This is a genomic window from Clostridium sp. AF12-41 (assembly GCF_003461685.1).
Classification (GTDB): domain Bacteria; phylum Bacillota; class Clostridia; order Lachnospirales; family Lachnospiraceae; genus Otoolea; species Otoolea fessa.
Window position 1 is genome coordinate 345,615 of record NZ_QTXO01000002.1, and the last position, 115,343, is coordinate 460,957.

Annotated in this window: 94 protein-coding genes, 2 riboswitches and 1 other annotated feature (1 of these 97 only partly in view); of the genes, 14 read left to right on the plus strand and 80 right to left on the minus strand. The window is 49.8% G+C overall.

Annotated elements, in window-relative coordinates; genetic code table 11:
* Positions 1-278: 278 nt before the first annotated feature.
* A complete protein-coding gene (locus DWV73_RS05135; RefSeq protein WP_347472177.1) occupies positions 279-1,877 on the minus strand; it encodes a trypsin-like peptidase domain-containing protein in 1,599 nt (532 codons plus the stop codon).
* A gap of 212 nt (positions 1,878-2,089) precedes the next feature.
* On the opposite strand from DWV73_RS05135, the gene DWV73_RS05140 reads away from it, so the two are divergent.
* Positions 2,090-3,298 carry a class I SAM-dependent rRNA methyltransferase gene (locus tag DWV73_RS05140; protein WP_107001518.1) on the plus strand — a complete coding sequence of 403 codons (1,209 nt, stop codon included), beginning with the start codon at positions 2,090-2,092 and terminating at the stop codon, positions 3,296-3,298.
* A 538-nt stretch (positions 3,299-3,836) separates the two neighbouring features.
* Here DWV73_RS05140 and DWV73_RS05145 read toward each other — a convergent pair.
* The 9 genes from DWV73_RS05145 to DWV73_RS05185 form a co-directional block, all read right to left on the minus strand.
* Entirely contained in the window at positions 3,837-4,751 is a 915-nt protein-coding gene (locus DWV73_RS05145) for an AEC family transporter (RefSeq protein ID WP_181357242.1), read from the minus strand.
* Between the two features lie 28 nt (positions 4,752-4,779).
* Positions 4,780-6,477 (minus strand): LCP family protein, encoded by a 1,698-nt coding sequence (locus DWV73_RS05150; RefSeq protein WP_117796034.1) that lies wholly within the window; start codon positions 6,475-6,477, stop codon positions 4,780-4,782.
* Between the two features lie 13 nt (positions 6,478-6,490).
* On the minus strand, positions 6,491-7,912 hold the full coding sequence (locus DWV73_RS05155; protein ID WP_107001458.1) for an undecaprenyl-phosphate glucose phosphotransferase: 1,422 nt from the start codon (positions 7,910-7,912) through the stop codon (positions 6,491-6,493).
* Between the two features lie 21 nt (positions 7,913-7,933).
* A complete protein-coding gene (locus DWV73_RS05160) occupies positions 7,934-9,799 on the minus strand; it encodes an LCP family protein (RefSeq protein WP_107001457.1) in 1,866 nt (621 codons plus the stop codon).
* A gap of 159 nt (positions 9,800-9,958) precedes the next feature.
* The gene (locus DWV73_RS05165; RefSeq protein WP_022359149.1) at positions 9,959-10,957 is read right to left on the minus strand and encodes a glycosyltransferase family 2 protein; all 999 of its coding nucleotides are present in this window, start codon (positions 10,955-10,957) and stop codon (positions 9,959-9,961) included.
* A gap of 6 nt (positions 10,958-10,963) precedes the next feature.
* On the minus strand, positions 10,964-13,150 hold the full coding sequence (locus DWV73_RS05170; protein ID WP_117796035.1) for a glycosyltransferase family 2 protein: 2,187 nt from the start codon (positions 13,148-13,150) through the stop codon (positions 10,964-10,966).
* Complete coding sequence (locus DWV73_RS05175) at positions 13,140-14,114, minus strand: glycosyltransferase family 2 protein (protein WP_107001455.1); 975 nt, start codon at positions 14,112-14,114, stop codon at positions 13,140-13,142. Before DWV73_RS05175 ends, DWV73_RS05170 begins: the two co-directional genes overlap by 11 nt.
* A 251-nt stretch (positions 14,115-14,365) precedes the next feature.
* The gene (locus tag DWV73_RS05180; RefSeq protein ID WP_117796036.1) at positions 14,366-15,301 is read right to left on the minus strand and encodes an NAD(P)-dependent oxidoreductase; all 936 of its coding nucleotides are present in this window, start codon (positions 15,299-15,301) and stop codon (positions 14,366-14,368) included.
* Between the two features lie 16 nt (positions 15,302-15,317).
* The gene (locus DWV73_RS05185) at positions 15,318-17,249 is read right to left on the minus strand and encodes a thiamine pyrophosphate-binding protein (protein WP_107001453.1); all 1,932 of its coding nucleotides are present in this window, start codon (positions 17,247-17,249) and stop codon (positions 15,318-15,320) included.
* 233 nt (positions 17,250-17,482) lie between these two features.
* On the opposite strand from DWV73_RS05185, the gene DWV73_RS05190 reads away from it, so the two are divergent.
* From DWV73_RS05190 to DWV73_RS05215, 5 genes are all read left to right on the plus strand, one after another.
* On the plus strand, positions 17,483-18,289 hold the full coding sequence (locus tag DWV73_RS05190) for a 3-deoxy-manno-octulosonate cytidylyltransferase (protein ID WP_107001452.1): 807 nt from the start codon (positions 17,483-17,485) through the stop codon (positions 18,287-18,289).
* Positions 18,286-18,951: an HAD hydrolase-like protein gene (locus DWV73_RS05195; protein WP_022359155.1), complete on the plus strand. Its 666-nt coding sequence runs from the start codon at positions 18,286-18,288 to the stop codon at positions 18,949-18,951. The genes DWV73_RS05190 and DWV73_RS05195 overlap by 4 nt, the downstream gene beginning before the upstream one ends.
* Before the next feature lie 30 nt (positions 18,952-18,981).
* Complete coding sequence (locus DWV73_RS05200) at positions 18,982-20,592, plus strand: aldolase catalytic domain-containing protein (RefSeq protein WP_117796037.1); 1,611 nt, start codon at positions 18,982-18,984, stop codon at positions 20,590-20,592.
* A gap of 171 nt (positions 20,593-20,763) precedes the next feature.
* Complete coding sequence (locus DWV73_RS05205) at positions 20,764-22,143, plus strand: cell wall-binding protein (protein WP_117796038.1); 1,380 nt, start codon at positions 20,764-20,766, stop codon at positions 22,141-22,143.
* A 224-nt stretch (positions 22,144-22,367) separates the two neighbouring features.
* Positions 22,368-22,898 (plus strand): hypothetical protein, encoded by a 531-nt coding sequence (locus tag DWV73_RS05215; protein ID WP_107001448.1) that lies wholly within the window; start codon positions 22,368-22,370, stop codon positions 22,896-22,898.
* Between the two features lie 163 nt (positions 22,899-23,061).
* Here DWV73_RS05215 and DWV73_RS12745 read toward each other — a convergent pair whose 3' ends face one another.
* Together DWV73_RS12745 and DWV73_RS05220 are read right to left on the minus strand one after the other, a co-directional pair.
* Positions 23,062-23,217, minus strand: a complete 156-nt coding sequence (locus tag DWV73_RS12745) for a hypothetical protein (RefSeq protein ID WP_181357241.1) — start codon at positions 23,215-23,217, stop codon at positions 23,062-23,064.
* Between the two features lie 251 nt (positions 23,218-23,468).
* Positions 23,469-25,124 (minus strand): O-antigen ligase family protein, encoded by a 1,656-nt coding sequence (locus DWV73_RS05220; protein ID WP_117796039.1) that lies wholly within the window; start codon positions 25,122-25,124, stop codon positions 23,469-23,471.
* 366 nt (positions 25,125-25,490) lie between these two features.
* On the opposite strand from DWV73_RS05220, the gene DWV73_RS05225 reads away from it, so the two are divergent.
* Positions 25,491-27,116, plus strand: a complete 1,626-nt coding sequence (locus DWV73_RS05225) for a glucan-binding protein (RefSeq protein ID WP_117796040.1) — start codon at positions 25,491-25,493, stop codon at positions 27,114-27,116.
* 222 nt (positions 27,117-27,338) lie between these two features.
* Here DWV73_RS05225 and DWV73_RS05230 read toward each other — a convergent pair whose 3' ends face one another.
* Positions 27,339-28,826: a glucan-binding protein gene (locus DWV73_RS05230; protein ID WP_117796041.1), complete on the minus strand. Its 1,488-nt coding sequence runs from the start codon at positions 28,824-28,826 to the stop codon at positions 27,339-27,341.
* A 629-nt stretch (positions 28,827-29,455) separates the two neighbouring features.
* Between DWV73_RS05230 and DWV73_RS05235 the strand changes: the two genes are divergently transcribed.
* Positions 29,456-31,243 carry a phosphotransferase gene (locus DWV73_RS05235; protein WP_117796042.1) on the plus strand — a complete coding sequence of 596 codons (1,788 nt, stop codon included), beginning with the start codon at positions 29,456-29,458 and terminating at the stop codon, positions 31,241-31,243.
* Positions 31,244-31,567: 324 nt separating this feature from the next.
* Entirely contained in the window at positions 31,568-32,938 is a 1,371-nt protein-coding gene (locus DWV73_RS05240) for an N-acetylmuramoyl-L-alanine amidase family protein (RefSeq protein ID WP_117796043.1), read from the plus strand.
* 111 nt (positions 32,939-33,049) lie between these two features.
* Here DWV73_RS05240 and DWV73_RS05245 read toward each other — a convergent pair whose 3' ends face one another.
* The 21 genes from DWV73_RS05245 to DWV73_RS05345 form a co-directional block, all read right to left on the minus strand.
* Positions 33,050-35,167 (minus strand): glutamine synthetase III, encoded by a 2,118-nt coding sequence (locus DWV73_RS05245; RefSeq protein ID WP_117796044.1) that lies wholly within the window; start codon positions 35,165-35,167, stop codon positions 33,050-33,052.
* 103 nt (positions 35,168-35,270) lie between these two features.
* On the minus strand, positions 35,271-36,134 hold the full coding sequence (gene fba / locus DWV73_RS05250; RefSeq protein WP_022360285.1) for a class II fructose-1,6-bisphosphate aldolase: 864 nt from the start codon (positions 36,132-36,134) through the stop codon (positions 35,271-35,273).
* A gap of 118 nt (positions 36,135-36,252) precedes the next feature.
* Entirely contained in the window at positions 36,253-37,737 is a 1,485-nt protein-coding gene (gene thrC / locus DWV73_RS05255; protein ID WP_117796137.1) for a threonine synthase, read from the minus strand.
* 187 nt (positions 37,738-37,924) lie between these two features.
* Positions 37,925-39,436, minus strand: coding sequence for an SEL1-like repeat protein (locus tag DWV73_RS05260; protein ID WP_242995746.1), 1,512 nt, complete (start codon positions 39,434-39,436; stop codon positions 37,925-37,927).
* Between the two features lie 37 nt (positions 39,437-39,473).
* Positions 39,474-40,355, minus strand: a complete 882-nt coding sequence (locus DWV73_RS05265; protein WP_117796045.1) for a TPM domain-containing protein — start codon at positions 40,353-40,355, stop codon at positions 39,474-39,476.
* Positions 40,352-41,437, minus strand: a complete 1,086-nt coding sequence (locus DWV73_RS05270; RefSeq protein WP_117796139.1) for a TFIIB-type zinc ribbon-containing protein — start codon at positions 41,435-41,437, stop codon at positions 40,352-40,354. The genes DWV73_RS05265 and DWV73_RS05270 overlap by 4 nt, the downstream gene beginning before the upstream one ends.
* 5 nt (positions 41,438-41,442) lie before the next feature.
* A complete protein-coding gene (locus DWV73_RS05275) occupies positions 41,443-42,765 on the minus strand; it encodes an SPFH domain-containing protein (protein ID WP_117796046.1) in 1,323 nt (440 codons plus the stop codon).
* A 55-nt stretch (positions 42,766-42,820) separates the two neighbouring features.
* Complete coding sequence (locus DWV73_RS05280; RefSeq protein WP_117796047.1) at positions 42,821-43,744, minus strand: ABC transporter permease subunit; 924 nt, start codon at positions 43,742-43,744, stop codon at positions 42,821-42,823.
* Positions 43,722-44,684 (minus strand): ABC transporter ATP-binding protein, encoded by a 963-nt coding sequence (locus DWV73_RS05285; RefSeq protein ID WP_107001433.1) that lies wholly within the window; start codon positions 44,682-44,684, stop codon positions 43,722-43,724. Before DWV73_RS05285 ends, DWV73_RS05280 begins: the two co-directional genes overlap by 23 nt.
* Positions 44,684-47,140, minus strand: coding sequence for a hypothetical protein (locus DWV73_RS05290; RefSeq protein WP_107001432.1), 2,457 nt, complete (start codon positions 47,138-47,140; stop codon positions 44,684-44,686). The genes DWV73_RS05285 and DWV73_RS05290 overlap by 1 nt, the downstream gene beginning before the upstream one ends.
* A gap of 196 nt (positions 47,141-47,336) precedes the next feature.
* Positions 47,337-48,458 (minus strand): HAMP domain-containing sensor histidine kinase, encoded by a 1,122-nt coding sequence (locus DWV73_RS05295; RefSeq protein WP_107001513.1) that lies wholly within the window; start codon positions 48,456-48,458, stop codon positions 47,337-47,339.
* Between the two features lie 7 nt (positions 48,459-48,465).
* Positions 48,466-49,170 carry a response regulator transcription factor gene (locus DWV73_RS05300; RefSeq protein WP_022360295.1) on the minus strand — a complete coding sequence of 235 codons (705 nt, stop codon included), beginning with the start codon at positions 49,168-49,170 and terminating at the stop codon, positions 48,466-48,468.
* Between the two features lie 158 nt (positions 49,171-49,328).
* A complete protein-coding gene (locus DWV73_RS05305) occupies positions 49,329-51,458 on the minus strand; it encodes an RNA degradosome polyphosphate kinase (RefSeq protein WP_117796048.1) in 2,130 nt (709 codons plus the stop codon).
* A gap of 2 nt (positions 51,459-51,460) precedes the next feature.
* Positions 51,461-53,026 (minus strand): HD domain-containing protein, encoded by a 1,566-nt coding sequence (locus tag DWV73_RS05310; RefSeq protein ID WP_117796049.1) that lies wholly within the window; start codon positions 53,024-53,026, stop codon positions 51,461-51,463.
* Position 53,027: 1 nt separating this feature from the next.
* Positions 53,028-54,326 carry an ATP-binding protein gene (locus tag DWV73_RS05315; RefSeq protein WP_181986214.1) on the minus strand — a complete coding sequence of 433 codons (1,299 nt, stop codon included), beginning with the start codon at positions 54,324-54,326 and terminating at the stop codon, positions 53,028-53,030.
* A 106-nt stretch (positions 54,327-54,432) separates the two neighbouring features.
* Positions 54,433-55,557 (minus strand): bifunctional chorismate mutase/prephenate dehydratase, encoded by a 1,125-nt coding sequence (locus tag DWV73_RS05320; RefSeq protein WP_117796050.1) that lies wholly within the window; start codon positions 55,555-55,557, stop codon positions 54,433-54,435.
* A gap of 3 nt (positions 55,558-55,560) precedes the next feature.
* Positions 55,561-56,304 (minus strand): lysophospholipid acyltransferase family protein, encoded by a 744-nt coding sequence (locus DWV73_RS05325; protein ID WP_117796051.1) that lies wholly within the window; start codon positions 56,302-56,304, stop codon positions 55,561-55,563.
* Between the two features lie 296 nt (positions 56,305-56,600).
* Positions 56,601-57,044 carry a type II secretion system protein gene (locus tag DWV73_RS05330; RefSeq protein WP_117796052.1) on the minus strand — a complete coding sequence of 148 codons (444 nt, stop codon included), beginning with the start codon at positions 57,042-57,044 and terminating at the stop codon, positions 56,601-56,603.
* Positions 57,016-57,198, minus strand: a complete 183-nt coding sequence (locus DWV73_RS05335; RefSeq protein ID WP_022360303.1) for a DUF4250 domain-containing protein — start codon at positions 57,196-57,198, stop codon at positions 57,016-57,018. The genes DWV73_RS05330 and DWV73_RS05335 overlap by 29 nt, the downstream gene beginning before the upstream one ends.
* A gap of 20 nt (positions 57,199-57,218) precedes the next feature.
* Positions 57,219-57,533: a hypothetical protein gene (locus DWV73_RS05340; RefSeq protein WP_347472186.1), complete on the minus strand. Its 315-nt coding sequence runs from the start codon at positions 57,531-57,533 to the stop codon at positions 57,219-57,221.
* Between the two features lie 67 nt (positions 57,534-57,600).
* Positions 57,601-58,572 (minus strand): hypothetical protein, encoded by a 972-nt coding sequence (locus DWV73_RS05345; protein ID WP_117796053.1) that lies wholly within the window; start codon positions 58,570-58,572, stop codon positions 57,601-57,603.
* Positions 58,573-59,244: 672 nt separating this feature from the next.
* Here DWV73_RS05345 and DWV73_RS05350 point away from each other — a divergent pair.
* The gene (locus DWV73_RS05350) at positions 59,245-60,189 is read left to right on the plus strand and encodes a D-2-hydroxyacid dehydrogenase (RefSeq protein ID WP_022360306.1); all 945 of its coding nucleotides are present in this window, start codon (positions 59,245-59,247) and stop codon (positions 60,187-60,189) included.
* A 120-nt stretch (positions 60,190-60,309) separates the two neighbouring features.
* Here the strand turns inward: DWV73_RS05350 and DWV73_RS05355 are convergent, their stop codons facing one another.
* The 9 genes from DWV73_RS05355 to DWV73_RS05395 form a co-directional block, all read right to left on the minus strand.
* On the minus strand, positions 60,310-60,744 hold the full coding sequence (locus DWV73_RS05355) for a protease complex subunit PrcB family protein (protein WP_117796054.1): 435 nt from the start codon (positions 60,742-60,744) through the stop codon (positions 60,310-60,312).
* Positions 60,745-60,799: 55 nt separating this feature from the next.
* A complete protein-coding gene (locus tag DWV73_RS05360; protein WP_117796055.1) occupies positions 60,800-61,942 on the minus strand; it encodes an ABC transporter ATP-binding protein in 1,143 nt (380 codons plus the stop codon).
* A gap of 28 nt (positions 61,943-61,970) precedes the next feature.
* A complete protein-coding gene (locus tag DWV73_RS05365; RefSeq protein ID WP_181986215.1) occupies positions 61,971-63,047 on the minus strand; it encodes an iron ABC transporter permease in 1,077 nt (358 codons plus the stop codon).
* 36 nt (positions 63,048-63,083) lie between these two features.
* Positions 63,084-64,400 carry an ABC transporter substrate-binding protein gene (locus DWV73_RS05370; protein WP_117796056.1) on the minus strand — a complete coding sequence of 439 codons (1,317 nt, stop codon included), beginning with the start codon at positions 64,398-64,400 and terminating at the stop codon, positions 63,084-63,086.
* Between the two features lie 170 nt (positions 64,401-64,570).
* Positions 64,571-65,365: a sirohydrochlorin cobaltochelatase gene (locus DWV73_RS05375; RefSeq protein WP_117796057.1), complete on the minus strand. Its 795-nt coding sequence runs from the start codon at positions 65,363-65,365 to the stop codon at positions 64,571-64,573.
* Between the two features lie 219 nt (positions 65,366-65,584).
* Complete coding sequence (gene spoIIID / locus DWV73_RS05380) at positions 65,585-65,866, minus strand: sporulation transcriptional regulator SpoIIID (protein ID WP_117796058.1); 282 nt, start codon at positions 65,864-65,866, stop codon at positions 65,585-65,587.
* Positions 65,867-65,954: 88 nt separating this feature from the next.
* A complete protein-coding gene (locus DWV73_RS05385; protein WP_107001412.1) occupies positions 65,955-66,434 on the minus strand; it encodes an acyl-CoA thioesterase in 480 nt (159 codons plus the stop codon).
* A gap of 243 nt (positions 66,435-66,677) precedes the next feature.
* The gene (locus DWV73_RS05390; RefSeq protein WP_022360314.1) at positions 66,678-67,892 is read right to left on the minus strand and encodes a cytidylate kinase-like family protein; all 1,215 of its coding nucleotides are present in this window, start codon (positions 67,890-67,892) and stop codon (positions 66,678-66,680) included.
* Positions 67,893-67,905: 13 nt separating this feature from the next.
* A complete protein-coding gene (locus DWV73_RS05395; protein ID WP_242995747.1) occupies positions 67,906-69,351 on the minus strand; it encodes a sodium:proton antiporter in 1,446 nt (481 codons plus the stop codon).
* Positions 69,352-70,150: 799 nt separating this feature from the next.
* On the opposite strand from DWV73_RS05395, the gene DWV73_RS05405 reads away from it, so the two are divergent.
* Positions 70,151-71,044 carry a glycyl-radical enzyme activating protein gene (locus DWV73_RS05405; protein ID WP_117796060.1) on the plus strand — a complete coding sequence of 298 codons (894 nt, stop codon included), beginning with the start codon at positions 70,151-70,153 and terminating at the stop codon, positions 71,042-71,044.
* A 347-nt stretch (positions 71,045-71,391) separates the two neighbouring features.
* Positions 71,392-72,933 carry a BCCT family transporter gene (locus DWV73_RS05410; RefSeq protein WP_117796061.1) on the plus strand — a complete coding sequence of 514 codons (1,542 nt, stop codon included), beginning with the start codon at positions 71,392-71,394 and terminating at the stop codon, positions 72,931-72,933.
* A gap of 71 nt (positions 72,934-73,004) precedes the next feature.
* On the opposite strand, the gene DWV73_RS05415 is transcribed toward DWV73_RS05410, so the two are convergent.
* From DWV73_RS05415 to DWV73_RS05470, 12 genes are all read right to left on the minus strand, one after another.
* A complete protein-coding gene (locus DWV73_RS05415; protein WP_117796062.1) occupies positions 73,005-75,263 on the minus strand; it encodes an excinuclease ABC subunit UvrA in 2,259 nt (752 codons plus the stop codon).
* Between the two features lie 146 nt (positions 75,264-75,409).
* Positions 75,410-76,003 (minus strand): TetR/AcrR family transcriptional regulator, encoded by a 594-nt coding sequence (locus DWV73_RS05420; protein WP_107001407.1) that lies wholly within the window; start codon positions 76,001-76,003, stop codon positions 75,410-75,412.
* Between the two features lie 204 nt (positions 76,004-76,207).
* Complete coding sequence (locus DWV73_RS05425; protein WP_181986216.1) at positions 76,208-76,963, minus strand: HesA/MoeB/ThiF family protein; 756 nt, start codon at positions 76,961-76,963, stop codon at positions 76,208-76,210.
* Positions 76,964-76,983: 20 nt separating this feature from the next.
* Positions 76,984-77,181, minus strand: coding sequence for a sulfur carrier protein ThiS (thiS, locus tag DWV73_RS05430; RefSeq protein WP_022360324.1), 198 nt, complete (start codon positions 77,179-77,181; stop codon positions 76,984-76,986).
* A gap of 39 nt (positions 77,182-77,220) precedes the next feature.
* Entirely contained in the window at positions 77,221-79,431 is a 2,211-nt protein-coding gene (locus tag DWV73_RS05435) for an aldehyde ferredoxin oxidoreductase C-terminal domain-containing protein (RefSeq protein ID WP_207661050.1), read from the minus strand.
* A 15-nt stretch (positions 79,432-79,446) separates the two neighbouring features.
* Positions 79,447-79,833 carry a 4Fe-4S binding protein gene (locus DWV73_RS05440; RefSeq protein WP_022360326.1) on the minus strand — a complete coding sequence of 129 codons (387 nt, stop codon included), beginning with the start codon at positions 79,831-79,833 and terminating at the stop codon, positions 79,447-79,449.
* Positions 79,833-80,285: a rhodanese/MoeB/ThiF domain protein gene (locus DWV73_RS05445; protein WP_022360327.1), complete on the minus strand. Its 453-nt coding sequence runs from the start codon at positions 80,283-80,285 to the stop codon at positions 79,833-79,835. Before DWV73_RS05445 ends, DWV73_RS05440 begins: the two co-directional genes overlap by 1 nt.
* A 13-nt stretch (positions 80,286-80,298) precedes the next feature.
* A complete protein-coding gene (locus DWV73_RS05450) occupies positions 80,299-82,206 on the minus strand; it encodes a molybdopterin biosynthesis protein (protein WP_117796064.1) in 1,908 nt (635 codons plus the stop codon).
* Between the two features lie 74 nt (positions 82,207-82,280).
* Positions 82,281-83,510 carry a gephyrin-like molybdotransferase Glp gene (gene glp, locus DWV73_RS05455; RefSeq protein WP_117796065.1) on the minus strand — a complete coding sequence of 410 codons (1,230 nt, stop codon included), beginning with the start codon at positions 83,508-83,510 and terminating at the stop codon, positions 82,281-82,283.
* A gap of 249 nt (positions 83,511-83,759) precedes the next feature.
* Positions 83,760-83,900: riboswitch (molybdenum cofactor riboswitch) on the minus strand.
* Positions 83,901-84,042: 142 nt separating this feature from the next.
* On the minus strand, positions 84,043-84,753 hold the full coding sequence (locus DWV73_RS05460; RefSeq protein ID WP_107001403.1) for an ABC transporter ATP-binding protein: 711 nt from the start codon (positions 84,751-84,753) through the stop codon (positions 84,043-84,045).
* Positions 84,740-85,423, minus strand: a complete 684-nt coding sequence (locus DWV73_RS05465) for an ABC transporter permease (RefSeq protein WP_022360331.1) — start codon at positions 85,421-85,423, stop codon at positions 84,740-84,742. Before DWV73_RS05465 ends, DWV73_RS05460 begins: the two co-directional genes overlap by 14 nt.
* 210 nt (positions 85,424-85,633) lie before the next feature.
* Positions 85,634-86,554 carry a substrate-binding domain-containing protein gene (locus DWV73_RS05470; RefSeq protein ID WP_117796145.1) on the minus strand — a complete coding sequence of 307 codons (921 nt, stop codon included), beginning with the start codon at positions 86,552-86,554 and terminating at the stop codon, positions 85,634-85,636.
* A 127-nt stretch (positions 86,555-86,681) separates the two neighbouring features.
* Positions 86,682-86,803, minus strand: a riboswitch (molybdenum cofactor riboswitch).
* A 587-nt stretch (positions 86,804-87,390) separates the two neighbouring features.
* Here DWV73_RS05470 and DWV73_RS05475 point away from each other — a divergent pair.
* Both DWV73_RS05475 and hypD read left to right on the plus strand, forming a co-directional pair.
* Positions 87,391-88,311 carry a trans-4-hydroxy-L-proline dehydratase activase gene (locus DWV73_RS05475; RefSeq protein WP_117796066.1) on the plus strand — a complete coding sequence of 307 codons (921 nt, stop codon included), beginning with the start codon at positions 87,391-87,393 and terminating at the stop codon, positions 88,309-88,311.
* 5 nt (positions 88,312-88,316) lie between these two features.
* Positions 88,317-90,764, plus strand: a complete 2,448-nt coding sequence (hypD, locus tag DWV73_RS05480) for a trans-4-hydroxy-L-proline dehydratase (protein ID WP_117796067.1) — start codon at positions 88,317-88,319, stop codon at positions 90,762-90,764.
* Between the two features lie 210 nt (positions 90,765-90,974).
* Here hypD and eutH read toward each other — a convergent pair whose 3' ends face one another.
* The 25 genes from eutH to tsaD form a co-directional block, all read right to left on the minus strand.
* Positions 90,975-92,060 (minus strand): ethanolamine utilization protein EutH, encoded by a 1,086-nt coding sequence (eutH, locus tag DWV73_RS05485; RefSeq protein ID WP_117796068.1) that lies wholly within the window; start codon positions 92,058-92,060, stop codon positions 90,975-90,977.
* Between the two features lie 90 nt (positions 92,061-92,150).
* Positions 92,151-93,443, minus strand: a complete 1,293-nt coding sequence (locus DWV73_RS05490; protein WP_117796069.1) for a 2-hydroxycarboxylate transporter family protein — start codon at positions 93,441-93,443, stop codon at positions 92,151-92,153.
* Positions 93,444-93,464: 21 nt separating this feature from the next.
* Entirely contained in the window at positions 93,465-94,628 is a 1,164-nt protein-coding gene (locus tag DWV73_RS05495) for an SEC-C metal-binding domain-containing protein (protein ID WP_207661051.1), read from the minus strand.
* 342 nt (positions 94,629-94,970) lie between these two features.
* A complete protein-coding gene (locus DWV73_RS05500) occupies positions 94,971-95,483 on the minus strand; it encodes a nitroreductase family protein (protein WP_117796070.1) in 513 nt (170 codons plus the stop codon).
* Between the two features lie 29 nt (positions 95,484-95,512).
* Entirely contained in the window at positions 95,513-96,016 is a 504-nt protein-coding gene (greA, locus tag DWV73_RS05505; protein WP_022360596.1) for a transcription elongation factor GreA, read from the minus strand.
* 3 nt (positions 96,017-96,019) lie between these two features.
* On the minus strand, positions 96,020-97,372 hold the full coding sequence (gene glmM, locus DWV73_RS05510; protein ID WP_107001396.1) for a phosphoglucosamine mutase: 1,353 nt from the start codon (positions 97,370-97,372) through the stop codon (positions 96,020-96,022).
* 179 nt (positions 97,373-97,551) lie between these two features.
* On the minus strand, positions 97,552-98,406 hold the full coding sequence (rfbD, locus tag DWV73_RS05515; protein WP_117796071.1) for a dTDP-4-dehydrorhamnose reductase: 855 nt from the start codon (positions 98,404-98,406) through the stop codon (positions 97,552-97,554).
* A complete protein-coding gene (gene rfbB, locus DWV73_RS05520) occupies positions 98,406-99,428 on the minus strand; it encodes a dTDP-glucose 4,6-dehydratase (protein ID WP_117796072.1) in 1,023 nt (340 codons plus the stop codon). The genes rfbD and rfbB overlap by 1 nt, the downstream gene beginning before the upstream one ends.
* A gap of 14 nt (positions 99,429-99,442) precedes the next feature.
* Complete coding sequence (gene rfbA / locus DWV73_RS05525) at positions 99,443-100,336, minus strand: glucose-1-phosphate thymidylyltransferase RfbA (protein WP_022360600.1); 894 nt, start codon at positions 100,334-100,336, stop codon at positions 99,443-99,445.
* A 288-nt stretch (positions 100,337-100,624) separates the two neighbouring features.
* Positions 100,625-101,383 (minus strand): class B sortase, encoded by a 759-nt coding sequence (locus tag DWV73_RS05535; protein ID WP_207661053.1) that lies wholly within the window; start codon positions 101,381-101,383, stop codon positions 100,625-100,627.
* Positions 101,373-101,861 (minus strand): deaminase, encoded by a 489-nt coding sequence (locus DWV73_RS05540; RefSeq protein WP_022360603.1) that lies wholly within the window; start codon positions 101,859-101,861, stop codon positions 101,373-101,375. Before DWV73_RS05540 ends, DWV73_RS05535 begins: the two co-directional genes overlap by 11 nt.
* A gap of 31 nt (positions 101,862-101,892) precedes the next feature.
* A complete protein-coding gene (prfA, locus tag DWV73_RS05545) occupies positions 101,893-102,969 on the minus strand; it encodes a peptide chain release factor 1 (protein ID WP_117796075.1) in 1,077 nt (358 codons plus the stop codon).
* Between the two features lie 18 nt (positions 102,970-102,987).
* Positions 102,988-103,986 (minus strand): HemK/PrmC family methyltransferase, encoded by a 999-nt coding sequence (locus tag DWV73_RS05550; protein ID WP_117796076.1) that lies wholly within the window; start codon positions 103,984-103,986, stop codon positions 102,988-102,990.
* Between the two features lie 32 nt (positions 103,987-104,018).
* Positions 104,019-104,975: a DUF1385 domain-containing protein gene (locus DWV73_RS05555; protein WP_117796077.1), complete on the minus strand. Its 957-nt coding sequence runs from the start codon at positions 104,973-104,975 to the stop codon at positions 104,019-104,021.
* An 86-nt stretch (positions 104,976-105,061) separates the two neighbouring features.
* Positions 105,062-105,271: a 50S ribosomal protein L31 gene (gene rpmE / locus DWV73_RS05560; RefSeq protein WP_022360607.1), complete on the minus strand. Its 210-nt coding sequence runs from the start codon at positions 105,269-105,271 to the stop codon at positions 105,062-105,064.
* Positions 105,272-105,587: 316 nt separating this feature from the next.
* On the minus strand, positions 105,588-107,399 hold the full coding sequence (gene rho, locus DWV73_RS05565) for a transcription termination factor Rho (protein WP_117796078.1): 1,812 nt from the start codon (positions 107,397-107,399) through the stop codon (positions 105,588-105,590).
* 265 nt (positions 107,400-107,664) lie between these two features.
* Positions 107,665-108,987: a replication-associated recombination protein A gene (locus DWV73_RS05570; protein ID WP_117796079.1), complete on the minus strand. Its 1,323-nt coding sequence runs from the start codon at positions 108,985-108,987 to the stop codon at positions 107,665-107,667.
* Positions 108,988-108,996: 9 nt separating this feature from the next.
* The gene (locus DWV73_RS05575; protein WP_242995748.1) at positions 108,997-109,704 is read right to left on the minus strand and encodes a polysaccharide deacetylase family protein; all 708 of its coding nucleotides are present in this window, start codon (positions 109,702-109,704) and stop codon (positions 108,997-108,999) included.
* 234 nt (positions 109,705-109,938) lie between these two features.
* Positions 109,939-110,778, minus strand: a complete 840-nt coding sequence (locus DWV73_RS05580; RefSeq protein WP_022360611.1) for an undecaprenyl-diphosphate phosphatase — start codon at positions 110,776-110,778, stop codon at positions 109,939-109,941.
* A gap of 12 nt (positions 110,779-110,790) precedes the next feature.
* Positions 110,791-111,465: a uracil-DNA glycosylase gene (locus DWV73_RS05585; protein ID WP_022360612.1), complete on the minus strand. Its 675-nt coding sequence runs from the start codon at positions 111,463-111,465 to the stop codon at positions 110,791-110,793.
* 165 nt (positions 111,466-111,630) lie between these two features.
* A complete protein-coding gene (locus DWV73_RS05590; RefSeq protein WP_117796081.1) occupies positions 111,631-112,293 on the minus strand; it encodes a hypothetical protein in 663 nt (220 codons plus the stop codon).
* A 164-nt stretch (positions 112,294-112,457) separates the two neighbouring features.
* Positions 112,458-112,829 carry a 50S ribosomal protein L7/L12 gene (rplL, locus tag DWV73_RS05595; RefSeq protein ID WP_107001383.1) on the minus strand — a complete coding sequence of 124 codons (372 nt, stop codon included), beginning with the start codon at positions 112,827-112,829 and terminating at the stop codon, positions 112,458-112,460.
* Between the two features lie 104 nt (positions 112,830-112,933).
* Positions 112,934-113,422, minus strand: a complete 489-nt coding sequence (gene rplJ, locus DWV73_RS05600) for a 50S ribosomal protein L10 (RefSeq protein ID WP_022360614.1) — start codon at positions 113,420-113,422, stop codon at positions 112,934-112,936.
* Between the two features lie 47 nt (positions 113,423-113,469).
* Positions 113,470-113,604, minus strand: a sequence feature (ribosomal protein L10 leader region).
* Positions 113,605-113,641: 37 nt separating this feature from the next.
* On the minus strand, positions 113,642-114,409 hold the full coding sequence (ispD, locus tag DWV73_RS05605; RefSeq protein WP_117796082.1) for a 2-C-methyl-D-erythritol 4-phosphate cytidylyltransferase: 768 nt from the start codon (positions 114,407-114,409) through the stop codon (positions 113,642-113,644).
* A 114-nt stretch (positions 114,410-114,523) separates the two neighbouring features.
* On the minus strand, positions 114,524-115,343 hold the 3' portion of the coding sequence (tsaD, locus tag DWV73_RS05610; RefSeq protein ID WP_242995749.1) for a tRNA (adenosine(37)-N6)-threonylcarbamoyltransferase complex transferase subunit TsaD. Its footprint extends 350 nt past the window's final position; only the last 820 of its 1,170 coding nucleotides appear in the window; its start codon lies beyond the right edge, outside the window; the stop codon is at positions 114,524-114,526.

Sequence of the window (115,343 nt, forward strand, 5' to 3'; positions counted from 1 at the left end):
CCTCCAATCTGAAAGCACCTTTTCATTTTATCATAGCTTGTGAAAAACGTAAATCATAACAGCAGCCGTCATTTCGTTTTAAAAGCAAAAAATTTCCTATGAAACAAAAAGACAGATGAATCACCGCCCTCTCTGATTACAAGAGGATCTACCGGCGGTTCACCTGCCTTCTTTTCTATGTCTTCCTGATTTTATTCATTTCCGCTTCGCAACAGTTCCGTATCTTCACCGTTACGGGCAAATATCCATTCCAGTCCACTTCGCTGATGGGATATTTTCTATCTTCCCAGTTTTCTCTGCGGACTTGCCTGTGATTCACTCCGGCTCTCGTTCTGGCTATCCTGGCTCTGCGGCATATCGCTCTTGGAGCCCAGTGTAATCTGTACGTTTCTCTCGACATATTTGCCATTTTCCAGACTCTGTACCGTCATGGTAACGGTGGAACCTGCCTTATAGTAAGTCAGCATTTTCTTGAGATCATCACCATTCTTTACCTTCTCACCGTCAAACTTGGTGATAATATCGCGCTCCCGCAGATCCGACCTGGATGCCGCGCCGCCCGCAACAATCTTGTATACATAGATACCTTCCGGCATGCCATACGCCTGCGCCATCTGGCTGTCGATATTCTGAAGCTGGATTCCCAGATAGCCCTGCTCATTCTCATCGACAGCTACCTTCGTCATCAGGTCGCTGATAATATCCTTTGCCTGTGAAATCGGGATCGCATAGCCGATGCCCTCAACACTGGTGTCCGAATACTTCGCCGCATTGATGCCGATAACTTCACCGTTCATATTTAAAAGTGCGCCGCCGCTGTTGCCTGGGTTGATCGCCGCATCGACCTGCAGAAGTGTCCGCTCTACGTCGTTGATGGTTATCTTTTTATTTAAAGCGCTGACATAACCGACGGTAACCGACTGCCCCTGTCCCAGTGCGTTACCGATTGCCACAACACCCTGTCCCAGCTTCAGGGAATCAGAATCGCCCAGATCGGCTGCCTTAATCTGTTTTCTCGTTTCTTCCGGTATATCTGAAAGCTGTACGGCAATGACTGCCAGATCCGAATCGGAATCAGTACCTTTGACCGCTGCCTTAACGCTCTGGTTATCAATAAAGGTAACCGAAAGTTCCTCGGAATCTTCAACGACATGGTTATTGGTAATAATCAGAAGTTCCGTGTCATTCTGTCCGGCAATGATTCCTGAACCGCTGCTCGGCACCTCGTACTGCTGCTGACCAAACAGCCAGTTGTTCTGTGTATAAATCATCTTGTTGTTGATCGCTACAACGGACGGCATCGCTTTCTCTACAATCGAAGAAACATCGTTGCCAATGGAGGCCTGCGTTTTAGTGCCCGCATCTGCCTGTGTCTCCTGGGAAACCTGACCGATCGTTTCCTGTGCGGTCTCACCCGGAAGAAGCCGGTTTGAAAGTGCATTCACGCCAACCATGGTTCCGCCTGCCACACAGCCAAACAAAATGCCCGACATCACAAGTGCCGCAATTTTCTTACCAGTATTCTTAGAGCCATGTCCCCGGCCACTCCGTTCTTCCGGAATATAGCTGCGTTCCGGCTGCTTCTCTGCATTCTCTTTCGGGTCTGCTCCGGCTGCTGCCTCCGGTTCTCCATCGAGACTGCCCCGGTAACGGGAATCATGATAACCGCCATAATCGGAAGTTTCTTCTTTTTTAGCAGTATCGTTATTCTTTTCCTCATAAGCGCTGTCCGAATAAGCGCCCTCCGTATAATCTACATCCTGATCGTGTCTCTCATTTCTTTCATTCTCGTCATACATATATTCATACCTCCTGTTCTCAGGAATCACAGCCGCGTACTGTCCATTTTGCGAACCTTCCCGCAGCGGATTGTTCATACTCTTATATTCTGTCTCAGGCTTTCTGCCCTCTCTCTGTTTACATGAGATAGTCTATCAGTTATTTGTGATGTAATTGTGAAAATAAAATCATAAATCTGTGAAGCTTAAAAACATCTCTCGGTTTTCACTTGTCAGTCTTTCTCTCCTCTTGTATACTTAATGAATGAAACGAATTTTACATTTTATATGAAAGGACTGTTACATCCATGATGAATACACAGGCAGTTGTCCATATCCGCAAAGGCGAGGCTCGTTCCCTGAAAGCCGGCGGTATGTGGATCTATGATAATGAAATTGAACGAATTGAGGGCGAATTTGAAAATGGCGATATCCTTCGTGTCGAAGATTTTGACGGTTATCCGCTCGGATGTGGTTTTATCAACACCCGCTCCAAGCTTACCGTGCGGATGCTTTCCCGCAAAAAGGATACTGTCATCGACGATGCTTTTATCGAAATGCGCGTCCGCAATGCCTGGGAATACCGCCGTCAGACAGTTGATACCAGCAGCTGCCGCCTGATTTTCGGCGAAGCAGATTTCCTTCCGGGCATCGTGATCGACAAATTTTCCGATGTGCTGGTCGTTGAATCCCTGGCGCTCGGTATCGACCGTCTGAAACCGCTGATTCTGGAAAAACTCGTCAAGGTGCTTGAGGAAGACGGCATTCATATCCGCGGTATTTACGAGCGCAGCGACGCTAAGGTCCGCTTACAGGAGGACATGGAGCGCTATAAGGGCTTTATCGGGGAACCATTTGATACAAAAGTAGAGATCGTTGAAAATGGTGTCCGCTATCTGGTAGATGTCAAGGACGGGCAGAAAACTGGCTTTTTCCTCGACCAGAAATACAACCGTCTGGCAATCCAGCGTCTCTGCCCGGGCAAACGCGTTCTGGACTGTTTTACCCACACCGGCTCCTTTGCCTTAAATGCAGCCGTCTCTGGCGCCAAAGAGGTCATCGGCGTGGATGCGTCCGAACTTGCCGTCGCACAGGCGCGTGAAAATGCAGAGTTAAACGGTGTTTCCGGCACTACCACCTTTCAGTGCGCGGATGTCTTTGACCTGCTTCCGGAATTAGAGGCAAAAGGTGAGCAATTTGACGTCGTGATTCTCGATCCGCCTGCCTTCACAAAATCCCGCAGCTCGGTCAAAAATGCCATCAAGGGCTACCGCGAGATCAATATTCGCGGTCTGCGTCTGGTAAAGGACGGCGGCTACTTCGCCACCTGCTCCTGCTCCCATTTCATGACGCCGGAACTCTTCACAAAGGCGATTCAGGAGGCAGCCCGCAGCGCCCACCGCCGCCTGCGCCAGATCGAATACCGCACCCAGGCAGCCGACCATCCGATTCTGTGGGCGGGGGATGAGACGTCCTATTATCTGAAGTTCTACATTTTCCAGGTTGTGGATGAGAAGTAAAATTACAGAATGTTTGTAAGACTATAACCAAGCAATATGAACTGCTATTATAAATCATGAATATGCAAATCCTCTCAGAGCAATCTGAGAGGATTTGTTTCGTTTTATCATTGTCTGTTCTGATAAAATATGATATACTTCGTACATGGGAAAAACCAGAGAGCCAGGCGGCTTACCCTCTGTTATCGGAGGGTTGCTAGATTTCAGCAAAGCTTGTTTATCAAAGACTGGAACGAGGCACAAATCTAACCCTCCAGACGAAAGAAAGGAGGGCATTGCCAATGTATGTTACATACTCTGATTTGATTCAGATTGGAATATTCATTTGCGCCCTTGTTGGATTGTGTTATACAATTTTCAAGGGAAAACGAAAATAGCCGCCATTACTGCAATAATGACGGCTGTTAATAAAACAGTTGTTTAATTTATTCAGGTAAGCCGCTCCTCTGGCTTTTCCTTTTTTCTATCCCTAATATAACATATCTTTTCATCCAATGCAAGCGAAACCCCCTTTATAGAAATACGAACTCATAAGGGATTACCGCTGCAGCACCATACACCAAACCGGTGCCGACACCATCGAAAGCAGCGTCGTAAATACCACGCACTTCGTCGCAAAGACTTCATCCCCGCCATATTTCGCGGCAAGAATCGCCGTCGTGCTTGCTGCCGGCATCGCTGCCAGCACCACAGAAATCCCCATCACCAGTGTGTCGATATGGAACAGGAGGCAGCCGATCCACACAAGCGCCGGAATCAGGATCAGGCGCACGGCGGCATAGTAGCAGCTGAGTGGCGTGATCATCGTCTTCATATCTGCCTCCGCCAGAACGGTTCCGACAAAAATCATGGAGACTGCCGTGTTTGCCTTGTTTAAGCTATGTACCGTATCTCCCAGGAATCCCGGAATCTGCATCTGTAAAAGCATCAGCACAAAGCCGATGAATACGGAGACAATACACGGATGCGTGCATATCTTTTTAATCAGAGTCTTCCGATCCGGCGCCTTCGTAAAATACGTCATTCCCAGCGACCACATCGCAGTTCTCTGCGGAATCAGGTAAAAAGAGGCGTAGAAAAGCCCCATCGAGCCGAAGATGCCCTCCGCCACCGGATTTCCCAGAATCCCGGCATTGGACGCCATCGTCGCGTATTTGAGGACCTTCTTCTTTTCCTCTCCCACACCCGGGTACAGTACCATATTTAAGATATAACAAGTCACCTGAACCATACACGAGACGAGCAGCGCCTGTGCGCTGCTCTTTAAGATATCCATGCTCAGTTCTACTTCAAATGACTCGATGATACTGCAGGGAAGTGTCACAAAGATGACCAGATCCGCAATGACCCTTTTTCCCTCATCCGTGATAATTCCCTTCTTCTTTAAGAATGCACCCAGAATCATCAGGGAAAATAACATTCCCTGCATCCGGTACAAACCATCTAAATTCAAAGCATTTCCTCCGTTTCACACTCTCTCATCACTCAATGATGATTCCCGCATCCGTCTTACTTCCCGGTGCACTGCTTCCATTCGGGGAACCGCTGCCGGAAGGTTTTTCTCTGCCATTCTCCGTGCCGGTGCCAGAATTTCCGCCCGGAAATGCCGGCGAAGAACCGCCAGACTCTGCCTCACTGCTCTCCCGCGCATTTTCCTTTGATGCATGCGTACCGTCCGGACGGCTTTCCTGCTCAGAAACGTCATTCTCCTGTGTTTCCGAAGCATTACCGGTCTCTTTCTCCGACTCGTCGCTGCCGCTCCCGGCTTTCTGGCTTTCGTCCGCGCCGCTCTCCTGCGTCGGATCCAGGATGGAAATTGTCGTCGCCTCGGTCGTCTTCGGCAATGCCTTCGTTTCTGCCTGTTTCGTGCCATAAACGCCTGTATCTGATACAATTTTCTGACTGATCGTCCGGACCGTCTCAGTCGGCGTGTATTCCTCATCGCCAAACAGGAAATGATGCAGCTCGATGACATTGCTCTCCAGCGTCTGCGGGATGACGCAGGCGCCCTTGCGTCCCATCTTCTTTTCCCTCAGCTCCGACGGAAAACCGGTCGTCTCGGTCAGATGGTAACGCGTAATATTTCGTCCTATCTTCAACAGATCATTGATCTCGATGCTGGTCGCCACCTGTGGAAATACCGTCTGCACAATATTGTTGATCGTCGCCCAATCTGCTTTTTTCATCTTCTCAAACGCGAGGGAAATAACCTTTCTCTGTCGTTCGGTACGGGCATAGTCCGTATCCATCAGACGGAGACGCCCATATGCAACCGCCTGCACACCGTCCAGATGGTTCATGCCCGCTGATTTAAGCTGGGTCGAAGCGACGCCGGTCGCCTTGACCGTCTCAGAAATGAACGCATTGATATAATAAAACTCTGATTTCGTGATCTCCACGTCAATGCCGCCCAGAATGTTGATCGCATCTGCAACGGCTTTCCAGTTAAAGGTCGCATAATCGTCAATATCGATATCCAGGTTCCTATTGAGCGCCTTGACAACCTGCTCCGGTCCGCCCTGCATATAAGCAGCGTTGATTTTGTTGTAGGTATTCTTGTCGCTGATATTTAAATATGAATCCCGGTACACCGAAACCAGACGTATCTCACCGGTTCCCTGATCGATGTTGCAGAGAATATTGACATCCGAGTTGTTGCCCTTTCCGACCGATGAGTTACGGCTATCCACGCCGAAAACCGCGATCGTCCAATAACCGCTCATCTGCTCCTGCTTCTCCTCCGAAATCTCGACGTTTTTGATCTCATCCGGGTTCCACGGAAGCCGCTGCATCAGATCCAGACGGCTGCTGATATACGAATATCCCGCAAAGCAGAGAATCCCGATCAGCATCACGCTCTCCAGAAGAATAAACCATATCTTCCGCTTCTTTTTCCGGCGCGCTTTCAATTTAACCGGGTCGGCGTAAATATCCGACCGGTTCATGGTCCGGGTTTTCTCCTGATTCCGGCTCTCCCGGCTGCTGCCAGGCTGCGTCTGTCCCCTCTTTGCCGCTTTCTGACCACTTCGGCTTCTATCTCCGCTCCGGTGGGATCCGTCCTCCCGGCGTTCCGTAAATGAATCCGTGATCAGTGTCAGACCATCGTCTTCCATCTCCGACGGTTTTGCCCGTCGGCTCCGGCGGTGTCCTGACCTATCTCTTTCTTCTTCATATCCCATGTGGTTTTCCTCATCAATACGCGTTTTTATTTATAAAGCCCTTAAAAACCGTCAAAAACATGATTTTAAAATCAAATCCCAGCGTCCAGTTCTCGATGTAATACAGATCATGCTCAATCCGCTTCGTGATCGAGGTATCGCCCCGGTAACCATTGACCTGTGCCCATCCGGTCATTCCCGGACGCACCTGGTGTTTGATCATATAACGCGGAATCTCTTCCTTGAATTTTTCAACGAAAAACGGGCGTTCCGGGCGCGGTCCAACCAGGCTCATATCGCCCTTCAGAACATTAAACAGCTGCGGAAGCTCGTCAATGCTCGTCTTCCGGATAAATCTTCCAATCGGAGTCACACGCGGGTCTCCCGGCGTCGTCCACTGGCTTTTCTCCTTTGCCGCCGACTGTACCGCCATCGAGCGGAACTTATACATCTTAAACGGCTTATTGTGAAGTCCCACCCGCTCCTGACAGAAAATGACCGGTCCCGGCGAAGTCGCCTTTATAAGAATCGCCGTCACCAGCATCACCGGTGAAAACAGGATGAGCGCCATCATGCCGCCGACCAGATCCATCGTCCGCTTCATCGTTGCGTTGAGCAGATTCGTGAGCGGCACATGGCGGATGTGGATCACCGGAAGTCCCTGCAGATCCTCCATAAACGGACGGGTCGGGATAAAGTTATAATAATCCGGGATAAATTTCGTATGCACACCCGATTTTTCACAGCCTGCCACGATTTTTTCCAGTTTTCCATACTCCTGGATGCTCAGGGTGATCGCGATCTCATCCAGCGTATTGAGCGCCAGAATCGTATCCAGATCGTCAATTTTGCCGATCACGCGCACTCCCTTATATTCTTTGCCCCACTCCTCATGGTCATCCAGAATACCGCGGATTTTATAGCCCCACTCCGGGTTGACATTCACACGGTCAATAAATCCTTCCGCTGCCCGGCTGTAACCGACCAGAAGCAGATGCTTCTGGTTATATCCCTTCGACCGCATCGACCGAAGCGCTATCCGCAGGATATTCCGCATCAGAATCTCAGCAAAGAGATTGATGCCAAAAAACAAAAATACCATCGGACGGGAGAAGTTGTGGAAATACTCATTTTTACCGCCCAGGTAAAGCATCAGTGAGATCACCAAAAGACCGATGATGTTCGCCTTAAAAATATTGGCTAACTCCACCCGTCTTCCCTGAACCCGTTTGGGCGTGTAAAGATGAAAAAATGCGTATAAAATCAAATAAAACGGTACAATAAGAACGCCAGCCGCCAGATAGACGACTGCCATTGCGCTCTTATTATGCCCTGTTACATTAAACCACGACGTTCCATTGACGATAAACCACGCAAGTGCGTAGGCGCATGCAATGACACATGCGTCCAGCACTACGTGGAAATGGTTCAGCCGTTTCTGGTTATCTTTTATCATAGTATATCACCTGAATTCAGATTAAGCTCCCGGACCTGCCGGACCGCCGGGGCCTGCTGCATCGCTGTTTCCGGAATTCCCCGGATCCTGAATCTCTGTGACCGGGCTTTTCACACCGGAATTATCTGATGCACCCGGAGAAGTCTTTTCACTGGATGCCGCTGTCTCTGCCGCTGTCGTGGTTGTAGATCCCGGTTTTGCAACGGAAGACTTCGTCTCCGATGTGCTGCCTGGTCCGGATAAAGAATCATCCGCCTCGGTTGTCTTATCCGTATGATTTTTCTTGCCGGGAGTCGTCGTTGTTCCTGGTCCCTTACTGCTGTTGCTCTTCGACTCTTCTTCCTCCCAGTCAATCCAGTCTTCATCCGGATCAAAGATCTCGTCCAATCCGATCGAGCTCTCGCTCTCGCCCTTCTTGGTCTCATCCCCGCTCTCGTCATCCGACTCGTCCGAAGCACTCGTCGATGACTTCTTAGCGGCATCCTTCGCCGCTGCCTGCGCGGCAATACGGCTCGCCCGTTTCTTGATAAACGTCTGGGCGCTGACACCCTGATCGACCGGAACATGACCAATCAGCTTCGCATTCGTCGTAAGCCCCGTTACCTGCGCGATATGGCTGCTGTACTCCTTAACATTAGACGGAACCTGATAATCTTCCTCATCAAACAGGAACTTATGAAGCTCTTTTACGTTGTACTCCAGTGTCTGCGGGATAACGCAGTCACCGATCTTTCCAACATCCTGCTCACCTCTGGCTGCCGGGAATCCCGCGGTCTCACCAATATGGAACTTCGCGATATTGCGTGCCAGCGGAATCAAATCCGTAATATCAACATTGGTTGCAAGCTGCGGCATGATCGTCTGAATCAGACAGTTGAGTGTCGCCCAGTCTGCATTTTTTGCCTTATCAAAGGCTTTCTGAAGAATAATTCTCTGACGCTCGGTACGCGCATAGTCCGTATCTGAATAACGGATACGTCCGTATGCAACTGCCTGGATACCATCCAGATGTACATTGCCCGCATGGGTCAGCTGATGAGAACCGATACCAGTCTCCTTTACGGTCTCCGTGATGAAGGCATTGATCCAGGAGAACTCTGCATCACTCAGCTCGACATCTACACCGCCCAGAATGTTGATGGCATCCGCAACCGCTTTCCAGTTGAACGTCGCATACTGGGTAATGTTAAGACCCAGGTTCTTATTCAGCGCCTTAACTGCCTGCTCCGGACCGCCCTGTGCGTAAGCGGCGTTGATCTTATTATAAGAGTTTTTATCGTTGATATTCAGATAACTGTCCCGGAATACCGATACAAGGCGGATCTCACCCGTCTCCAGATTGATATTGGCAATCATGTTGACATCCGCGTTCGTACCTTTTCCGACATTCATCTGCCCGTGCTCACTTCGCGAATCGACACCGAAGCACGCCACGGTCATGTAGCCCTTCATATCATCGATCTGTTCCTGGGACAGATTGACGTTCTTAACCTGGTCCTCGTTGAAATCAATCTTCTGCATAGAACCGAAGGTTCTGTGATACATATACCAGAACGCACCGCCCAGAATCATCAATATAATCACGACAATCTCCGCCGCAATGATCATATGCTTTCTGTGGCGCGCCGATTTACGGTAATGGCTGCCGCGGCGTCCCGAACTCTTTTTTCCACTTCCAGCGCTCTTAGGACCGCTGTAGCCGGAACGTACTGAACTGCTGCCCGCCTCACCTTTTCTCTGGCTATTTTCGACTGTACTGCTGACTCTTCTGCGGCTGGTGCCGGAAGCAGAACTGCCGCGCGAAGAATACCCTGCCTGACTGGCACGGCTGCTTCTGCCCTCGCGGCGCGCCCTCATGCGCTCCAGCTCATCATCCTCATAATTCATAAGCTACCTCATCTTTCACTTGCTTGCTGCCGCTCAGACATTGTCTGATAAGCAGCCTTTCTCCGTGTTGCATCTGCTAAACCATGACCGTTCACACATCGCGCAAACTCTAAGTTACTGTCCACACATACGCGCCCAGTAACAACTCTAACCTTTTCCTCACGATTTATCAGATGCTGCTTTTTTCTCGATCTGTCTCACAGCAAATTCATAGACATAGAGAAATGTCCCAGCTAAAAGTTCCAGCTCTATCGCCAGATAATTTTTAAGCCGTTCCGGGCGGTACGCCACTTTTTTACACTTCTTTGCCGTCCGTATGCCTTCTTTCAGACCTTCCAGATAATCTTTTCCAAACCCGAGTTTCCTGAAAAATGAATATTTCACGAAAATCCCCGCTGCGATCGGAATCGCATTTATGATAAGCTGTAAGCACGGCATATTTTTATAATTCAGATACACATTGTTGCGTGCCGCCAGCTTAACCTTGAATGAATTGTACTTGGAACCGCTGGTTCCGCTTCCGACGTGCCATACCAGCGCCGCCGGGCAATATATATTGTCATAACCCGCAATCCGGGCTCTATAGCCCACATCAATATCTTCCAGATAGGCAAAATGCATCTCATCGAAATAGCCTATCTCCTCAAATACCTCTCTCCTGTAGATCGCTGCGCCCGCGCACGCCGAGAATACCCGGCTTGAACGGCGGTAATGCGTAAGATCCCGTCCCACGCCGCGCTGGTACGCCCAGCCAAGCAGGGAATACATATCGCCTGCATCATCCAGCCTGTCTGGATGGTACATCTGGATCATCCGGCTGCTGACGGAAAAGATGCGCTCCGACTGACCGATCGCACGCACCATCTCCGCCACGAAATACTCGTCCACCCGGACGTCATTATTTAAAAGCAGCACATACGGTGTGTCTGCCGCCTTGATTCCGACGTTGACTGCACCGGAAAATCCCGTGTTTTCCGGCAGGAAAATCGTATCGATCTGATGTTCCTTCAGCCACTCCACACTTCCGTCCGTCGAACCGTTGTCCACCACCAGTGTCCGGAAATTCGGATACGTCTGTGCATTCAGTGAACGGATGCATTCGTCCATAAATTTCAACCCATTATAATTGGGAATAATAATTGTCGTTGTAATCTCCATCCCGGGTTATACCTCCAGATGATACGGTTCTCCGATTTTCTCTTTTTTCAGATCCCTGAGGGCGAAATTGGACTTCCGCAGCGTCAGGTTCGGATTGTAGTAAGGATCTCCATCTTTAAGGATCTCCGGCCAGCGCTCCGAGAAAATCTTGATCTCCCTGTTAAAACGTGCCACCTTCTCCGGCGTATCCTCCAGTCCTCTTGACTTCGACTCATAATGATACAGCAATGCGTACGGATTGTAAACCACTAAATGATTTGATGCCCGCACTTTCATGCAATAATCGATATCGTTAAATGCGACCGCCAGCTTCTCCGTAAAGCCGCCGACCTCATCAAAGAGCACTTTCTTTGTCATCAGGCACGCCGCCGTCACAGCGCTGTAATCCTGTGTACTCATCGCACGGTGGAAATAGCTGTTTTCCGCCTTATGAAGCCCGATAAACGTATGCCCTGCGATGCCGCCGAAACCAACCACGACGCCCGCATGCTGGATCGTATCATCCTGATAGAGCAGTCTCGCGCCAACTGCGCCGACGTCCTCCCGCTGGCACAGTCCCAGCATCTCCTCGATGAAATTCTCCGCAATCAGCTCGGTATCATTATTTAAAAACAGCAGATATTCGCCCTTTGCGAAGGTCACGCCGAAGTTGTTGATCGCCGAATAGTTAAACTCGCGCTCCCAGGTTACCACATGGACATTGGAAAATTCCTTCTGAATCTTTTCATAGTATTCAAAGGTTTCCTTCTCCGTGCTGTTGTTCTCTACAATGATAAACTCAACATTGCGGTACGTTGCCCGCGTCTCAATCGCCCGCAGGCATAGATCCAGATCCGTATGGTGATCCTTGTTCGGAATGATGATCGATACCAGCGGTTCTCCCTGAATTTTATATACAGAGTGATAAATGCCGTAGTCCACACCTTTTTCCACGCGCTCCGCCTCGATACCGACGCGTTTATAATGATCCATGATCGCGCGCGCACCCGCATCAAATGCGTACAGCTTGCTCTCCGGGTTGCTCGCTGTCGAATCCTTGTGGCAGCGCCAGTGATACAGCACCTTCGGGATATGGCGGATCTCCTTCGCCTTCTCCGTACAACGGAAAATGAAGTCATAATCCTGCGCTCCGTCGTATTCCTGACGGAAGCCGCCCACCTGCGCTGCCAGATCGTGGCTGACTACAAACAGATGGCAGATATAGTTGACGCTGCAGAGCAGATCGATATTGAAATCCGGCTTAAAATGCGGATCAAACAAAGCGCCGCCGTCCATATCCAGCTTGTCCTCATCCGAATAGAAGCAGTCGCATCCCGGATGTTCCTGTAACAGTTTCGCACACTCATAGAGCGCATTCGGTGTCAGCTTATCGTCATGGTCTGCCAGCACGATATAATCGCCGGTCGCCATATCCATTGCTGCATTCGTATTGCCGGAAATGCCCTTATTTTCGCCTAAAATTACGTATTTAAAGCGGCTGTCCTTCTTCGCATACTGCTCCAGCACCCGCTCGCAGCTTTGTCCTGCCGGACTGCCGTCCGCCACGCAGACCTCCCAGTTTGCGTATGTCTGTTCCGCGATCGAATCCAGCATTTCCCGCAAAAATCGCTCTGGTGTCTTAAATGCCGGAATCACGATCGAGAATTTAACCGGTGCGTCAAACGCCTTTTTCCTCTGCTCCTCCAGCTCCTCCGCCGTCGGCTTCGTCAGTGAATACCACTCGCCGTAATCGTAGTCATTGTCAATTCCCTGCAGTTTGTGCTTGGATTTTACCAGCAGGGCTTTCAGACCGTTTTCCTTCCAGAAATCCAGACAGACCCGCACAGTCTCCATGTTCATCAGATCGCGGATCTTCTGCATCCGCTTGTGCGCCACACTGCTGCGCTTGCGGATCAGTTCTTCATTATATTTAATGCGGATTTTGCGGCCCTCGCCTTTTGCGATCAGATAATAATCTTTTCCGCGCTCATACGGGAACTGGATATCAAATCCAAGCTCTTTTTCTACCGTTCGCCCAAAATAAATCTGGCTGACGTCGTCGCGGCGGGTCGCCACATACTGAAACCGGATCGGCTGATGTGCCCCATCTTCAACCTGATAGGTGATCTCCGTTTCCGGCGTCTTTCCGATCGCCCAGCCATTGAGCTGAATCGAATTTTCACGAATCCGAACTACATCGACATTACATTTCATGCTGTTTGCCCCCAACTTTTTTTACCGGTGTATCAAAATTCAGCCGCTCTTCCTCCACTACCAGTGGACGCTTCATGACTCTCGAATTGATCGATAAAATATACTCTCCCACCAGACCGATGAAAAAGATCTGAACCGACCCTAAAAAGCACATTCCAATCAGAACCGGCGCCATACCAGCCGGAAAATCATACCAGTGAAGCAGTTTCATCACCAGATATACAATCGCCACGATCATACTGATCGCCGCGCAGATACTTCCAAATATCGTCGCCAGGCGCAGACCGACCTTCGTATAGGAGGTCACACTGAGCATCGCAGCATCGTAGAGCCGGTAAAAATTGTTGTGTGTCTTGCCTGCGCGGCGCTGCGGCTGGATATATGGGATCTCCTTGCGCTTATAACCAAGCTCCGCCACGATTCCGCGCAGAAACGGCGTCGGATCGTCAAGCTCCCGCAGAATCTCAATAAAATCGCGGTCATACAGACCCGAACCGGTAAAATGCTCAATCTGCTCGACATCGGAGAGTTTCTTTATCATCTTGTAATAGCAGCTCCTCAGCGCATACATGATCGGGTTTTCCTTGCTTCCCGTCTTGATGCCGATGACAATCTTGTAGCCATTTTCCCACTCATGGACATATTTCGGGATCATATCGACCGGATCCTGAAAATCTGCCACCATGCTGATCACGCAGTCGCCGGTACACTGTAACATTCCATAATACGGGGAATTGAACTGTCCAAAGTTTTTGGCATTAAAAATTGCCTTGATCCGTGGATTCTCGCTGCAGATCTTCCGAAGAATCGGGCGCGTCTGGTCCGTCGAATCATTGTCGATAAAGACAAGCTCATAGTCATATTCCGGCAGATCGCGCTCCAGCGTCTCCACAACCGCCTCGCTGATCGGACCTACATTCTCTTCCTCGTTGTAGCAGGGAATTAATATACTGATTTTTTTCATACTTTTCTGATTCCTATTAATTTGCTTTTTGTTTAAACTCTTCTGTTTCGTTCCACCAAATTTCGAACACAAAAAAAAGAGAAAGCCGCTTCGGCTATACTGCCTTTATTTTAAACGTCTTTCTCTCTTTTGACAACCTACAATTTTCTTAACGATTTTTGGCTGCTTCGCTATTTACTTGGCATAAACTGATAAAATATGTCCAAATATTTACCATTCTCTCCCGTCACTCTGCACAGAGGGCAGAAAAATCATTTCTGAAAAGCTAGAATTCTCTTCATTCCTTCTTCAAAATATACCTGTGGCTTCCAGCCAACCACCCGCTCCATCTTGCGGATATCCGGGATTAGATTGACGATTCCCTCTGCATTCGGCGGGCGGACGCCAAATTCCATGCTGCCCTGCCTGCCGCACAGCTCATAGACCGTCTCGACAAACCCGCGCAGCGGTCCTGTCTCATCCATCGGACCGCCCAGATTGTAGACACATCCGTGATCCGTGAGATTTCCCGCATATTCTGCCAGATCCGCCAGAGCGCGCCCCGCATCGTCAATATACATGAAGTTCCAGAGCTGCGTGCAGGCGGTCATCGTCATCTTCTCCCCTGCCCGGAAGACCCGGACACAGGAGGAAAGAAGCGACCACGGGTGATCACCCGGTCCATACGTGCTGAAAATCCGTGCATGCCCGTAATCCAGTCCCAGTTCCCGGCAGAGCACTTCCGCCTGCTGCCGTACTGCCAGTTTCGCGCGTCCATACGGGGAGGTCGGCTCGCAGACCGTCTCCTCGTCTGTCAGCTCGCTCTTGACGCCATACTCCGCCTGCGAACCTGTAAAGAGAAACCGCCGGCATCCGAGGTCTTTCGCCACGCGGACGGCATTCAGCGCGTCCTGCACGCTCTCCTCCTGGACTGACTCATTTTTCCGTGAATCACTCCCTGCACCGCGCCAGCCCATATGGAGAAACACATCGCATCCGCCCGGAATCCGTTCCGGCAGTTTCGAGAGATTCCCCAGATCCTCCTCCAAAATCGTGAGTCCCTGCGGAAATTTTCCATTTTCCCGCAGCAGATCCGCTTTCGTCGAATGTTCCCGCAGTACGGCGTATACCTGATGTCCGCGATGTAACAGCTCGCGCACCGCCCCCAGACCTACAAAGCTGGTGGCGCCTGTGACAACTATCTTCATTCTATCGTTTCCTTTACTATTTTTTAATACGCGGAATCAGCATGATACGGTCCATCTCCTCGTCCGGCAGGAATGGGGACAGATCCTCCAGCGGCGGCGATACAAGCGTTCCGTCCGGCAGTCTCTTCGCCGCGGACTTTGGCTCAAAGTTCTGATCCAGCGTTACAAATACCTCGCAGATCACCGGACCGTCCATCGCCAGCGTTTCTTCTACTTTCTCGCCCAGCTCCTTGTTTCCATGAATCGATACATATGGGAATCCATACGCCCACGCCAGCTTTTCCATACTCGGGAATCCAAGATCGCCGCTGTCCACGCCGATACCGATGAGCGGCTCGCCGAAGAAATTCTTCTGGGTCTGGCGGATGGAATGGTAACCGCCGTTATTGATAATGAAGATCTTGATCGGCATCCGGTGGCTGACAACTGTCTCAAGCTCCTGTAAATTCATCTGAATACTGCCGTCTCCGGTGATCAGGATAATATCCTGGCTGTGATCTGCCACGCACGCGCCGATCGATGCCGGAAGTCCGTAGCCCATCGAAGCGATGCCGGAGTTCGAGATAAATCTCTGTCCCTTTTTCACAATATTTGCGTGTCCACACACAACATTTGCAGATCCATTCCCCACAACCACGATCTGGTTCTCATTTAAACGGCGGCTCATCTCATACGCAAATGCATATACGTTTGCCTCTGTCTCCGTGCCGCCGTTCATGTGCTTCGGCAGAACCACCGGATAATCATGCTTCCAGCCCTGGCAGATACGCAGCCACTCTGCCTGCGCGTCCTTGTACTCCTGCGTCATCGAAGCCGCGCCGTCCGCTTTTCCTTCCTCCGAAAGAACCTCGTCCATCACGGTCAGAAGATCCTTCACATCCGCGTGAACCGGCATGTCCACATGCAGAGTAGGCTTTTTCAGCTCTTCTGCATCGATATCATTCACAATCACATACGCCTCGCGCGCCCAGGTAGTAAAACGGTAACCGACCTGGCGAAAACTCAGACGGCTTCCGAGCGACAGCACCAGATCGCTATTCTGGATCGCGAAGTTGCCCGGGCGATCGCCGACGTTACCGCCTTTTCCGATGTACAGCGGGTGTTCGTCATAAATACAGTCGATGCTGTCCGCGCCGGTCACAACCGGGATTCCCAGCTTTTCAACCACGCGCATGAAAACATCGTGCGCCGCGCCGATACGGATACCATTTCCGGCATTGATCACCGGACGTTTGGAGGTGCGGACTTTCTCGATGATCGCACGCGCCGTCTCCTTCGTCACACGTGCCGGAAGTTTTGCACGAAATTCACCTTTTCCGGCGGTATCCTCCGGAATCTCGGACGCGCTCTCTGCCGCCCAGCCGGTTCCGCCCGCCTCATAATCCTCCGGATCAAAGCCGATCAGATCGTCTGTCTCGATCATTGCCGCCTGCACATTCAGCGGAATATCCAGCCAGGTAGGACCCGGACGACCGTTGTAAGCCAGATACAGGGCTTTTTCCACACAGAAGCGGATACGCATCGGATCGATCACCATCTCACAGTATTTTGTCATATTGGCAACCGATTTGGTGATATCATACTCCTGATCGCCCATCGCGCGCAGGTGAAGTCCCGTGCTGCGCGCTGTCGTGTCATAACGCACCTGTCCGGAAATGACAAACATCGGGATTGAATCCAGAAATCCGCCCGCAACGCCGTTCATCGCATTGATGCCGCCAGGTCCCGTCGTCACGCACACTGCCGCAATCTTGTTGTGGATGCGGGCATACGCCTCCGCTGCCATCGCACATGCCTGCTCATGATGATTGTAGAGGCAGTGAAGTCCTTCCTGATGCCCCAGCGCGTCATCCAGATGCATCGCGCCGCCGCCCGTGATCATAAACACATCCGTGATGCCGGATGCGAGAAGCTTTTCTGCTATATAATTAGAAAGTTTCTGTTTCATTTTGATTTCCTCCTGAAAATACCTTGTCAAGTGGTCATATTATACCACACATATTTCTTTTTTCATAGCCGACACGGCATTTTCCCAACTCCTTACATTTTTCTTATGCTATCTTGTATTTCTCCTATTTCTTTTCTATAATAAAGGTCAGCATCCGGTTCACATCGGTATGCCTGAATCGTTACGGTTCAGTTTACTTTATGTAACTGCTTTATCATACAGAGGAACGTCTTATGAATCGATTAGCACAGGAAAAAAAGGTCTGCGCGCTGATTCCGGCGCGGCTTAATTCGGTTCGCTTTCCGGGAAAGGCATTGAAACAGATTGATGGGATTCCAATGGTTGTGCGGGTTCTCGCGGCGGCGCGGAACAGCGGTGTATTTGATGCCGTTTACGCTGCGACCGACAGCCCTGAGATTGCTGCTGTTTGCCAGACATATGGATTTGAGGCGGTTTTTACCTCCCATTCCCATCAGAATCCGACCTCCCGCATTCAGGAGGCGGTGACGATTCTGGAAGATTCCAAGTCTGCTTCTTCGCGGAAATTTGATTTTTATGCGATGATCGGCGGGGATGAACCGCTTCTGACACCGGAGATTCTGCAAAATTTTATGGAGCAGGCGCTTACTGTTATTACCTCAAAAGAAAATGTACAGCGTCCATTTCTCATCAATGCCATGGCAGATATCCCGAACGATGCCGAGACAGCCGATCCATCCAACATAAAAGTAGTCTGCCGCCCGGACGGCACAGGGCTTTACATTTCCCGTGCGCCAATTCCATTCCGCAAGGGGACGCTTGACGAACCTTCCCGGAAATTTGTGAGTATCGGGCTTTATACGCGGGAATCGCTCGATTTCTTCTGCCAGAGCAGACCGGGCATTCTGGAACAGATCGAGGGCGTGGATTTGCTGCGTTTCCTCGAATATGGGAAAACGATCCTATTTCTTCCCATCTGCGGATATACGCTTTCCGTAGACACCCCCGCCGACCTTGAAACAGTACAGGCGATTTTACACAGGAGGACTAGCACCCTATGAATAAGAAAACATACCGCGGCGTGATCTTCGACCTCGACGGCACGCTGCTCGATACATCCGAAGGCGTCTTTGCGAGCGTGCGTCACACGGTAGAAGCACTTGGAAAACCTGCCCTCGACGAGGCGACACTCCGCACCTTTATCGGACCGCCCGTCAAGCTGTCGCTCATCCGCCTCTATGGACTGGACGAGGACGCCGCGAACCACGCAACCGAGATTTTCCGCACCCAGTACAAGGATCACGACCTGCTGAAAGCCGAGCCATACGCCGGTATCAAAGACCTGATCCGCGCACTCCGCGCACAGGGCTGCAAGATCGGGGTTGCCACCCTGAAACGTGAAGATTATGCGCTGACTCTGCTGGAACATTACCATTTCACAGAACTCTGTGACTCCATCTGCGGCAGCGATTTTGCCAGCAAAATGACGAAGGCTGACGTTCTGCACAAGTGCTTAAAAGCTTTGGAGTTGTCTCCATCCGAGGCAGTTCTTATCGGTGATACCTCTTCCGACGGAAAAGGTGCCAAAGAGGCAGCTGTCGATTTTATGGCAGTCACCTACGGCTTCGGACCAGATACCGCGGAGGCATGGCAGGAATATGCGCCAGTTTATACGGCAAAGGATACGCATGATATCGGGGCGTTTCTGGGAGTCAATTTTTAAAATTACAAACATAACAAGAGGACAAACATCATGAAACAAGTCAAATTACTCGACTGCACTCTCCGCGACGGCGGCTACGTCAACGACTGGGAGTTCGGTCACGACAATATTGTTACTATTTTTGAACGTCTGATCAGCGCGGGCGTGGACATTCTGGAAGTTGGTTTCCTGGATGACCGCCGCTCCTTCGACCGCAACCGCACGATCATGCCGACAACCCAGTGTGCCGATCAGATTTTCGGCAAGCTGGACAAGGGAAATACAATGATCGTCGCCATGATCGACTACGGAACCTGCGATATTTCTAATTTAAGCCCGTGTTCTGATTCCTACATCGACGGCATCCGCGTCATTTTCAAAAAACATGTGATGCATGAGGCGATCCAGTTCTGCCACGAAGTCAAAAAACTGGGCTACAAAGTGTTTGCACAGGCGGTTTCGATCACCAGCTACTCCGACCGTGAGCTTCTGGATCTGGTTGACCTTGTCAACGATCTGGAACCGTATGCGATGTCCCTTGTAGACACCTACGGTCTGCTGCATCAGGATAACCTGCTGCACTATTTCCAGCTCTTAAACTACAACTTAAAACCATCGATCGCGATCGGCTACCACTCCCACAATAACTTCCAGCTCGCATACTCGAACAGCATGGAAGTCTTACGCGAACCGGCAGACCGCACCGTTTTAGTTGATGCCACCCTGTACGGCATGGGAAAAAGCGCCGGAAATCTTCCGATCGAACTCATTTCCATGTACATGAACACCGTATTCGGACGCAATTTCAATGTCAGCCAGATGCTCGAGGCGATCGACATCAGCATCATGCCGTTCTTCCGCAAGAGCCCATGGGGATATAACCTGTTCTTCTATATTTCCGCCTCCAACAACTGCCATCCGAACTACGTCCGCTTCCTGATGGATAAGCACACCCTGTCGCTTAAATCCATCAATACGATTCTGGATGCGATTGAGCCGGAGAAAAAACTGCTCTACGACAAAGATTACATTGAAACACTGTACCGCAGGTATCAGAGCACAGAATGCAATGACGAAGCCGATATTCAGGCATTGAGTGCTTCCTGGAGCGAGCGCCCGCTTCTGCTGCTCGGTCCGGGAAAGAATCTGGAACTGGAAAAGGAGGCAATTCTTTCCTATATTAAGGCGCACAATCCGATCACAATCTCCGTCAATTTTATCCCGGAGGGAATTCCTATCGATTATGCGTTCTTAAGCAATTCCAGGCGGTATGTCCAGCTCAACAACCGCCTGCTCGAGCACGCCGACGCCCAGGGACGCCCGGTGCGCGTCATCGCGACCTCGAACGTGACGAATGTCAAAGATACACATTTTGATTATACCTTAAACTATAATTCCCTGATTGACCAGAATGCAGAGATCATCGATAATTCCTTTGTCATGCTGCTGAACGTCCTGACCAAAACAAGCGTCCACCACGCCGCCTGCGCGGGATTCGACGGATATACGGTCGATGGAGACAACTACTATAATTCCGCGATGGACTACCGGATCGCGCGGGAAAAATCACAGAGTATTAACCAGTATGTGATAGATACGCTGGAGAGGCTGGCAGGAACGCTGACGCTGGAGTTCCTGACGGATTCGAAATACGTAAAATAAAAAATTATATTTTCATATAGAAAAAGGGGTGTTCCAGCTGGTTCACCCCTTTTTCCACATCTCTCCACCCTTTCCAGCAACGCACACTATCTTTTTACGCATAATCCCCGTATAATAAGCCCCGTAATGCAGCGATGGATTTTCGCATTTTCAAAAAGGAGAGATTATACCATGCGTAAGCAAACTAAAACTTTAGCTGTTTTATCCGCTGCGGCTTTGTTCGCGGCTGCTGCACCTATAATGACAAATACGGGAACTTACAGAGTTCTGGCGGCTCAGAGCGGCTGGACAGAGGAAGATGGTCGTCTTTATTACTACGATGAGGACGGCTATAAAGAGACAAACACATGGAAAAAGCGGAATGGCGACTGGTTTTATCTCGATGAGGAAGGCGAGATTGCTACCAATCAGAGAGTCGATGACTATTTCGTCAACGATGAGGGGCACATGGCAAAGAACCAATGGGTTTCGGCTGAAAATGAGATCAGCTACGACAGCCCGGATTCTCCGGACGGCGGCTCCTGGCTCTATTTTGGCAAGGACGGCAAGATTGTAACTGCCAAATGGATGAGCATCAACGGAAAAACCTACTATTTCGACGAGGACGGACTGATGCAGACCGGGCTTCTGGAGCTGGACGGACAGACCTACTACCTCGGCGAGGAAGATGACGGCGCCAGAAAAACCGGATGGATTCTGCTGGAAACCATCACGAAAGACACCGACGATGAAGATATCTGGTGCTATTTTGACACCGAAGGACGCATGATCGTAAGCCAGATGGACCGCAAAATCGACAATGGCTACTACACATTCATCGACGGCCAGATGCAGACAGGCTGGATCAATGTCGCGGAAGCTGGCTTTGTAAGCTCCAGCACACCTTCAAACGAAGCAGCAACAACGGACAACTCTGCCACAGACACTGTCAGCTTAAACGATTTCCGCTATTACGATCCGGAAAATGGCGGACGCCGGGCAAGCGGCTGGTACACCATTGAAGGGGCACCGGGCATCAGCGAAGAAGAAGAGCCATTTTCCTTCTTCTTTAAAAACGGAACTGCTTACTTTGCCGAGAAGGATCTTGCTATTTTCACCATCAATTCCGAGCGCTACTGCTTCAACGAGCGCGGTGAAATGCAGACCGGGCTTCAGAGCCTGAAACAGGCGGATGGCAGCTTTGCCTCCTACTACTTCGGCGACGACGGCGTGATGCGTACCGGCAAGCAGACTATTTACAATGATGATTTAGAAGAAAACCAGATCTGGTATTTCCAGACCAAAGGTTCCCTCAAAGGACAGGGCTACCATGGAGAGCGCGATAACCAGGTTTATGTAAACGGTCTTTTAAAGAAGGCGGATCCGGAACTCCGCTATGAGCCGGTTTCCATCGGTGAAAAACGCTACCTGGTAAACACCAGCGGCACCATCCAGAAAGCAACCTCTTCCTCCTCTTCCGCTTCCCGTCCGGAACTCGGAAAAGGGTTCAAGGATATCAAAGACAGCAATGATACTGCCTGGACAGTTGACACATCTGGAATCATCCAGTAAAATATAATATTGCATCCGTTCAAATACCGCAGGACACTTTTGTGACACCGCGGTATTTTTTCTGAAAGATGTCTTTTTTTATCGTTTTAAAAATTTTTTTGGAAATTTTTAAATTTTTTTCTAAAAACCAGTTATAATGTTCCCGATTAAAACGTATTATAATAAAGGGGATGTTTTCATTTTTCTCCCAATGACTCAACTCTTACTTCTACGGAGGCAACTCTATGCGTGGTTTAAATGTTTATTGCTGTCCAAACTGTGGACATTATGGATTCTTTCAGCTCGTTGCCAATGCGGTGTGTCCGCATTGCTCAATCGCCATGACTCCTCTTCCCATTCCGTATCAGGATTTCATGGACTTAGACTATCCACAACGGCAGATCCTGATTTCCAGACACATGATTAATGCGGCAAGCCCTTTGGATTCTAAAGCCAAACAGGCGAACAAGGCTAAGGCACCAGGGCAGACAAAGCCATCCGGCCGGAGCAAATCACCGGATGATGCAAAATCGTCGGATCAAAATGCAGCACCTGATAACACCAAATTGATGACAGATCATTCTGCAGCACCGGGTAAAACAAAATCATCTTCCACTTCCTCGAATCTCCATCCGGATATCTCAAAAGATTCCGACAAGGAAACTCTCTATCAGGAAGTATTGGCGCTAAGAGAGAAAAACGAGCAGCTGGAGCAGACGATCTCCTGGATGCATGATTTAATCTGGAAATTGACGCGCCAACTGCATATTACATAGAGTACATAAAAAATGCCGCATGATTCATTCTGGTTTAATAACATACCTTCTGAATCATGCGGCTTTGATATTCGATTTAGTATTTAATTTTTGATTTGATTGTTCACTTGCTCCATCTGGTATAAATGAGCCTCTTCTCTCCCATCTTATCCAGTTTCTCCGCTTATCCCGCCTTCTCCGTCTTACAGAGTATGTAGTGGTCAATCATCCGGTTTAAGCTTTGATTCATCTGATCCAGAGTTTTAAATAACTCCTTAAGCTCACGCTTTAATTCTTCATTTTCCTGTTCCAAAACGACCAATTTTTTAGCTTCATCCATAAACTCTCCTCCTTTTGACTGCCTGTTCTTCCATTCAGATGACCACACTGCATAACGCAGCTCTGCCAGGCGATCCTATCGTTTTTTCGTTTCATATTATTTATAAACCGATTTTAAGAAAAATAAAAGAGTCTATCGATCGCAAATTTCGACACGGGTTACTGTTCACACATTACTTTAAATTCTAAATCGACAAAGTTCGTCATTTCGGCTTTTCCGCCGAATCTGCCCGGATTTGCCGTCTATTTGAGCTATTCTGCCTGTTCTGCTTTCTCTCTTGTGAGTGTAAGCCCAATCGCCAGCATCGCCCACATAATCGGCGTCGCGATCGGGAGGTTGATATTAACAACTGCCTGTGCTCCATAGCAGAGCACCGCCAGAACAGGCGCCAGAATCCAGGCGCACTCTTTCCATTTTCTGCACATTCTCACGCAGGCGCCGCCCAGAAACGCAAGATAGGATGCAAGCGCAAGCGGTCCCATTGTAACAAGGTACTGGAAATATTCGTTGTGGGCGCTCTCATAGAAAACTCCATACCGATCCAGCGCATCCTGCCTGAAATCCCAAGTCAGAATTCCATATGTGTCTGGTCCAAAACCAAACAACTGATGCAGGAACGGCAGCTCGCGATAGGACTGCCAGCCAATTCTCCAGCAATATCCCCGGTTCGTCCCCCAATCATCATCAAAAACAAGATACTGGGACAACGCGCTGTACCGTTCCGCATGTCCTCCCAGATTTGCATCATAGAAGACAAATGCCACTGCCAGGCATCCAAGAATCAAAACTGCACACCAGCCACGCCAAATCCATCGTCCCGGTTTGCTCTCTGGATTCGTCTGTTCCATCTTCCGTTTCCAAACACAGAGAATCCCCGCCAGAATCCAGAATAAAACGACGACTCCCTCCAGATAACGATAGCGCACCAACACGCCAAACACACCGCCCAGACCGATGACCTGATCGGCATATACTTTATTGACCGTATCTACTACCTTGATCACGGTCATAAACGTAGCCGCCAGAATACCATAATCTGCGATGCCCCGCCATGTCGTAAATAAAAACAGCGGCATCACCGCAAACAGCATTCCAAGTGATAAATATGCATTATCACTCTGTCCGGTAATCAATGCAAAAAAGGCCAGCGCCGAAACCAGATAATACCAGATACGGCGTCCCACTTTTCTCTCACTTACAAAACAGCCGCAGGCAACCGCCATCGTAAGCGCCACAAACGCCGTATATGTGTTAATATTTCCCAATGTAGATACAAACAGGTTTCCCTGTTCATTGCTCACGCCCTTTTTCCATCCCAATAAATCCATCTGGAAATAATCTGTGATTCCAAACAGACAGACCAGAACGGACGATGCCAAAAACACATCCAGGTACCATTTTCTCATCCGACCATACTTGCTGATCACAATCGTGCCCAGCACATACAGCGTAATCAAGAATAATCCGCTGAATCGTCCCTCATTTCCCCAGAACGACTCATACACATAGTCCGACAGCACCGTCGATATCAGTGCCAGCGCCCAGAAAACTGCCAGCGCCTTATAGGCAAATGGCTGCTTTTTTAATTCAGTCAGTCGAAACGCGCCCAAAAAGCGCCGCACATGCGCCCCGCCAAACCGCTTTAAGTCCATGCACGCAAATACTATCGCTGCGATCAGGCATGACGCCAGCATCGCAACCGTGCTGAGCCAGTAAAACTGATATTTCGATACCAGAATATCATAATAATAATTATGGAAATATAGCGGAAATGCCCCAAACACCACACACAGATACACCGACACAATCCATGAAAAAACCTTTCGGACTTTTCCCTCCCATGCCTGCTCTGCCAAAATGGATGCAGTCGGAGCTCCCTGCTCTCTTGCAATCTCTGTCTGTTCCATCACATTCTTCTCCTTTTCTTATTCGTAAAACCAGAGAAACGGCTTGTATCAGTATAGCATTTCGTTTTGTGGATAGCAAGGAAGGAAATCTTAAATTTCCCCTATTATCTCGTTACTGTTCACGCATACGTGCCCAGTAACGGAATTTGCCGTGGCTTCGCATTTAAATACGGCAAATTCCTGCTGCCACCACGTTTTCTTACGGCACTTTCGGTTCCAAAAGTGCCTACCTGTGAACAGTAACATTATCTCTCCCTTTTTTTGCAACTTGCGATACTTTTCCATATCCGAAGTATAATGACCTGGTAATGCAGTTAGGATTTCGAGAAAAATATTTCAAAAAGTAAAAAGGAGAGTGCATTAATTATGAGAAAGCAGACTAAATTAGTTGCAGTACTTTCTGCAGCAGCTTTACTCGCTATGGGTGCTTCCATGACTTCTTTCGCAGCTGGTTGGCAGAAAGATGACGCTGGTGTTTGGCACTACTATGATAGCGACGATGAGATGGTAACAGGCGAATGGAAGAAGGACGGCGGTAAGTGGTTCTACCTTGACGAAGACGGCGATATGCTGACAGATGCTTGGGTAGATGATGACTACTATGTAGATGAGTCCGGTGCTATGCTGACAAACGCTTGGAAATACACTGTATCTGACGAAGATCAGGATGAACCGGATGAGGATGGCGAGCGTTGGTTCTACTTCAACAACAAAGGTAAAAAAGTTGTAAACGATACCAAGAAGATTAATGGTAAAACTTACTTATTCGATAGCGATGGTAAGATGGAGTTTGGCTGGCAGCAGGATAATAACACCGGCGACATGTACTACTATGGCGATGAGAATGACGGTGCTAGAACAGAGTCCCAGTGGCTGTGGCTGGAGAGATCCGGTAACTTAAGCGATGAAGACCTGGATGACGGACAGAAAAAAGGTCTGTGTGACGATACCTCTTCTGATCCGTGTGATGACGAAGGTTGGTACTGGTTCCAGTCCTCTGGTAAAATGTACAAAGATAAAACAAAGAAGAAAATCAACGGTAAGTTCTACATGTTCAATGAGCATGGTCAGATGCTGTATGAGTGGATTGACAATAAGAAAGTTTCTGTTGGTTCCAACGCGCAGCTTGATGCAAAACGTGCTGATGGCTCTGTAGCAACTGCTGGTGAGATGCTGTACTACAATGTAAATGAAGAAGGCTGGAGAGCTGATGGCTGGTATCAGATCGATGGTTCCGAGGCTATGAAGACAGACAGCGATACAGACTGGTACTACATCGATGATGGCGAAATGTATCATGCAACAGATGCTGATGATGCAGGTACGACTGATGGCGGTAGTGAAGTTTATGTAATGAGAAAGAAAGTTAAAGTAAGTGGTAACAAGTATTTCGCATTCAATAAAAAAGGTCAGATGCAGGATGGTCTTCAGTACATCGTTAAAGATCATGGCTTCTTCTACTTCGATGAGAATGGCTACCAGAAGACTGGTAAAGTTTCCAGCGTAGAGTGCGAAGATGATGATTACACCTTCTACTTCACAACCAAGAACGGTAAGAACGGTATCGGTTATACCGGTGAAAAAGATGGTACTCTGTACTTCAACGGTAAGAGACTGGAAGCAGATGATGATTATAAGTTCTATGTAGTAGATGGAAGTATCTACCTTGTAAATACAAAGGGTAAGATTCAGAAAGCTACCAACAGCAAGAAATATGATGATATCGAAAACGGCGCATACGTTGGAAAAGATGTACATGTAACAACTAACAAGAAAGGTATCGTATCTTCTGTTCAGGTTGGCAATGCAGCAGCAACTAGAAGCGAAGATTTATTAACAGATCTTGCAACAGACATCAATGCAACTGGTTTCGATGCTAAGTCTTATGAAAACGCAAATGATAATAAAGTAGCAGTTCCGTTCATCGATCTGTACGATAGCAATGATGTTTATACCTATACAGGTAGTGATTATGCTGAGGGATGGAGATAATTAAGTATTACTTTAAGTGATTCTTAATTTCAACCGATTAGAATTTCTTAATCTCTCTAAATTAAAGGAGAGCTGTCGCATTCATATGTGGCAGCTCTTTTTCTGACTAAATATGGTAACATTGTTTCTATGCAAAAAGGACTCCGGCATCCCAGATTTCTCTGAGATGTCGGAGTCCTCTTTATATCAAGCTATCAGCTCAATTCTTCAAGTTCAGCTCAATTACGGCTCCCAAACGAAACCATCAGTTGTGCTCTGACCATCTACATCAAAACCACCAGTTCTGATTACATCAGTCGGAAGTGTTGTTGCATTTGTATTCTTCTCATCATCAACAAAGTACTTGTTAACAGTACCGCTCTTGGTTACAGTTACATAACCTTCGCCGCCATCCAGTTCGTACTTCTTAGAAGTAGATTTCTGGATCTTACCAGTCTTGTTAACTACATACAGAAGATTGTTGTATTTGTATACAGCGTAGTCATCATCAGCCTCAAGTCTCTGACCATCTGCGTACAGATAACCATCTTTGATTCCGTCATAGCCCTTACCAGTATCGTTGTTCTTTGTGCTGAAGTAGAATGTGAATGTATCATCATTGTCATCATCAGCAGTTGTCTTACCGGTCTTCATATAGCCATTGTCATCGAAATAGTAGGTATGGTTTGCAATTCTCTGCAGACCTGTCTGCATCTTACCATCCTGATCGAAGCAGAAGTACTTACCATTGATTTTGATTTTCTTTCTGTACTGGGTTGCACCTGTAGAGTCAGTCTGAGCATCCTCAGCGCCTGCCTTCTTAGCTTCGCCCTTCTTGAAGAAGTACCAGTCGGTATCGTTGTCGTTGCCAAGATCCTCAGCACCGTCGATCTCGTACCAGCCTGCTGATCTGGAGCCATCTTCAACTTCGTTAGCGTAGATCATATCGCTTGCGGAAGCGCCTGCTCTGTTACCATCCAGAATAAATTCTGTGGAGGAACCAGTAGCTGTGTACTCCTTAGTATTGATCCACTCGTACAGCATCTGACCATGCTCGTTGAAGTAGTAGTATTTACCATTGATTTTCTTTTTCTTGCTGTTGTCTCTGTATGCTTTACCGTCGTTCTGGAAGTAGTACCAGCCTTCGCTATCACACAGGGAGCAATCATCATCATGAGACGGCATGGAATCGTTATCCTCGTCATCCTCATTCGGCTCTTCTAACCACAGCCACTTAGCATCTGTTCTCCAGCCTTCATCCTCAGTTCCCAGATAGTACCAGTCACCGTTATCTTCGAACCAACCGTATCTCATCTCACCGTCGGTGTTGAAGTAGTAGGTTTTACCGTTGATCTTCTTCTTATCATCGGTTACTTTCTTACCTTTATTGTTGAAGTAGTACCAGTTCTCGCCATCATCATCCGGATCGCTGCTGTCATCATCATCAGCTACTTTGACCCACTGGTTAACCAGCATAGCACCATCTTCGCCTACATAGTAGTCATCGTCTACCCAAGCGTCTGTTTCCATATCGCCATCTTCGTTGAGGTAGAACCACTTACCACCATCTTTTTTCCACTCGTCAGTTACCTGATTGTCATCGCTATCATAGTAGTGCCAAACACCAGCGTCATCTTTCTGCCAACCAGCTGCGAAAGAAGTCATGGAAGCACCCATAGCGAGTAAAGCTGCTGCAGAAAGTACTGCAACTAATTTAGTCTGCTTTCTCATAATTAATGCACTCTCCTTTTTACTTTTTGAAATATTTTTCTCGAAATCCTAACTGCATTACTAGGTCATTATACTTCGGATATGGAAAATTATCAATAGTTTTTTTACAGAATTTCCAACTTTTTATTTTGAAGTGGAATATTGTCTGTATTTCCTATGTTTCTCTTCCCTGTGAAGTACTGCCTTTCTCCGATACATCCACATTATAATACACGTTTTTCCAAAATACCATAACATTTATCTGTGCATTTTCTTACGGATTTTTTACGAAAATTCTTTATAGTTTCGTAATTGTATTTATATTTGTACAATCCTGTTTTAACCGCTAAAATGCCTGTATTTCCAGTATTTTTTACGTTTCTTATTTCCCACAGACCACCTTATCAAGCCTTTCGTCACTGTTCACGCATACGTGCCCAGTAACAGTCTTTATTCTCCCCCCGCAGCATTGCTTTTTCCGTTTACTTTCTCTGTGTTTATGCTATAATGTTCATATATCACTTTTAATTTTATTTTTTGAACACACAACAGCTAGAACCTATTTTCACTCTTATCCATCTATAATGATGACGAAATACGTGAATATATAAGAGAAAAATAAAAGAATTTAGTAATTCAGGAGGTTTTATATGGATCGCTATGGACTGATCTGCCGGAGTTTCTATGAGAATCCGGATGTGACCCAGCGGGAGCTTGCTTCGATTTTGAATCTTTCTCTGGGGACTGTGAATAAATTGCTTGGGGACTGCCTGGAGGAGGCATTTCTCATGACGGATGAGGATACGGGGAAATATCTGCTGACCGAACAGGGGCTTAAATATCTGGAACAATTTAAAGTGGATGGCGCCGTCATTACCGCCGCCGGGTTTGGTTCCCGGTTTGTGCCGCTGACGTTTGAGACACCGAAGGGGCTTCTGGAAGTGTTTGGCGAGCGGATGATTGAGCGCCAGATCAAGCAGCTCCATGAAGTGGGGATCACGGATATCACAATTATCGTCGGTTATTTAAAGGAAAAGTTTGAATATCTGATCGACAAATATCAGGTCAAACTCCTCTATAACCCGGAGTATGCCACCAAAAATAATCTGGCTACGATCTACCATGCCCGCGAGCTGTTCCGCGGTCGCAATATGTATCTGCTTGTCTCGGACAACTGGATTCGAAATAATATGTACCATAAGTATGAGTGCGGCGCGTGGTACTCTTCCGTTTACATGGAAGGTGAAACGTCTGAGTGGTGTCTTTCTTCTAATAAAAAGGGGCGCATCACATCGGTGCAGGTCGGTGGGCATGATTCCTGGGTCATGTATGGACCTGCGTTCCTCTCGCGTGATTTTTCCAACCAGCTGATTCCGCTCATTGAGGAAGCCTATCATCAGCCTGGCACAGAACAATGGTACTGGGAACAGGTTGTCGTCGATCATATCAAAGAACTGGATTTTTCGATGAACTGCCAGCCGACGGATCAGGTCTATGAGTTTGAAAACCTGGAAGAACTGCGCCTGTTTGATCCGAAATATCAGAATCATTCGGACAATGCCGCCATGCAGCTGGTCGCACACGTTTTCAATGTAAAAGAGGAAGCGATACACAACATCCGCTGCCTCAAATCTGGTATGACAAACCAGTCGTTCCTGTTTGAACTGGATGGAAAACATTATATCTGCCGCATTCCGGGTCCGGGAACAGAATTTCTGATTAACCGGAAAGAGGAGGAGGCTGTTTACAAGGCGGTCACACCGCTTGGCATTACCGAACATATTTTGTATTTTGACGGAAAAACCGGCTACAAGATCGCCCAGTATTATGAGGGCGCTCGGAATGCGGATGCAAAGAATCCGCAGGAGATGGCCGCCTGCATGGAGATGCTGCGGAAGCTGCATCATTCCGGCGTGACGGTTCCGCACACGTTCCGCATTCGGGAACGGATTGATTTTTATGAAAGGATCTGCCGCGGACATGAGGAAATGCTGTTCGAGGACTACCCGGCGGTCCGCGCCCGGATGAATGAACTGATGGATCGGCTGGATACACTGAAACGTCCTTGCTGCCTCTCCCATATTGATTCGGTTGCAGACAATTTCCTGTTTCTGCCGGACGGCTCCCTGCGTCTGATCGACTGGGAGTATGCAGGCATGTGCGATCCGCTCATTGATATTGCGATGTGCAGTATTTATTCATATTATTCACAGGAAGAGCTTGACCACCTTCTGGAAGAATACCTCCAGCACGCCCCATCAGACGAGGAACGCTTTGTCACGTATGCCTATGCGGCGCTCGGCGGTTTCCTGTGGGCGCTCTGGGCGGTCTTCAAGAGTATGGAAGGGCGCGAATTTGGCGATTACACGATCGTGATGTACCGGTATGCGAAAAATTATTATCGAAAAATTGTTTCCGAGGACTTGTTAAAATTGTAATATTTCCGTTAGGTATTTTACATTTTTCTATGTTATACTTATAAAGTAATTTGATATGATACCAGGGTCAAAAGGTCAGAAGTTCGACGCAAGCTTGCTTGCAGGAGAATTTTTGACCTTGGGACCCGCCAAAAACATGAGTAAGTAGCCATTTTTCAAAGAAAAATGAGCGAATTACGAATGTTTTTGAAGATTGCGGGAGCATATAGTGCGGAGCAATCTGGTATCAGAGGGGTCAAAATGCCTTTTGACCCCAACATCTTTGATATTAATTTCTACTGTAATCATAAATAACGATAAATCACATTGCAAGGGGGATACGCGATGCGGAAAAGATATGCAAAGCTGCTTGGGCTTGCCTGCCTGATCGGTGCCATGGGGCTGCTTCCTTCTTCCCAGAGCCGTGCGGCCGGATGGCTGAAGGACGGAAACTACTGGTACTACATGACCGACGACGGTCAGAAGCATACCGGATGGGTACATATCGGAGAGAAATATTATTATATGGATGAATCGACCGGCAAGATGGTGACTGGATGGCGTCAGGATTCATCCACTTCCGCCTGGTATTATTTCAACCAGAGCGGCGAGATGATGACTAAATGGCAGAAAATCAACAACTACTGGTACTATTTTAACCAGTACGGTGTGATGCAGAAGGGCTGGCTCCAGCTTGATACGGTCTGGTATTATCTGGGCAATGATGGACGGATGTTTACCAACTGGCAGAAGATGGATAACGGCACCTGGTACTATTTCGGCACGGACGGGGCGATGCGGACTGGCTGGCAGAAGGTAAACAGCACCTGGTATTATCTCGACGAAAATGGAAAAATGCTGACCGGTTGGCAGCTTATTAAAAATGAATACTACTATCTCCATGATGGCAAGATGCTGACTGGCTGGCTCAATGACAGCAACGGAAACACCTACTACATGGACAAGACAGACGGCAATATGAGCCGCGGCTGGAAGCAGATCGACGGCACCTGGTACTATTTCAATGAGTACGGACACCGTCAGAAAGGCTGGATTAAGGTATCCGGCACCTACTATTATCTGGATGAGAACGGTAAGATGGCTTCGAACACAACCCGGACGATTGATTCGGTGAAATACACCTTTGCCAAGAGCGGTGCGTGCCAGAATCCACCGTCCAGTCTCTCCGGCATGAGCGACAGCTATTTTGACCCAAGTGCTTCACAGGGAACAGGGACTTCGTCTGGCATTTCTTCTTCAAGCAGCACTTCGGGGCCAAGCGGAACGGCTTCGAACAATTCCAATTCAGGGGCCTCCAGTTCAGGTAACACCAACAATTCGAATAGTTCCGATCCTTCGACCAGTTTTACTGCACCGGGAAGTTCCAACAGCTCCAGCTCGTCAAATGGTTCTTCGTCGGGCACAACCGTTCCGATTCCTGGAAGCGGCTACAGCAGCTCCACTTCCACGCCGGGCGGGACTTCCAGTTCGTCAGGCTCTTCGAAAAACCAGACAAGCAGCAGTTCCACCAGCGATACCAGCAATGTACCAAGCCGCATCTACAGCAACGGCACGACTTACACCGCACCGACGACATCGAACTCCAGCTCGTCAGGCTCTTCGTCAAATTCGTCCGATAAACGGATTAACGGATTTACCTCCAATCAGGGCGATACGATTCAGGAGGGACAGACGCAGGGTCCTGGACGGAAATAAACCGTATTTGCAAAATATATAATTGAAATAAAAAAGATTTTGACCAACGATTCATAGCTTATATCGATGGTCAAAATCTTTTTAATTAAAATCATACCTTCTAAAAGCTGCCTACACCTCAAACACCAAATCCCCATAACTCGGAAATGGCCATAATTCTTTATCTACCAGCATTTCCAATTCGTCTGCCGGTTTACGGAGAGCTACCATCGCCGGGCACACCTCATGCAGATAGGCGAATGCTTTTTCTTTGTTATCCTTGATCGCAGATGCCTTTGCCAGGATATCTTTGAGTGCCGCCAATGCCACCTTCATCTCTGAAAGTTTATCAGAGGTCTCTAAAAGCAGTTCTTTCTGGACACTGACATCGGCCTCCTCACAGGCAGTCCGGACGGCTGTCAGGGAGGAAGCAAGCTGAGTCGTATATTTGACAACCGCCGGGATGATCTGCTTGCCTGCCATGTCGATCATCGTCTTCGCCTCGATGTTAACAGTCTTGGAATATGCCTCATACTCGATCTCGGCACGGGATTCCAGCTCGGTCCGGGTGTACACGCCAAATTCTTCAAAGAGCTTGATCGCTTTCTCGGTCCGGATTGCCTCGACAGAATCGATACCCGCTTTCAGGTTCGGGAGTCCACGGCGCTCTGCCTCTTTAACCCATTCCTCAGAATAACCATTTCCGCTGAAAATGATACGGCGGTGCTCTGCAAACAGACGCTTGATGATATCATGGACTGCGCTGTCAAAATCATCGCTGTTTTCCAATTCGTCCGCAGCCTCTTTAAACGCCTCTGCCACGATCGTGTTGAGCACGACGTTCGGGGATGAAACAGAATCCGAAGAACCAACCATACGGAACTCGAATTTGTTACCGGTAAACGCAAACGGTGAAGTACGGTTGCGGTCGGTTGCATCCTTGACGAAATCCGGAAGTGTCGCTACTCCCGTCTGAAGTACCTCGCCTTTCTTAGAATGTGCGGCTTCGCCCGTGCTGCACAGCTGATCGATAACATCCTCCAGCTGCTCGCCCAGGAAAATAGAGATGATCGCTGGCGGCGCCTCTGCCGCACCCAGACGATGATCGTTGCCCGGAATCGCGGTGGACTCGCGCAGCAGATCCGCGTGTCTGTCAACTGCTTTCATGATGCACGCCAGAACCAGAAGAAACTGTACATTTTCGTGCGGCGTCTCGCCCGGATTCATCATGTTGATGCCGTCGTCGCTCGTCAGGGACCAGTTGTTGTGCTTACCGGAACCATTGATTCCGTCAAATGGTTTCTCATGCAGCAGACAGGTCAGACCGTGATGTCCTGCGACACGCTTCATCGCCTCCATGACCATCTGGTTGTGATCGACTGCCAGATTGACCTGACAATAGGTTGGCGCTAATTCATGCTGTGCTGGTGCAACTTCGTTGTGCTGTGTCTTTGCACTGACCCCCAGACGCCACAATGTCTCATTTAACTCTTTCATGAACGCACCGACTCTCGGACGGATGCTTCCAAAATAGTGATCATCCATCTCCTGTCCTTTCGGCGGCATCGCGCCAAACAGGGTACGACCGGTGTAGATCAGGTCTTTTCTCTGTAAATATTTGTTCTTATCAACCAGAAAATACTCCTGCTCCGGTCCCACATACGGAATCACACGGTGGGAAGTCGTATTTCCAAACAGGCGGAGAATCCGGAGTGCCTGCTCGTTGATTGCCTGCATGGAACGCAGCAGCGGTGTCTTCTTATCCAGTGCTTCGCCGCGGTACGAACAGAATGCAGTCGGTATGTAGAGTGTCACGCCCAGCGTATCTTCCCGCAGAAATGCCGGGGAAGTACAATCCCAGGTTGTATAGCCGCGTGCCTCAAAGGTGGAACGAAGTCCGCCCGACGGAAACGAGGATGCATCCGGCTCGCCCTTAATCAGCTCTTTACCGGAAAACTCCATGATAACGCGTCCGTTGGAATCCGGTACGGAGATAAACGCATCATGTTTTTCTGCCGTAATGCCGGTCAGCGGCTGGAACCAATGGGAATAATGCGTCGCACCGCGCTCGATCGCCCAGTCTTTCATCGCGTGTGCGACAACATCTGCGATGGACGGATCCAGCTCAGCTCCGTCTTCAATGGTTTTCTTCAGTTTTTTGTAAACACTTTTCGGAAGGCGTTCCTGCATCGCCTTGTCATTAAACACATTTTTTCCGAAAATTTCCGGTACATTGATAATCTCGCTCATTCAATCCCTCACATTAATATGAAAACAGACCGGACCGCCGGTATGTATATCCGCGTTGCGAAATGTACATCCCTGCAGTCCGGTCATGAACCTTACTTATTCATCAGGCTTTTCCGATAGAACCGAACAGTTCCATCTTTGTCTTAACCGTCTCTTTGATCGCCTCAAAACCAGGTGCAAGAAGTTTACGCGGGTCAAATCCTTTGCCCTGCTGATCCTTACCAGCCTCGATATACTGGCGGGTTGCCTCTGCAAATGCCAGCTGGCACTCAGTATTTACATTAATCTTCGCTACACCTAAAGAAATGGCTTTCTTGATCATATCTTCCGGAATACCGGTACCACCGTGAAGAACCAGCGGCATATCGCCTACTTTTTCTTTTACGGCTGCCAGCGTCTCAAAGCTTAAACCTGGCCAGTTTGCCGGATATTTGCCGTGGATATTGCCGATACCTGCTGCCAGCATATCAACTCCGAGGTCTGCAATCGCTTTGCACTCGTTCGGATCTGCACATTCGCCCATACCGATCACGCCGTCTTCCTCGCCGCCGATGGAACCAACCTCAGCCTCCAGGGAAATACCTTTCTCCGCGCAGACTTTGACTAATTCTTTGGTTTTCTCTACGTTCTCGGCGATCGGATAATGGGAGCCGTCAAACATGATGGAAGAAAATCCAGCATCGATGCATTTGTAGCAGCCCTCGTAGGTGCCGTGATCCAGATGCAGCGCAACCGGAACCGTGATGTTCAGCTCTTCGATCATCGCTTTTACCATCGCAGATACTGTCTTAAAGCCAGTCATATACTTGCCTGCGCCCTCAGAAACACCTAAGATAACCGGTGAGTTCTGCTCCTGTGCCGTCAGTAAAATCGCTTTGGTCCATTCAAGATTGTTGATGTTGAACTGACCAACCGCATATTTGCCATCTCTTGCCTTCTGAAGCATTTCCTTCGCACTAACTAACATATACAAACCTCCTCGTTGTCTCTTTTTGATCTAACCAGAGTCTATTATATACCATAATTCAGTATTTGCCTAGCCTGTCAAAAAAATAACAGGCAATTATTTTAATATTTTGTAACTTTTACTGTAAAATCTCCGAAACGGTCTTCTCCATCTCCTCCGGCTTGCACTGGCGGTTGTGACGGATCTCTGCCTTGCGGATCTCCTCGATCGCCTGCGGGATCTTCACGCCGGATGCTTTCTCCATCTCGTCGATAAGCTCGAACTCGCCCTTGCCTTCTTCGCTGCCGAAGATTGCCTTCATGACGCTGCGGGAGAATTTATATGGGCTTGCCGTCGATGCGATAACTGTCTTCTTGGTATCGCCTGTCTCCTTCACATAGTTATGGTATACGCAGGATGCAACGCCGGTATGCGTATCGATCATATAACCGGTCTCATCATAGAGACGCTTGATCTCGGCTGCATTTGCCGCCTGATCAGCATAACCGCCGACAAAATCTGCCATGCGCGCACGCATCTCGTCGGTAACCGAATATTTGCCATCTTTCGAAAGCTCTTCCATGCGTTTCTTGGTCTCCTCCGCATCGCAGCCGGTGGAGAGATAAATCAGACGTTCCAGGTTGCTGGAAATCAGAATATCCATCGACGGGGAAGAGGTCAGGATGAATGGACGGTTCTTGTCATATACGCCTGTCTTAAAGAAGTCGTACAGAACTTTATTGTCATTGGACGCGCAGATCAGCTTGTCGATCGGCACACCCATCTGTTTTGCAAAATAAGCAGCTAAGATATTGCCGAAGTTTCCGGTCGGAACGGTTACATTGATCTTCTCACCGTTCTCGATCTCGCCGTTTTCAAGCAGCTTTGCATACGCATATACATAGTACACAACCTGTGGTACGAGACGACCGATGTTGATGGAGTTTGCGGAAGAGAGCTGATAGCCTCTGCCTGCTAATTCTTTGGCAAATTCTTTGTCACCAAAGATTTTCTTGACACCGCTCTGTGCATCATCAAAGTTTCCGGAAATACCGACAACGCTTGTGTTCGCGCCCTTCTGGGTCAGCATCTGCAGCTCCTGCACACGGCTGACGCCGTCCTTCGGGTAAAATACGATAATTCTGGTTCCCTCAACGTCTGCAAAACCAGCCATCGCTGCTTTTCCGGTATCGCCGGAGGTTGCGGTCAGGATCACGATCGTATTCTCCGCATGGTTCTTCTTCGCCGATACGGTCATCAGATGCGGCAGGATCGAGAGCGCCATATCCTTGAAGGCAATCGTGCTTCCGTGGAACAGCTCCAGATAATATGCTCCGTCTGCTTTGACAAGCGGCGCAATCTCTTCCGTATCAAACTTACTGTCGTAAGCGCGCTCGATACAGGTTTTCAGCTCTTCCTCTGTGAAATCAGTCAGAAACTGCTTCATAACTGCATAAGCTACTTCCTGATATGTTTTATGGGATAATTCTTCCAGGCTGCAATCTAACACCGGGATATGATCCGGCATGAACAGGCCGCCGTCTGCTGCCAGTCCCTTTAAGATCGCCATCGAAGCCGTTACGTTGTTTTCACCGCCACGGGTACTGCTGTAATTGATTGCCATGATTTTCATCCTCTCTTTTTATCTTTCCCCATCGTCCCCATCTTTGCAAAGGATGCCGGAGTCAAACTTTCTGCCATGTAAGTGTTCTGTGTGGTTTTGCAATTCTCCCGCAAAGTTACGGGACCCCCTGCTCACTTTAGTTAAAAATTCTATCATACTTTATGGCACAGCGCAAGAAAAATTCCCCTTAATACGTGATCTTCCAGCGCCCAAACAATCCCTTCTTAAAATGAGAAAACCGCCGTGAAGCACTCTCATTTCCCATCTCGATCGCCTTCTGGTAGCACTGTGCCGCCCGCTCGAGATCTTCCGGGGATTCATTTTTCCGTTCGTAGATAAATCCAAGCTCATAGAGTGCATATCCGTCACATTCCGTCTGTGCCGCCCGCTCAAAAAGCTCCTTCGCCTTATTTTCATCGGCGGTGCAGCCTTCTCCCTTCATATAGAGATAGCCTAACTTGGATGCAGACTGCAGACTTCCGGCTTCCTCGCACCGGTTCAGCCACTCAAATGCTTTTGCATAATCGCGGTCTACTCCCTCTTCGCCCTGGAAATACAGGCATCCAAGAATCTCCATGCACTCTGGATTTCCCTGCGAAGCGCCTTTTTCGTACCAGGAAACCGCCTGCTTCATATCAATCTCGCCGTTCAGACCATCCCGATAGATATTTCCAAGCGCCAGGCTTGCCTGTCCGTCGGTCTCGATCCCAGCTGCCTCCCGCAGAAGTTTTTCTGCCCGGACAGTGTCCTGCTCATCGGACGGGCGCAGATACAGGCGGGCTAACGGAAGCGCCGCCTCTTTGATGCCTGCCGCATATGCTTTTCCATACCAGTAAAACGCTTTTTCATCATCGCGCTCCACCAGTTCATCCTGATAGAACAGATTTCCAAGTTCTTCAAAGCTCTCCGCCTCGTTCCGCGCCGCGGCTCCTTCCAGCGCCTGAACGGCCGCCTGAATATCGCGCTCTGTGCCCTGTCCGTTTAAGTACATCTGCCCCAGATACAGCATGGCGCGGGAAGACCCCTGCTTTGCCGCCGCATAGTCATATTGGAATGCAGCTTCCCAGTCTTCTTCCTGGCGGTAATGTTCCCCCATCTGGAAGAGTCCCCAGACCTCCCCGCTGGCGGCGCACTGGTTCGCCCAGCGAAGTGCCTCTTTTTCATCTTTTTCCCGGTATGTACCATTCTGGCAGCATTTTCCCATCTTAACCATCGCCGGGATAATGCCGCCGTCCGCCGCCCGTTCGTACCAGAAGAGGCACTGCTCACGGGCGCTCTCAGTCTTCGGCATATAATCGACCAGATCTTCCCACTCAACTGCCTCGCCCATCTGCCACGCGGCATAGACATCGCCCATCTCAGCGGCATCCCGCACCTGACGGTAACTTTCCTCGATGGAATAACGTGCCGACTGCTTCATCTGTTCGTCATACTGACCGGCGCGCAGCGCTCCTAACACTGCCCGGGCACTTCCCGCCGAAGCCCCCCGCAGGTAACATTCATACGCTTTTTTCTCATTGAACCCGACAGCCCCGTCCCCCCAGCTGTAACAGTGTCCTAAAAAGAACCATGCTTCTGCATCGCCCGCATATGCCGCCTCTTCCAGCCAGGTAACTCCCTGGGCGTACATCGCATCGTTACACTGTTTCCAGATCTGGTCTGCACCTTTCTCACATAAGCCTGTCATCAGGATTGTCATATATCATTCATCCGCCTTCCACACGAAATTGTATCAATTAAAACTTTCTGCCTCCACCGCCGTGCATCCTTCCGCTGCTGCCCTGATGTATGGTCGTCCTTCCAGCCGAACCGCCCGAAGCGCCCGGACCCGGATTTTTCGGAATCCGTCTGGTCACTACCGATCGGTTTACAAACTGCTCCTCATTTTGGACAAAATGCAGCGCACTGTCCGCCCGGTATGCCATATGGAAACCCAGCGACTGGCGGTGTTCTTTCTGCATCTTATACTGGCGCATCACCGAAAAGCACGGGAGTGCCGCCACGATCGCTGCCGCAACCGCCGCAAACAGCACCTCATACCATTCCAGGGAATGTTTTTTCTCCTCGCGCACCTGCGTATACTGTCCCGCCGGAACGCCCATCTCCAGATAATTTTCGATGCTGTCGATCGCCCCCAGCGCGCCTTCCGCATAGTTTCCATCCGCCACGCTGTCATATGCCGCATCCAGCACCTTCTCTACCCGCGCATCCGTCAGCACCTTCATCGCATACCCGGTGGTAGAAACGTATATCTCCCGGTTGTCCATATCGATCGAAAGCAGAATACCACTCGCATCGTCCCCGACGCCCAGTCCGTGGCTGTCGTAAAAATCATCGGCATAGCTTTCCGCCGATTCTCCCTGTGCGTCCTCGACTGTCAGTACCGCCAGATCGGCATCCTGTGAATCACGCACCTCATCGATCCGTGTCTCCAGCTCCTGCACTTCTTCCGCGCTGAACAGTCCCGCCTCGTCGAAGACGCGCGTGCCTTCCGCCGCCCATATAGGGCTGACCTGTGAAAATGAAATAAATGCTGCAACGGAGAAGCATATAAAACCTTTCAGCCGTCCATATTTCTTCTTTTTCTGTGTGACTCCCGCATTTTGATTCTCTATCATATCAGGTATCCTCCCAGCAGCAAAAGTACAAACACAGGAATGAAAATCGTCAAAAACAGGCGCACCAGTTTTTTCGAATCAACCGGCAGGACGCCGCAGACCTTTCCATTTTCCCCATTCATGGCAAAATAGTACATCTGCCCGTTCTTCGAATCCGGGTAGGTCATCATCCACACTGGAAGCATAGCATAGTTCCATTTTTCCCCCGTGATGGTCTCCCGGTGGTTCCGGATATCCACATGATCGTAGCCGGAGACGCTATTTTGCAGAGATTCTCTCGTATACTGCTTGATCTCCTGCTCAATCTCCTGTGCGAATTCTTCCTTTTCCCGGTCGCGCCGCTCCGCCCTAAATCCCAGAAAATAGCCTGCCTGAAACGGGCGCAGCTTCTTCATATCAAACGGAAGCACGGTCTCGGCAAGGCTGCGGTCCGCCTGCTTTAACGCGTTGCGCGCCACATCCTTGATGGGAAGCTCCGCCTTTTTCTCCAGATGGTAACGGCTCGTCTCGATATACTCGATCTCCCCCGACACCGTCACGCGTTTCCGCAGCGCCTCCGCCTGCATCTCACCGGATACCTGGCAGCTATACATCCAATATGGATAATAAATTCCCTCCAGATACTCCATCTGACGCGGCGAGTAGAAATCATCCGGCACATACTTTTTCTTCTGAATCCAGTTTTTAAAGATTTCTTTTGCCTTTTTCTTGTCGATCTCAAACGGAATCAGACCGTCCGGGCGGTATTTACCGTCCAGACTTCCCGAAAGAACCACCGGATTGTGGCAGTAACAGCAGTACGTGGACGCCGTCGTCTCCTGTGCCACAATCTCCGCGCCGCAGCTCGGGCAGGTATAGAGAACCATCTTAGACTCCGCCTGCTTCTGGCTCTCTATCTTTTCCGCTTCCGGCATTCCCCCCGGCTTCGAAGCCTCCTCTGACTTTCTGGCTGCCTCTTCCATCTCTTTCAACGTCTCTTCCGTAAACGCTGAGAGGCAGTATTCACATTTAAATTTCTGCGTCTTCGGATCAAACACCAGCCCGCCGCCGCAGTTTGGACACTTATATGATTGTATCTCCATACGCCCTATGACCTCGGTTTTCCGCATTCGGAACAAAACTTACCTGTATTGACCGTTCCGCAGCTGCAGGTCCATGGACCGGCTGGTCTTGGCTTGCCGCACTCGGAGCAGAACTTTCCGTGGTTGACATTGCCGCACTCACAAGTCCAGGATTCTGCCGGAGCTGCCGCACTACCCTGCGGCGCTGCGTTCTGTCCTGCCGGTTGTGCATAGCCGCCCTGTGGTGCCGCATTCATCTGTCTCGGCTGCTGTGCATAACCACCCTGCGGCGCTCCATTCGCCTGCCCCGGCGCATAGCCGCCCTGCGGTGCCGCATATCCCTGCCGCGCCGCCTGCTGCATCTGCATCTGCTGCAGGTTGGACGCCGATGCGGCGCCCATAAATCCGCCGCCGAAGTTCATGCCGGCGCCCATTCCCATGAAGCCTGCCATCGCACCGCTTCCGTTGGAACCGGCTGCCTCAAAGCCGCGTGCCATCGCGCCCTGTACATACCCCTCGCGCACCGACGGGTCGCCGAGCATCGCGCCCTGATTCCGCATATTGATGAGTTTCTGCGATTCTTCATCATAGGAAATGCTGGCGATACCGACTGACTGGATCTCCATGCCACGCAGACGATTCCACTCTTCATCCAGCGTCTCCGCCATATAGCGTCCCAGTTCCCTGCCTTTGGAGGCTACAAAGGAAATCCGCACGCCATCCGCCGACATCTGGTTGATCGAGGTCTGCAGCGCTTCCAGGAACTCCGCTAAATACTGCTCATTGATGGAATCAATCTCCACCTGATCCTGATTTTTCGGAATAGCCTCCGCATAAAATTTCAGTGGATCCGTGATCTTGATGGAGTAAGTTCCATGTGCGCGCAGAAACAGCTCGGAATTATAGAATAAATCAAAATAGTTGATCGGCGTCCGTGTGCCGAACTTGATTCCCTTGATCTCCTGGAGATTAATATAGTAGACCTTCTGTGCATACGGCGTCTGTCCGCCATAACGCACACGGTTGAAGGATTCTTTCAGTGCATCGCCGAACTGTCCGTTAAACAGAGACGGCAGGGATGAATTCTGCACTGTATAATAACCCTCTTCCGCTGTATAATCAACGACCTTACCGCCGTCCACCAGCATCATAAACTGATTCGGGTACACATGGATCACAGAACCATTGGACACCGTTTCCGGTGTTCTCTTCCGGTTCTCTCCACGGCGTGTCTGCACACCCGCTGAAAATACGGTCTGTTCCCCCATATTTTCCGGTTCAATCACTTCCAGCCACTGATCTGCCAGCCCGCCGCCGACCGCGTGTGCCGCTGCTCTGATAATTCCCATACTCACTGCCTCCTTCTCCAAATTCATAGTTTCTCTGTTTTTCTGCTTTTTCTATCTATCGGTTATCATTCCCTTTATTTTTCCCATGCCGATTCCATTTTCCCGGCGTGATCGCCCATACTGCTGCCGCGATCAGCACCATCGCCAGCATACACTGCAAAATCAGGCTGCACGCCGTCCAGTGTGCTGTGATCGCATTGTCTGGAAATACGCCAAACAGTGGCTCGAACCATTTTCTCATGTCGCCGCTTCCCGCCTGTCCGTTAATTACATTATAAAACGAGACAGCCGGATTGAAAAGAAAGAGATAGCGTAAAATGCCGGAACTTGCCATTTCCGATGCATTGAGATTAGATACATACGAATCTGCCGCCCGGAGCGCCATCCGGTATGCAAACAGATTGACCGCCATCGTTCCCGCCGTCAGCGCCACCACCGTCACATAGGAGCAGACGGTCGATACCGTCGAGCGGCGCAGCACCGATGAATAAAAGATCCCGATACTGCCCGTTAAAATTGCCACAACGCCGTGGCACAGGAACAGCATCCCGATGTCCTGCAGCGTAATGCCCCCATAGACAAATACGAGCGCCTGTACCGGAAGCGCCGAGACCGCCAGCACCAGCATCGTCACCAGCGAGGACGCCAGTTTTCCAAGCACCATGTCACGCGGCTCCATCGTGGTCGTCAGCATCAGTTCCAGCGTCTGGCGTTCCCGCTCGCCGCTGATACTGCTGGCAGTCAGCGCCGGCATGATGAAAAGCAGCATGATAAATTCGATCGAGGAGACGAACGTGTAGAGATCCAGAAACTGCGAATACTGGATCTCCGCCGTCGTCCTGACCTGCTCCGCCACCGAATACATATTAAACAGCGCCACCGCCGCCAGAATACTGTTAAAAACAAACAGAATCGCCATCATGCGGATGCTGCGGCTCCCGACTGTCATTTCCCTCCTAAATACCGGATTCCATCTCATGTTTCAGCACCGCCCTCTCTTCTTCATGTCCTGTGATCTGCATAAACAGTGATTCCAGGCTTCCCTTCTCGCGCATAAAGCTGCTGACCATCACATCCGCATCGATAAGCTGCTGCAAAAGCAGCGCCTCATCCTGCCGATCCCCCAAAAAGCCCAGCTTGATCTCATCCCCCTGCACCGCGATCGTCTGCACGCAAGGATGGCTTTTCAGGATCGCAAGCGCCTTTTCTTTCTGGCTGAAAATCGAGATCAGAAGCGGATTGGACGAGTTGATCCGCGCAAAAATCTGATCCATGCTGCCCTGCAGGACCGTTCTTCCCTGCTCAATGATGCCGATCGAGGTACAAAGCTCTGACAATTCCGATAAAATATGGGAGCTGACGAGCAGCGTTTTTCCCTGATCGCGCAGTTCTTTCAGAATCGCCGTATACTCCACCCGGGTGCGAGGATCCAGCCCGGAAGCCGGTTCATCCAGGATCAGAAGATCCGGATCGTGGATGAGCGCCCGCGCCAGACAGAGGCGCTGCTTCATACCTCTCGAAAGCCCGTCCACAAAAAAGTCCTCTTTATCTTCCAGCCGCACCTGTTCCAGAAGCGTATGGCAGCGCGTCCGCGCCTGCAGCCCCGTAATTCCGTAGCAGGATGCAAAAAATTCCATATATTCCGATACTTTCAGGTTATCATATACTCCGAAGAAATCCGGCACATAGCCGATCCGCCGCCGGAGTTCTTTTCCGTCTGAGTAAACATCCAGTCCGCCGATCTCCACCTCGCCCTCATCGGGAACGAGAAGTCCCGCAAGAATCTTGAGCGTCGTCGTCTTGCCTGCCCCATTGGGACCCACGAATCCAAAGAGTTCCCCGTCCGCGACCTCCAGATTCAGCCCATCCAGCGCTTGAAAATTGCCATATCGTTTTCTGAGGTTTTTAATCGTCAGCATCACTCTCTCCTCCCTACGACATAGATTCTTGGAAGCTGGCTTTCCCAGCCATACTCTCCCGTCTGTTCCGGCACATATTTGACGGTCAATGTGTTCGACGGAGACAGGTACGGCGAAAGCTCCTTTGCCGAATACTCTGATTTCAGCTCGATCCGGTCATTGCGCCCGGTCTCATAGTTATAGAAATACATGCTTCCGGAGAAGGATGACATATACGGATAGAGCGGATTTTCCGAAAATCGCGGTGACAGAGTCTCAAACGTAAGCTTTTCAATGACAAGGTCACTTCCCAGCGAATATTCGACCGTCGCAGCCTCCGCTGTTTCACCGCTATACATTGTGTTGTACGCCGCCTCATAATTTCCGGCGAGCACCGTTGGATCTTCCTCAAGCGCCGAACGGTAAAGTTTTCCGTCTTTTTCACGGTTCAGCGGGATTGACTCGGTCACCATGCAAAATCCTTCCCGAAGTGTACTCGCATCCGCCAGGAAATCTTCCTCGCCCTGGAGCTTCCGGGTTGAAAATGCCACCAGGCACGCCTCAGACGGATTGCGCCCCGCGCCGGAATCCAGATAAAAGCTCAAAAGTCTCGTCCGCTCCTGCGCCTTTAAATAGTCCGAATCCTCAATCTCCGCTTTCTCATACTGATCCGCCCCGGTCACCATCTGTGCTGCCGCATACGAATAGCTGACCGGATAATCGCAGCTCTCCTTTCCATCCAGAGAAACCGTCTGCCCAGGCTCTAATCTTCCCAGCAGCACCGCTTTCCCATTAATGAGCAGAGCCGCATTCTCCAGCGGTTCCTCAAAACAGTTTTTTACCGTTCCCGACACCACGCCGTCAAAATAGGAAATATTTCCCTGAACGCCCATCGCGTCCGTTTTCTCCAGCTCACGACGCAGGGTAAACAGATTCGGTGAAAATGCGACCGTATCCCGCATTTTAATTTCGACCCGTTCCGGCTGATAAACAAAGTTCGTATGATACTCTTCCTCACCGGTAAAGCGCACCGCCGAAACCGCATCGTAATAGTAACTGCGCGTCATCGGGCGCACCTCATAGCCCGGCTTTAAGCTCACCGAATACGGCTTGTTATAAGGGCTTCGGATGTTCATATAAGTGGCTTCTTCCGCCTCTTCTCCCGAGGTATCCAGAATCGACGCATACGTCACAAACGGCTCCCGGAAGCGTGTCTTTACGCCCAGCGCATAAATAATGCCGGTAAACAAAAACGCCCCCAGTGTCACCGCCGGCAGATAATACCGGTAAATTCCCCGCTTTTTTAAGTAGAAATAGATGCCCGGACCGATCAAAAGCAGATAGACCACCACGATCACCGTATATGCCGCAACCTTCGGAAGCCGCCCCGCATTGCCGGTGTTGACCAGCCCCTGTACGCTGAAATACGAGCCCGAATAACCGTAGTAATCCTCCTGTGCCAGCTCGTCCACGGTATCACTTCCCAGCACCAGCGTATACAGCTTTTCAAATGAGGATGGATTGGTCAGACACAAATCGCTGATCGCATCCATCGAAAAGGCAGCTGCCACGATCCGCCCCTGTTTGCAGTTCGTATGGGATAACAGCGGGAACACTTCCCCCGCCAGCAGAGTGCTGCCGTTCTTCAGGTTCACATCGACGCATTCTGCCTGGATCTCCCCCGTCTGCTCGCCCGGTGCCGTCTCCCCGCCCAGACTGACCGGAACGGTTACCGCATCCAGATACGGCGGCTCCAGCACCTTCTCTGCAAACCTGCCATAATTTCTCGCACAATCCACACCGCCGCCAAAGAGGATCGTACCGCCGTCTTCCACCCAGCGCCGCAGCGCCTCATACTGGACATCGCTGAGCGAATCCAGGTCAAATCCAGACACAATTACCAGATCCAGCGGATCGTAACCCAGCCGGTCATCCGGTGCCTGCTCGGCATCCAGAAAAACCGCCCGCGTCCGAAGCGTCCCATATCGGATGCCCGCGCCGTCTAAATAAGAAAGTGCCTCCGGCGTATCCGTCAAAATTCCGATATAACTCTCCGCAACGTCCTCCTCAGAACCAAGTTTCAGACGTTTCCGGATGATTGTTTTCCCGTTTACATCCTGTACCGATACAAACATCTGATCCGCCCGCACACCCAGCGGGATATAATATTCTTGTTCAAACTTCTCCCCCGCTGCCAACGATAACGGATAGGAATACTGGTACGCCTCCAGACTGGACTGCGCGGTCAGAAATTCCAGCGTTCCCTCAAACGGCGCTGTATCATTATTCAGAAGGACCGTTACCCGAAGGTAACGGTCACTCTTTGCCGTATTGTCAAATCCATAGGAAACATCCATCGACAGCGGCGCATCTGCTTCCTTCTGTGAGGCATATGCGTACCCTGCAGGAAGGCAGAATAGTGCCATCCATCCGATCAATATCGCAAAAAAGAACTGTATTCCCCTCTTTTTCTGCATTCTTTCTCTCCCTATCTGTAACTGTTCACGCATACGTGCCCAGTAACGGAATTTGCCGTGGCTTCGCATTTAAATACGGCAAATTCCTGCTGCCACCATGTTTTCTTACGGCACTTTCGGTTCCAAAAGTGCCTACCTGTGAACAGTAACCAAAAATCCATTAAAATGTCTATCAGATTCTTTCCCACACTCGCCTTTACGGCATCTGGAAATTTTCCCTGTTGATGTCAAAATTCGTCCGCAGGCGCACCGTAAACACCGTTCCATTCAGATCGCTCGTTACCTGAATCGTGCCACCGTGCATATCGACGATATTTTTGGCGATCGCCAGACCTAACCCTGTGCCGCCCGTGTTGGTCGATCGCGACTGTTCCACGCGGTAGAATTTATTAAATAAAAGAGGCAGCTCGTCCGCCGGAATCACGTAACCGTAGTTCGTCACCGAGACGGTCACGACCTCTTCCTCCGCGTGAATCTGCACCAGCACCCGTTTTCCGTCCGCACCGTACTTGATCGCGTTATTGATCAGGTTGTCAAAGAGGCGCGCCAGAAGATTTCCGTCTGCCGTGATAACCTTGCCCGGGACATTGCTCTGCAGCTCGTAGGAGAGGTTTTTGTCCTTGAAGCTCGGATAAAATTCCTCCAACAGCTGGCTGAGCAGTTTGACGATGTCCACCTTCGACACGTGCATTGCCACTTTTCCATAATTCATTTTGGTAAAACCAAACAAATCTTCGATCAGTTTTTCCAGACGTTTCGATTTTGCATAGGCAATATCAATATATTTTTTCTGCATTTCTGCAGGAATCTCCACCTTGCCGGACAGAAGTTCAAGATAGCCGATGATCGAGGTCAGCGGTGTCCGCAGATCGTGTGCCACATTGGTAATCAGCTCATTCTTCGTGCGCTCCGCCTCGCGCTCCTTGTCCATCAGATTCCGGATATCCCCGACCATCTTATTTAAATTGACCGCCATCGCCGTAAACTCGTCGTCGCCCCGCACCTCGATCGTCGTATTCAAATCGCCCTCGGAAATATTCTGAATCGCGGACGAGATCCGGCTGATATAGCGCATGGACCGCTCCTGGAGGGCAAAAAAAGTGACTGAGAAGATCGCGATGCCCGACAGAAGATAGACAAATGCCATCAGTGTCTCTGTCTCCGTCAGGCGCAGGAAAAAAGAATCCCGGTACCGCGTCTCCCGCAGATAGCTGCTGATCATCGAAACATTGGCAATCAGAAACACCTCCACCAGGCATGCCACCACGGTGCTGTAAACGATGTTCATGACCATCCGTGTCCGGAATCGGCGACTCATATCTTTTTTATTTTTCAATTTTGTATCCTACCCCCCAGACCGTTGTAATGATCTTGTTCTGTCGGGTGTCCTCCTTCATCTTGCCGCGAAGCCGTCTGATATGTACCATAACCGTGTTATTTGCCTCGTAGACTTTCTCATTCCACACCTTCTCAAAGATTTCATCGGTGCTGAAGACCCGCCCCGGATTGGATGCCAGCAGATACAGAATGTCAAATTCGATCGGCGTCAGCTTGATCTCCTCGCCGTACACCGTCACTTTATGATTATCTTTGTTGATCGTGAGCCCCTTGATCGAGATCTCATTTTTAACCTGGTTTCCTGCACCGCTCTGCGGATTTAACTGCGTATAGCGGCGAAGCTGTGATTTGACGCGCGCCGTCAGCTCCAGCGGGTTAAATGGTTTCGTCACGTAATCATCCGCGCCGGTTCCCAGTCCCAGAATCTTATCCAGATCCGCTGAGCGCGCGCTCAGCATGATGATCGGGATATTGTTCGTCTCCCGGATCTTGCGGCACATCTCCAGACCATCCATCCCCGGCATCATGATATCGAGAAGCACCAGATGAATCGTCTCCTTCTCCAGAATCTCCAATCCCTCTAACGCATTGGATGCCTTATATACTTTATAACCATCACTGACCAGATAAATCTCCACCAGATCGGCAATCTCTTTCTCATCATCCACCACCAGAACGTGTATTTCAGACATAAAAAAACCTCCCTCATATGTAATGCAGGTTCCCGGTATTTCTATGCGAAATACCAGACGAATATACCTGTTTCCAGTTTACCATATGGGGAGGATTTATGCTTTAAAAATTTATTACATTTTTGGAGAATTTTGCTTATCTGCGAACTGCAATTTCTTTATTGTTCCAGCGGAATAAACACCCTCATCGCCGCCGGGTCCTGCTTTTTTCCAGCTTCCTTCGCCGCCTGCACTGCCTCCGCACAGAAGGTATCCTGCGCGCAGACCGGCTCTTTGCCGCGGCGGTTGCGTTTAGCGTAGGTTCCGTCCGGTCTCAGGTACTGCGCCTTGACATTGTCGGCAAGCTGTACCTCTAAGATGTGACAGATGCGTGCTTTCAGCTTCTCATCCTCAACCGGGAAGAGAATCTCCACACGACGGTCGAGGTTTCGCGGCATCCAGTCGGCACTTCCCATGAAAATCTGCGGTTCACCATCGTTCTCGAAGTAGAAAATACGGCTGTGTTCAAGGAAATTTCCAACGATCGAGCAGACCGTTATATTCTCGCTTAATCCCGGAATCCCGGCGCGCAGACAGCAGATGCCGCGGACGATGAGTTGTATTTTTACCCCCGCATTGGACGCCTCGTAAAGACTCGCAATGATCTCACGGTCGCACAGGGAGTTCATCTTTGCCACGATCCGCGCTGGAATACCTTCGCGGGCGTTGCGCGTTTCCCGCTGGATCAGGCGCAGAAAACGTCCGCGCAGCCACAGCGGCGCCAGCGACAGCTTGTTCCAGCCAAGCGGCTCCGAATAACCCGACAGCATGTTAAAGACTGCAGTCGCATCCTCACCGATCAGCGGATCACAGGTTAAAAGACCGCAGTCGGTGTAAAGTTTTGCCGTCGAATCGTTGTAATTTCCAGTTCCCAGATGGACGTAGCGGCGGATGCCCTCTTCCTCGCGGCGCACTACCAGCGTGATCTTACTGTGTGTTTTCAGCCCCAGCAGGCCGTAGATAACGTGGCAGCCGGCTTTTTCCAGCATCTTCGCCCAGAGAATATTGTTTTCCTCGTCAAAACGGGCTTTCAGCTCAACCAAGACCGACACCTGTTTTCCATTGTCCGCCGCTTCAGCAAGCGCCGCGATAATCGGGGAGTTACCGCTGACACGGTAGAGTGTCTGCTTGATCGCCAGCACCTCCGGGTCGCGGGCAGCTTTCTTGATAAAATTGACGACCGGCTCAAAGGTCTCAAACGGGTGGGTCAGCAATATATCGCCTTTGCGGATATTGGCAAAAATATCATCCTCATTCATCAGCGCCGGAACCGGCTGCGGCGTGTACGGCGGTGTCTTAAATTCGTCAAAGCCCGGCAGACCGAACACCTTCATGAGAACCGTCAGATCAAGCGGTCCGTCAATCTCATAGATCGCGTGCCCGCCGACGTGCAGCTCCTTTTTGAGGATGTCTAAGAGGCGCTTGTCCGCCTTTTTCTCGATATCCAGGCGAATAACCTCGCCCCACTGGCGTTTCTTGAGCTTCTGCTCGATCTCCTTGAGCAAATCCTCCGCCTCATCCTCGTCGATGCTCAGATCGGCATTTCGCATGACACGGAACGGATGGCAGCTGATAATATCATAATTTAAGAACAATTTGTCGATGTTCCGCTCGATGACTTCTTCCAGATAAATGATCGATTTGCCCTCCTGGCACGGCAGCTCCACCACGCGTGGAAGCCCGCCCGGCACGCAGACCATCGCAAATTCCAGCTCGCCGTCTCCCTTTTTCTTGCGAACCAGCGCGGCGATATTTAACGATTTATTGTGAATAAGCGGGAACGGGCGGGAGGAATCAACCGCCATCGGCGTGAGGACCGGGTAGACCGATTCCTCAAAATACCGATCAACGTACACCGCTTCTTCCTTCGTCAGCTTCTCATGCTCGGTGACCACGCGCAGACCGTGCTGTTTTAAGAGCGGCAGGAGCATCCGGTTGTAGGTCCGGTACTGATTCTCGACCAGCTCATGCGTTTTTCCATCAATCGCATCCAGCTGTTCCTGTGCCGTCATACCCGCAATATCCCGCTTCGTATAATTGGCGTGAACCATGTCCTTGAGGGATGCCACGCGGACCATGAAAAACTCATCCAGATTCGACGCCGTGATGCTTAAAAATTTCAGGCGTTCAAACAGTGGGGTCGTCTTATCGCGCGCCTCACCCAGAATCCGGTAGTTAAATTCCAGCCAGCTCAGTTCACGGTTTACATAATTTTCAGGTTCTCCGTATTTCAACACTGCATCCGACATCCTTATACCCCTCTTTTCTGCCTGAGTACAGGCCGTATTCCAAAGACTTCCTCAAAGAAATCTGCCTTCTGGTCAAATGAATACTGCTCCAGCACGATACTCTCCGGACAGTCCGTCGTAATCACCAGACTGCCGTTCCGCACAGCGATGCGGCTGTCGCTCAGCTTCTGGCGGTGGCTGCGGTCCATCGAATTGGCCAGACGCAAAATTGCCGTCAGCTTCGCAATCAGGATCGTCAGCTCTCTCCGGGAGGTTCCAAGCCCCGCATACTGGGACAGATCCGACTCCAGGATGACCTCATCGTAGGCATATTCCTGAATGTTGTAGCGCACGATATTGGCTACAACCTCGCGCTCCAGATGGGAAATTCCGATAATCTCCGTATCCATGATGATCTGGTACGAGCTTTCCGAACCGCGCGTGATGCTGACAAACTTGCCGCAGTCATGCAGGGTCGCTGCGATCTTTAAAAGCAGCCGTTCCCGCGCTCCCAGACCATGGTATTTTTTCGTTGCATCAAAGATCATCTCCGCCGACCGCTCTACCTCGCGCACATGTGCGCCGTGGCAGCGGTAGCGCTTCGCCATCTGGCGCGCCGTTGAGAGAATATCTGCCTCAAAATCATGATGGAAGCGGACCAGACGGTTTTCCTGTGCGTACTCTGCCGCGATACCATCGCAGAGTGTCGTCCCCGGTGCCCAGATATAGGAAGCACCCGTCATGTCTAATATCTTCCGGTAGAGAATCGCACTTGGAATCAACACTTCTGCGTAATCCTGCGGCAGCTCATAGCGCTCCTGAATCTCCTCCGAGGACATTCCGATCAGCTTCTCGCAGAACACGCCAAATTCCTTTGCCGTGAACCGCGCCCCGCCTTTTTCATGCATGCCTCGGCTGATCATATAATTCATTGTCTCGCCGGTCGCAATCAGCGTCTCGATCTGATGCTCTTTTAAAAATATCTTCCGAAATGTGTATAATTCATTTTCTACCAGCTCGTCGATGATCGCCGGGATCTTCCGGTAATCGACGCGCCAGTGTGCTGACATTTCGCTTAAACGCAGCACGCCGAGCAGAAGGTTCTGCGTCGATACCAGTACCTCCTCATCAAAGAGGGAGATCTGGGTGCTTCCGAATCCGACATCCATCAGCGCCGCGCCATTTTTCACGGTGCGCTGGAATTCTTCCTCCCTGGCTGCAACAGCTTTATAACTCTTAAAACGCAGCTCCGAGTTGTTCATCGTGCGGACCCGGAGTCCGGTACGCACCAGAATCCGGTCCAGTACCATCTGGCTGTTCCGCGCCTCCCGAAGCGCACTGCTCGCAAATGCCCGGTAATCCGATACCCGGTATGTTTTCATCACTTCCCGGAACTTATTCAGGACCTCGCACATTTCCTCCACGATCTCGTGGCTCAAACGTCCGTCATTGTACGTGTCTTTGCCAAGCGCCAGCGCATGGCGCACATGATCAATCTCGCGGATTCCGGCGGAAGCAGAAATCTCGAAAATTCCCAGCTCCAGTTCGAAGGAACCCACATCAATAGCGGCAAAGGTTTTAACGGTCATATTACTTGATCTCTCCTTTCAGCTTGCTGCGTAAATTTGCAATAAACTGGGTGGCAGTACGTCCGGACAGCCCGCCGTGGCTTAACTCCCACTTGTTGGCTTCCAGAAGCAGATCTGCCTCCGGCATATGGATGTGGTATTTGTCTGCCAGTACGCGGACGATGTTCTGGAATTCTTTCTTGTCCGGTGATCCATAGTAGATCGTGACGCCAAAACGCGCAACCAAAGACAGTTTTTCCTGCACCGTATCGTTGGAGTGCAGATCGTCGTCCAGCTCGCGCTTATCGCTGAATTTCTCGCGGATTAAGTGGCGGCGGTTCGATGTCGCATAGATCAGGACATTCTGCGGCTTAATGCCGAGACCACCTTCAATGATTGCTTTCAGATATTTATATTCCAGCTCATATTCCTCAAAGGAAAGATCGTCCATATAAATGATAAATTTGTAGTTGCGGTCTTTGATCTGCTCCAGGACATCTGACAGTCCGCGGAACTGGTGCTTGTACACCTCGATCATGCGGAGTCCGCGGTCATAATACTGATTTAAGATCGCCTTGATACTGGATGATTTACCGGTACCGCTGTCACCGAAAAGCAGGCAGTTGTTTGCCGCGCGCCCCTCGATAAATGCCTCGGTATTCTCAATCAGCTTGGCTTTCTGCAGCTCATAGCCGACCAGATCGTTAAGCTTGATATGTTCTACGCGCGTGATCGGCTCGATATCAACCTGTTTTGCCTCCTCATCCATGATAATATGGAATGCTTTGTTAAGGCCAAACTTGCCAACACCAAATTCTTTATAAAATTCGGTCACGATATCCTGAAATTCCTGATCACTCTCCGCATGCTCCAGGGAAACCGATAATTCAACGATCCGGTCGCGGATGCGGTGGTTGAACGCCTTGCTGTTTTCCAGCGCATTTTCGTAATGCTTCATCTCCGACCAGATGCCGTTCTCAGTCTCGTCCAGACGGGCAATATCCAGGGAAAAAAGCTCTCTGACCTGTGCAAAATCGTGGCGTGCAAGCTCGCTCAAACTGCCGCCGACCGGTCCGATGATCTCGCAGGATGTGCTGTAGGCATTTTCATTGTTTGCCATGCAGAACGCCAGGAAACAATGCCACAGGTTTCCGCGGAATCCATAGGTCACTGCCAGATCGATGAGCTGACTCGCGCATGCATATGCATCCGGGCGTGCCTCGCCTTCCTCTGGTTTTAAGAGGCTGCACATATCGTCAAATAACTGCTGATACCGCAGGTTGCGGTATAAAATCATCGTATTTTTTCTTTTTTCTTCCATTATTCTGCCTTTCCGGTTACCATCACATTTTTTTACAGTACTTTCAGTCTCAAAAATGCCTGCCCGTGGACAGCAACCCATTCTGTCTTGTCCTAAGCTAAAGAGTCTAGTAATTTCCTAATATTTTTACATTTTTCGCTTCGCGCATGATTCCGTACAGTGCATTCTGCACACCGGCATCCTCCAGGTTTCCCTCGATGTCCACGAAGAAGCGGTACTGCCAACTCTCCTCTGGGATCGGACGGGACTCGATCATACGCATATTGACGTCATTGAAAATAAAATTGCCGAGCATACTGTACAGCGTACCGCTGCGGTGCGGCAGCTCGAAACAGAGGCTGATTTTCTCTGCACCCGCCTGATAGACGCGATCCTTCGCCAAAATCAGGAAACGGGTCGTATTGTCCGGACAGTTGTTGATCGGACCTGCCAGCTTTTTGAGTCCGTAAATCTCACCTGCCACCTCACCTGCGACTGCCGCCTGTGACGGATCTTTCTCATCGCGTACCTTCTGTGCCGCCACAGCATTATTTTCCATGCTGAGCTGCTGCCAGTCGTGCTGGTTTAAGAAGTCGCTGCTCTGCATCAACGCCTGCGGATGGGCAAAAACACGCTTCACATCGGAAAGTTCCGCGTCCGGTGTGCCAAGCAGGTAGTGATGTACCGGCAGAAATGTTTCCGCCACGATCACATTGTCGTATTTTAAAAGCAGATCATAGTTGTCCGTCACGGCACCGGCGGAAGAATTTTCAATCGGAAGCACCGCAAAATCAGCTTTTCCCTCCTGAATCTCCACCATCATATCCTCAAACCGGCGTACATGATGGATATCCGCGTCTTTTCCAAAGAACTGCAGCGCCGCCGCATGACCGTAAGCACCCTCTAATCCCTGGAACACCACGCGTTTTCCGGCTGTTTCAAGCTTCTCCACCTTATGGAAGCCCAGATCCGGACCGCCGACGCGCCCTGCAATGGTCTGATACTGATACCGGCGGCTCAGCGTCATCATCTGCAAAAACAGTTCGGCAACCGCCTGCTTGTTGAACTCGCTCTCCGCCATCGCCTGAACTGACTCGATCTTCTGTTTCTCACGCTCGGCGTCGTAAACCGCCTTTCCGGTCGCGATCTTATACTCTGCCACCTCGCTGCAAAGGCGCATTCTCTCCTCAAATAACTTTTCTATCTGGGTGTCAATCTGGTCCAGACGCCCTCTTATCTCCAGCAAATCCATCTCTTAGCTGTTCTCCTTTTCCATCTCTGAAAGCATCCCTGCGATCTTTTCTCTCGTATATGCGCCGACAAACTTCCGGTTCTCCGGATCCAGCTCTTTCACGATAAACGGCTCGCCGAACTCAATCACGACATGGCTTGGACAAATAAGCGGAATATGCTTCTCAAAGACCTCCGCTGTTCCCTTGATCGCCACTGGAACAACCGGACAGCCAGCTTTCTCTGCAATCTTCAAGCTTCCCTCTTTAAATGGAAGCAGATCTGAAAGCTGTTCATTTTTATTGCGGGTTCCCTCCGGAAAAATCCAGACAGAAACGCCGCGGCGCACCTTCTCGATCCCCGCCAGAATCGTTTTTAAACCTTCTTTTATATTATTCCGATCTAAAAACAGACAGTTGACATTGAGCATCCATTTTGACAAGAGCGGAATCTTCTCCATCTCTTTCTTTGCCACAAATCCCATCAGTCCCGGAACCGTCGTATAGCCAACCAGGATATCAAAATAGCTCCGGTGGTTTCCCACATAGAGCACCGGGCGATCCTGCGGAATATTTTCATATCCGCGCACCTCTACCGTCACACCTGCCATTTTGAGCAGTTTTTCAAAAATATTACGCACCATCTGGGTGCTTTCTTCCTCCACTGCGACCGGATCTACCTGTCCCTGTTTATCCATACGGTGCAATGTGCCGATGGAACCAACAAGGAAGCTGACGATCGTTCCTACTATCTTTATCGCGCGAAACATACTGATACCTCTCTTTTCTCTTGTATCTGTCCGAAACCGTCTGGTTTTTATCCTGCTATTTTCATTTCCAGACAGACTGCTTTACTGTCTCATTATATAGAAAGAAGCAGGGTTTTACAAGACTTTCCTTGTAAGACATCCTGCCTCTGTTACTGTTCACGCATACGTGCCCAGTATCGGAATTTGCCGTGGCTTCGCATTTAAATACGGCAAATTCCTGCTGCCACCACGTTTTCTTACGGCACTTTCGGTTCCAAAAGTGCCTACCTGTGAACAGTAACCTGCCTCTCTATTTTTTATGGATTCACAATCTCCGTCTTTCCGCTGATCAGCGCTTCCACCTCGATTCCACCTATCTCGCACAAGATTCCCCCATAGCTTTCCAGGGTATCGCTGTAATACACGCTGTAGATAGACACATCCTCAGAAATCTCTCCATCCAGATAGTTTTCCAGCGGATTTTCTCCCAGATCCCGGAAAGAACCACCCAGCTCCATCATCAGCTCCCAGCTTTCCGGATGAATGTCCTGTTCATCCAAATCATGTAGATACATCCAGAGCGCCATGCATAGAATCCTCGCCTCGGCTTTCGCCCGCACTTCCTTCGCTTTCTGTACCTGTCCGGACATGATCGGGATCGAAACTGCAACGAGAATCGCCACAATCCCGGTCACGATCAGCAGCTCTGCCAGCGTAAAGCCTGACCGTGCCCTAGCGGAACTGGTTCTTTTCTCTGTCATAGGTATATCCCACCGCCTGCAGCTTCTTCTCAAGCTCCGACCGTTCTGTATCAAACGCACTGCATAATTCATCTAAATCCGGGTAAAAATCTCTGAGCTGTGTGTTCACAAAGCTCAGGCACATAATCGGATCGTTCGGTATTTTTCCTGCCATCTTTTTCCCTTTCTGTCCTTTTATTCATACTCAAACGTAACCGTCACATAGTAACCGCGGTCATTTTCCTCGATCGCCTTTACCACGCCGTGATCGGCGGGAATCCGGTCATTCAGCTTAAAAAGCCCCGACATCGCCACCGCCGGTTCAATCATATAATTGACATTAAACGGCGTCACCGACTCCGTCACCTCTACTGTCTGTCCGACTTCTACCAGTCCCGGACGTTCCATTTTAAATACAACATCTCTTGTCACGCCGTTTTTCCTCTTCTTTCTGGTCTGATCCCCGATTCTGGCTGCCGGCATCTCCTCACGCCGTGCCTCTGATTTCAAATTTTTTTACACGAACCATAACCGCCAGCTTACCAGTTTTCTAGTATACGGCACTTTTTTCCTTTTATCAACTGCGCCCACATAACCTACCGTTCGTTTTTTCACGCGCCATCCGCCGCAGCTGCCGAAATCCAAGCCATGCCAGTAAAAGCAGCAGCAGACTTACACTGATCGTCAGTCCGTAGTGAATCCACCGTCTCCAGAACGGAAGCGGGAGGTTTTCCACCGGCGCAGTCTCTGTTTCCACCAGAGTTCCCGGATCCACTTCTATTTCTGTCATCTCTTCCACATCCAGTTCCGCTTTTTCATACTCCATCCGCCTCCGGTAACGCTCATATGCCGGAAGTCTGACCGTTCCCCCGTACACTGCCCGGCAGTCCCATACGCGGCGTTTTGCCTGTACCGCCGCATTGCGGCACCAGATGCCAGCCTCATCCTGATAAGCATCTCCCTCCCAGCTTGCCGACTCAATCTGCACCTCATCCTCCGATAGCCCTGCACTTGCAAGCAGGTCTTCCCTGCACGCCTCCAATGGCGGCACTTTTTCATCATGCATCACGGCAGTTCCACCCAGCCGGTATGTGTCCGCCCCGTATTCGTGAAATACGACCGAAATCTCAAATCCATCCTGCCAGTGTTCGTTCTCATAAGAGGTTCTTTTCAGATCCAGCATAACCGATACCGTCTTCCGGCTCTCCCGATCCTCCACTTCCATCGGCGCTCTCGCCGGGATCTCCTGTTCCCGCGTCACGGATGGATAGACCATCTCCCCCGAAACCTCCCGCGTTCTGCCGCGCACCGGCACCGCCTCTATCTCTGTCCCCACAAGCCGGTAGGTAATTTCCCCCTCTTCCAGATATTCTTCCGGCGCTTCTGGTATCTCAGCCTCTTTCAAATAGGAAGAAGAATAACGGATCCGCCGTTCTCCCGCCTTATCTTCCTGTGCGTAAGCCTGTCCGCCGGTGCCCTGCAGGCACAGCAGCACAAATGTCAGCACTGCCAGCCTCCCGCCATATCTTCTGTCTTCTCTTTTCCCCATACATTCTCCCTTTCTGCCATTCCCCGGCAAATGTCTCCTGCCAGCCGAACCGCATTCTTTCGTAAGCACGTTCTAAATTTCCGTACTCCTCTCTCAACCTTCTCCATCCTTTCTAAAATTGTTATTGTTCACGCATACGTGCCCCGTAACGGAATTTGCCGTGGCTTCGCATTTAAATACGGCAAATTCCTGCTGCCACCACGTTTTCTTACGGCACTTTCGGTTCCAAAAGTGCCTACCTGTGAACAGTAACGATATGATACTTATATTCAGCACTGCTCAATCATATGACTGCTATTTTTTTGTTTCATAGGACGCAGTTTCCCCTGAAACAAAAAATGCATTATGAAATTTCATAAATACCCGGATATTTCTGTGAATCACAGATGCCCTCTTTGCGGGCAGAATCATCGAATGCCGTCCGGAACCGGACTTTGAACTGCATCGTACCTTTATTATAGTCTGCCCTATCTCAAAATACAATTTATAAATCGCTCCCGCGGCATTTTCTACAAAAACCCCTTTTCATCCAGCATTTACTTATAAGTGTTATACAAAAAATCGAATACGAGTTTCTGTTTGGTACGGCAAAATGACTTGACTGGACAGCAGATTTTAGGTATACTTGCATATAGGTACATTTTACAAAATAAGAGCGGAGGAAATTAAACTATGAAGTGTCTTATCATTGACAAAGTATACGCTGGTATTGCTGAAGAACTCAGCAAATACATGGAAGTTAAAACTGCAGAGAATCTGCCGTCCACCAAGGATCAGTTATTAGCTGAAATCGGTGACGTAGACGTTCTGATCATGCGTGTAGATCCGAAGATCGATCAGGAGATCATTGACGCTGCTAAGAACCTGAAGGTTATCGGCGTTTGCTCCGTTGGTCTGAACCACATTGATATGGACTATGCAAAATCCAAAGGAATCCAGATCTTCAACGCACCGGGCTTAAACGCTAACGCAGTTGCAGAGCTGACCATTTCCAAGATGTTAGATATCTCCCGTGGTACTTTCACAGCTAACTACGATGTAAAAGTAAAACACGAGTGGAACAAATATAAATTCGAAGGTCGTGAGCTTCGCGGCAAGACTCTGGGTGTTATGGGCTTCGGTCGTATCGGTAAGAGAGTCGGCGAACTTGGTCGTGCATTTGGTATGACTGTCGTTGCTTACGATCCATTCCTGAAACCGGAAGATTTCGAGAAAGAGCATGCAACTGGCATGTCCGTAGACGAGATGTTAAAGGTAGCTGATTTCGTATCTATCCACGTACCGCTGACACCAGAGACAAAGGATCTGTTCAACGCTAAGTCCATCGCTGAGATGAAGGATGATGCAGTTGTTCTGAACATGAGCCGTGGTGGTATCGTAAACGAGAAAGACATGTACGAGGCTCTGAAAGCTGGCAAGATCGGCGGCTACGCAGCAGACGTTATGGAGAACGAGCTGGCTGGTAGCGGTCTGACAGGTGATGATACATTCGCAAGCCCGCTGTTCGAGTGCGACAACTTCATCGTTTCCCCGCACATCGGTGCTCAGTCCGTAGATGCTTCCAGAGACATCGGACTTCACATCATTTCCAAGGTAAAAGAGGCTCTTTCCCTGTAATCAGGAAACCAGTCTTATACTCATATAGGAAATCCTGCGGAAATCGTTCTGCAGAAACTGCATAAAGACAGGAACCGGATGATACTCTCGCCGGTTCCTGTTTTTTTGTTTCATAGGAAACTACTGGAATACCACTGGTTCCTCCAGCAGTTCCGTCCGCAGCACAATATACGGATACGACGGCTCTTCCCCGGTCGGCTCGCTTCTCTCCGGTCCTTTTAACTCGGTCTTGACGATGATCGAATTGTCCGTCAGGTACAACTCCGGAACCGTAATGCTGTAGCCGCCGGTCTCCTGCTTGCCGTACCCGGCAGCTATGTAGAGGTCATTTCCGCTTGTGTAAGTCAGGCGGAAGGAATCGTTCTTCTTTTCTTCTATGATCTGCGTCAGCTCCTGCGGCGTCTCATCGGGACCTATGACGGCAAATTCCAGATCCCGCAATTTTTCTGCCTGTTTTTCACCGCCGCATGCAACCGCATAGACCCCCGCCAGAAAGATTCCCATCACAGCCATAAGGCTTAGAAGCCATTTTTTCCTGCTTTTCTTACTTTTCATCAAATAAAAAACCTCCCGCTCCCCTGCACGCAGCCACGCGGCAAAATGCTTTGATTTACTGCATTTTATGAAGCGGAAGGTTGTGATATTCTATCTTTTTTCCTTTTTCCCTGGCATACGCCAGCAGCCGGTCGTTCGCCGCCGCCCAGCCCCCATACTGCCTGCGGCACGCAATCACGCACTGGCACGCATCCAGACATTCTCTGGCTTCTTGTTCCTTTTCCTCTGATATTTCTTCAAATGCGGGGACTGCAATCAATCTGGACGCCAATGTACAAGCCGCCGGATAATCTAAGTCGGCTTCCGATACGATCCCTGCCGCAAACGTAGTTCCAGCTCTCTGAAGCTGCCAGAAGACAGCGCGCCCGCTTCCTCCTCCTGCCAGCACAAACACCTCTGGCGCCCCCTCCGGACGCGGAAGCTCCATACTGCCGCCTGTCTGACGGAAGCGCCCTTCCTCGATCTGGAAAAGCTCGGAAAGATGTTCCGGAGTCAGCATCTCTTCCGGGCGTCCAAACCGGCTTTCCTGCCCCGGGCTGACGCACAGCACCCAGTCGGAGACGCGCTCCGCCAGATCAAGTTCATGAATGGATAAAATGACTGCCACCTTCTTGCGGCGCGCCAGCTCCTGCAAGACCGACATAAATTCAAGCTTATAACGGATATCCAGATAGGAAGTCGGCTCATCGAGAAGCAGCAGTTCCGGCTCCTGACAGAGCGCCCGCGCCAGCATCACCCGCTGCCGCTGACCGTCGCTGAGCGTCTGGAAGTCCCGCTCCCGAAGCTCTGATACCTGCACTGCCTCCATCGCCTCATCAACTGCCTTCCAGTCCTCTTCCGAGAGGACACCAAACCGCCCCGTGTACGGATAACGCCCGGCTGCCACAACATCCCGGCAGGTCATCCACTCTGCATGGACCTTTTCCGTAAACATGACCGCCATCCGCCGTGCGCGCTCCGTTCCCTTCATTCCCAGAAGGTCCGCGCCGTCCAGGTAAACCGCGCCTCCCAGAGGGGGAAGCTGCGCGGCGACACTCTTTAAAATGGTCGATTTTCCGGCTCCATTCGGTCCGACTAAAGTCAGGATCTCACCCTTCTTTATCCCGATCCGGACTGGATTTAAGATCTGTTTTCCACCGTATCCAACCTGTAAGTTCTCTGTATAAAAGTAGATCTTCTCCTCAGTTTCTGGATTCATGGTATTTTCTCCTCTGCTGCTCTATGCTTCAGGTGCTCTTTCGATGTTTCCGCATCATCACAAAAATCACGACCGGCGCACCGAAGACAGCTGTTACCGTGCTGATGCTCAATTCCGTCGGGGCAAAGACCGTCCGCGCCAGCCAGTCGCTGAACAGGCAGAACACGCTTCCGCCCAGGAAACAGCCCGGAATCAGCACCAGCGGTCTTGTATCGGCAAACAGCCAGCGGATCAGATGCGGAACCGCGATTCCAACAAAGGAAACCGGACCGGCAAATGCCGCTACGCAGCCAGATAAGATGCTGGACAAAATCACCATAAAGAAACGCAGATGTGCGACATTGACTCCCATGCTTCTCGCATACGTCTCCCCCATCTGGTATGCGCCGATCGGTTTGGATAACAGAAACACCGCTGCCGCTGAGACAAAGGTCACGCCCGCCATGACTGCCACATTTTCCCAGGTCATACCAGAAAAACTTCCGCGCGACCAGTTATGCAAGTTGACAATATCCGCATCGCTGGCGAAGGTCACAACAAAATCCGTGATTGCTGAGCAAATATAGCCGATCATCACGCCCCCGACGATCAGCATCGCCATCTGTTCCATCTTCCGCGCGACCAGGAGCACAAACAGCATAGAGAGAAGCGCTCCGGCAAATGCCGCTGCCACCAGCATCCCCGAATTGATCGTAATATTCCATTCCAGAAATCCGACCATCACAAGTGCTACCAAAAGCTTTGAACCAGAAGAAATTCCCAGCACAAAGGGACCCGCGATCGGATTGTGGAAAAAGGTCTGTAACAGATACCCTGACAGTGCCAGCGCCCCGCCAAGGATCAGCGCCGCCAGCGCGCGCGGCAGACGGATCTCCCAGATGATCGTCCACGCCATTCCACGCAGCTTAGGCTCCCGCAGTTCCTGTAAAAATTCCATGATCGGAACCGATACACTGCCTGAACAGGCACTCCAGATAAGCGACAGGAGCAGAAGCATAATCAGAAGCAGAAATGCACCTGCGATCCGCACCTGTCTGCCTGACTGCGCCAGGTTTCTTTGTTTTTTTTCCTGTTTTTGTCTGTTTGCTTCTGATACTGAACGCATCGTTTCTCCTATCTATCTTTATTACACTTTCCTTCCTCACGACTGCAATTTATACAGATATGTCCCATCTTCCTGGCTTCCGCTGAAAATCGCATGGATATCTTCCAGCATCGCTCCAACTGACATGGATTCCTGATAGAGATTCTTCGTCGTACACCAGACATTTCCCGCCTGTACCGCCTTGAAATCCTTGAGAACCGGCGCTTTTGCCAAAAGCTCCGAAATTGAGTGAATCTCCCCGTCGATTGTACTGTTATAAATCAGATAATCGGATTCTTTCGCGGCTGCATAAAATTCTTCCATCTGCATATTGACGGTCGAAGACCGCTTTCCGTCATCCCCCAGATGCCCGAATATGTATCTGCCGCCCGCTAATTCTATCATTTTCGGTATATAATCAGAGGAACGGCGCACGTTCACGCTGCCCTGGTTCGTAATATAGAAAAATGCCGCCGACGGCTTTTCCGCCTGTGCCGTCTGTTCTGTTTTTACGCTCCCGCCTGCGTTCTCCGCATCCGAACCTTCTTCTGTAACTCGCTGCAAAGCCGCTTCCTGCTTTGCAAATGCCGCTTCCGCCTCTTTTTCTTTACCGGTCAGCACTCCATACAGGCGGATCCATTCCGTCCGCCCCAGCGGATGTGCTTCGTAGCTGGAATGATCCACAAGCACCGGGATTCCGAAACTTTCCAGCTTTTCTTTTACCTCCGGCGAATGGAGAATCATCGTATTTTCTATTGCCAGACCGCAGCCCTCCGAGACGATCCGCTCATAATCCGGTTCGCTGTACTTGCCTGCGTAGAGAATTGACCCATTCTCCATCGCCTCCTTTGCCTCCGGGATGTACCAGCCCGACGCATCGGTTCCCGAAAACCGGATATCCGGGAGCGCTCCCAGCATCCGGAACATATCCATGGTCGCGGTCGCTACCAGATAAATCTGTTTGACCGGGCGCTTAAGCACCTGGATCGAATCCGGAAGATCTTCCGGCACCTTTCCGCCCTCTGGAATCAGAAGAAAACGGCTTCCATCCGCAACCGAAACTGCTTCGTACTGCATCCCGTCCGCATCCTCATAGGTATCGACCGCAAACTGGGTCGCATAGGCAAGCTCCATCCGCGATTTCCAGGCCAGGGACGCACTGATCGCCTCACCCGGCTGTGGAAGTGATGCCTCCGCCACCTGTGCATCCACGTTTTCTGCCGGCTGGGACACTTTCGTACCTTTACCCGCCTCATTGGATATCTCACTGGCGGATGTAGACGACGCTGCCGCCACCGCACTCTTTCCCGTATTTCCACAGCCACTCAAGAGCAGCACCCCCATAAGCGACAGTCCTGCCATCCTAAGTGCCATTTTCTTGTTACTGTTCACGCATACGTGCCCAGTAACGGAATTTGCCGTGGCTTCGCATTTAAATACGGCAAATTCCTGCTGCCACCACGTTTTCTTACGGCACTTTCGGTTCCAAAAGTGCCTACCCGTGTACAGTAACCTTTTCTTTCCCGTTATCCATCCTATTTTCTTCATTTTTCCCACTCTGCCTCTCTCACGTGCGCCACATACAGCTTCCGGATCGCCTCAACCTCTCCCAGTCCCCGGATGCGGCATTCCACCTGGTATCCGGCGCGTTCCAGGCGGCTCTTCCAGGAATCCTCCTCTTCACCTGCCATATCCTGATTCGCATGGTCGCCTGCAACCACCATGAGCGGCTGCAGCACTGCCCTCTGATAGTGTTTCTGCGCGCCCAATTTCTCGATCACCGCTTGTAAATCCGGCTGCGCCTCCACGGTTCCGATGTAATAATTTGCATAGCCGCCCGCGATCATCCTATCCTGCATCTTCTGATACACCTGATTGGAAGCCGCGTCCGTCCCATGCCCCATCAGGCAGAGTGCCGTTTTTCCATCGTCATATCCGCCCAGTTCTCCTGCCATCGCCAGGATCACCGCATCCAGATCCGCTTCACTGGCAAGAAGCGGTGCTCCCAGCGTCAGCCGTTCAAAACGCCCCTGATTCGCTTCCACTTCCGCTTTTACATCCATGTATTCAAATCCATCCATCAGATGGGTCGGCTGCACAATCAGACTTTTAATCCCATCGGCTGCTGCCCGGTCAAGTGCCTCCTTCAAATTGTCGATCGACCGTTGATCCCGCTTTTTCAATTTATCAATGATCCTCTGGCTGGTAAATGCCCGGCGCACCTCATAGGTCGGAAATGCCTCCGCCACTGCACGCTCAACCGCTCCGATCGTCTTTTCTCGGCTGTCATTGTAGCTTGTCCCGAAGCTGACTACCAGGATTGCCTGTCTTGGTTCCATCTATCCATTCTTCCTCTTTGTTTTTTATCTTTCAATTCAGAATTTTCCCGTTCCTCCTACGCTGCCATATGCCTGAATCTGGCTGACATATAGCTTTATGAATCGAAGCTACTATAGCATATTTTGAAATAGTTTGCAATGAAGCAGAAAAAATGGCACTCCGCCCGTCCAGGCGGAATGCCCCTTTTTCTGCTTTCAGCTCCAATTTTACCAGCTTTTCTATTTCTCGTCCCGGCTGCACGCGCGCAGCTGGTGCTCATGCTCATATTTTTCTTTCGTCGCCATCCCGCCCCGGATATGGCGTTCCGCTTTGTTGATGTCCAGTACTACACGCGCCCGGGATGCAAGCGGCGGATTGATATGGGAAAGGCGCTCGGCCACATCTTTATGCACGGTAGATTTACTGATCCCAAATTTCCGGGCCGCCTGCCGCACTGTCGCATTGTAGTCTATGATGTAATTAGCGATCGCAACCGCCCGTTCCTCGATATATTCCTTCATGGGAGTTCCCCTGAGAACGTTTTTTACATCTTATTACATCGGTTTCCGGTTTATGCAAATTCCCTTTCCCAAACAAAAACACTGCCGATTAGTAGTTCTCCGCACGGCGGTGTTTCCGCAAGTCGTTTCTCTTCACGCCAGCTTCCCACTCTGCCTTCTCCTCATCGGTCTCGACAAGCAGTCCCGGAACTTCCATCGGATGCTCGTTTTCATCCAGCGCTACCATAACCACATAAGCGGTATTAACCAGTTTACGTGCGCCGCTTAAAGACTCTACGAATGTATCGACGCGCACTTCCATGGAGGTTCTTCCAACGTAAGTCAGCTTACCCTCGATAATCAGGGTATTGTTCAGGTGGACTGCCTCTTTGAACTGCAGGTTATCAACCGATGCAGTTGTCGGATTGCAGTGCGCGTGGCGGCGCGCAACAACGGTCGCTACAACGTCGATCCATTCCATCAGCTGACCGCCAAACAAACGACCAGCACCATTTAAGTGACTATTTAATACAAGCTGTGTCTGGATAACAGCTGAATCCGCTACGCGGCGCATAATTCTTTCTTCCATAATTTATTTCTCCTTTCGAGAAGGATGCCTCTTCCAATCTCCCGCTTTCGAAGGACTTCCCTGTGATATGGTACCTAGTATACTGGCTTTCCCTCAAATTTGCAAGTATTCCGCTGCAAAAATTCTGAATCTTTTTAGTTATACATTCTATTGGCAGTAAACTATAAATGTAAAAAAACGACCGAAGAATCTGGGGCAGCGTCTGTTGTCTTTCGCTGACTCCCATCATCTTCAGCCGTTCTCTTATTTATCCTCTTCCCGCGCCGTGATCATCCGATAGATGAAATCCACGGTTCCATCGATACCGTAGCTGGCACTGTTGATACAGAGATCATAGTTGTTGGAATGTCCCCAGTTTCGGTTTGTATAGTAATGATAGTACTGGCTGTGGACATGATCCAGATGCTTTAACATATGGCGTGCCTGCTTGACCGTCAGGGAACTGTCAATCTCCATCGCACGTTTGATACGCTGCTCAAACGGCGCCGTGATGTAGATACTGATATGCGGGATGTTGTTGTTTGCCATGATGGCATCTCCGCATCGTCCCAGAATAACAAAATCTTCCTTCTTCGCCATGTCAACCAGAAGGTCGCTCTCGTTGAAGAAGACCGCATCACGCTTCGGCAGTCCGTGGAAACGGCTGAACTCGCGCATGCGCTGGCGCAGGGTCAGATGGCGCTCCGGGATGAATGCCTCACTCGGGTTTACATTGGCATCCTGATCGTGCGCCGGCTCTTTCTTGATTCCCGGCTTGATTCCGTAGCTGACAGAATCCTGTATAGAATCCTTCTGAGCCTCGAGACGTTTCAGAACCGCTTCAAAGATCTCCGCGTCGTAGAAATTGATTTTCAGCTTATCTGCCAGCTTAAATCCGATATTTACACCGCCGCTTCCGTAGGTCCAGCTGATACATACGATCAGGTGGTCATTTTCGGAAAAACGGTTTTTCAGGTTAAATGTATTCAGCTTCGCCAGCTCTGCGTTGATAACGTCGCCGCTCGCGAAACTGGTCGGCAGACTCATGACTTCGGTCAGAATCCGGTTGTACTCGGTCATGACGAGCTTCCGCTCTTCCTTATTCTCGATGGTACGCGCCATGTTTCCGATCAGGGCAATCTCACTTCGAACCAGGTTACCCTGCGGGCGTGTCAGCATCAGATGAGTCAGCTCATCCACGCAGCGCTTCCGGTCACGATTGAAAACACGTCCCAGAGAAGAACCTAACTGTGCATAAACCTCCGCATCCAGATCGTAAATACTCTCCGCCAGTTCACGGATTCGTTTTTCATCTCTTCCAGGCACCGTGCTGCCCGGCTTCTTCCCTGCTGAATCCTTTTCGGCTGCATTTTCCGCACCCGTTACTTCATTCGCATACTGGGCGCTGTCCTTTTCAAGCGCCTGCTGCGTCTGATTTTCCATATTATCTGTATTGGTATGTTCCTGATTGTTGCTCATCGTCACTCACCCCCTATAAAAAGAATAACAGCATATCAAGTGCAAAGACCGGAACCAGAATACCGAACGACCAGAGCAGATATCCGAAGAAGGACGGCATACGCACACCGTTTTCATCCGCAATCGACTTAACCATGAAGTTCGGTGCATTTCCGATGTAGGTGTTCGCACCCATAAATACCGCACCACAGGAGATCGCCATCAGCATCTTGATCGGAACCGTTCCTAACGTCGTCACCATGCCCTCCGTAAATCCAAGCGCACCTGCCGTTGTTAAAAATACCAGATAGGTCGGCGTGTTATCCAGGAAGCTGGACAGCAGACCGGTCGCCCAGAACATTTCAAATGGCTCGGAGATGCCCAGGTTCGCGCCATTTGCTTTCAGAATCATCAGGGCTGGCTGCATCGTGATGAAAATACCGATAAACAGAACCGCAACCTCCTGAATCGCGCCCCAGGTAAAGTGGTTCTCACGGCGGATCTCAACCTTCGTGGTCTTGAAGGACAGGAAGGCCGCCGCCAGAATGATTACAATCTCAATGATGGCCGGATAGCTTAATTCTACCTCTCCAAACAGGTGGATGCCAAGCACCTTTCCGGCTGCATCCTGGAACTGCGGCATGGACGGTAAGGTACCGCTTAAAATAACGGCTGCCACGATCATAACCAGGAAAATCAGGTTGTGCGCGCCGCGCAGCTTCACTTCAGTACCCGGTTTGCTGATATCCGGTTTCAGACCGCTCGCGATATCCTGACGATATGCCCTCTTATCAATAAAATAGAAGATTGTCAGCAGCACCAGCATATTGAAGAATAAGATCGGCACCAGATGTAAGCTCCAGAAGAACGGTACGCCGCGCATGAAGCCCATCAGCAGAGGCGGGTCACCGATCGGGGTCAGACATCCGCCGATGTTGGATACAAGGAAAATAAAGAAGATAATGATATGACGTTTCTTCTTTCTCCATGCATTCATCTTGACAACCGGACGAATCATCAGCATACTGGCACCGGTCGTACCGATCCAGCTTGAAAGCAGGGTTCCCAGTGCCAGTAGTCCCACATTGACACGCGGAGAACCCGCCAGGTCACCGGACATCGTGATATTACCGGCAACGCAAAAAAGTCCAAATAACAAAATAATAAAGGTCAAATAGTCATTGACCAGGCATTCCAGAACCGTTTCCAGTGCTGTCCCCGCACTGTAACGCATCGCAAACGGAATGATAAAAAGAATTGACCAAAGAGCAACCGCATGAGGCTGGTGCTCTTCCCACCATTCTGCCTTCACAAGCGGCAGAATCGCAATACAGAGAAGCAGTCCCGCAAATGGAATACACATCCAGAGCGGCACAGAGGATGCCGATGCACCGCCTTCCTGTTCTGCTGCCAGAGCCGTCATCGGATTTGCCATCAAAAATAATCCCAGGCTCGCGCAAAACGCACTCAATCTTTTCACCTTCGTAACCTCCCAACTTTTTTCTTTTTTGTTTTACATTTTCCATTTCAGCCACCCATTATAACAAGTTTATTTCCTAAATACAACCGTGTTTTTCACGTTGTAAGCGTGATTTTCCGTGAATTTTTCGTTAAAAGTACCTTATATTAATTCTTATTAATAAGTGTTGTAAGCCTGTGCTCATAACATAAACAAATACCTCTTTTGTGTATAGAAATTATGTATAATACTGTAATTTCACAAATGCTATATTTAATTCTTCTATGAAACAAAAAACCGCCCGCCGATATCCCGACAGACGCTTCCTACATTCATATATAACTTTTTCTTGAAATATACTCTCTTTCCAGAGTTCATATTTCAATTCCATATTTTCTCCGCCATCTTCCATCTTTTTCCTGCAGCTGTTTTCGCGCTTCATTTTAAGCCAGCCGCCCGATCTCTCGCGGTATTCCTTCGTGGTTTCTTTTTCGATATGTGCCAGTTGGCAAATCTGCCGCTGTATAACCTGCTCTTTCGCAGCGTTCACACATATTCTCTCTCGAACCTGTTTTATTATAACGCTTATTTGTAAAATTTATTCCCGTTTTTTTGTCAAATCTTTGTAAAAAAATCAAGCAGCAAATTGGAGAAACTGTCTCATTTACTTTTTATCTTCTTTATGCTATAGTTAGCCTGTATTTTGCATTCAGTTGTATTACGAATCCATTCGGAAATTCCGGTGCCATCCCGTGCCGGAATACTCAATGTCTTATCGTGTTTTATAAATATCAGAAGGATTTTCAGGAGTATTGTATTCATGCAGGCGAATATATTTAAAATCAAACGAAATAAATTGGCTGACGGTTCCGGGCTGCGGACTACGATTTATTTTAAAGGATGCCCCCTGCGCTGTGTCTGGTGTTCAACACCGCAGGCGCATGAGCGCCCGACCCGGATTCTCTGGGACAGCAAGCACTGTCTCTACTGCAATCTCTGTGTCAGCGAATGTCCCACCGGAAGTCTGGCATTTTCAGACAACCGTCTCACCTTTACCCCGGACACCTGTACATTCTGCCGTGCCTGTACGGATCACTGTCCGTCCCGAATGCTTCATTTCGTCGGTCAGATGATGGATATGGATGAAATCATGGAAAAAATTCTTGCCGACCGGGAGCTCTATGGAAATGGCGGCGTCATTCTCTCCGGCGGCGATCCGCTGATGCAGCCGGAAGCAGCCACCGCTGTCCTGAAAAAATGTAAAGAACACGGCATCCGCACCGCGATTGAGACGACCGCTTTCGCCAAACCGCTGGCTTTCTCCCGCTTCATCGCCAACGCGGACATGATTATCATCGATTTAAAACATTATTCTGAAAAGAAATATGTCCAGTTCACCGGTGTCTCAAATCATTCGATTCTGGAAAATCTGGACTTTGCCATCTCTATCGGAAAAAAAGTGGCGGTCCGCATTACCATTACCCCCGGCATCAACGACACGCTCATCGATGCCCGCAGGTATGCCCACCTTTTGTCTGAGCACCACATCAGACATGTAATTCTGCTCTCCTATTCAAATCTGGGGATCATTAAATATGAAAAATACACGCAATCTCCGACGCTTGCCCGCGAGCAGACCTTCTCCGGCCAGGATATGGAGAATTATGCGAATATGCTGCGCGGACTGGGATTTGATGTGCAGATTGAGCAGTAGGGAGGCGGCAGGTTTTTTCCATTGCCGCCTCCCATACATTTTTCTATCGATTCGTTACTGTTCACGCATACGTGCCCAGTAACGGAATTTGCCGTGGCTTCGCATTTAAATACGGCAAATTCCTGCTGCCACCACGTTTTCTTACGGCACTTTCGGTTCCAAAAGTGCCTACCCGTGAACCGGTAACATCTATTTCCTTGTTTCTCTATTTTTTCCCAAATTTTTCATTGATTTTTTTTCCACCCAATGCTATAATGTGTTCAATATTTAATTTATTTATCAAAAAATGAACATGAACCATTTGCAAAAATCCTCATTTTTACAAATGATTTAAAAGGAGGTTTCCCATGCAAAATCCACAATTCCAAACAGCGCCAGAGCCAAAACGCCTGGACTGGACCACGATGGTCGTCCCATTTCTTCTTATTATAATACTCTGTCTCTGCTTTCTGGCTGCGCCAGATGCATCCAAGGCAGTGTTGGAAAATCTCCGGAGCTTTCTCGGGGAAAACTTCGGTGTCGGCTACCTTGCCATCGGACTCGGCATTTTTCTTCTGTCAATCTACATCGCCTTTTCCCGCTACGGAACCATCCGGCTCGGAAAACCGGATGAGAAGCCGCTCTATTCCAATTTTGCCTGGGGTTCGATGATGTTTACCTCCGGACTTGCGGCGGACATTCTCTTTTACTCCCTGTGTGAGTGGGTTCTCTACGCCAATGACCCGCATCTGGCAGAAATGGGCAGTATTCAGGACTGGGCGAGCACATACCCGCTCTTTCACTGGGGTCCGATCCCGTGGGGCTTCTATGTCGTGCTCGCCGCTGCCTTTGGCTTCATGCTTCATGTGCGCGGCTGCCATAAACAGAAATACTCCGAAGCCTGCCGCCCGATCCTCGGAAAACACACAGACGGGCTTGCCGGAACTCTGATTGATCTGATGGCGGTCTTCGCACTGCTGGCCGGCACAACCACGACTTTTACGCTGGCGACCCCTCTGATGAGCCAGATCGTCTCCGAACTCTTCGGATTCGGCGACACCCGCCTCATCACCATCGCGATTCTGGCAGTCACCTGCCTGGTATATACCGTTTCCGTCGTGCGCGGCATGAAGGGCATCCAGAAGCTCGCGGCGTCCTGCGTCTACCTCTTCTTCGCTCTTCTGGCATATGTGCTGCTGTTTGGCGGTGAAGCACGCTATATCATCGAAACCGGCTTTTCCTCCATCGGAAATCTGGTACAGAACTTTATCGGACTCTCCACCTACACCGACCCACAGCGCACCACCTCATTTCCGCAGACATGGACAATGTTCTACTGGGCATACTGGATGGTCTGGTGCGTCGCTGCCCCGTTCTTCATCGGAACCATCTCTCGTGGGCGTACGATCCGGCAGACGATCCTCGGCGGCTACGTGTTCGGGCTTGGCGGCACGTTTGTGAGCTTTATTATCCTCGGAAACTACAGCCTGGGACTCCAGGTGTTCGGAAAACTGGATGTCATGGGGCTTTATGCCGCCAGTGGCGACCTCTATTCCACAATCACTGCCATCATCCGCACGCTTCCGCTCGCCCCGATGGTCCTCGTTCTGCTCGCGGCGGCGATGATCGCCTTCTATGCCACCAGCTTTGACGCGATCGTACTGGTTGCCTCCGCCTACTCCTACAAGAACCTGACAAGCGAGGACGAACCGCACATGGCGATCAAAACCTTCTGGTCCCTGAGCCTGATTCTGCTGCCGATGGTCCTCATTTTCAGTGATAATTCAATGGCAAACCTGCAGACCGTGTCCATCATTGCAGCATTTCCGATCGCGTTTATCATTCTCCTGATCGTGGCGGCGTTTTTTAAAGATGCGAAGAAATATCTTTCAAGCTACCATGGTATTTGAACGAATTGATTGAGTGTTGTTAAAAATATCCCGAATGCACTTTCCGATGCATTCGGGATATTTTTCTTTATCTATAAGCTCTCCCGCAGATACTCCCGCGTCACACTCCGCTCCGCTTCCAGCATCTCCTTCGGTGTCCCGGCAAAGAGCAGACTGCCGCCTGCGAGTCCGCCGCCCGGTCCAAGCTCCACGATATAGTCGGCGTCCTTCATCATATCCAGGCTGTGCTCGATGATAAACAATGTATTGCCCTGATCGGTCATCCGGTTGAAAAGCTTCATCAGACGGCGGATATCGTCGAGATGCAGCCCGTCGGTCGGCTCATCCAGAATGAATATCTGTCCCCGCTCATCCAGCTTGCTCGCCAGCTTCACACGCTGCAGCTCGCCGCCGGAAAGCGTCGTCATCGACTGATTCAGGTGCAGGTAACCGAGTCCGACCTGTACCAGCGTATCGAGTTTCTTCACAAAATCCGCATCTTCAAAGAACTGGATCGCCTGACGGACGGTCATATCCATGACTTCCGCAATATTTTTTCCCTTGTACTGATAGTGCAGCACTTCCTCCGAATACCGCGTTCCGTGGCAGACTTCGCAAACCGTCTCAATCGAATCCATATATGCCATATCCGATATAATTACACCTTTTCCCTGGCACGCCGGGCAGGCGCCCTTGGAATTGAAACTGAAATATGCCTGTGCGACATGGTTCGCTTTCGCAAAAAGCGCCCGGATCGCATCCGCGATATCCAGATACGTCGCCGGGGTCGAACGCAGATTGATACCGATATCCTTCTGCCGGATCGAGATCACCTCGCCTGGATACTGGCTCGTAAAATATTCCATCAGGGAGCTTTTTCCCGAACCAGCCACACCAGCGATGACCGTCATCACGCCAAGCGGCAGTTTTACGCTCAGATCTTTTAAGTTATGAAGCTTCGCGTGCTCAACCTGATACCATCCGTTCGGCTTGCGGTACTCCATCTTCATCGGCGTTTTCGTCCGCAGCATCCGCCCGGTCACAGTGTCCGCTTTCAAAAGGTTCTCGTAGCTTCCCTGATACATGATCTGTCCACCGTTTATGCCCGCTTCCGGTCCCATATCCACAATGTGATCCGCCAGAGCGATGACTTCCCGGTGGTGTTCCACAATCATCACGGTATTTCCGTGCTCTTTCAGCTTGATCAGCGAATTTTTGAGATTCTGGATATCGCGCGAATGCAGTCCGACGCTCGGCTCATCCAGCACATACATCATATCGGTAAGCGGCGAATTGATGTAACGCGCGATCTTGATACGCTGCGCCTCGCCGCCGGAGAGAGTGTCGGTTCCACGGCTTAAAGAAAGATAGCTGAGTCCGATCTCAATCAGCGCATTCATCCGCTTCAGGATCTCGGTCTTGATATCGCGCGCCAGCGGATCGTCGATCTGGCGGATAAACTCTGCCGCCTCCGGGATCGGCATATCCGAAACCTCGCAGATATTTTTTCCGTTAATCAGGCAGCTACGGATCTTTGCATTCAGTCTCGCCCCGTGGCACTCCGGACACGTAAAGGTGCTGACAATGCGATCCAGCTCCTTCTTGTGAAGCTGTCCTTCCTTAGATGTAATGATACTGCGGTACATACGCGGATAAATGCCCTCGTACTTCGCGGACTTCGGCCAGTTTGCCGGCGGGTTTTTCAGGCGGATCTGCGGCGAATAGAGAAATAAATCCATCTCCTCCTTCGAATAATCCTTGATCTTCTTGTCCAAATCAAACAGACCGCTGTACGCGTACCGCTTCCACCGCCATGCACCGGTCGTGAACGCCGGCCACTGGATAACGCCCTCATCGTTTAGGCATTTATCAAAATCCACCAGCTTGTGGATGTCCAGCTCCGTCACAACGCCCAGGCCCTCACAGCGCTCACACTTGCCGCTCGGATGGTTGAAGGAAAAGCTGTCCGAATAGCCGACAAACGGTTTGCCCACACGTGAGAAGAGCAGGCGCAGCAGCGCATAGATATCGGTGTATGTGCCGACCGTTGAGCGGGAGTTTGCCACCGGCTTTTTCTGATCGATCACGATCGTGACCGGAAGATTCTCCATGCGCTCAACCTCCGGACGACCATATTTCGGCAGAAACTGCTGGACAAAACTTGGAAATGTCACATTCAGCTCCCGCCGCGACTCTGCCGCAATCGTATCAAGGCAGAGCGATGATTTGCCCGAACCGGACACACCGGTAAAAACTGTGATTTTCTTTTTCGGAATTTTCAACGACACATGTTTCAAGTTGTTTTCCGTTGCATTCACAATGCTTATGTACTCCTGATTTTCTCGTTCCATCTGGCATTTTTCCTTTCTTAAGCTGCATTTTCCCGTCCCAGGTTCCTTTATTTTAAAGGTACTCAATGCTATCCTGATCTGTACGCGGCTATCACGCACAAAAGCAGACAGAAAATACCCCTAAGAAGCATTTTCCGTCTGCTTTTTTATTTGACTTCCTGCTTTACACGCACTCCGCCGAACAGCAGAGGCATTGTCTTTCTTGTATACTCTCCAAGCGCATAGCCACCGTCTGAAATGCAGTAATCATAGATGATTGCCCTCTCGCAGAGTGCATACATATGTGCAATCTCGTAATATGGCATACTGCGGGTAATCTGCCCCCGGCGCTGCCCCTCATCGACCAGCTGATTTACCATCTTATAGTAAAAACGGTTCTGGTTTAAAAGATGCTTATCCCCCTTTGTCACCACCTGTGAGGAATAGAGTGACGCCAGAAGCCCTACCGGGATATCCGACTCTATCAGATCATGTACACTGAAGCAGAGCGTCATAAGCTTGTCAAAGCTGTCCATCTCCGGATCCAGCGCCTGCATTACCTCTTCATACTTTGCATCAAAGATCTCTGGGAGAGATGCCAGAAGCTCATCCTTTCCACTATAATAATGATAGAAGCTTCCCTTTGATGTTCCAGACTGCAGGATAATCTCATCGATCGTCGTCTCCTCATATCCCTTCTCATGAAACAATTTCCATGCAACACGGGCAATTTTTGCTTTTGTGTTATTACCCTTCGCCATTTACCTTTTACCTCTTAACTTCTCAATAATCGTAATTTCAGGGAAACATTCCTGGTTATCTAATTTACCTTTTTGTTTACCTGAATCCAGCCGAAAGCAGAGTGGATAATCTTCCTCATCTGCTTTCGGCAATCTAATTTATTTTATCATTCTTTTCCTGTGAAGTAAAGAGATTGTTCATAGTGTCTATTTTTAATATCGTTTTCACATCCGGTGAACTTTGGTATGTGCATGGCAGCTGCACTGGGGATGCACTGGAACTTCTATCAGATCCGTGGACCACGTTTTGGCATCAATGAACAGCATTTTTCCAATCAGCGGCTCTCCCTTGCCCAAAAGAAGCTTCAATACTTCTGCCGCCTGCATACACCCGATCATGCCGGGAATCACGCCAAGCACACCATAAGCAGCCGAATTCGGGTTTCCGGATGGGTCCTCTGCCTCCGGACAGAGACAGCGCAGACATGGTCCGTCCGATGCGAACACGGTAACCTGTCCCGCAAATTCACAGATAGCTCCATATACATCCGGCTTTCCCAGCTTCATACATGTGTCACTCAGCAGATAGCGGGTTGGAAAATTATCCGAAGCATCCACAATCACATCAAACTTTGCAAGAATTTCTTCTGCATTTTCAGCTGTAATCCCCTCTGGGTATACTTCTACCTGCACCGAATGATTCCGGCTCTGAAGCTGCTCCGCCGCCAGTTCTGCTTTTGCCTTTCCAATGTCCTGTTCCCGGTAAAGGATTTGACGCTGCAGATTGCTGACATCCACCCGGTCAAAATCAGCAATCCCGATCGTACCGACTCCTGCTGCTGCCAGATAGAGGCTGACGGGAGATCCAAGTCCCCCCGCCCCGACTACCAGCACCCGGCTTTCCGCCAGCTTTTTCTGTCCTTCTTCTCCTACCTCCGGCAGGAGAATATTTCTTTTATAGCGTTCTTTGTCTATCTCCAAACCAGCGTCTCCTTTCTGAATCAACCGCCCCCCAGTAAATGATAAATCTTCAAATCATCTGCTTCTTCAAGTGTTACTTTATCATAGTCTTCTGGCCAGACCAGCTGCCCATTTACCTTCACGACCAGCTTGGGCCAGGTAAATTTCATGTGTTCCATCACACCCCTGATTGTCAGTCCTTCATGCCAGTCCGGATATGGACGGTTATTCAGTACCATTATATCCACTTCCCTTCTGCAACGTATTAATGAATAGTCTTACTGAAGCGGCTCAACTACTTCCAAAAGCTCCGGAAGATCCATGCCAAGCTCTTTCAGGTGTGCAATTGTCGGAACACCGTTTAAATTCCAGCCGCGCTTCGGATATACCGCATCAATCAGCTTCTCATATTCCCCTTCTCTGTGCTTTCTAGTCGCAGCCATCTTTTCCTTTAAGGACATTTTTTCGACTTCTTCTTTTGTAAAACCAACCAGCTCTACCAGCTGACCATCGTAGCGCTCCTGACGGGACAGATATTCTTCTTCCGTAACCGGTCCCTGGGAACGGTATGGAATCGCATCGTCCGCACGCAGTCCCTTGCCAAGACGAATGTTGAAAACACGCTGGAAATTGTAGACGCGCTCGGACATTTTAATCATCTCATCCCTATCAATCTTGACCCCAGTAACACCATAATAAAGATCCAGATAGTTATCTACGTGCTCCGGTACCTTCGCCGGTTCATCGGTCAGGCTGTTGTCAGCCGGTACAATATCATTCCACGGCAGCTTGCAAAGTCCCAGAAGACCAAACCAGGTTCTAAACATCGGATAGTAATACAGCGCCTCCGCCTTATCCTCAAAGGTAGGAATCTGGTTATTTACCTGATCCATGAAAATCAGCCATGCCTCATCATGCTGCGGTCCCTTATTGGTCAGACCATAGCCGCCCTGCTGCGCCAGGGATTCTTTGGAAGCATACTCTGAATATTCAAGTCCCTTCTGTTCCATCGCAATATCATTCATGAAATCCATATCGCCCCAGCCCTGCGCTGCAAAATACTCTTTCTGCTTGTGGCTTCCAAGTGCCGCAATCTTGCCAAAGCCTTCGTTTCGCGCCATCTGGTGCAGCAGCTCCAGCTCCGCCTCTGCATTGCCCCATACAAGCTCCAGACCGCCGGTTCTCTCCTTATTCAGGATACCATTTTCATAGCATTCCATCAGGAAGGCAGTCATGGTGCCAAAGGAAATCGTATCAATGCCATATGTATCACAGTAGAAATTCACTTCCAGGATTACCTGCGGATCGGTTACACCGCAGTTCGGACCAACACCGGCTGCTGTCTCATACTCCGGACCATCCACACATACTTTATGTCCCTTATACGGACCTGTCTTTAATTCAAACTGATCGGCTGTTTTAGCACACGCCATCGAACATCCATACCAACATCCGTCCGCTCCGCCCTGGGTCAGCCATTTATTTCTCCATACCTCCGGTGCCATCTCATCGATCTTATCCGTTCCGCCATATTTATAATTGCGCGTCGGCAGAATATCATAATCGCTCATGATACGCAGGGAGTATGCTGTTCCGGATTTACGCATTGAATTCTGTTTGTCATCCTGTGTCGCCACCTCACGATGGAATTTCAGGCCATCCCGGTTCAGGATACTGATATCATATACATGGTTCAGATTTGCTTTTACGCCTTTAAAATGGCATACCAGCGCTTTAATGTGCTTGTCCGCAAAGACACGTCCGATACCACCACGTCCAGCCTGTTTTAAGCGAACTACATTTCTTTTCGGATCATAGAATGTAAAATTCAGCATAGAGAGGTTGCAATGATCCGCCGCTGAACCAGAACATACGACCGCCACGTTTTTGCGATCATTGTCATCCTCCGCATACATGGTTGTCAGCTCTTCTCCCAGTACATGTGCATCTTTATGCTCTAACGGTGCTTTTTCAATTGAAACGGTTCCCTTATTGCCATCGATGACAATAATCACGTCTTCCTCCGCTTTTCCAGTCAGCTCGATCACATCAAATCCGGAGAATTTTAAGAATGGGCCAAAATATCCGCCGACGTTTGAATCAATCGGGATATCTGTCATCGGTGAAATGCTGCATACCAGGCATTTTCCGGTACCGCCGTACTGCGTAATTCCGGCAATCGGTCCTGCCGACATGGTGATGGCATTTTCCGGAGAATTCCACTTTGTATCCGGATTCGTTGCATCCCACAGATAACGCAGGCAATAACCTTTTCCGCCGGTAAATTTTTCTTTGACCTCCTGAGGAATGTCGATCATATCGATGGTGTTATCTGTCACATTGATTCGAAGACGCTTATCCGTATATCCATGATACAGCGGCTTTGGCTCATATGTAACCTGATTGAGAACCGTGTGGGCCTCTTTCATTTTTTTGATTTCTTCCATATCTGCGTCCGCATAACGCGGAAGATCACACATTTTAATCATGCCTTTCTCCTCCTTTTACTCTTCTACCAGACGGATCGCTCCGGTCGGACATGCTTTTACGCACAATCCGCACGCCGTACATTTGGACGGCTCCAGATAATCATCACACTGTACCATAACATTCTCCGGACAGAATCCAACGCACATCAGACAGCCGGCACATTCTTTCTTATTCAGCCGGTAAACGCCTCTCGCATCCTCCGTAATCACACCTGTATTGCACACTTCAGAACATTTTCCACACTGTGTGCACACAGCAATATGATGGCTTCCATCCTCCTTGTCGGTAATGCGGATGCAGGATTTCATTGGATCCGAAACCTTGTAAAATGCCTTCGAACAGGCTTCTTCGCACTGGTGGCAGCCAATGCAGAGTGATTCATCTTTCTCTAATCGTCTCATCACAGTTCCTCCTTTTTGCCTAATTTCATTATTTCATCCGAAACAGATACATATCCGTCCCGAATCACTTCCAAAAATATGGCTCCTGCCGAAAGGCGGCAGAAAACTCCTTTTTCATGGTAAATACACTCTGGAAAACACTTTTTTCCATACCCGGAGACGCGGAACACCGCCCCTCCCGCCGCCAGAAGATCCCCCGTATTTAACTGGGTGGTATCGATTCCCTCCGTTATCAGGTTTGCCTTGTAGCGGCGGAAGCAGAGTCCCGGTTCTGTCTGCTTCTCCATCCAGTCCCGGGCTTCTCCCGCCAACAGCGAAGTCTGCCTTTCACCTCCCGCTGCATGCCGGTCACCCTCCATTCCGATCCCCCTTCGGAACCAGGCGCTCTCCACGGCTTCTCCCGGCTGTCCCCTCTGCCGGAACACATATAATTCACGCACAACTGCTCCCATCTAATCCCCTCTTTTATAAATATAAAATTTCTCCGGTTCTTGCCAGCCCATAACCACCGAGCTTCTCCACTCTCTCTGCAAACTCCCGGCTTTTCAAAACCGCCAGAAAATGCTGTACCGGTGGAAAATCCAAAAATCTGACTGGAATCGCAAAGTCATACTCTTCCCGTCCAATCTCAATAAAATCAAGTCCCATTGCCCTAGCTGCCGACTGGATTCCCATGCCCGCGTCTGCATCGCCGCCGGACACGGCAGCCGCCACTGCCATATGCGTTGCCGCCTCTCTGTCATATCCGTGAATCTCTTCCGGTGAAATACCGGCTTCCTTCAGCTTATAATCAAAAAGGACTCTTGTCCCCGCTCCTCTCTGTCGGTTGACATAATTCAAGCCACGTAGATCTTCAATTTCATGGATTCCAAGCGGATTTCCTTTTTTTACGATAATTCCCTGAATTCGCTCAACGCCCTTAACAAGTGCCATTTTTTCACCCGCAAACAGTTTTTTCAGGATCGCAATATTATATTCTCCTGTCTCTTCATCCAGCAGGTGGGTCGGAGCCAGATGCGCCTCTCCCCGCTTTAATGCCATTAAACCGCCCATACTGCCTACATGCGTACTGGAAAGGTAATTACCCGGGTACATACACGGCAGCAAATCTGCCATCACATCCAGAATCAGATCATGGCTTCCGATTGCCACTGCCGTACTTCCAATTTCCTCCAGGGAACGGTATAGCTCTACGTCAACGGTATCTCCCGCCTCGACCCCCTCGCTGTTCTGAGGAATCACACAGAATCCGTCTGCCCGCACCAGGCTCATTGCTGCTCCCGCCCCGCGCGCCAGTGGAGAAGCGACGAGCTTGTCACCCACTTCTCCTACCTTCACCCGCACATACTCTTTATGTTTCAGGGATGATACAAGGCGTTTGGATATGACAGCCCGCACCGTCGTGCCGCCTGTTTCTGTACGTCCTGCCAGTTTCTGCAGCACAGGAATCACAAAATTTTCAAAGTTGATATAGGCGGATACCGGATATCCCGGAAGTCCGATTACCGGTTTTCCATTGACAATCGCCAATATTACCGGTTTTCCCGGCTTGATTGCCACCCCGTGTACCAGAACCTCCCCCAATTCCCGAAGTACATGAACCGTAAAATCTTCAGTTCCTGCACTGGAGCCGGCATTGACAATCACCATGTCATAGTTTTCAACCGCCTCTGCCACCTTTGCTTTCAATGTTTCATATTCATCCGCAATCGGCGGAAAACGATGGGGCGCACCGCCATGTTCCGTTACCAGTGCCTCAAACACTCTCGAATTCGATTCGATGATGTCCCCATCCCTGGGTTCCTGTCCCGGCTCTATGATTTCGGTTCCCGTCGGAAAAATCGCTACCGACGGCTTTTTCAACACCTCAATCTCTGTAATTCCGCCAGACAGGAGAACACCTATATCAATCGGGCGTATCTCATGATAACCGGGCATCAGCATCTCACCCGCTACGATATCTTCTCCGATCGGACGCACATGCTGCCATGATGCAGCTGCATCCGTAATCTGCACCGATCCGTCTTCCTGCTCCAGCAGATCCTCCGCCATGATAACTGCATCGCATGGTGCGTGAATCGGATCGCCCGTATCCACCACTGTAAAATCTGTACCCGGATACAGGGTAAGTGGTTTCCGCTCCGATGCTCCCTTTGTTTTCTCTGCCTCAACCGCGATTCCATCCATCGCCGCCGCATTATAAAGCGGGGAACAATATTTCGCATAGACTGCCTCTTTTGTAATCCGGTGCAGACTTTCCGTCACGGGAATCCATTCTGCCTTGGGGCTTAATAATTCCCCCAGTGCTTTCTGGTAAAGGGCTTTTGCCTCCTCCACCGGTGTATTATTCAGATATAAATTTCTCTTTCCCATCTCTGCCTCTATTCTGTTTCCACCAGGCTCTGCCGATCCTTTATTCTCCGTCGCCCTTCTGGAAGCAATTCATTTTAAAAACGGTATACCTTCACCTGCTCACCCTTCTTCAGTCCCTCCTGATTCATATCAATCAGAACGTAGCCGTCTGCCTCTGCCATCGTCGAAATCAAGCCTGATTTTCCAAATACCGGTTCTGCCTCCAGCCCCTGCGGAGCCATCTGAAGCTTTACCAGCAGGCAGGTTGTTTTTCCGGGTGCCCCCGCCAGGTTCGTTGTCATAAAGGCTTCTAGCGGAGGTTGATCTGGCTGACCGGTTACCTGCTTCCAGAGCCACACAAATAATAAGTGGAAAACGGTAAGCGCTGCTGCCGGATGCCCAGGAAGTCCTCCTAACAGCGTATTTTTCTCTTTATCATATCCCAGAATCGTCGGTTTTCCCGGTTTCAGTGCCAGCCCATGGGTAAATACTCCCTCCTTGGAGATGCGGTTTAATATCTCCATAGTCATGTCCTTCTTTCCCTGGGAACTTCCTCCGGAGATCAAAATCAAATCACATGCTTTGACCGCCTCCCTGATTTTCTCCTCTAAAAGTACCTCTTCATCCCTCACCGCCTCTGCCGAAACAAGCTCCAGACCTGTCTTCTTCACATAACAGGACAGCGCCCATGTATTAATATCCCGCACCTGTCCCGGTCCAGGAACCTGATCGATCCTGACCAGTTCGTCGCCCGTCGATAGAATTGCCACCTTCCACGGTTTAAAAACCGGAACCTGAACCACGCCAAGCGCTGCCAATGTTCCCGCCTGCGCCGGGCCAATCCGGGTTCCCGCTTTAAGGACTATATCCCCGGTTTTTACATCTTCTCCCGGAAGCACGATGCATTTCCCATACGGAACATTTTCATACAGGGCAACCTCATCTGTTCCGAACCGTTCACTGTATTCTACCATCACCATGGCATCTGCCCCTTCCGGAACCATGCCGCCGGTCGGCACATAGGCGCAGGTACCCGGTTCAATCTTTGATACCGCCGGATGTCCTATCTCTACTTCTTCCAGCACCTTCAGAAAAACCGGGATACTTTCCGTTGCGCCCGCCGTGTCCTTTGAACAGACTGCATACCCGTCTACACTGGAACGGCGGAATGCCGGAATCATTTCCCCAGAGACAATATCTTCTGCTAAAATACGGTCAGATGCATCTGCAAGCGCAACGTGCTCCGTTTCTGGCAGGCACTCTTTTGCCGCTTTAAGCAAACGTTCCCGCGCCTGCGCCAGCGTATCAACTTTCAATAACTTCATAATTCCTCCCTTGCGGCATGATTCTTCTTCGCGAAGGTATGCATCCACGCGAAGTGCTTCTGATTCATGGACCGCCTCTCCGAATGAAACAAAAAAACGAATACAGAAAACATTCCGCTCTCTGTATCCGTTCCTGATGATGCAGTCTGCCTCTTATGGCTTTCTGCTGATATGCACTTATCTACATCAGGCTTTGCTTGGGCTGGCGGAATTTACTGCTCTTTTCCAGAACTTCCGGGTCTTCATCCCGGTCATCCGAGAGCTATTCCTTTCCAATGCATCGTCTGATGCGGGGAGGCACCCGCGTTTCCCCGGATACCCATTGGCTTTTCTTCCATCCTGTGAATCGGTTCACAGCTTAGGCAGAAAAGCTCGAAATCAACTCTGTATAACTGCCGCTCTCGTGCGACAATTCTCTTTCTCATGATTTTCTACCAGAAATTATACCACATTTTCACAAACTGTGTCAATCATCCCAAGCAAAACTCTTTCCATTTTTTTCACATCCAGCGCAATCGTCTCGCATTTTTATTCATATTTCTGAATTTTTTTCATTTTCACGATATGAAACCTCTGTATCTGCCAGATATCGGCGTATGGACGGATGCGACGGGTGAAGAAGGATTTCTTCCGGTGTTCCAGACACCAGAACATTCCCCTGCTCCATAAAATGTACCTGGTCACAAATCTTGCGGACATGCACCAGCTGATGGCTGATTAGCAGCCATGTCATCTTATTTTTCGTCTGCTGCTCCCGCATCAGCTGTTCAAACAATTCTGTACTGTCAGGATCCAGGTTGGAAAGAGTTTCATCAACAATCACAAACGCAGGGTCAAATACCAGGGCCCTGATAAATGATAATTTCTGCTGTTCCCCGCTGCTCAGGGAACGGGCATACTGATTTTTTTTCTGCAGAAGCCCACATCGTTCCAGCCAGGCATCCATCTTCGCCTCATCTGGGCGGATTCCCCGTATTTTCAGCGGATAGATCAGGTTCTGATACACCGTATCATGCAAAAGATACGGTCTCTGTGTTGTCATCGTGATATCCCGGGGTGTCAGTCCCTCGTAATCAATCCTCCCGCCATCTGGAACCAATATCCCCTGTATCAGCTTGGAAAGTGTTGTTTTTCCGCAGCCATTAGTTCCTATCAGACCATGAACCTTCCCGCTCTCCAGATACAGTTCCTCGATTTGAAGCGTAAACTGACCCATCTTCTTTTGCAGCTTAGAGATTTTCATCCGGTGTCTCCTCCTGTCTGAAATGTTCTGCCAATGTCTGTACCGCAAATGCCAGAAGCATCAGGATCACTCCCAAAAATACCCCTTCATAATAATCGCCTGCACCTTTCAGGGTTGAAATCGCAGTCGTCATTGTCCGGGTGCTGTTTTTTATATTTCCACCTACCAGAAAGACCGCCCCGACCTCACTGATGGAACGCCCATATCCAGACACAACCGCAAAATAAATTTCATTTTTCATTTCACGCAGCAGAAGCCGCGCGGTCTGATGCCGGTCAGCTCCCATCGTCCTGGCAAATGCCCGGATCGAAGGCGCCGTGCGGACCGCATATGAATATACCATTCCACAGACGATCGGAGTGATGATCAGAACCTGAGCTGCCACCATTCCTTTGATCGTAAATACCCATCGAAGCGCCCCAAACGGACCTTTTTTTCTCAAAAGCATATATGTGAGCAGTCCGATGACGACCGGAGGTGCTCCCATCAAGGTCCGGTTCACGCGGACTACCAGCTTTTTTCCTGGAAATTTCGTCTGCTCCAGCACAAGTCCCAGAAAAATTCCAAGCATGGACGCAATCAAGGTTGACCAGAAAGACATCACCAGTGTTACCCGGATAGAATCTATCACTCCGACCGTACCAAAAAATTTTGAAAACAGGTTTCCCATATTTTTTCTCCCAGCATATCCACTGAAACACCTTATGTTCTGCAGGCGTTCTCATTTTCTCAATTCTTAATGACAGAAAAACCGGAAAAAGTGCATCCTCCCTTCTCCGGTTTCCTGTTTATACATTATAAATTCTGCAAGGTTCAACTGCCTGCTTTATTCGTTTAAATACGCTAATTCCTGCACTGCCGCATATCATCCGGCAGTATTCTATTTCTGCTCTGCATTCGGGAAGAATAACGGCTCGCCGTACTCCTTTACGCCGTATTCACCGATCAGCGTCTGGATTTCCGGAGAACAGATCCACTTGATAAACGTATTCGCCGCCTCGTTGTTGACATCCGGATATTTCTCCGGATTTACTGCGATAACGCCGTACTGGTTTAAAAGTTCCTTGCTGCCTTCACATACAATATCCATATCCGGGAAATCTGCCTTCTTGGCAAGCCAGGTACCACGGTCAGACAGGCAGTAGCCGCCTTTTTCATCTGCCATCGCCAGTGTATCAGCCATTCCAGCGCCTGCCGATACATAGTTTGGATTGCTCTCATAATCTGTAATTCCCAGCTTCTCCCAGATTCCGGTCTCCTTGTTATGGGTACCAGAGTTGTCTCCACGGGACACAAATGTCAGCTGCTCGTCCATGATCTGTTTAAATGCAGCGTTGATATCATCCGTCTTTGTAATCGGACCATCCTTCGGTCCTACGATCACGAAATCATTATACATAACCTGGAAGCGCTCTACACCGTAGCCGCTCTCCACAAATTCTTCTTCTTTTGCTTTAGAATGAACCAGTATCACATCGACTTCACCATCTTTTGCTTTCTGAATCGCATCACCGGTTCCTACTGCCGTCCACTGTAAGTCAATACCTGTATCCTCTAAAAAGATTGGCTTTAAGTAATCCAGAAGACCTGTATTATCGGTACTGGTCGTCGTTGCCATCAGAAGCGTCTCTCCGGATGCTTCCTTGGTCTCCTCTGCACTGCTTTCCTCAGCAGCCTCTGCGGTTGTCTCTGCGGCGCTTTCCGCCTCCGTTGTCTCTTTTGCGCTTCCGGAGCAGGCTGTCATAGACAATGCTGTCATGGCCGCCATTGCCAATGCAATGATTCTGTTTGTCTTCTTCATGAAATTGTTCTTCTCCCTTCTTTTGTTTAAGAATACGCTGAAAAACATTTCATCGGAACGAGACTCTGGCAGAGGATGCGCCGCCTTTTACCAGCTGCCTTTCTTCCTAATAAGCAGCAAGTCCTACTTCTCTTTCCAATGCATTTCTTTCCAAATGCGGGAGGCATCCGAGTTTCCCCTGATACCCATTGGCTGTAAACCCTGACAATATACTGTGTTAGGTTTTTCAGCTCGAAATATAGTTTTCCTGGCTTCTGCTGTCCGGGTTCTTCTGATACTTCCCGAAACATCCTTATACATTTTTACTATACCATGTCAAAATTCCTCTTGTCAACCGGGCAACTTTCACATGAGCGAAATTTTTTCATTTTTTCAAGCTTCTTATTTATTTTGTTTTTTCTTTTCTACTGCTCTTTTCTACTGTTATTCTGGATTTTTAGTCTTTTTTCACTTCTATCTTGATTTTCCCTTTTCATATTTGTGCGATGCTCTTTTAACTGTGCTTAATTTTTTGTTTTTGTTTTATATATTATGAATATTCAAACCATTTTATCTTTTCTACAATTTTCACTTTCTTTTCACGCATAATATCCTCATTTTTTCCGATTGTAAGCCCCATTTTTCTATGGTATCTTATATGTTATATTAATTTTCTTTTATAGTCATTCCGCACTCCGCTTGTTTCAGCGTGATCGGATGATTATTTTTCAGATTCGTCTGTTAAAAATTAAATTAATACATTTTTTTCAATTTACTCTTGTATTCTTGAGTTGGTTGTAGTATTATAGACTCAGAACTAGAACACAGTCTAGTTTTTTGCAAAGGAGGGGGAAAGGATGGCAGAAACTCCTTACATATTTAACATCCAGAAATTTTCAACGCACGACGGTGATGGTGTCCGCACCACGATTTTCTTCAAGGGATGTCCCTTACGCTGTATGTGGTGCCACAACCCGGAGAGTCAGCATTATTATAAGGAACTGATTTTTCATCAGCACAAATGTACCACCTGCGGCCGATGCGTTGCAAAATGTAAACAGGGAGCCAATTCCATCGTAGACGGCAAGATTGTATTTGACCGTTCCAAGTGTACCGCCTGCGGCGTCTGTACCGATTGGTGCATCACAGAGGCCCGGGAGTTAGCCGGTAAGGAATACACGGTAGATGCACTTGTCAAGGAAGCGATGAAGGACAAAATCTTCTATGAACAATCCGGCGGCGGTGTAACACTTTCCGGCGGTGAGGTTATGGCTTCCCAGCATATGGACTATGTGGAAGAGGTCTGTCGCAAGCTCCACGAGAACGGTGTCAGCGTTTTCATCGACACCAGCGGCTACACAGACTATGAGAATCTGAAGCGGATTCTTCCTTACGTAGATGTTTTTCTCTACGACATCAAAGTGATGGATCCGAAAGACCACAAGAAGTTTATTGGCGTTGACAATTCACTAATTCTAGAGAACTTAAAGAAATTAAGTGATGAGGGCGCTGGTCTTTACATCCGGCTTCCGATTATCCAGCAGGTCAACGCAACCGATGAACACATTGAAAGTGTCATCCATTTCCTGAAAGAAAACAATATTCACGCACGTCAGGTAAACCTTTTACCTTATCATGACATCGGAAAGGGTAAATACGCCAGCCTCGACATGGAGTACCATGAGGATGAGATGAGCGTACCGGTGTCCGAGCTTATGGAACACTTTAAGTCCATGTTCGAAGAACAGGGATTCAACAAAGTCAATATAGGAGGATGATTTAAATGGCAGAGAAAATTGATACTTCATTCGTAATCAACACACCAGAAGGTCTGTTAAAAGACAATGACCGCGGATGCACCGAGAGAATTAAAAGACTGAGAAGAATCAGTCATTCCACCCAGCCGCATCTGGATCTGGAAAGAGCCAAAATTGAAACCGATGTTTACAAAGAGTACGAAGGTTCCGTATCTGTACCGGTTTTAAGAGCTCTCGTTCTGAAAGAGTACTTCTCCAGAAAAACTCTTTACTTAGGCGAGGATGAGCTGTTAGTTGGTGAGAAGGGCAAAGACCCGCAGTGTTCACCGACTTTCCCGGAGCTGTGCTGTCACACCATCGAAGATATGCACATCATGAATGATCGTAAACTGGTTAACTTCACTGTTACCGAAGACGATCTGAAGCTTCAGGAAGAAGAGATCATTCCGTACTGGAAGAACCGTGCAGTCAGAGAGCATCTCTTAAAAGCTATGACCCAGGAATGGAGAGACTGCTATGAGGTTGGTATGTTTACCGAGTTCATGGAGCAGCGTGGACCGGGCCATACAGCCGGCGGCAAGAACTTCTACATCAAGGGCTACGGCGATTACAAGAAAGAGATCGCGCAGGCTATCAAAGATCTTGACTACTTCAATGATCCGGAAGCTTATGACAAAGAGCAGGAGCTTCGCGCTATGGATATCTGCTGCGATGCTATCATTATCTTAGGTAAGAGATATCATGATCTGGCTCTTGAGAAGGCTGCTGAGGAGAAGGATCCGGTCAGAAAAGCAGAGCTTGAGCAGATTGCAGCTAACTGTGCCGTTGTTCCGGAGCACAAACCGGAGACCTACTGGCAGGCACTTCAGATGTACTGGTTTACACACCTTGGCGTTACAACCGAGTTAAACCCGTGGGATGCATTTACACCGGGCCGTCTGGATCAGCATCTGATTCCGTTCTATGAGAAAGATACCGCTGCAGGTACTCTGGATGATACCAGAGCTCTTGAGCTTCTTGAGTGTCTCTGGGTTAAACTGTTCAACTCTCCGGCTCCGGTTAAGGTTGGCGTAACCTTAAAAGAGTCCGGTACATACGTAGACTTCGCAAACATCAACTCCGGCGGTGTGAAGGAAGATGGTACAGACGCAGTTAACGCTGTTTCTTACTTAATCCTTGACTGTATGGAAGATATGAGACAGAACCAGCCAAACTCCAACGTACAGATTTCCAAGGTTACTCCGGATAAGTTCTTAAAGAGAGCTTGCGAGATCGCTCGTCAGGGTTGGGGCCAGCCGGCATTCTACAATACCGATGAGCTGATTCAGGAGCTGGTAAATCAGGGCAAATCTCTGGTTGACGCCAGAAACGCAGGATGCTCCGGATGTGTTGAGACAGGTGCATGGGGAACCGAGGCTTATTGGCTGACCGGTTACTTAAACATCCCTAAGTGCTTACAGCTCGCTCTGTATGATGGCTACGATGTAATGTTCAAAAAACAGATCGGACCGCACACCGGCAAGGCAGAAGACTTCAAATCCTATGACGAACTGTGGAACGCATTCAAGACACAGCTTGAGTACATCATCGATGTTAAGATGCGCGGCAACCTGGTTATCGAGAGAATCTACTCTCAGATGATGCCGGCTCCGTTCCTTTCCATCTGTACCGATGACTGTATCAAGAAAGGTAAAGACTACAACGCAGGCGGCCCGAGATACAACACAAGCTACATCCAGGGTGTTGGTATCGGTACTATCTCCGATGCACTCTCCGCTATCAAGTTCAACGTATTTGACAATCAAAAGTTTACCATGAAAGAACTCATCGACGCTATGAACGACGATTTCAAGGGCCATGAGGACATTCTGAACCTAGTTAAGAATAAAACTCCGAAATACGGCAACGATGATGATTATGCAGATGACATCATGGTAAGTGTATTCAATGAGTACAAAGATTATATTACCGGCAGACCGACCACCAGAGGCGGTGTATATCATGTAGATATGCTTCCGACCACCTGCCACGTATACTTCGGTGATGTTATGATCGCTACTCCGAACGGCCGTCTGGCTCATAATCCTCTGTCTGAGGGTATCTCTCCTGAGAAGGGTGCTGATATCAACGGACCGACCGCAGTTGTTAAATCCTGCTCCAAGATGAACCACTGTGAGACCGGCGGTACTCTGCTGAACCAGAAGTTTACTCCGGCTGCTATCGCAGGCGAGAAGGGTATTGACAACCTGGCTGCTCTGATTCGTTCCTACTTTGCTATGAACGGACATCATATGCAGTTTAACGTTATCGACCGCCAGACTCTGATTGAAGCTCAGAAGAACCCGGAGGAATACAAAGAACTGATCGTCCGCGTAGCCGGATACAGTGACTACTTCCGTAACCTGGATAAACCGCTTCAGAATGAGATCATTGAGAGAACCGAGCAGAGCTTTGGAGGCTGTGGCTGCTGTTAATTGCTCGCAACAGTTTGACAACTCTAAAAGTTTTCATTGCAACATATTAATGCCTTCTATGAAAATGATATAGCCCCAAAAGGGCGGAAAGCCCCGGCAGCGAAACTGCCGGGGCTTTCTTATTTCTTTATCCTTATCTCAATATCAGATATTCCGCTCTACTCTGTTATCATTTTTGTCCTTCTTAGATAATTTTAGTCAAATTTGCTGTTACTCGCCACCTAATGCGGGAATCTTCTCAGCTGAGATAAACGCCAGGGCAACTGCCAGACCGCCTGACAGCACCTTGCTGATCATATAGGCTGTTACCCAGTTTCCCGGTATCAGGGACGCTACCAAGGTCATCTGACCGCCTACTACATAGGCACCTGCCACAGAGAAAGCGGCATTTAATACTTTCCCGCGCTTATCCATCTTGGAAAACAATGGCAGCATCGCAAGGCTCTGTATAAAGGAAAGGAACAGTCCGACAACTGCCTCCTCATTGATACCCAGGATCGCCCCGATGCGCTGGATCGGCTTTTGGAGACGTTTTAACGCCACCTGCGACAACACCAGACCGCCGCACGCTGCGATGACCATGCGGAGTACCATAAAAAGCATTTCCTCAATCAAGGCATCCTCGACAACCGCATACTTCGGCATGAAAATTCCGAAGACCGCCACACCAAACAGGAGAAAACTAAAAATACGGATCGCATTTCCGATGAAAATCATGATCTTCATCGTCAGCTTCGGAACCAACACAAATGCCGCAATCAGCACCACGCACAGCACCAGCACCGGAATCATATTAAAAAAGAGCTGACGGACAGGCAGACCCAGCATCAGACCTCCGACCGCCAGACCAGACGGTATGGCAATCAGTCCGAAGATGAACCCCCGCATCAGCTCTCCTATTTCATCTTTTCGAACGGCTGCCAGAAAAACCGGCAGCTGGTATCCGACCGTCATACCCAGACTGCCTGCTACCATCGCACCGGTAAATGCCGCCAGCGCTGGTGTCGCCGCCAGCTTCTGTGCCATGCCAAGCGCCCCCATATCCGGCGCCAGAAGGCAGCTTGGAATGAGCGCCGGATCAAACGGCATATGCTTTGCCGCCTCTGCAATCGATTCCGCGTGGGTCTGCACATATGTAACTCCGATCGCAAAAAATCCGACCGTGGACATCGCCAGACCGCCCATGGTGGCAAGACCCTTTTCAAAATTCGGCATCAGCCCCAGCTTTCCTCCCAGCATCTCATCCACAAGACCGGCTGCCGCAAACACCAGCATGATCGCAATGAATATGTTCATAAGCCGTACCTCCCAGCTTTTCCCTATTTCTCTGTTTCCACTTATTTTCCCTCTATCAGGTACATTTCTCTGTCAATCACCGTTCTTTTTCTACCTCGCCAGCAGCTGTATCAGCACACCCCCGATCGTCAGCATCAGTGCCCCGCAGGAGCGCGTCACAATCTGTGCAAATGGAAGCAGTTCCATCCGTTTCGAACTGCTGAGCACCGCCACATTTCCGGAACCGCCCATGTTCGTCGTACACATCCCCGCTGCGATCGATGATTCCAGCGGATAAAATCCCATCTTGATGCCGATCAGTCCGGCGGTCAGTGTGATCGCCCCGACAATCAGCACGACACTGAGCAGATAAAATGGAGTGATGGTGTGCAGAATCGTCTTTAAATCAATCAGCGTCGCTCCGATTCCGGTCAGCGCCGCCGCCGTCCAGCTGTGGATCGCGAACTGTCCCCACTCTCTCGCCGCGTCCTCCAGGCGATCTGAAAGGATTCCCGTTCCCTTCACAATCACAACTGCCACAATCATCCACGCATACGTCGGTACAATCGAAATAAAATGATGGCAGAGCGCCCCCAGTTCATAAAATGCCATCGAAATGATAAGTCCCGTACATAAGAGTGCGAAGGTCGGTTTCATCGGAGGCTGTTTCTTCACTTCGTGACCGTCATTGACAAGGCAGCCATTTCCGGTCAGAGATGGCTTTCGCTCGCCGATATTATTGGCTAAACCGCCAAAAATGATCGCCACACAATTTCCCAGCACCGTCGCCGGTGCGATCCGCGTCAGGATCTGTCCGGCGTCCGTCCCCAGAACCGACGAATACATTGCCGACAGAGGCACTGCCCCCGCCGTCATGCCGCCGCTCGTCATCGGAATACCGATATACAGGATGCCTTCCAGAAAACTATCCCCCATCACCATGCCGAGCAGACCTGAAAGTATCACGCCGACCGCCAGCGATATGACAGCTGTCGGAAGCAGCTTCACCGTTGCGCGGATCAGAAGCCCGCGGTCGATATTGAAAAGACTTCCTGTGATCAGCGCCGAGATATAGAAGACCAGAAATCCTTCTTTATTGACAAAATTGTCCAGAATCTCATGCGTCTGCTCTGGAATCAGCCCCAGCGCCTGGATGACTGCCGCTCCCAGAATACAGATAACCGAGCCGCCCAGATACGTTTTCACAACCGGTGTATGATTTCCTAAAAAATTGAGTCCCTCGCCCAGCACCATCAGCGCAATCATGCCGCCGACCAAGCCTGCCGGAAGACAATCCATATACATACAGACCACCACCAGCGCCAGGATGCCTAAATACAGAGGGATGGAAAAACCAGCGATCGTATTAGCTTTGCCAGATATTTCTTTCCTCTCTTGCTGCATTTTTCATTTCACCTCTGAGTATTAATTTCTTCCACAACACTTCTTATATTTCTTCCCAGATCCGCAAGGACACGGATCATTCGGATAAATCTTCTCCACCTTTTTCACAGTTACCGGTGCTGGCTGGGACATTTCCGGCACCATCGCCGGCATGCCGCCGATCATGCCTCTCTCACTTAATTCCCACGGTTTATTTCCGCGGTTTTCTTTTGTTCTCGTATTGTTGAACGCATCCATGAGAAGTCTTAAAAATTCGCCCATCTGCTGCTCGCTCTGGAAGACAATCCCTTCTTCATGCATCTTATTCATCAGTTCTGCCGGTGATTTTCCTTCATAACTGCTGGTCCACGTCTCAAAGCACCATCTAGCCGCTTTCTCATACGGCACATCCAATTTTTTTATGAAATAGGACTCCAGCTCCTTATAAGCCAGCGCACCTGCCTCATACCCTTTCTGACAGATTTCATCCAACTGCTGTGCAGACGGAATATAGAATTTTTTATTCTGCTGCTGTTTCAACAAAGCAGTGAATCCATCCCCCTCAAAAACTGGAAGATGTACATACAAGCCCCTCTCGGAATAAAGCGGATTCTCTTTCGGCAGGTCCTGCATTCCCAGTTTCTCCATCGGGAAAATGCTGGATTCTGTGATGTCCTCCGGCATTTCCTCCAGCATCCCGATCATTTCTTCGATCGTGCCTTTCACCTTCAATTTGTACAGTTCATACAAAATTTCCAGCGGCGCAATCTCATAATAATCGATAAAGAAGCTGATACACTTCATCAGCCAGCCTTTTTTACTCTGAACCGCCCGGAATGCCTCGTCGTCAATCCCGCTAAACCTCTGTGCAATCTCTTCAAAGACAGTGAAGCAGTCACTCACCTCCTCAAAACTTCCAAGTACGTATTTATATAACTGCATTCCATCCATGATCTCTTCTGCAGAAATTTTCTGTGGCTCGGTACAGGCTTTGCAAAAAAGCACCATCTGCTCTTTCGTCAGGCATGAAAGTCTGCCCCGGAGTGCCTCTTCCGTCGTTAAATATTCTACAATTCGGTCAATCAGGTCATCCTTTTTAAGCCGGGAACAGTTCTTTAACTCGTAGCTTCTTGCTTCGTTTAATAAGTCTTCTTTGGTCCATTCTTTTAAATATTCTCTTAATAACATACCATTTCCTTTTCTCATCTTACATCGTTTCATGCTTCTCTTCATATTTTTTTATTATACTTTTAAATGCACATGGATTGCAAGATATATCGTTACATATTTCTGCTTCGCGCGAGTGCGCATCATTGGCATTACACAAAAATACAGCCTGTCTCCAAGCTTCTCAGGAAACAGACTGTATCGATTAAGGATTATGGTAAATAAAGGATTGTCGTAACTGTTCAGTAGGTCTGCGCATTTACTGCGCTGACCGTACGAAAACATGGGCCAGCAGGCAAAAATCCCATTGCCGCAGGCAATTTTTAATGGATTTTTGCGCGTGACTGTGAAGGTACTGAACAGTTACGGATTGTCTATATTTTACAGAAATACTGCCAGCTCTTCTAGCGGCTTGCGATCTGCATGCAGCCTGGACGGATGAGCTGTCTCTGCCGGATATCCAAGCGGCAGATAGGCCGTCGGCTGTAATCCCTTCATCTCTGGGAACTGCTCCAGCAATTTTTCTGGATTAAACATACCAACATACGTTGTTCCCAGTCCCAGTTCTGCTGCCTGCAGCATCATCTGGGAAACCGCCAATGTCACATCGATCTCTCCATGGTTTTTCCCGTCCTCTTCCCTTTTCCAGGAAATCTCTGGATCATAGGCTGCTACAATCACAACCGGCGAATGAAAATGACACGCCGTACATGCATCCGCTTTCGCCAGAGCCTCCTCACTCTGCATCACGAAAAAGCGCTGTGGCTGTAAGTTATGTGCCGTCGGGGCTTTGCGTCCTGCCTCCAGCACTTTCTGTAATTTTTCCGCCTCAACCGGGCGGCTGTCAAATTTACGAAGTGAATAACGTGCATCACATAATTCTTCAAATTTCATAGTAATCAAAACTCTCCTTTGTATCGCGACTAATAACTACGAATCCGATCCGAATCCTCTTCTCCCGTTTTCTCGATCTTCCGGATCTCCACCACATAGCTGCTCTTATCGTTGACCTTCACTTCCACCTGATCACCCACATGGTGTCCTTCGATCGCTTTTCCGAGCGGCGACTCGATGCTGATCCGGTTTTCCAGGGAATTGCCCCGGATGCTCGTTACCAGACGGTATACTTCTTCCTCGTCGTCATCCTCAAAATACAGGGTAACCGTATCATTCATTCCGACCTCATCCGGGCGGGATTCTTCCGATACGATCTTAGCGTGCTTCAGCATATTTTCCAGATAGCGAATACGGCTTTCATTCCGGTTCTTATCCTTCTTAGCAGCATAATATTCGAAGTTTTCGCTCAAGTCACCCTGTGCGCGCGCCTCCTTGACCGCCTCGATCGCCTCTTTGCGGACCACCAGCTTCCGATGGTCGATCTCTTCCTGAATCTTCTTTACATCACTTTCTGTCAGCTGCTCTCTCATGTCTTACTCTGCCAGTCCCTTTTTTTCTATCATTTCTACAACCTGTGCTACATATTTTCCGCAGATTTCATCCGTCGGTGCCTCGACCATCACGCGGATCAGCGGCTCTGTACCACTCGGACGAACTAAGATTCGACCGGTATCGCCCAAGGCATCCGATACCTTCTGAACCTCCGCCTGCACGTCGCGGTCTGCCTGCGCCGCCTCTTTATCCTTGACTCTGACATTTTTCAGAACCTGCGGATAAATCTGCACCTCATCAGCCAGCTTTGCAAGTGTCTCTTTCTTCTCCAGAATCACTTCCATCAGCTTTAATGATGTCAAAATGCCATCTCCGGTCGTCGCGTGCTTGCTGAAAATGATATGGCCCGACTGCTCGCCTCCCAGACAGTGACCGTTCTGGGACATATTTTCATAGACATACTTATCGCCAACCGCCGTCTTCTCATAAGAAATACCCTCGCGCTCAAATGCCTTATAAAGACCGAAGTTCGACATAACCGTGGTGACAACCGTATTGTTGACCAGCGTGCCCTGTTCTTTCATGTATTTTCCACATACATAGAGGATCTTGTCGCCATCTACCAGCTTGCCCTCACTGTCCACTGCCAGGCAGCGGTCCGCATCTCCATCATAAGCAAATCCAACATCCAGATGATTTTCAACCACATATTTCTGCAGTCCCTCGATGTGGGTGGAACCGCAATTTGTATTGATATTCAGACCATCCGGCGTGTTATTGATGACGTGTGTCTCCGCGCCCAGTGCGTCGAATACGTTTTTCGCAATCGCGGAAGCGCTTCCGTTTGCACAGTCAAGACCTACCCGCATATTTTTGAAAGACCGTGTTGCCAGAGAAATCAGATAACCGATATAGCGGTTGCGTCCCGCCGCATAGTCAACGGTGCGTCCGATCGCATCGCGTTTGGCAAATGGAATTTCGCCCATCTCGCCATCCAGATACGACTCAATCTTCTCGATCGTCTCCTCCTCCAGTTTCTCGCCGCGTCCATTGATGACCTTGATTCCATTGTCATAGTATGGATTGTGGCTTGCGGAGATCATGATACCGCAGTCAAACTCCTCGGTGCGTACAACATACGATACACTCGGAGTAGTTGTCACGTGAAGCAGATAGACATCTGCGCCGGAAGCGGTCAGTCCCGATACCAGCGAATACTCAAACATATAGCTGCTGCGTCTCGTATCCTTGCCGATCACGACCCGGCAGCGATCTGCTTTCGTCTTCTGTCCATAGTACCAGCCCAGGAAACGACCTACTTTATAGGCATCCTCCACGGTCAGCGTCACATTTGCCTCGCCGCGAAATCCGTCTGTTCCAAAATATTTACCCATTTTGAGAGTTCCTCCTACATCATCAAATACAGAGTCCAAAGGTCATGTACATTTATGGAAATACCCCACTAACATACATGACCTTCTACGATTTTGATTCCAACCTGAAGAAAATCCTGCAGCCAACGGCGCTTCACACTTTCTGCCGCTGCTGCTTTCTATGTCTGATTGCACATTTTTTACTGAATTTCTTTCAGATAGCGACCTACCGCATCCTGCCAGGACGGAAGGCGCTCAAATCCGTTGTCCGAAAGTTTTTCTTTGCTGATCCGGCTGTTCATCGGGCGTTTTGCCTGACCCGGATAAGCAGCTGTATACTCAGCAGTGCTGACCGGCGTCACCTTGACGTCCATGCCCGCCTGCTTAAAGATCTCAACTGCAAATTCATACCAGCTGCAAAGTCCCTCATTCGTCGCATGGTAACGACCATATTTATCACTCTGAATCATATCAACCAGCAGACGTGCCAGATCGTATGTGTAAGTCGGGGAACCGATCTGATCATCCACAACACTGACTGCCCCGCGCTCTTTGCCAACGCGCAGCATCGTCTTGATGAAGTTCTTGCCGTTCACGCCAAATACCCACGCGATACGGACGATGAAAAACTTCTTTACCAGCTCCTCGACTGCCAGCTCGCCCTCATACTTCGACTGACCGTAGGCGTTGAGTGGTTCCCGGTGGTCATCCGGCTCCCACGGGCGGGTGCCCTGACCGTTGAATACATAATCGGTGCTGATGTACATCATTTTGATGTCCAGATCTTTGCAGACCTCAGCGATATTTCTCGTTCCATCTGCATTGACTTTACGGCAGAGTTCCATGTTCTGTTCCGCTGCGTCTACTGCAGTATATGCAGCGCAGTGGATCACTGCATCCGGCTTTGCCTCGGTGATCACGCGGCGGCATGCCTCTGCATCGGTAATATCCATCTCATCGACATCCACACCGATGCCAGTAAGACCCTGTTTTTTCAGCTCATTCATCACGTCATAGCCAAGCTGGCCTTTAACGCCTGTCACTAATACTCTCATTATAATCTATCTCCATACATTTTTTCGAAGTACTGGCTGTACTCACCGCTTAAAATGTGTTTCCACCAGTCCTGATTGTTCAGATACCAGTCGATCGTCTGACGAATGCCGGTGTCAAAATTGTATTTCGGCTTCCAGCCAAGCTCTGTCTCGATCTTGGTCGGATCGATCGCATAACGGCGGTCATGACCCGGACGATCCTTGACGTAACGGATCAGGCTTTCCGGCTTGTCCAGCGCTTTCAGGATGGTTTTAACAACCTCCAGGTTGGTCCTCTCATTGTGTCCGCCGATGTTATAAACCTCACCGACGCGTCCCTTGTGGAGAATCAGATCGATCGCCTCACAATGATCGGATACGTGCAGCCAGTCGCGGACGTTCGCGCCGTCGCCGTATACCGGAAGTTCCTCATCTGCCAGCGCACGGCTGATCATCAGTGGAATCAGCTTCTCCGGGAAATGATACGGACCGTAGTTGTTGGAGCAGCGGGATACTGTCACTGGAAGTCCGTAGGTTCTATGGTATGCCAGTACAAACAGATCCGCACTCGCCTTGGAAGAAGAGTACGGGCTGGAGGTATGAAGCGGGGTTGTCTCCGTGAAGAAGAGATCCGGGCGGTCTAACGGCAGATCGCCGTATACCTCATCGGTCGATACCTGATGATAACGTTTAATTCCATAGGTGCGGCAGGCATCCAGCAGGGTGGTCGTTCCCATGACATTGGTACGGACAAATGCCTCCGGATCCGTGATGGAACGGTCTACATGGCTCTCTGCTGCAAAGTTTACTACGATGTCCGGCTTTTCTTCCTCGAAGAGTTTAAACACGAAGTCGCGGTCTGCGATATCGCCGTGTACAAACTTGTAATTCGGCTTATCCTCTACCGCTTTCAGTGTCTCTAAGTTGCCCGCATAGGTCAGAAGATCCAGATTGATGATCTGATACTCCGGGTATTTATTTACCATATGGTGTACGAAGTTTCCGCCGATGAATCCAGCTCCGCCTGTCACGATAATCTTCATTGTTTTAACTCCTTTTAATTCTGATGTATTTTATCAACATATTTCCCATCCAGTACGTCTTTCAGATATTTGCCATACTGGTTTTTCTTGTATACCTCGTATGCCTCCAGCACTTCTTCCTTGCTGATCCATCCGTTTAAGTACGCAATCTCCTCCAGGCACGCGATCTTGCGGTGCTGGTGGGTCTCTACTGTCTTAACGAAATTGGTTGCCTCAACTAAGGACTCATGTGTACCGGTATCGAGCCAGGTAAAGCCCTGTCCCAGAAGAATGACATCCAGATCGCCATTTTCCAGATAGATGCGGTTCAAATCGGTGATCTCAAGCTCGCCTCTGGCAGACGGTTTTAACTGTTTCGCATACTCTACTACCCGGTTGTCATAGAAATACAGACCCGTTACACAGTAATTGGACTTCGGTTTCTCCGGCTTCTCCTCGATGGAGATCGCCTTGCCCTGATCGTCAAATTCTACGATACCGAAGCGCTCCGGATCATCGACATAGTAGCCGAATACAGTCGCGCCCTCTTTCTTGGCAGAGGCAGCACGCAGGCGTTTCACAAGTCCCTGACCCTGGAAAATATTGTCCCCCAGAATCATCGCTACGGAATCATCCCCGATGAACTCCTCGCCGATGATAAATGCCTGTGCCAGTCCATCCGGACTTGGCTGCACGGCATAGCTTAAATGTAAACCAAACTGATGTCCGTCGCCCAACAATTCCTTAAAACGCGGTGTGTCATCCGGTGTCGAAATAATCAGAATATCCCGGATTCCCGCGTTCATCAGAACGGAGATCGGATAGTAAATCATCGGTTTGTCATAAATCGGAAGCAGCTGTTTGGAAGTTACGCGTGTCAGCGGGTAAAGGCGTGTGCCTGAACCGCCTGCTAAAACGATACCCTTCATATCTTGTTCTCCTCATATGTTTTATTTTCACGCCTCTTTTCTAAAAAAAGGCAGATCTCATCACTATAAGTAATATACCACATTTGCCTGCTGCTTGCAAATTTATTTGCTTTGCACTTCTTTCTTGCATTGTACAATCGTAACTGTTCACGGGTAGGCACTTTTGGAACCGAAAGTGCCGTAAGAAAACGTGGTGGCAGCAGGAATTTGCCGTATTTAAATGCGGAGCCACGGCAAATTCCGTTACTGGGCACGTATACGTGAACAGTAACGTACAATCCATAAGCATCATTCATCCACCGCATACACAATCGTCCGCGCATCCGCAAATTCATAACTGCACGTCACAAAGGAATACAAGTGGGAAACCTCCTCGTCTGGAAGTTCGCGAAACCGGCATCCCTCCGTCATTTCTTCTATATAAGGATGCATCTCCGACCGATCCGCAAATTCCGTCCTACGCCGTTCCCCCTGACTGCCCGCAGTGAGCGCTGCAATCAGACGGAGTGTCCGCCTTTTCCCATCTGGAAAATAGAGATAAGCCGTCCGATGCTTCTGGAAGAAATCTTCGTCTTTCAGGCGGATCAGCTCGGAAAACCGGCTTCCGTCCTTCATATGATGCCCGTAAAAAATCGAATGAAAATCCGATGCATCCGGTGCACTCTCGCAGTCCAGAAAGACAGTCCCGGCTGGATCTGGTTTTCCATCCAGCCCGATGCTGCGGTACGATTCATTGTCGGTTGTCTGGACAATCGGTTCGTCGATGTGAGTACCGGGAATGCGAATCCAGGCGATGACGTCGGCATTCTGACATTTTAAGGCTGCGAAATCTGGCTGCCATATCGGCTCTGACGCATCTGAATCAGATTTTCCAGATAAATTCTGCTCTACATTTCCTTCAGATTGGGAATCTCTGTTTTCCGCCCTTCTAACCGCATCCCCCACACCATCCGCCAGAACCAGACATCCAATCACGATCAAAAAAGCACAGAAGATGCGGCGTGCCCAGCGGGCAGCGCCGTCTCCTGTGCGCTTCTTAGTACCCAAATTTTCCTTCCAGCGATTCATCTTCGCGGATCCAATCTTCTACATCGACTTTTCGGTACTCATTTTTCGTATCACGGATATAGACATGTTCAATTCCGGCATTGATTACCATGCGCTTGCACATCGAACAGCAGCTCGATTTTTCCACATACCCGCCGGTTCTCGCATCGACACCGGTCAGATACAGCGACGCGCCGATCATGCGCTCTCTGGAGGCACTGATCAGGGCATTGGCCTCGGCATGGACACTGCGGCACAACTCGTACCGCTCGCCGCGCGGCACATGAAGCTCCTCGCGGATGCAGCGACCGATATCGGAACAGTTTTTCCGTCCGCGCGGGGCACCCACATAGCCGGTCGAGATAACCTCATCGTTATTCACAATCACTGCCCCGTAGTGCTTTCGCAGACAGGTACTCCGCTGCGAAACCATTTCCGCCAGATCCAAATAATAATTGACTTTATCTCTTCTTTCCATATAGGATCCCCCTTCCGTTTTCTCTAATTCTTTAGATGCCCTCATTCATCTTCGCCAGCTTCGCCGCCTGGTCAGCTGCAATTAAGCTGTCAATGAGCTCATACAGATCGCCGTCCATGATCGAATCGATCTTATACAGGGTCAGCTTGATGCGGTGCTCGGTCACACGTCCCTGCGGGAAGTTATAGGTACGGATCTTCTCGGAACGGTCGCCGGTACCGATCTGGCTGCGGCGTTCTGCCGCTTCCTCGTTCTGGCGTTTCTCCAGCTCCAGATCGTATAGCTTGGAACGCAGAAGACGGAACGCCTTTTCCTTGTTCTGTAACTGTGATTTCTCCGTCTGGCTGTAGATCACGATACCGGTCGGAATATGGGTCAGACGTACCGCGGAGTCAGTCGTGTTGACACACTGTCCACCGTTTCCGGACGCACGCATAACGTCAATACGGATATCTTTATCATCGATGACAACGTCCACATCCTCTGCCTCCGGCATCACGGCAACCGTCGCGGTCGAAGTATGGATACGTCCGCCGGACTCGGTCTCCGGCACACGCTGTACGCGGTGGACACCGCTCTCGTACTTCATCTTGGAGTAAGCGCCCTGGCCGGTAATCATGAAAACGACCTCCTTGAAGCCGCCGATTCCATTTTCACTGACGCTGACAAGCTCAGTTTTCCAGCGGTTGCGCTCTGCAAAGCGCACATACATACGGTACAGTTCGGACGCAAATAATGCCGCCTCATCGCCGCCTGCACCTGCACGGATCTCAACGATAACGTTCTTTTCATCGTTCGGATCCTTCGGAAGAAGCAGAATTTTTAATTCCTGCTCCAGCTCTTCGATGCGCTTTTTCGCAGCATTTAACTCTTCCTTCGCCATCTCGCGCATCTCCTCGTCGGATTCCTCATCCAGAAGCGCCAGACTGTCCTCTACGTCCTGTTTTGCCTTCTTATACTCTTTATATGCCTCCACAATCGGAGCCAGATCCGACTGCTCCTTCATCAGCTTGCGGAAACGATTTGTATCGCTTGCCACTTCCGGGCTGCCGAGCTCTTCCATCAGCTCTTCATAACGGATCAGCAAATCATCCAATCTGTCAAACATGATATCCTCCTCTATCGTCTAACGGTTCCACCGTGCCTTTACCACGCGGTTAAGCCCCGGCTCATCCTTTATCACTTCTATCTCCCGATACCCGGCGATGGTCAGTATCCGGCTGACCGCCTCCGCCTGGTCATATCCTATCTCAAAATATACGCAGCCGCCCTTGTTCAGATGTTTGCTGCACTCCAGCGCCAGAACCCGGTAAAAATACAGACCGTCCTCGCTGCCGTCCAGCGCCAGCCGCGGCTCATGGTCGCGTACCTCCGGTTCCAGACCGTCGATCACCGCCGATGGGATATACGGCGGATTCGACACAATCACATCGTACATGACATCCGCCTCCACCGCCTGAAACAGATTGCTCTGCAAAAGTGTCAGGCTGTGTTCCTCGATCTCTGCCTGCAGGCGCGGTCCCTTTGCCAGCCACGTTTTCAGGCGGATGCACCACGGATCCTCCGATACCTGAAACGATTCTGACCGCGCAGTTCCCTTCTGAATCAAAAAGAGACGTCTCGCATTTTTCTTTGCCACGCGCAGCGCCGCCTCGGAAATATCCACCGCCGTCACGTTCTGGTAGCCGCCAAGCACGGCAAGGCTGATCGCAATACAGCCGGATCCGGTACACATATCCAAAAGATTCAGATCCTTTTCCGGGTAATCCCGAAGAACCCGCTCAACTAACGTCTCCGTATCCTGGCGCGGAATCAGGACATTTTCATCGACAGAAAATGTCATTCCCATAAAATCCTGCATTCCCAGAATCTGCTGCAGTGGAATGCGCTCTGCCCGTTTCTGAAGCATTTCCTGATAGCGCCCATAGCCCTTTTCCAGGCGTTCCGCATGGATCGGACGGTTCTGATCCAGATAATAATGCACCCGGTCAATCCCGAACGCCGCTTCCATCAGATACCAGGCATCCGTCCCTGCGTCCGGCACACCCGCCTCACTTAAGCGCGCGCCGCCCTCATCCAACAGCTCTCTCCAGGTCAGGTCTGTTCTTCCGTTTTCCTCGCTCATCGACTCATCCCCTCTGTCGTACCGTGTTCTATTTATGATTCTTCCAGCTGCTTTTCCCAGCCTGGGAAATTCTCCGTCAGGTATTCTCTCCAGTCAAAAACTGCCTCGGTCGCCGCGATCGCCACCTCAATCATCGAGTCATCCGGCTCCTTCGTCGTCAGACCCTGCATCCACATACCCGGACGGCTCACCAGATCCATAAACTTCGAATTGCTCCGTCCGGCGCACTGCAATACCTCATATGATATACCCGCAATGACCGGAACCAGAATAATACGGCTCAGAATCCGCATCCAGATCGTATCGACCCGGATCACCATAAACATCAGAATACTGATCACCATGACAATCAATATGAAACTGGTACCACAGCGCTTGTGCTCTTTCGAGCTCTCGCGCACATATTTTACCGTCAGCGGATGTCCGTGTTCCACACAGTTGATGCACTTGTGCTCCGCCCCGTGGTACATAAATGTCCGCCGGATGTCCTCCATCCACGAAACGAGTTTAATATAGATAATAAAAATCGCGATCCGGATCACACCTTCCAACACTGCCATCAGATGATCCGATGTGATAACTCCCTTAAACAGGTTCGCAATCCCCAGCGGCAGGAGCATAAAAATACCAATTGCCAGGATAAACGAAATTACCAGCACTGCTGCCATGATCGCACTCTCCAGCTTCTCGCCGAACACACGGTCTAAAAGCTGTTCGAATTTTCCCGGCTCTGCATCCTCATCATCCTCAAAAAAGCTGGCGGAATACGACAGACTCCGCATGCCGATGATCATCGAATCTGCAAACCGGAACACACCGCGCACAAACGGGAGCTGTAAAATCTTCGCTTTTTTCGTGATACTCTGGTATGTGTCTTTTTTTACTTCTATCTCTTTGTCAGGCCGGCGGACTGCCACTGCATAGTCCTCGCCTTTCATCATCATGATTCCTTCAATTACCGCCTGACCGCCAATTCCTGAATACTTCATGCTGTCCTTTCAAAATAAAAAAAGAAGAAAACAAAAAGGCTGAGTTTAATGTCGCCACTAAAACCCAACCTTTACATGGTTCAAACTTATTTGCCTGCGTTGATGCCGTACTTGCGGTTGAACTTATCGATACGTCCGCGGGCAGCGGCTGCTTTCTGCTGGCCTGTGTAGAATGAATGACACTTGGAGCAAACCTCTACGTGGATGTCTTTCTTGGTAGAACCAGTTACGAACTCGTTACCACAGTTGCAAACTACTTTTGCCTGATAATAGGCTGGATGGATTCCTTCTCTCATTTCTTTCACCTCTCTGAATTTTTCATTGCGATTTCCGACCGCTTTTTTAATTGCAAGCCGTCTTAAAACGGCTCTATATAAAGCTCCGCACATCCAGGCACGCTATTCCATCATTTAAGCGTTCCTTCCACTCGTAAGGACGACTCACGCAGATGTCAGAACTACCGTCTGTTAATACAGCCTTATAATTATATCATGATGTGTACTTTTTAGCAAGCAATTTTATCTATTTTTCAATACTATTTTTCTTCTTACAGTCCTGTTTTCCTGCCTGGAAGAAAGTCCTCACAGATGCGCTATTGGTGAAACATGATTTTTAGTAAAATGACCCCTTTTTCCGCGTGATCTCCACAAATTCCGTATTGTTCCTCGTCTTGGCAAACAGATCCAGGATCCGCTCGACGGTATCCTCCGGTTTCTGCGTGTTGGTCGCCTTGTGGACGATATCGACCGCTTCCGCCTCGGCGGACGAAAGAAGCAGATCATCTCTTCGCGTACCGGAACGCAGGATATCGATCGCCGGGAAGATGCGCTTCTCGGAAAGTTTGCGGTCAAGCACCAGCTCCATGTTGCCGGTTCCCTTAAATTCCTCGTAAATAACATCGTCCATACGGCTGCCCGTCTCAATCAGCGCGGTCGCCAGAATCGTCAGGCTGCCGCCCTCGCGTATATTTCTCGCCGCACCGAAGAAGCGCTTCGGCATATGCAGCGCTGCCGGATCCAAACCACCTGAAAGAGTTCGTCCACTCGGCGGAACCACCAGGTTGTAAGCCCTTGCCAGACGGGTGATACTGTCTAAAAGAATCATAACGTCCCTTCCGTGCTCGACAAGGCGCTTCGCCCGTTCTACTACCATCTCCGACACACGTTTATGACGCTCCGGCAGCTCGTCAAACGTCGAATAGATGACCTCGACATTTTCTCCCGTTACCGTCTCACGGATATCTGTCACCTCCTCCGGACGCTCATCGATCAGAAGGATGATCAGGTGCATTTCTGGATGGTTCTTTGTGATGGTCGTCGCCACCTGCTTTAACAGGGTGGTCTTTCCGGCTTTTGGCGGGGATACGATCATGCCTCGCTGTCCTTTTCCGATCGGGGACAGCAGATCCATCACGCGCATCGCCATGGAAGTCTTAACCCCCGGATATTCCAGGTGCAGGCGTTCATTTGGGAAAATTGGCGTCAGATTTTCAAAATTCGGACGTTTTTCCACCACGCTGGTCGGGTATCCATTGACCGAATTAATATATAATAATGCGGCAAATTTCTCCGTCGCCGACTTCACACGACGGCTTCCGCGCACGATATCACCAGTTTTCAGATTAAAACGGCGGATCTGGGACGGCGCCACATAGACGTCATTTTCACCCGGCAGGAAGTTTTCACAACGGATAAATCCAAATCCATCCGGCATAACCTCCAGGATTCCGTTCGCCTCGATGCCGCTGTCCAACTCCTGAAATTCATTTTTCAGATCCTCCATGCGTGCATTTTCCACCTCGGTACGGGTGCTTTCCATCTGCTGCACCGGCGCGGTACGTTCCGGCTGACTGTACTCGGAGGCTGCTTCTGCCATCTGCGGTGCCGGTGCGGTATGTTCCGGCTGGCTATTCTCGGGTCTTGCGCTCATCGCTTCATTGTAATTGTTACGCGGCACATAGGAATTTCTCTGATACCCCTCTCGCTGCGTGTACTCGCGTCTGCGGTTATCCTGATAACGGGTATTATTATTCTCACGGCGTGTATAGGAGCCGTATTCATTCCGGCGGTATCCGCCTTCGCTGCGGCGCTCATAGCTAGGATTCTGCCCTCCCGCAGCCCGTTCTCCGTTGGCAGATCTCCGCGGCTGCGAATACGTCTGTGCCGATGTATTCTGCCCTGCATCAGTTCTGCGCGGCTGCACGTGCATTTCCGTTCTCTCTGCCGGTTCCGCCGATCCAGCCGGATGCTCACTGACAGAAGCCTGGGGCGTTTCTTCTTTCTGTCCCCCTTCCGCCGGCTTCTCAAGTTCGCACAGCCTGTCTATGATCTCCGCCTTTTTCAGGGTGCTGATCCCCTTTAACCCCTGGGCCTTCGCCATTTCCCGAAGCTGCACCAGAGGGAGTGTCTTTAATTTTTCTCTCATATAATTCTCCTTACCCTGTTTAATTGTGTCATATTCTCTGGGATTCAAAAATCAGAAATAAGAAACGTGTGGATGTCTTCCAGGTACTTACACGAAACCGGACAGGCAGATACCTGCCCGGCATACCTTTTTAACATAGCCTTTTATGCTGTGACTGCTCTTTATCCTGCAGCCACCTTGGTTTTATTATAAACGGTTTTCATAAAAATTCAAGTAAACATTTTCTTCATACATATCAATTCAGGAACATATGGGAAGCTTTTTCTCATTCAGAGCCCTTCAGAAAGTGCAGCCACTCCCCAATCTTCTTCTCATACCCATTTTCTGACGGGCGGTAAAATGTGCTGCCCTCCAGTCCATCCGGCAGGTACTGCTGCTTCACATAATGGTTCGGATAATCATGTGCATACTTGTACCCGTCGCCATGCCCCAGCTTCTCCGCCCCGCTGTAATGGCAGTCGCGCAGATGGGACGGCACCGTAAAGTTGCCCTTTAACCTGACCGCCTCCTGTGCCTCATCGACCGCCACATACGCCGCGTTGCTCTTCGGTGCGCTCGCCACATAGGTAGCCGCCTGCGACAGGATAATCCGCGCCTCCGGCAGACCAATCCGCTCCACTGCCAACGCCGCGCTGACCGCAACCTGAATCGCCTGCGGATCCGCATTGCCGACATCCTCCGACGCACAGATCATGATACGCCGCGCAATAAATTTGATATCCTCGCCTGCATCCAGCATCTTCGCCAGATAATAAACTGCCGCATCCGGATCGGTACCGCGCATACTCTTGATAAACGCTGAGATCGTATCGTAATGGTTGTCCCCCGTCTTGTCATACTTCACAGCACGGCGCTGGATGCACTCCTGTGCCACATCGAGTGTGATGTGAATCAGCCCATCTTCACTCCGTTCCGTTGTGAGAATACCAAGCTCGATCGCATTGAGCGCCGCGCGCGCGTCTCCGCCTGCCATATCGGCCAGAAAATCGAGCGCCTCGTCCGTCGCCTCCGCGCGATAGCTTCCCATGCCCTTTTCCTTGTCATGGAGCGCCCGCTCTAAAAGCTCGCGGATATCCGCATTTTCCAACGGTTTCAGCTCAAAAATACGGGATCGGGAAATCAGCGCCCCGTTGACCTCAAAATACGGATTCTCCGTCGTCGCACCAATGAGCAGAATCGTACCATCCTCAACAAACGGCAGAAGATAGTCCTGCTGCCCCTTATTAAAGCGGTGAATCTCGTCGATAAACAGGATCGTGCGCTTTCCGTACATCCCCAGCGCATCCTTGGCATCCTGCACGACCTGTTCCATATCTTTTTTCCCCGCCACCGTCGCGTTGAGCTGCTCAAAACGCGCGCTCGTCGTATTGGCAATCACGCGCGCCAGCGTCGTTTTGCCCGTTCCGGGCGGTCCGTAAAAAATCAGCGATCCGAGCTTATCCGCCTTGATCGCCCGGTACAAAAGCTTATCCTTTCCTATGATATGCTTCTGTCCCACCACCTCGTCAAGCGTGGACGGGCGCAGCCTGGATGCCAGCGGCGCCTCCTGCTCGATCGTATTTTTCCGCATATAATCAAATAAATCCATCGTATCCTCTCAATCAATCAGACATTCTTCTATTGTAACAAAAGTATATCCCTCCGCCGTCAATGTGTCAATCGTCTCAAGCGCAGCATCGACCGAAGTCTGATATGCATCATGCATCAGCACCACCGTGTGAACCGCCGCATTTTTGCAGATATGCTTCACAATCCGCGCCGTATTCCGGTTTTTCCAGTCCAGCGTATCGACGTCCCAGAACACCGGCGTCATCGACACTCTCTCCTGAAGCTCCGTACTCCATGAACCATACGGCGGACGTATGTATTCCGGACGTTTTCCCGTGACCGCCTCGATCCAATCGGCCGTCTCCCGAATCTCCTCCACGCTCTTTTCAATCGGCTGGCGCGCCAGATCCACATGTGCCATGCAGTGAACCCCGATGAGATGACCGTCTTTAGCCATCTGTCGCACCAGTTCCTCATTACCCGGAATATTTTCCCCGACCAGAAAAAAAGAGGCTTTCACGCCCCTCTCGCGCAAGCCGTCCAGCAGCTTTTTCGTGTACACCCTGTGCGGTCCGTCGTCGAAGGTCAGCGCCAGCTCCCCGCCGGAAAAGCATTCCGGGGAGGAAACCGTCTGGTCCGCCTGCTCCACTTTTGCCAAATCTTCCCACTGCATCCCCACTGCCAGCCTGCACACGATTCCTAAGAAACATAGATCCAGCAGCACTGCCGTGCATAGGCAGAGCAGTTTTTTCCTCATGGAACCCTTATTTTGAATGATCCGATTTACCATTTTAGACGTGTCAGCCCTGAACTGTGACAGGGCATCCCCTTTATATTTGCGTTTCCGCTTCCATGTATTATATGAACGCAAAAAAGGATCCAGACCTCCGCATTTCTGTCAGGTCTGAATCCTCTTTTTCTATTTAATGTGCTCTCGGAATCTTTCCGCCAGCCGCAAAAGCAAGTGCAGGAAAGACTCCGAACGTACATTTTAACCTACTAGCGCCGAAATACCAAAGTAGGACAACACCACGATACCAAGCACAATCCGATAATATCCGAAAAACTTGAAATCATGCTTGCGGACATATCCCATCAGGAACTTGATCGAGTACACGGACACGCCAAATGCGACCACCATACCAAGAACCAGATAAATGAACTCCGCGAAAGAAAATCCGCCGCCCTGAATGAAAAATTTCACAATCTTTAAAAAACTCGCACCGAACATAACCGGAATCCCAAGGAAGAATGAAAATTCTGCCGCCGCCGGACGTGAACAGCCGATCAGCATCGCGCCCAGAATCGTCGCGCCCGAACGGGAAGTACCCGGAATCATCGCCAGCACCTGGAAACAGCCGATCAGTGCCGCTGTCTGGAACGAAATCTGCGTCACGCGCTCAATCGGAAAATGACGGTGTACGTTTCGATTTTCCAGTACGATAAACAAAACGCCGTAGAGAATCAGCATCGCTGCTACGACATAGCCATTCATCAGCTTATCCATGAAATGGTCAAGCGGAAGCCCAATCACCGCTGCCGGAATGCAGGCTATAATAATTTTTATCCACAAACGGATTGTACCGCGCTTCTGCGCCATCGATTTGTGCGGTGAAAACGGATTCAATTTATTGAAATACAGCACCATAACCGCCAGAATCGCACCCAGCTGGATGACAACCATAAACACTTCCCGGTACGCCTCGCTGACATCCAGATGGATGATCTCATCCACCAGAATCATATGCCCGGTACTGCTGATCGGAAGCCATTCCGTGAAACCTTCCACGATTCCCAGTACAATTACCTTTAAAATCTCAACAAAACTCATGTCTGCTCCTTCCTACACGTTTTCTATCTGCCAGTCGATCGGGGCAACACCATGTTCTTTTAAAAATTCATTGGTCTTGCTGAATGGGCGGCTGCCGAAAAATCCGCGGTACGCAGACAGCGGGCTCGGATGCGGTGCTTCGAGAATCAGATGCTTCGGATTATTAAGCATCGATTTCTTCGCTTGTGCCGGACGTCCCCACAGAATAAATACCATCGGACGGTCCTGCTCATTTAAGATCTTGATCGCAGCATCCGTAAACTCCTCCCAGCCGATTCCACGGTGGGAATTAGCCTGATGCGCGCGGACGGTCAGAACTGTGTTCAGCAGCATGACTCCCTGCTTCGCCCATTTCGTCAGATAGCCATTGTTCGGGATGTAGCAGCCGAGATCATCGTGCAATTCCTGATAAATATTCACCAGGGACGGCGGGATTTCCACATCCGGCTTTACCGAAAAGCAAAGCCCATGCGCCTGTCCCGGACCATGGTAGGGATCCTGACCTAAAATAACCACCTTTACCTCGGAAAGAGGGGTAAAATCAAATGCATTGAAAATATCATTCGCATCCGGATATACAACATGCGTCTCATATTCCCGTTTCACAGTATCGTATAACTTTCTGTAATATGGCTTTTTAAACTCTCCGCTGAGCGGAGCCAGCCAGTCATTACTGATTGCTCCCATTGCCCTATCCTCTCGTCCATGTCATTTTCTGTCGTTTTCTGTCAAACGATGGTTCCATTTTAGCACAATCGAAGCGGTTTCTCAAGTTTTGCTTCCCAAATGTCCCCTCTGCAGATAAGTGGACGTTACTGTTCACGCATACGTGCCCAGTAACTAAGTGGACTCTCAATCGCAGGAAGCAAAATTGCGGATAAAGCCGACCGAATTCTGCGGAATCGATACGGTCCTCTCCTGAATATCTCCGACAATCTGGTAAAACTTCTGGTTTATCCGATACATATGCGATTTGCGGTTAAAAAAGACCGTCTTTTCAAAGGGCCAGCGGATGACGGTCGGCGTCTTGAAATCCACTCCCAGCTCGAGAATCAGAAGCGCATGGTTTAAGGTTCCAGCCAGCCATTCCCGGTAGAGATTCCAGCTTTTCAAATAACCTTCCTCGATATACGGATTCGCCAGAACTGTGTTTTCTGTCAGCGGCGCCCCACAGTGCGGGCAGATACCATCCGACACCTCGCCGCGCTCCCAGATATCCTTCGTACAGCCTTTCGAACACTGAAGCCAGTTCACATTACCGCACGGCGCCGTGATTTTCGCTTCATCCAACGGGCTTTCAAAGATGCGCGCATCCTTTGCGGTTGTCACGATAAAATAATCCTTCCCCTCTGTCATCGATGCCAGCGCCCGGTATGCCTCCTGCACCTCCGCGCCTCCCGCCTTCTCCCATTCGCTTCCAAGCCCAATCAGCAGAAATTCGCACGCCTTAAGCCGTTCCCGAAGCGTTTTAAGTTCCTCATCTGCTGCCGTTTCATTTCTTGTCCTCTCTGCCATCTTGATTTGATTCCCCCGTTTAAAAAAGAGTCTGCATCTTCGCGGAGTATTTTTTATTTCATAGGACGCAATTTCCTATGAAATAAAAAGAGCCCGGCATGCGCTCACGCACACGCCAGACTCCCCATCTGTAATGCAATTAGCTCTATGCGAAATTACTTAAATTACTTTAAGGTAACTTTAGCGCCTTCAGCCTCTAATTTAGTCTTGATGTCCTCAGCCTCTTCCTTGGAAGCGCCAGCCTTAACTACCTTCGGAGCACCGTCAACTACTTCCTTAGCCTCTTTCAGACCAAGACCTGTAGCTTCACGAACTACCTTGATAACTTTAACTTTGTTCGGACCAACCTCTGTCAGCTCTACGTCGAACTCAGTCTTCTCTTCTGCTGCCTCAGCTGCACCTGCTGCTGCTACAACAACGCCTGCTGCTGCGGATACACCGAACTCTTCCTCGCAAGCTTTTACTAAATCGTTTAACTCTAATACGGATAATTCTTTGATTGCCTCAATGAACTCAGCTGTTGTTAACTTTGCCATTTTAATATTCCTCCTGTGATTGAATTTTAAATCGGCCTTATGCGGCCTCTTGCTTTACTATGCGGCTCTCACGCACCTTACACCCTGCTTTGCAGGTAAGGGTCTTATGCCTCCTGCTGCTCTGCGATCTGCTTGATAACACGAGCGAAGTTTGTGATCGGAGACTGCATGCTTCCAAGAAGTTTTCCAAGAAGAACTTCTCTGGACGGGATGGTTGCGATAACCTGCATTCCCTTTGCATCGTAGTAAGTATCCTCTACAACGCCGCCCTTGATCTCAAGCTTGTCTGCTTTTTTAGCGAACTCAGCTAAAATTCTTGCCGGAGCTGTAGCATCCTCTTTGGATACAGCCAGAGCGGTCGGACCCTCCAGATTCGGCTCCAGAGCCTCGAACGCGGTACCCTTAGCAGCGAAACGAATCATGGTGTTCTTATATACTTTATAAGTAACACCAGCTTCTCTTAACTGCTTACGGAGCTGTGTGTCCTGCTCAACTGTCAGTCCACGGTAGTCAACTACTACTGCGCCCTTAGCGCCGTTGAATAATTCTGCGATTTCAGCAACAACCGGCTGCTTTAATTCAACTTTTGCCATGATTGGTTTACCTCCTGTTTTATTTCTATAACCGCCTGGTAAACGTTTTCTGTAAAATAAAATCCCTCCGTCACTCGCAGGACAGGGGGATAGAAATATACAACGATATCAGTTCCCTCGGCAGGCGTATTAACCTTATGCCTTTCGGCACCTGCTGTCTTCGGCAGTTAAACACGATAAGTACTATAACATAGAAGTCAAGGGTTGTCAATAGACCTATTAACTTTTTTTATTTTGTAAAAATGCAGCCGCAACCTCCATATCCTCCGGCGTTGTCACCTTGATATTCCGGTAAGAACCTTCGGTCAGGCGCACCTTGTGATCGGTCATCGTCTCGACCACCATCGCATCATCCGTCACTCCCTGCTGGTACTCTTCCCGACTCATCATCTTGTCATACGCCGCGCGGATCAGCGGGTAAGTAAATCCCTGCGGTGTCTGAATCATCCAGACATGCGCCCGTTCCGGCGTCACAGAGGCAAATCCGTCCGCATCCGCCAGCTTGACCGTATCCTTTGACGGCATGCCTGCCACTGCTGCGCTATAACGTCGTATATCTGATACGATACGTTCAATCATCGGCTCGTCCACAAACGGACGCGCCCCGTCATGAATCAGGACGCAGTCCCCCTTCCCATAGGAAAGCTGGCTGCCGAGCGCCTTTAAACCCTCGTAGACCGAATGGTAGCGCTCTTTTCCGCCCGCAACGATAGCGCGCACCTTGGAAAATCCATATTTTCCTACAATCTCGTCCCGGCAGTACGCGATCTCATCCGCCCCGGTCACCAGAATCACATCATCGACCCGGCTCTCCTCAAACGCGTGAAGTGCATACCAGATGACCGGCTTTTCCTCCAGAAGGAGAAACTGCTTCTGAATCTTGCTTTTCATCCGTTTTCCCTGTCCGGCTGCCAGAACGATAGCGGCGGTGCGGGTCGGATGCGGTGTAATTTTCTCTTTCCCAAATTGATCCAATGTATGTTCCATCTCGTTTCTCCTCCATGCCAGAACGATCTCTTAAAACACTCTTTTTCCACTTTTTGTCAAATCAATCTTTTAAAAAAACTAACCGCAAAACAATTCTTCCTGAAAAAATTTGTATTATCTCTCGCCCAGCTTCAAATTCGGCACCGCATTCAGATCCCAGCCTGCGCGCGCGCCCTTCTTATATTCATAGTACGCCGCCGCGCCGATCATCGCCGCATTGTCCGTACAGAAGATCGGTGACGGATGGAAGAACTGGATGCCCGCCTCTTTACAGGCCTTCTCCATGCCCGCCCGGAGAGCGGAGTTGGATGCCACACCGCCGGCGATCGCCACGCGCTTATAGCCGTGCTGTTTCGCCGCCTCGATCGTGCGCGATACCAATACTTCCACAACCGCATTCTGGAACGAAGCCGCCAGATCCGGCACATGGATCTCCTCGCCCATCATTTTCGCATGGTTAATATAATTTAAGACCGCCGATTTTAAGCCGCTGAAGCTGAAATCATATGGATTGTCGCCCACTTTTGCCCGTGGAAACTCAATCGCATGTGGATTCCCCTCTTTTGCCGCCTTATCGACCTTCGGGCCGCCCGGATAACCGAGCCCGACCGCGCGTGCCACCTTGTCAAAGGCCTCGCCTGCTGCATCGTCTCGGGTGCGTCCCAGAATCTCAAATTCGCCATAATCTTTCACAATCACCAGATGTGTATGTCCGCCTGACACGATCAGGCACATGAACGGCGGTTCCAGATCCGGATTTTCGATGAAATTTGCCGATACGTGCCCCTCGATATGGTGTACGCCGACCAGCGGCTTCTTCGCCGCATACGCGAGTGCTTTGGCTTCCGCCACACCGACCAAAAGCGCGCCAACCAGCCCTGGACCGTAGGTAACTGCAATCGCCGTCATCTCCTCCAGACTCATATGTGCCTCT

Bases quoted from the DNA above. Each gene is read 5' to 3' on its own strand.
- DWV73_RS05135 (WP_347472177.1), bottom strand. From the start codon at position 1,877: ATGAACAATCCGCTGCGGGAAGGTTCGCAAAATGGACAGTACGCGGCT.
- DWV73_RS05140 (WP_107001518.1), top strand. From the start codon at position 2,090: ATGAATACACAGGCAGTTGTCCATATCCGCAAAGGCGAGGCTCGTTCC.
- DWV73_RS05150 (WP_117796034.1), bottom strand. From the start codon at position 6,477: ATGGGATATGAAGAAGAAAGAGATAGGTCAGGACACCGCCGGAGCCGA.
- DWV73_RS05155 (WP_107001458.1), bottom strand. From the start codon at position 7,912: ATGATAAAAGATAACCAGAAACGGCTGAACCATTTCCACGTAGTGCTG.
- DWV73_RS05160 (WP_107001457.1), bottom strand. From the start codon at position 9,799: ATGAATTATGAGGATGATGAGCTGGAGCGCATGAGGGCGCGCCGCGAG.
- DWV73_RS05165 (WP_022359149.1), bottom strand. From the start codon at position 10,957: ATGGAGATTACAACGACAATTATTATTCCCAATTATAATGGGTTGAAA.
- DWV73_RS05170 (WP_117796035.1), bottom strand. From the start codon at position 13,150: ATGAAATGTAATGTCGATGTAGTTCGGATTCGTGAAAATTCGATTCAG.
- DWV73_RS05175 (WP_107001455.1), bottom strand. From the start codon at position 14,114: ATGAAAAAAATCAGTATATTAATTCCCTGCTACAACGAGGAAGAGAAT.
- DWV73_RS05180 (WP_117796036.1), bottom strand. From the start codon at position 15,301: ATGAAGATAGTTGTCACAGGCGCCACCAGCTTTGTAGGTCTGGGGGCG.
- DWV73_RS05185 (WP_107001453.1), bottom strand. From the start codon at position 17,249: ATGAAACAGAAACTTTCTAATTATATAGCAGAAAAGCTTCTCGCATCC.
- DWV73_RS05190 (WP_107001452.1), top strand. From the start codon at position 17,483: ATGAATCGATTAGCACAGGAAAAAAAGGTCTGCGCGCTGATTCCGGCG.
- DWV73_RS05195 (WP_022359155.1), top strand. From the start codon at position 18,286: ATGAATAAGAAAACATACCGCGGCGTGATCTTCGACCTCGACGGCACG.
- DWV73_RS05200 (WP_117796037.1), top strand. From the start codon at position 18,982: ATGAAACAAGTCAAATTACTCGACTGCACTCTCCGCGACGGCGGCTAC.
- DWV73_RS05205 (WP_117796038.1), top strand. From the start codon at position 20,764: ATGCGTAAGCAAACTAAAACTTTAGCTGTTTTATCCGCTGCGGCTTTG.
- DWV73_RS05215 (WP_107001448.1), top strand. From the start codon at position 22,368: ATGCGTGGTTTAAATGTTTATTGCTGTCCAAACTGTGGACATTATGGA.
- DWV73_RS12745 (WP_181357241.1), bottom strand. From the start codon at position 23,217: ATGGATGAAGCTAAAAAATTGGTCGTTTTGGAACAGGAAAATGAAGAA.
- DWV73_RS05220 (WP_117796039.1), bottom strand. From the start codon at position 25,124: ATGGAACAGACAGAGATTGCAAGAGAGCAGGGAGCTCCGACTGCATCC.
- DWV73_RS05225 (WP_117796040.1), top strand. From the start codon at position 25,491: ATGAGAAAGCAGACTAAATTAGTTGCAGTACTTTCTGCAGCAGCTTTA.
- DWV73_RS05230 (WP_117796041.1), bottom strand. From the start codon at position 28,826: ATGAGAAAGCAGACTAAATTAGTTGCAGTACTTTCTGCAGCAGCTTTA.
- DWV73_RS05235 (WP_117796042.1), top strand. From the start codon at position 29,456: ATGGATCGCTATGGACTGATCTGCCGGAGTTTCTATGAGAATCCGGAT.
- DWV73_RS05240 (WP_117796043.1), top strand. From the start codon at position 31,568: ATGCGGAAAAGATATGCAAAGCTGCTTGGGCTTGCCTGCCTGATCGGT.
- DWV73_RS05245 (WP_117796044.1), bottom strand. From the start codon at position 35,167: ATGAGCGAGATTATCAATGTACCGGAAATTTTCGGAAAAAATGTGTTT.
- fba (WP_022360285.1), bottom strand. From the start codon at position 36,134: ATGTTAGTTAGTGCGAAGGAAATGCTTCAGAAGGCAAGAGATGGCAAA.
- thrC (WP_117796137.1), bottom strand. From the start codon at position 37,737: ATGGCAATCAATTACAGCAGTACCCGTGGCGGTGAAAACAACGTAACG.
- DWV73_RS05260 (WP_242995746.1), bottom strand. From the start codon at position 39,436: ATGACAATCCTGATGACAGGCTTATGTGAGAAAGGTGCAGACCAGATC.
- DWV73_RS05265 (WP_117796045.1), bottom strand. From the start codon at position 40,355: ATGATAGAGAATCAAAATGCGGGAGTCACACAGAAAAAGAAGAAATAT.
- DWV73_RS05270 (WP_117796139.1), bottom strand. From the start codon at position 41,437: ATGGAGATACAATCATATAAGTGTCCAAACTGCGGCGGCGGGCTGGTG.
- DWV73_RS05275 (WP_117796046.1), bottom strand. From the start codon at position 42,765: ATGGGAATTATCAGAGCAGCGGCACACGCGGTCGGCGGCGGGCTGGCA.
- DWV73_RS05280 (WP_117796047.1), bottom strand. From the start codon at position 43,744: ATGAGATGGAATCCGGTATTTAGGAGGGAAATGACAGTCGGGAGCCGC.
- DWV73_RS05285 (WP_107001433.1), bottom strand. From the start codon at position 44,684: ATGCTGACGATTAAAAACCTCAGAAAACGATATGGCAATTTTCAAGCG.
- DWV73_RS05290 (WP_107001432.1), bottom strand. From the start codon at position 47,140: ATGCAGAAAAAGAGGGGAATACAGTTCTTTTTTGCGATATTGATCGGA.
- DWV73_RS05295 (WP_107001513.1), bottom strand. From the start codon at position 48,458: ATGAGTCGCCGATTCCGGACACGGATGGTCATGAACATCGTTTACAGC.
- DWV73_RS05300 (WP_022360295.1), bottom strand. From the start codon at position 49,170: ATGTCTGAAATACACGTTCTGGTGGTGGATGATGAGAAAGAGATTGCC.
- DWV73_RS05305 (WP_117796048.1), bottom strand. From the start codon at position 51,458: ATGTCGGATGCAGTGTTGAAATACGGAGAACCTGAAAATTATGTAAAC.
- DWV73_RS05310 (WP_117796049.1), bottom strand. From the start codon at position 53,026: ATGACCGTTAAAACCTTTGCCGCTATTGATGTGGGTTCCTTCGAACTG.
- DWV73_RS05315 (WP_181986214.1), bottom strand. From the start codon at position 54,326: ATGGAAGAAAAAAGAAAAAATACGATGATTTTATACCGCAACCTGCGG.
- DWV73_RS05320 (WP_117796050.1), bottom strand. From the start codon at position 55,557: ATGGATTTGCTGGAGATAAGAGGGCGTCTGGACCAGATTGACACCCAG.
- DWV73_RS05325 (WP_117796051.1), bottom strand. From the start codon at position 56,304: ATGTTTCGCGCGATAAAGATAGTAGGAACGATCGTCAGCTTCCTTGTT.
- DWV73_RS05330 (WP_117796052.1), bottom strand. From the start codon at position 57,044: ATGACAGAGAAAAGAACCAGTTCCGCTAGGGCACGGTCAGGCTTTACG.
- DWV73_RS05335 (WP_022360303.1), bottom strand. From the start codon at position 57,198: ATGGCAGGAAAAATACCGAACGATCCGATTATGTGCCTGAGCTTTGTG.
- DWV73_RS05345 (WP_117796053.1), bottom strand. From the start codon at position 58,572: ATGGGGAAAAGAGAAGACAGAAGATATGGCGGGAGGCTGGCAGTGCTG.
- DWV73_RS05350 (WP_022360306.1), top strand. From the start codon at position 59,245: ATGAAGTGTCTTATCATTGACAAAGTATACGCTGGTATTGCTGAAGAA.
- DWV73_RS05355 (WP_117796054.1), bottom strand. From the start codon at position 60,744: ATGAAAAGTAAGAAAAGCAGGAAAAAATGGCTTCTAAGCCTTATGGCT.
- DWV73_RS05360 (WP_117796055.1), bottom strand. From the start codon at position 61,942: ATGAATCCAGAAACTGAGGAGAAGATCTACTTTTATACAGAGAACTTA.
- DWV73_RS05365 (WP_181986215.1), bottom strand. From the start codon at position 63,047: ATGCGTTCAGTATCAGAAGCAAACAGACAAAAACAGGAAAAAAAACAA.
- DWV73_RS05370 (WP_117796056.1), bottom strand. From the start codon at position 64,400: ATGGCACTTAGGATGGCAGGACTGTCGCTTATGGGGGTGCTGCTCTTG.
- DWV73_RS05375 (WP_117796057.1), bottom strand. From the start codon at position 65,365: ATGGAACCAAGACAGGCAATCCTGGTAGTCAGCTTCGGGACAAGCTAC.
- spoIIID (WP_117796058.1), bottom strand. From the start codon at position 65,866: ATGAAGGAATATATCGAGGAACGGGCGGTTGCGATCGCTAATTACATC.
- DWV73_RS05385 (WP_107001412.1), bottom strand. From the start codon at position 66,434: ATGGAAGAAAGAATTATGCGCCGCGTAGCGGATTCAGCTGTTATCCAG.
- DWV73_RS05390 (WP_022360314.1), bottom strand. From the start codon at position 67,892: ATGAGCAACAATCAGGAACATACCAATACAGATAATATGGAAAATCAG.
- DWV73_RS05405 (WP_117796060.1), top strand. From the start codon at position 70,151: ATGCAGGCGAATATATTTAAAATCAAACGAAATAAATTGGCTGACGGT.
- DWV73_RS05410 (WP_117796061.1), top strand. From the start codon at position 71,392: ATGCAAAATCCACAATTCCAAACAGCGCCAGAGCCAAAACGCCTGGAC.
- DWV73_RS05415 (WP_117796062.1), bottom strand. From the start codon at position 75,263: ATGGAACGAGAAAATCAGGAGTACATAAGCATTGTGAATGCAACGGAA.
- DWV73_RS05420 (WP_107001407.1), bottom strand. From the start codon at position 76,003: ATGGCGAAGGGTAATAACACAAAAGCAAAAATTGCCCGTGTTGCATGG.
- thiS (WP_022360324.1), bottom strand. From the start codon at position 77,181: ATGGTACTGAATAACCGTCCATATCCGGACTGGCATGAAGGACTGACA.
- DWV73_RS05435 (WP_207661050.1), bottom strand. From the start codon at position 79,431: ATGATTAAAATGTGTGATCTTCCGCGTTATGCGGACGCAGATATGGAA.
- DWV73_RS05440 (WP_022360326.1), bottom strand. From the start codon at position 79,833: ATGAGACGATTAGAGAAAGATGAATCACTCTGCATTGGCTGCCACCAG.
- DWV73_RS05445 (WP_022360327.1), bottom strand. From the start codon at position 80,285: ATGGGAGCAGTTGTGCGTGAATTATATGTGTTCCGGCAGAGGGGACAG.
- DWV73_RS05450 (WP_117796064.1), bottom strand. From the start codon at position 82,206: ATGGGAAAGAGAAATTTATATCTGAATAATACACCGGTGGAGGAGGCA.
- glp (WP_117796065.1), bottom strand. From the start codon at position 83,510: ATGAAGTTATTGAAAGTTGATACGCTGGCGCAGGCGCGGGAACGTTTG.
- DWV73_RS05460 (WP_107001403.1), bottom strand. From the start codon at position 84,753: ATGAAAATCTCTAAGCTGCAAAAGAAGATGGGTCAGTTTACGCTTCAA.
- DWV73_RS05465 (WP_022360331.1), bottom strand. From the start codon at position 85,423: ATGGGAAACCTGTTTTCAAAATTTTTTGGTACGGTCGGAGTGATAGAT.
- DWV73_RS05470 (WP_117796145.1), bottom strand. From the start codon at position 86,554: ATGAAGAAGACAAACAGAATCATTGCATTGGCAATGGCGGCCATGACA.
- DWV73_RS05475 (WP_117796066.1), top strand. From the start codon at position 87,391: ATGGCAGAAACTCCTTACATATTTAACATCCAGAAATTTTCAACGCAC.
- hypD (WP_117796067.1), top strand. From the start codon at position 88,317: ATGGCAGAGAAAATTGATACTTCATTCGTAATCAACACACCAGAAGGT.
- eutH (WP_117796068.1), bottom strand. From the start codon at position 92,060: ATGAACATATTCATTGCGATCATGCTGGTGTTTGCGGCAGCCGGTCTT.
- DWV73_RS05490 (WP_117796069.1), bottom strand. From the start codon at position 93,443: ATGCAGCAAGAGAGGAAAGAAATATCTGGCAAAGCTAATACGATCGCT.
- DWV73_RS05495 (WP_207661051.1), bottom strand. From the start codon at position 94,628: ATGAGAAAAGGAAATGGTATGTTATTAAGAGAATATTTAAAAGAATGG.
- DWV73_RS05500 (WP_117796070.1), bottom strand. From the start codon at position 95,483: ATGAAATTTGAAGAATTATGTGATGCACGTTATTCACTTCGTAAATTT.
- greA (WP_022360596.1), bottom strand. From the start codon at position 96,016: ATGAGAGAGCAGCTGACAGAAAGTGATGTAAAGAAGATTCAGGAAGAG.
- glmM (WP_107001396.1), bottom strand. From the start codon at position 97,372: ATGGGTAAATATTTTGGAACAGACGGATTTCGCGGCGAGGCAAATGTG.
- rfbD (WP_117796071.1), bottom strand. From the start codon at position 98,406: ATGAGAGTATTAGTGACAGGCGTTAAAGGCCAGCTTGGCTATGACGTG.
- rfbB (WP_117796072.1), bottom strand. From the start codon at position 99,428: ATGAAGATTATCGTGACAGGCGGAGCTGGATTCATCGGCGGAAACTTC.
- rfbA (WP_022360600.1), bottom strand. From the start codon at position 100,336: ATGAAGGGTATCGTTTTAGCAGGCGGTTCAGGCACACGCCTTTACCCG.
- DWV73_RS05540 (WP_022360603.1), bottom strand. From the start codon at position 101,861: ATGGAAAGAAGAGATAAAGTCAATTATTATTTGGATCTGGCGGAAATG.
- prfA (WP_117796075.1), bottom strand. From the start codon at position 102,969: ATGTTTGACAGATTGGATGATTTGCTGATCCGTTATGAAGAGCTGATG.
- DWV73_RS05550 (WP_117796076.1), bottom strand. From the start codon at position 103,986: ATGAGCGAGGAAAACGGAAGAACAGACCTGACCTGGAGAGAGCTGTTG.
- DWV73_RS05555 (WP_117796077.1), bottom strand. From the start codon at position 104,975: ATGAAGTATTCAGGAATTGGCGGTCAGGCGGTAATTGAAGGAATCATG.
- rpmE (WP_022360607.1), bottom strand. From the start codon at position 105,271: ATGAGAGAAGGAATCCATCCAGCCTATTATCAGGCAAAAGTAGTTTGC.
- rho (WP_117796078.1), bottom strand. From the start codon at position 107,399: ATGAGAGAAAAATTAAAGACACTCCCTCTGGTGCAGCTTCGGGAAATG.
- DWV73_RS05570 (WP_117796079.1), bottom strand. From the start codon at position 108,987: ATGGATTTATTTGATTATATGCGGAAAAATACGATCGAGCAGGAGGCG.
- DWV73_RS05575 (WP_242995748.1), bottom strand. From the start codon at position 109,704: ATGAGGAAAAAACTGCTCTGCCTATGCACGGCAGTGCTGCTGGATCTA.
- DWV73_RS05580 (WP_022360611.1), bottom strand. From the start codon at position 110,778: ATGAGTTTTGTTGAGATTTTAAAGGTAATTGTACTGGGAATCGTGGAA.
- DWV73_RS05585 (WP_022360612.1), bottom strand. From the start codon at position 111,465: ATGGGAGCAATCAGTAATGACTGGCTGGCTCCGCTCAGCGGAGAGTTT.
- DWV73_RS05590 (WP_117796081.1), bottom strand. From the start codon at position 112,293: ATGGCAGAGAGGACAAGAAATGAAACGGCAGCAGATGAGGAACTTAAA.
- rplL (WP_107001383.1), bottom strand. From the start codon at position 112,829: ATGGCAAAGTTAACAACAGCTGAGTTCATTGAGGCAATCAAAGAATTA.
- rplJ (WP_022360614.1), bottom strand. From the start codon at position 113,422: ATGGCAAAAGTTGAATTAAAGCAGCCGGTTGTTGCTGAAATCGCAGAA.
- ispD (WP_117796082.1), bottom strand. From the start codon at position 114,409: ATGGAACATACATTGGATCAATTTGGGAAAGAGAAAATTACACCGCAT.